Origin of the sequence: Ramlibacter sp. (assembly GCF_036676645.1) — a bacterium.
In the GTDB taxonomy this organism is placed as follows: domain Bacteria; phylum Pseudomonadota; class Gammaproteobacteria; order Burkholderiales; family Burkholderiaceae_C; genus Ramlibacter.
Window position 1 is genome coordinate 1 of sequence record NZ_JAKFCM010000053.1, and the last position, 108,976, is coordinate 108,976.

General features: G+C 71.0%; 113 protein-coding genes (1 of these 113 cut by a window edge). 42 read left to right on the forward strand and 71 right to left on the reverse strand.

Features of this window, described 5'->3' with window-relative positions; genetic code table 11:
* The 7 genes from V6M57_RS07945 to V6M57_RS07975 form a co-directional block, all read left to right on the forward strand.
* A partial coding sequence (locus V6M57_RS07945; RefSeq protein ID WP_332814446.1) for a S1 RNA-binding domain-containing protein occupies window positions 1–486 on the forward strand: 486 nt, incomplete at its 5' end.
* Between the two features lie 107 nt (window positions 487–593).
* Window positions 594–896, forward strand: a complete 303-nt coding sequence (locus tag V6M57_RS07950) for an integration host factor subunit beta (RefSeq protein ID WP_332814447.1) — start codon at window positions 594–596, stop codon at window positions 894–896.
* Between the two features lie 52 nt (window positions 897–948).
* Window positions 949–1,212, forward strand: a complete 264-nt coding sequence (locus V6M57_RS07955) for a LapA family protein (protein WP_332814448.1) — start codon at window positions 949–951, stop codon at window positions 1,210–1,212.
* A complete protein-coding gene (gene lapB, locus V6M57_RS07960) occupies window positions 1,202–2,332 on the forward strand; it encodes a lipopolysaccharide assembly protein LapB (RefSeq protein WP_332814449.1) in 1,131 nt (376 codons plus the stop codon). Before V6M57_RS07955 ends, lapB begins: the two co-directional genes overlap by 11 nt.
* A gap of 1 nt (window position 2,333) precedes the next feature.
* Complete coding sequence (gene rfaE1 / locus V6M57_RS07965) at window positions 2,334–3,266, forward strand: D-glycero-beta-D-manno-heptose-7-phosphate kinase (protein ID WP_332814450.1); 933 nt, start codon at window positions 2,334–2,336, stop codon at window positions 3,264–3,266.
* A 26-nt stretch (window positions 3,267–3,292) separates the two neighbouring features.
* Window positions 3,293–4,291 (forward strand): ADP-glyceromanno-heptose 6-epimerase, encoded by a 999-nt coding sequence (gene rfaD, locus V6M57_RS07970; RefSeq protein ID WP_332814451.1) that lies wholly within the window; start codon window positions 3,293–3,295, stop codon window positions 4,289–4,291.
* A 64-nt stretch (window positions 4,292–4,355) separates the two neighbouring features.
* A complete protein-coding gene (locus tag V6M57_RS07975; protein WP_332814452.1) occupies window positions 4,356–4,661 on the forward strand; it encodes a ComEA family DNA-binding protein in 306 nt (101 codons plus the stop codon).
* Here the strand turns inward: V6M57_RS07975 and V6M57_RS07980 are convergent.
* The 16 genes from V6M57_RS07980 to V6M57_RS08055 form a co-directional block, all read right to left on the reverse strand.
* Entirely contained in the window at window positions 4,651–5,700 is a 1,050-nt protein-coding gene (locus V6M57_RS07980) for an SDR family oxidoreductase (protein WP_332814453.1), read from the reverse strand. The genes V6M57_RS07975 and V6M57_RS07980 overlap by 11 nt on opposite strands.
* Window positions 5,690–7,072 carry an amidase gene (locus V6M57_RS07985; protein WP_332814454.1) on the reverse strand — a complete coding sequence of 461 codons (1,383 nt, stop codon included), beginning with the start codon at window positions 7,070–7,072 and terminating at the stop codon, window positions 5,690–5,692. Before V6M57_RS07985 ends, V6M57_RS07980 begins: the two co-directional genes overlap by 11 nt.
* 18 nt (window positions 7,073–7,090) lie before the next feature.
* On the reverse strand, window positions 7,091–8,392 hold the full coding sequence (locus V6M57_RS07990; protein WP_442968798.1) for a TRAP transporter large permease: 1,302 nt from the start codon (window positions 8,390–8,392) through the stop codon (window positions 7,091–7,093).
* Window positions 8,392–8,895 (reverse strand): TRAP transporter small permease, encoded by a 504-nt coding sequence (locus tag V6M57_RS07995; protein ID WP_332814456.1) that lies wholly within the window; start codon window positions 8,893–8,895, stop codon window positions 8,392–8,394. Before V6M57_RS07995 ends, V6M57_RS07990 begins: the two co-directional genes overlap by 1 nt.
* Window positions 8,896–8,899: 4 nt before the next feature.
* Window positions 8,900–9,880 carry a TRAP transporter substrate-binding protein gene (locus V6M57_RS08000; protein ID WP_332814457.1) on the reverse strand — a complete coding sequence of 327 codons (981 nt, stop codon included), beginning with the start codon at window positions 9,878–9,880 and terminating at the stop codon, window positions 8,900–8,902.
* A 19-nt stretch (window positions 9,881–9,899) separates the two neighbouring features.
* A complete protein-coding gene (locus V6M57_RS08005; protein WP_332814458.1) occupies window positions 9,900–10,547 on the reverse strand; it encodes a hypothetical protein in 648 nt (215 codons plus the stop codon).
* A gap of 122 nt (window positions 10,548–10,669) precedes the next feature.
* Window positions 10,670–11,635: a LysR family transcriptional regulator gene (locus V6M57_RS08010; protein WP_332814459.1), complete on the reverse strand. Its 966-nt coding sequence runs from the start codon at window positions 11,633–11,635 to the stop codon at window positions 10,670–10,672.
* A 172-nt stretch (window positions 11,636–11,807) separates the two neighbouring features.
* Entirely contained in the window at window positions 11,808–12,044 is a 237-nt protein-coding gene (locus V6M57_RS08015; protein ID WP_332814460.1) for a hypothetical protein, read from the reverse strand.
* A gap of 107 nt (window positions 12,045–12,151) precedes the next feature.
* Entirely contained in the window at window positions 12,152–13,222 is a 1,071-nt protein-coding gene (locus V6M57_RS08020) for an XdhC family protein (protein WP_332814461.1), read from the reverse strand.
* Window positions 13,223–13,237: 15 nt separating this feature from the next.
* Window positions 13,238–15,370 (reverse strand): TonB-dependent receptor family protein, encoded by a 2,133-nt coding sequence (locus tag V6M57_RS08025; RefSeq protein ID WP_332814462.1) that lies wholly within the window; start codon window positions 15,368–15,370, stop codon window positions 13,238–13,240.
* Window positions 15,310–15,867, reverse strand: a complete 558-nt coding sequence (locus V6M57_RS08030; protein WP_332814463.1) for a CoxG family protein — start codon at window positions 15,865–15,867, stop codon at window positions 15,310–15,312. The genes V6M57_RS08025 and V6M57_RS08030 overlap by 61 nt, the downstream gene beginning before the upstream one ends.
* A gap of 20 nt (window positions 15,868–15,887) precedes the next feature.
* Complete coding sequence (locus tag V6M57_RS08035; RefSeq protein WP_332814464.1) at window positions 15,888–17,063, reverse strand: vWA domain-containing protein; 1,176 nt, start codon at window positions 17,061–17,063, stop codon at window positions 15,888–15,890.
* Between the two features lie 54 nt (window positions 17,064–17,117).
* Window positions 17,118–18,008, reverse strand: a complete 891-nt coding sequence (locus V6M57_RS08040) for an AAA family ATPase (RefSeq protein ID WP_332814465.1) — start codon at window positions 18,006–18,008, stop codon at window positions 17,118–17,120.
* 2 nt (window positions 18,009–18,010) lie between these two features.
* Entirely contained in the window at window positions 18,011–18,802 is a 792-nt protein-coding gene (locus tag V6M57_RS08045) for an FAD binding domain-containing protein (RefSeq protein WP_332814466.1), read from the reverse strand.
* A 23-nt stretch (window positions 18,803–18,825) separates the two neighbouring features.
* On the reverse strand, window positions 18,826–21,198 hold the full coding sequence (locus V6M57_RS08050; RefSeq protein WP_332814467.1) for a xanthine dehydrogenase family protein molybdopterin-binding subunit: 2,373 nt from the start codon (window positions 21,196–21,198) through the stop codon (window positions 18,826–18,828).
* A 104-nt stretch (window positions 21,199–21,302) separates the two neighbouring features.
* Window positions 21,303–21,773, reverse strand: coding sequence for a (2Fe-2S)-binding protein (locus tag V6M57_RS08055; protein ID WP_332814468.1), 471 nt, complete (start codon window positions 21,771–21,773; stop codon window positions 21,303–21,305).
* Between the two features lie 154 nt (window positions 21,774–21,927).
* Between V6M57_RS08055 and V6M57_RS08060 the strand changes: the two genes are divergently transcribed.
* Window positions 21,928–23,034: a helix-turn-helix domain-containing protein gene (locus V6M57_RS08060; RefSeq protein ID WP_332814469.1), complete on the forward strand. Its 1,107-nt coding sequence runs from the start codon at window positions 21,928–21,930 to the stop codon at window positions 23,032–23,034.
* A gap of 56 nt (window positions 23,035–23,090) precedes the next feature.
* On the opposite strand, the gene V6M57_RS08065 is transcribed toward V6M57_RS08060, so the two are convergent.
* Window positions 23,091–23,831, reverse strand: coding sequence for a TOBE domain-containing protein (locus V6M57_RS08065; RefSeq protein ID WP_332814470.1), 741 nt, complete (start codon window positions 23,829–23,831; stop codon window positions 23,091–23,093).
* 64 nt (window positions 23,832–23,895) lie between these two features.
* On the opposite strand from V6M57_RS08065, the gene modA reads away from it, so the two are divergent.
* From modA to modC, 3 genes are read left to right on the forward strand one after another with little or no spacing between them, the layout of a single operon-like run.
* On the forward strand, window positions 23,896–24,648 hold the full coding sequence (modA, locus tag V6M57_RS08070) for a molybdate ABC transporter substrate-binding protein (protein WP_332814471.1): 753 nt from the start codon (window positions 23,896–23,898) through the stop codon (window positions 24,646–24,648).
* Between the two features lie 3 nt (window positions 24,649–24,651).
* Entirely contained in the window at window positions 24,652–25,335 is a 684-nt protein-coding gene (gene modB, locus V6M57_RS08075) for a molybdate ABC transporter permease subunit (protein ID WP_332814472.1), read from the forward strand.
* Window positions 25,332–26,399, forward strand: coding sequence for a molybdenum ABC transporter ATP-binding protein (modC, locus tag V6M57_RS08080; RefSeq protein WP_332814473.1), 1,068 nt, complete (start codon window positions 25,332–25,334; stop codon window positions 26,397–26,399). The genes modB and modC overlap by 4 nt, the downstream gene beginning before the upstream one ends.
* A gap of 30 nt (window positions 26,400–26,429) precedes the next feature.
* Here modC and V6M57_RS08085 read toward each other — a convergent pair whose 3' ends face one another.
* The 4 genes from V6M57_RS08085 to V6M57_RS08100 form a co-directional block, all read right to left on the reverse strand.
* A complete protein-coding gene (locus V6M57_RS08085; protein WP_332814474.1) occupies window positions 26,430–27,050 on the reverse strand; it encodes a class I SAM-dependent methyltransferase in 621 nt (206 codons plus the stop codon).
* 10 nt (window positions 27,051–27,060) lie between these two features.
* Complete coding sequence (locus V6M57_RS08090) at window positions 27,061–27,873, reverse strand: substrate-binding domain-containing protein (protein WP_442968796.1); 813 nt, start codon at window positions 27,871–27,873, stop codon at window positions 27,061–27,063.
* Window positions 27,870–28,562, reverse strand: coding sequence for an ABC transporter ATP-binding protein (locus tag V6M57_RS08095; protein ID WP_332814592.1), 693 nt, complete (start codon window positions 28,560–28,562; stop codon window positions 27,870–27,872). Before V6M57_RS08095 ends, V6M57_RS08090 begins: the two co-directional genes overlap by 4 nt.
* 65 nt (window positions 28,563–28,627) lie before the next feature.
* Entirely contained in the window at window positions 28,628–29,368 is a 741-nt protein-coding gene (locus tag V6M57_RS08100) for an ABC transporter permease (RefSeq protein WP_332814475.1), read from the reverse strand.
* A gap of 90 nt (window positions 29,369–29,458) precedes the next feature.
* On the opposite strand from V6M57_RS08100, the gene V6M57_RS08105 reads away from it, so the two are divergent.
* Complete coding sequence (locus tag V6M57_RS08105; RefSeq protein ID WP_332814476.1) at window positions 29,459–30,583, forward strand: substrate-binding domain-containing protein; 1,125 nt, start codon at window positions 29,459–29,461, stop codon at window positions 30,581–30,583.
* Between the two features lie 36 nt (window positions 30,584–30,619).
* Here V6M57_RS08105 and V6M57_RS08110 read toward each other — a convergent pair whose 3' ends face one another.
* Entirely contained in the window at window positions 30,620–31,882 is a 1,263-nt protein-coding gene (locus V6M57_RS08110; protein ID WP_332814477.1) for an SUMF1/EgtB/PvdO family nonheme iron enzyme, read from the reverse strand.
* A gap of 179 nt (window positions 31,883–32,061) precedes the next feature.
* Here V6M57_RS08110 and V6M57_RS08115 point away from each other — a divergent pair, with 179 nt between their 5' ends.
* Genes V6M57_RS08115 through V6M57_RS08125 form a run of 3 tightly spaced genes read left to right on the forward strand, consistent with a single transcriptional unit; the run spans window position 32,062 to window position 35,472 of the window.
* Window positions 32,062–32,658 carry a TRAP transporter small permease subunit gene (locus V6M57_RS08115; RefSeq protein WP_332814478.1) on the forward strand — a complete coding sequence of 199 codons (597 nt, stop codon included), beginning with the start codon at window positions 32,062–32,064 and terminating at the stop codon, window positions 32,656–32,658.
* Between the two features lie 30 nt (window positions 32,659–32,688).
* Entirely contained in the window at window positions 32,689–34,452 is a 1,764-nt protein-coding gene (locus V6M57_RS08120) for a TRAP transporter large permease (RefSeq protein WP_332814479.1), read from the forward strand.
* 36 nt (window positions 34,453–34,488) lie between these two features.
* Window positions 34,489–35,472: a sodium:calcium antiporter gene (locus tag V6M57_RS08125; protein WP_332814480.1), complete on the forward strand. Its 984-nt coding sequence runs from the start codon at window positions 34,489–34,491 to the stop codon at window positions 35,470–35,472.
* On the opposite strand, the gene V6M57_RS08130 is transcribed toward V6M57_RS08125, so the two are convergent.
* The 14 genes from V6M57_RS08130 to V6M57_RS08195 form a co-directional block, all read right to left on the reverse strand.
* On the reverse strand, window positions 35,438–35,818 hold the full coding sequence (locus V6M57_RS08130; protein ID WP_332814481.1) for a Na+/H+ antiporter subunit G: 381 nt from the start codon (window positions 35,816–35,818) through the stop codon (window positions 35,438–35,440). The two genes, V6M57_RS08125 and V6M57_RS08130, sit on opposite strands and share 35 nt — an antisense overlap.
* 10 nt (window positions 35,819–35,828) lie before the next feature.
* Window positions 35,829–36,098 (reverse strand): K+/H+ antiporter subunit F, encoded by a 270-nt coding sequence (locus V6M57_RS08135; RefSeq protein ID WP_332814482.1) that lies wholly within the window; start codon window positions 36,096–36,098, stop codon window positions 35,829–35,831.
* Window positions 36,095–36,547, reverse strand: a complete 453-nt coding sequence (locus tag V6M57_RS08140; RefSeq protein WP_332814483.1) for a Na+/H+ antiporter subunit E — start codon at window positions 36,545–36,547, stop codon at window positions 36,095–36,097. The genes V6M57_RS08135 and V6M57_RS08140 overlap by 4 nt, the downstream gene beginning before the upstream one ends.
* Window positions 36,548–36,605: 58 nt before the next feature.
* The gene (locus tag V6M57_RS08145) at window positions 36,606–38,216 is read right to left on the reverse strand and encodes a monovalent cation/H+ antiporter subunit D (RefSeq protein WP_332814484.1); all 1,611 of its coding nucleotides are present in this window, start codon (window positions 38,214–38,216) and stop codon (window positions 36,606–36,608) included.
* On the reverse strand, window positions 38,213–38,554 hold the full coding sequence (locus V6M57_RS08150; protein ID WP_442968799.1) for a Na+/H+ antiporter subunit C: 342 nt from the start codon (window positions 38,552–38,554) through the stop codon (window positions 38,213–38,215). The genes V6M57_RS08145 and V6M57_RS08150 overlap by 4 nt, the downstream gene beginning before the upstream one ends.
* Before the next feature lie 8 nt (window positions 38,555–38,562).
* Entirely contained in the window at window positions 38,563–41,382 is a 2,820-nt protein-coding gene (locus V6M57_RS08155) for a monovalent cation/H+ antiporter subunit A (RefSeq protein WP_332814486.1), read from the reverse strand.
* Window positions 41,383–41,566: 184 nt separating this feature from the next.
* Window positions 41,567–43,027 (reverse strand): TrkH family potassium uptake protein, encoded by a 1,461-nt coding sequence (locus V6M57_RS08160; RefSeq protein WP_332814487.1) that lies wholly within the window; start codon window positions 43,025–43,027, stop codon window positions 41,567–41,569.
* Window positions 43,028–44,416: a Trk system potassium transporter TrkA gene (trkA, locus tag V6M57_RS08165; RefSeq protein ID WP_332814488.1), complete on the reverse strand. Its 1,389-nt coding sequence runs from the start codon at window positions 44,414–44,416 to the stop codon at window positions 43,028–43,030. It abuts the gene before it with no gap.
* Window positions 44,417–44,438: 22 nt separating this feature from the next.
* The gene (locus tag V6M57_RS08170) at window positions 44,439–46,130 is read right to left on the reverse strand and encodes a cation:proton antiporter domain-containing protein (RefSeq protein ID WP_332814489.1); all 1,692 of its coding nucleotides are present in this window, start codon (window positions 46,128–46,130) and stop codon (window positions 44,439–44,441) included.
* Between the two features lie 197 nt (window positions 46,131–46,327).
* On the reverse strand, window positions 46,328–47,410 hold the full coding sequence (locus V6M57_RS08175; protein ID WP_332814490.1) for a TRAP transporter substrate-binding protein: 1,083 nt from the start codon (window positions 47,408–47,410) through the stop codon (window positions 46,328–46,330).
* A 244-nt stretch (window positions 47,411–47,654) separates the two neighbouring features.
* Entirely contained in the window at window positions 47,655–48,734 is a 1,080-nt protein-coding gene (locus tag V6M57_RS08180; RefSeq protein ID WP_332814491.1) for a TRAP transporter substrate-binding protein, read from the reverse strand.
* Between the two features lie 189 nt (window positions 48,735–48,923).
* The gene (gene dxs, locus V6M57_RS08185; RefSeq protein ID WP_332814492.1) at window positions 48,924–50,825 is read right to left on the reverse strand and encodes a 1-deoxy-D-xylulose-5-phosphate synthase; all 1,902 of its coding nucleotides are present in this window, start codon (window positions 50,823–50,825) and stop codon (window positions 48,924–48,926) included.
* Between the two features lie 4 nt (window positions 50,826–50,829).
* On the reverse strand, window positions 50,830–51,738 hold the full coding sequence (locus tag V6M57_RS08190; protein WP_332814593.1) for a polyprenyl synthetase family protein: 909 nt from the start codon (window positions 51,736–51,738) through the stop codon (window positions 50,830–50,832).
* Window positions 51,735–51,962: an exodeoxyribonuclease VII small subunit gene (locus tag V6M57_RS08195; RefSeq protein ID WP_332814493.1), complete on the reverse strand. Its 228-nt coding sequence runs from the start codon at window positions 51,960–51,962 to the stop codon at window positions 51,735–51,737. Before V6M57_RS08195 ends, V6M57_RS08190 begins: the two co-directional genes overlap by 4 nt.
* 148 nt (window positions 51,963–52,110) lie before the next feature.
* Between V6M57_RS08195 and V6M57_RS08200 the strand changes: the two genes are divergently transcribed.
* Genes V6M57_RS08200 through V6M57_RS08220 form a run of 5 tightly spaced genes read left to right on the forward strand, consistent with a single transcriptional unit; the run spans window position 52,111 to window position 56,173 of the window.
* The gene (locus V6M57_RS08200) at window positions 52,111–53,241 is read left to right on the forward strand and encodes an aromatic ring-hydroxylating oxygenase subunit alpha (protein ID WP_332814494.1); all 1,131 of its coding nucleotides are present in this window, start codon (window positions 52,111–52,113) and stop codon (window positions 53,239–53,241) included.
* Window positions 53,241–53,891, forward strand: coding sequence for a 3-isopropylmalate dehydratase small subunit (leuD, locus tag V6M57_RS08205; protein ID WP_332814495.1), 651 nt, complete (start codon window positions 53,241–53,243; stop codon window positions 53,889–53,891). The genes V6M57_RS08200 and leuD overlap by 1 nt, the downstream gene beginning before the upstream one ends.
* 28 nt (window positions 53,892–53,919) lie before the next feature.
* Complete coding sequence (locus V6M57_RS08210) at window positions 53,920–54,792, forward strand: DMT family transporter (RefSeq protein ID WP_442968797.1); 873 nt, start codon at window positions 53,920–53,922, stop codon at window positions 54,790–54,792.
* A 2-nt stretch (window positions 54,793–54,794) separates the two neighbouring features.
* A complete protein-coding gene (locus V6M57_RS08215; RefSeq protein WP_332814497.1) occupies window positions 54,795–55,685 on the forward strand; it encodes a sulfurtransferase in 891 nt (296 codons plus the stop codon).
* 35 nt (window positions 55,686–55,720) lie between these two features.
* The gene (locus V6M57_RS08220) at window positions 55,721–56,173 is read left to right on the forward strand and encodes a hypothetical protein (protein ID WP_332814498.1); all 453 of its coding nucleotides are present in this window, start codon (window positions 55,721–55,723) and stop codon (window positions 56,171–56,173) included.
* Between the two features lie 81 nt (window positions 56,174–56,254).
* On the opposite strand, the gene V6M57_RS08225 is transcribed toward V6M57_RS08220, so the two are convergent.
* The 7 genes from V6M57_RS08225 to V6M57_RS08255 all read right to left on the reverse strand — a co-directional run bounded on the left by V6M57_RS08225 (window position 56,255) and on the right by V6M57_RS08255 (window position 60,302).
* Entirely contained in the window at window positions 56,255–56,755 is a 501-nt protein-coding gene (locus tag V6M57_RS08225) for a hemerythrin domain-containing protein (RefSeq protein WP_332814499.1), read from the reverse strand.
* Between the two features lie 16 nt (window positions 56,756–56,771).
* Window positions 56,772–56,987, reverse strand: a complete 216-nt coding sequence (locus V6M57_RS08230) for a hypothetical protein (protein WP_332814500.1) — start codon at window positions 56,985–56,987, stop codon at window positions 56,772–56,774.
* A gap of 66 nt (window positions 56,988–57,053) precedes the next feature.
* Window positions 57,054–57,500 carry a hypothetical protein gene (locus tag V6M57_RS08235; protein ID WP_332814501.1) on the reverse strand — a complete coding sequence of 149 codons (447 nt, stop codon included), beginning with the start codon at window positions 57,498–57,500 and terminating at the stop codon, window positions 57,054–57,056.
* Window positions 57,501–57,542: 42 nt separating this feature from the next.
* Window positions 57,543–58,430, reverse strand: coding sequence for an alpha/beta hydrolase (locus V6M57_RS08240; RefSeq protein ID WP_332814502.1), 888 nt, complete (start codon window positions 58,428–58,430; stop codon window positions 57,543–57,545).
* 138 nt (window positions 58,431–58,568) lie between these two features.
* The gene (locus V6M57_RS08245; protein WP_332814503.1) at window positions 58,569–59,297 is read right to left on the reverse strand and encodes a tyrosine-protein phosphatase; all 729 of its coding nucleotides are present in this window, start codon (window positions 59,295–59,297) and stop codon (window positions 58,569–58,571) included.
* 106 nt (window positions 59,298–59,403) lie between these two features.
* A complete protein-coding gene (locus V6M57_RS08250) occupies window positions 59,404–59,640 on the reverse strand; it encodes a hypothetical protein (RefSeq protein WP_332814504.1) in 237 nt (78 codons plus the stop codon).
* A 122-nt stretch (window positions 59,641–59,762) separates the two neighbouring features.
* Window positions 59,763–60,302 carry a DUF4142 domain-containing protein gene (locus tag V6M57_RS08255; RefSeq protein WP_332814505.1) on the reverse strand — a complete coding sequence of 180 codons (540 nt, stop codon included), beginning with the start codon at window positions 60,300–60,302 and terminating at the stop codon, window positions 59,763–59,765.
* Between the two features lie 103 nt (window positions 60,303–60,405).
* Between V6M57_RS08255 and V6M57_RS08260 the strand changes: the two genes are divergently transcribed.
* Window positions 60,406–60,798, forward strand: a complete 393-nt coding sequence (locus V6M57_RS08260) for a hypothetical protein (protein WP_332814506.1) — start codon at window positions 60,406–60,408, stop codon at window positions 60,796–60,798.
* A 224-nt stretch (window positions 60,799–61,022) separates the two neighbouring features.
* On the forward strand, window positions 61,023–63,389 hold the full coding sequence (gene dsbD / locus V6M57_RS08265) for a protein-disulfide reductase DsbD (RefSeq protein WP_332814507.1): 2,367 nt from the start codon (window positions 61,023–61,025) through the stop codon (window positions 63,387–63,389).
* Window positions 63,390–63,433: 44 nt separating this feature from the next.
* On the opposite strand, the gene V6M57_RS08270 is transcribed toward dsbD, so the two are convergent.
* Both V6M57_RS08270 and gshA read right to left on the reverse strand, forming a co-directional pair.
* The gene (locus V6M57_RS08270; RefSeq protein ID WP_332814508.1) at window positions 63,434–63,985 is read right to left on the reverse strand and encodes a hypothetical protein; all 552 of its coding nucleotides are present in this window, start codon (window positions 63,983–63,985) and stop codon (window positions 63,434–63,436) included.
* A gap of 109 nt (window positions 63,986–64,094) precedes the next feature.
* On the reverse strand, window positions 64,095–65,648 hold the full coding sequence (gene gshA / locus V6M57_RS08275; protein ID WP_332814509.1) for a glutamate--cysteine ligase: 1,554 nt from the start codon (window positions 65,646–65,648) through the stop codon (window positions 64,095–64,097).
* A gap of 166 nt (window positions 65,649–65,814) precedes the next feature.
* Here gshA and V6M57_RS08280 point away from each other — a divergent pair, with 166 nt between their 5' ends.
* Both V6M57_RS08280 and V6M57_RS08285 read left to right on the forward strand, forming a co-directional pair.
* Complete coding sequence (locus tag V6M57_RS08280) at window positions 65,815–66,285, forward strand: SRPBCC family protein (protein ID WP_332814510.1); 471 nt, start codon at window positions 65,815–65,817, stop codon at window positions 66,283–66,285.
* A 91-nt stretch (window positions 66,286–66,376) separates the two neighbouring features.
* A complete protein-coding gene (locus tag V6M57_RS08285) occupies window positions 66,377–66,739 on the forward strand; it encodes an HPF/RaiA family ribosome-associated protein (protein WP_332814511.1) in 363 nt (120 codons plus the stop codon).
* A 34-nt stretch (window positions 66,740–66,773) separates the two neighbouring features.
* Here the strand turns inward: V6M57_RS08285 and V6M57_RS08290 are convergent, their stop codons facing one another.
* Window positions 66,774–67,676 (reverse strand): aminotransferase class IV, encoded by a 903-nt coding sequence (locus tag V6M57_RS08290; RefSeq protein WP_332814512.1) that lies wholly within the window; start codon window positions 67,674–67,676, stop codon window positions 66,774–66,776.
* 77 nt (window positions 67,677–67,753) lie between these two features.
* Here V6M57_RS08290 and V6M57_RS08295 point away from each other — a divergent pair, with 77 nt between their 5' ends.
* The 4 genes from V6M57_RS08295 to V6M57_RS08310 all read left to right on the forward strand — a co-directional run bounded on the left by V6M57_RS08295 (window position 67,754) and on the right by V6M57_RS08310 (window position 70,902).
* The gene (locus V6M57_RS08295; RefSeq protein WP_332814513.1) at window positions 67,754–68,566 is read left to right on the forward strand and encodes a TIGR00266 family protein; all 813 of its coding nucleotides are present in this window, start codon (window positions 67,754–67,756) and stop codon (window positions 68,564–68,566) included.
* A 155-nt stretch (window positions 68,567–68,721) separates the two neighbouring features.
* Complete coding sequence (locus V6M57_RS08300) at window positions 68,722–69,072, forward strand: PA2779 family protein (protein ID WP_332814514.1); 351 nt, start codon at window positions 68,722–68,724, stop codon at window positions 69,070–69,072.
* Window positions 69,073–69,100: 28 nt separating this feature from the next.
* Window positions 69,101–70,102 (forward strand): PA2778 family cysteine peptidase, encoded by a 1,002-nt coding sequence (locus V6M57_RS08305; protein ID WP_332814515.1) that lies wholly within the window; start codon window positions 69,101–69,103, stop codon window positions 70,100–70,102.
* Between the two features lie 356 nt (window positions 70,103–70,458).
* Window positions 70,459–70,902: a DUF4864 domain-containing protein gene (locus V6M57_RS08310; protein WP_332814516.1), complete on the forward strand. Its 444-nt coding sequence runs from the start codon at window positions 70,459–70,461 to the stop codon at window positions 70,900–70,902.
* Between the two features lie 60 nt (window positions 70,903–70,962).
* On the opposite strand, the gene V6M57_RS08315 is transcribed toward V6M57_RS08310, so the two are convergent.
* Together V6M57_RS08315 and V6M57_RS08320 are read right to left on the reverse strand one after the other, a co-directional pair.
* A complete protein-coding gene (locus V6M57_RS08315) occupies window positions 70,963–71,592 on the reverse strand; it encodes a L,D-transpeptidase (protein WP_332814517.1) in 630 nt (209 codons plus the stop codon).
* Between the two features lie 146 nt (window positions 71,593–71,738).
* Window positions 71,739–72,527 (reverse strand): hypothetical protein, encoded by a 789-nt coding sequence (locus V6M57_RS08320; RefSeq protein ID WP_332814518.1) that lies wholly within the window; start codon window positions 72,525–72,527, stop codon window positions 71,739–71,741.
* A gap of 179 nt (window positions 72,528–72,706) precedes the next feature.
* Here V6M57_RS08320 and V6M57_RS08325 point away from each other — a divergent pair, with 179 nt between their 5' ends.
* Complete coding sequence (locus V6M57_RS08325) at window positions 72,707–73,294, forward strand: hypothetical protein (RefSeq protein ID WP_332814519.1); 588 nt, start codon at window positions 72,707–72,709, stop codon at window positions 73,292–73,294.
* 64 nt (window positions 73,295–73,358) lie between these two features.
* Here V6M57_RS08325 and V6M57_RS08330 read toward each other — a convergent pair whose 3' ends face one another.
* The 9 genes from V6M57_RS08330 to V6M57_RS08370 form a co-directional block, all read right to left on the reverse strand.
* Window positions 73,359–73,622 carry a hypothetical protein gene (locus V6M57_RS08330; protein WP_332814520.1) on the reverse strand — a complete coding sequence of 88 codons (264 nt, stop codon included), beginning with the start codon at window positions 73,620–73,622 and terminating at the stop codon, window positions 73,359–73,361.
* 66 nt (window positions 73,623–73,688) lie between these two features.
* Window positions 73,689–74,603 carry a DUF808 domain-containing protein gene (locus V6M57_RS08335; RefSeq protein WP_332814521.1) on the reverse strand — a complete coding sequence of 305 codons (915 nt, stop codon included), beginning with the start codon at window positions 74,601–74,603 and terminating at the stop codon, window positions 73,689–73,691.
* 80 nt (window positions 74,604–74,683) lie between these two features.
* Window positions 74,684–74,863 carry a hypothetical protein gene (locus V6M57_RS08340; RefSeq protein WP_332814522.1) on the reverse strand — a complete coding sequence of 60 codons (180 nt, stop codon included), beginning with the start codon at window positions 74,861–74,863 and terminating at the stop codon, window positions 74,684–74,686.
* Between the two features lie 106 nt (window positions 74,864–74,969).
* Window positions 74,970–75,215: a F0F1 ATP synthase subunit C gene (gene atpE, locus V6M57_RS08345; protein ID WP_332814523.1), complete on the reverse strand. Its 246-nt coding sequence runs from the start codon at window positions 75,213–75,215 to the stop codon at window positions 74,970–74,972.
* Between the two features lie 39 nt (window positions 75,216–75,254).
* Window positions 75,255–75,722 carry a 2-amino-4-hydroxy-6-hydroxymethyldihydropteridine diphosphokinase gene (folK, locus tag V6M57_RS08350; protein WP_332814524.1) on the reverse strand — a complete coding sequence of 156 codons (468 nt, stop codon included), beginning with the start codon at window positions 75,720–75,722 and terminating at the stop codon, window positions 75,255–75,257.
* Window positions 75,723–75,760: 38 nt separating this feature from the next.
* Window positions 75,761–77,356: a polynucleotide adenylyltransferase PcnB gene (pcnB, locus tag V6M57_RS08355; RefSeq protein ID WP_332814525.1), complete on the reverse strand. Its 1,596-nt coding sequence runs from the start codon at window positions 77,354–77,356 to the stop codon at window positions 75,761–75,763.
* Window positions 77,353–78,027 carry an HAD family hydrolase gene (locus V6M57_RS08360; RefSeq protein ID WP_332814526.1) on the reverse strand — a complete coding sequence of 225 codons (675 nt, stop codon included), beginning with the start codon at window positions 78,025–78,027 and terminating at the stop codon, window positions 77,353–77,355. Before V6M57_RS08360 ends, pcnB begins: the two co-directional genes overlap by 4 nt.
* The gene (gene hda, locus V6M57_RS08365; RefSeq protein ID WP_332814527.1) at window positions 78,024–78,698 is read right to left on the reverse strand and encodes a DnaA regulatory inactivator Hda; all 675 of its coding nucleotides are present in this window, start codon (window positions 78,696–78,698) and stop codon (window positions 78,024–78,026) included. Before hda ends, V6M57_RS08360 begins: the two co-directional genes overlap by 4 nt.
* Window positions 78,695–79,765 carry an AI-2E family transporter gene (locus tag V6M57_RS08370; protein WP_332814528.1) on the reverse strand — a complete coding sequence of 357 codons (1,071 nt, stop codon included), beginning with the start codon at window positions 79,763–79,765 and terminating at the stop codon, window positions 78,695–78,697. The genes hda and V6M57_RS08370 overlap by 4 nt, the downstream gene beginning before the upstream one ends.
* A gap of 89 nt (window positions 79,766–79,854) precedes the next feature.
* Between V6M57_RS08370 and purM the strand changes: the two genes are divergently transcribed.
* Together purM and V6M57_RS08380 are read left to right on the forward strand one after the other, a co-directional pair.
* Window positions 79,855–80,889 (forward strand): phosphoribosylformylglycinamidine cyclo-ligase, encoded by a 1,035-nt coding sequence (gene purM / locus V6M57_RS08375; RefSeq protein ID WP_332814529.1) that lies wholly within the window; start codon window positions 79,855–79,857, stop codon window positions 80,887–80,889.
* Window positions 80,890–80,897: 8 nt separating this feature from the next.
* Window positions 80,898–82,097: an MFS transporter gene (locus V6M57_RS08380; RefSeq protein ID WP_332814530.1), complete on the forward strand. Its 1,200-nt coding sequence runs from the start codon at window positions 80,898–80,900 to the stop codon at window positions 82,095–82,097.
* 42 nt (window positions 82,098–82,139) lie between these two features.
* Here the strand turns inward: V6M57_RS08380 and V6M57_RS08385 are convergent, their stop codons facing one another.
* Together V6M57_RS08385 and murJ are read right to left on the reverse strand one after the other, a co-directional pair.
* Window positions 82,140–82,991 carry a SirB1 family protein gene (locus V6M57_RS08385; protein ID WP_332814531.1) on the reverse strand — a complete coding sequence of 284 codons (852 nt, stop codon included), beginning with the start codon at window positions 82,989–82,991 and terminating at the stop codon, window positions 82,140–82,142.
* Between the two features lie 188 nt (window positions 82,992–83,179).
* Complete coding sequence (gene murJ / locus V6M57_RS08390) at window positions 83,180–84,745, reverse strand: murein biosynthesis integral membrane protein MurJ (RefSeq protein ID WP_332814532.1); 1,566 nt, start codon at window positions 84,743–84,745, stop codon at window positions 83,180–83,182.
* A 97-nt stretch (window positions 84,746–84,842) separates the two neighbouring features.
* Between murJ and rpsT the strand changes: the two genes are divergently transcribed.
* Entirely contained in the window at window positions 84,843–85,148 is a 306-nt protein-coding gene (gene rpsT / locus V6M57_RS08395) for a 30S ribosomal protein S20 (protein WP_332814533.1), read from the forward strand.
* 133 nt (window positions 85,149–85,281) lie between these two features.
* Here the strand turns inward: rpsT and V6M57_RS08400 are convergent, their stop codons facing one another.
* Window positions 85,282–85,587: a DUF3579 domain-containing protein gene (locus tag V6M57_RS08400; RefSeq protein ID WP_332814534.1), complete on the reverse strand. Its 306-nt coding sequence runs from the start codon at window positions 85,585–85,587 to the stop codon at window positions 85,282–85,284.
* 228 nt (window positions 85,588–85,815) lie between these two features.
* Here V6M57_RS08400 and V6M57_RS08405 point away from each other — a divergent pair, with 228 nt between their 5' ends.
* Both V6M57_RS08405 and argF read left to right on the forward strand, forming a co-directional pair.
* The gene (locus V6M57_RS08405) at window positions 85,816–87,009 is read left to right on the forward strand and encodes an aspartate aminotransferase family protein (protein WP_332814535.1); all 1,194 of its coding nucleotides are present in this window, start codon (window positions 85,816–85,818) and stop codon (window positions 87,007–87,009) included.
* Between the two features lie 4 nt (window positions 87,010–87,013).
* Window positions 87,014–87,931: an ornithine carbamoyltransferase gene (argF, locus tag V6M57_RS08410; RefSeq protein WP_332814536.1), complete on the forward strand. Its 918-nt coding sequence runs from the start codon at window positions 87,014–87,016 to the stop codon at window positions 87,929–87,931.
* 12 nt (window positions 87,932–87,943) lie between these two features.
* Here argF and V6M57_RS08415 read toward each other — a convergent pair whose 3' ends face one another.
* Window positions 87,944–88,315: a hypothetical protein gene (locus V6M57_RS08415; RefSeq protein WP_332814537.1), complete on the reverse strand. Its 372-nt coding sequence runs from the start codon at window positions 88,313–88,315 to the stop codon at window positions 87,944–87,946.
* A gap of 232 nt (window positions 88,316–88,547) precedes the next feature.
* On the opposite strand from V6M57_RS08415, the gene kynB reads away from it, so the two are divergent.
* Genes kynB through kynA form a run of 3 tightly spaced genes read left to right on the forward strand, consistent with a single transcriptional unit; the run spans window position 88,548 to window position 91,278 of the window.
* Complete coding sequence (kynB, locus tag V6M57_RS08420; protein ID WP_332814538.1) at window positions 88,548–89,174, forward strand: arylformamidase; 627 nt, start codon at window positions 88,548–88,550, stop codon at window positions 89,172–89,174.
* A complete protein-coding gene (gene kynU, locus V6M57_RS08425; RefSeq protein ID WP_332814539.1) occupies window positions 89,171–90,433 on the forward strand; it encodes a kynureninase in 1,263 nt (420 codons plus the stop codon). Before kynB ends, kynU begins: the two co-directional genes overlap by 4 nt.
* Window positions 90,430–91,278 (forward strand): tryptophan 2,3-dioxygenase, encoded by an 849-nt coding sequence (kynA, locus tag V6M57_RS08430; protein WP_332814540.1) that lies wholly within the window; start codon window positions 90,430–90,432, stop codon window positions 91,276–91,278. The genes kynU and kynA overlap by 4 nt, the downstream gene beginning before the upstream one ends.
* Here the strand turns inward: kynA and V6M57_RS08435 are convergent, their stop codons facing one another.
* The 5 genes from V6M57_RS08435 to serC all read right to left on the reverse strand — a co-directional run bounded on the left by V6M57_RS08435 (window position 91,279) and on the right by serC (window position 98,891).
* On the reverse strand, window positions 91,279–92,451 hold the full coding sequence (locus V6M57_RS08435; protein ID WP_332814541.1) for an FAD-dependent monooxygenase: 1,173 nt from the start codon (window positions 92,449–92,451) through the stop codon (window positions 91,279–91,281).
* Window positions 92,452–92,490: 39 nt separating this feature from the next.
* A complete protein-coding gene (locus V6M57_RS08440; protein WP_332814542.1) occupies window positions 92,491–93,498 on the reverse strand; it encodes a hypothetical protein in 1,008 nt (335 codons plus the stop codon).
* A 134-nt stretch (window positions 93,499–93,632) separates the two neighbouring features.
* The gene (locus tag V6M57_RS08445; protein ID WP_332814543.1) at window positions 93,633–96,500 is read right to left on the reverse strand and encodes an aconitate hydratase; all 2,868 of its coding nucleotides are present in this window, start codon (window positions 96,498–96,500) and stop codon (window positions 93,633–93,635) included.
* 125 nt (window positions 96,501–96,625) lie between these two features.
* On the reverse strand, window positions 96,626–97,816 hold the full coding sequence (locus V6M57_RS08450; RefSeq protein ID WP_332814544.1) for a phosphoglycerate dehydrogenase: 1,191 nt from the start codon (window positions 97,814–97,816) through the stop codon (window positions 96,626–96,628).
* Window positions 97,809–98,891, reverse strand: coding sequence for a 3-phosphoserine/phosphohydroxythreonine transaminase (gene serC, locus V6M57_RS08455; protein WP_332814545.1), 1,083 nt, complete (start codon window positions 98,889–98,891; stop codon window positions 97,809–97,811). The genes V6M57_RS08450 and serC overlap by 8 nt, the downstream gene beginning before the upstream one ends.
* Before the next feature lie 151 nt (window positions 98,892–99,042).
* Between serC and V6M57_RS08460 the strand changes: the two genes are divergently transcribed.
* Window positions 99,043–99,888: a helix-turn-helix domain-containing protein gene (locus V6M57_RS08460; RefSeq protein ID WP_332814546.1), complete on the forward strand. Its 846-nt coding sequence runs from the start codon at window positions 99,043–99,045 to the stop codon at window positions 99,886–99,888.
* On the opposite strand, the gene sbmA is transcribed toward V6M57_RS08460, so the two are convergent.
* Window positions 99,875–100,885: a peptide antibiotic transporter SbmA gene (sbmA, locus tag V6M57_RS08465; protein WP_332814547.1), complete on the reverse strand. Its 1,011-nt coding sequence runs from the start codon at window positions 100,883–100,885 to the stop codon at window positions 99,875–99,877. The two genes, V6M57_RS08460 and sbmA, sit on opposite strands and share 14 nt — an antisense overlap.
* A 196-nt stretch (window positions 100,886–101,081) precedes the next feature.
* Here sbmA and V6M57_RS08470 point away from each other — a divergent pair, with 196 nt between their 5' ends.
* Entirely contained in the window at window positions 101,082–101,579 is a 498-nt protein-coding gene (locus tag V6M57_RS08470; RefSeq protein WP_332814548.1) for a pyridoxamine 5'-phosphate oxidase family protein, read from the forward strand.
* Window positions 101,580–101,624: 45 nt separating this feature from the next.
* On the opposite strand, the gene acnB is transcribed toward V6M57_RS08470, so the two are convergent.
* The 4 genes from acnB to V6M57_RS08490 are packed head-to-tail and all read right to left on the reverse strand — an operon-like array spanning window position 101,625 to window position 107,052.
* The gene (gene acnB, locus V6M57_RS08475) at window positions 101,625–104,216 is read right to left on the reverse strand and encodes a bifunctional aconitate hydratase 2/2-methylisocitrate dehydratase (RefSeq protein ID WP_332814549.1); all 2,592 of its coding nucleotides are present in this window, start codon (window positions 104,214–104,216) and stop codon (window positions 101,625–101,627) included.
* Between the two features lie 29 nt (window positions 104,217–104,245).
* Window positions 104,246–105,043 (reverse strand): hypothetical protein, encoded by a 798-nt coding sequence (locus V6M57_RS08480; RefSeq protein ID WP_332814550.1) that lies wholly within the window; start codon window positions 105,041–105,043, stop codon window positions 104,246–104,248.
* Window positions 105,044–105,068: 25 nt separating this feature from the next.
* Window positions 105,069–106,055: an HpcH/HpaI aldolase/citrate lyase family protein gene (locus V6M57_RS08485; RefSeq protein ID WP_332814551.1), complete on the reverse strand. Its 987-nt coding sequence runs from the start codon at window positions 106,053–106,055 to the stop codon at window positions 105,069–105,071.
* Between the two features lie 10 nt (window positions 106,056–106,065).
* Window positions 106,066–107,052, reverse strand: coding sequence for a malate dehydrogenase (locus tag V6M57_RS08490; protein ID WP_332814552.1), 987 nt, complete (start codon window positions 107,050–107,052; stop codon window positions 106,066–106,068).
* A gap of 188 nt (window positions 107,053–107,240) precedes the next feature.
* Here V6M57_RS08490 and V6M57_RS08495 point away from each other — a divergent pair, with 188 nt between their 5' ends.
* The 3 genes from V6M57_RS08495 to sdhD all read left to right on the forward strand — a co-directional run.
* Entirely contained in the window at window positions 107,241–108,023 is a 783-nt protein-coding gene (locus V6M57_RS08495) for a GntR family transcriptional regulator (protein WP_332814553.1), read from the forward strand.
* A 167-nt stretch (window positions 108,024–108,190) separates the two neighbouring features.
* Entirely contained in the window at window positions 108,191–108,625 is a 435-nt protein-coding gene (gene sdhC / locus V6M57_RS08500) for a succinate dehydrogenase, cytochrome b556 subunit (protein ID WP_332814554.1), read from the forward strand.
* A 19-nt stretch (window positions 108,626–108,644) separates the two neighbouring features.
* Window positions 108,645–108,976: the 5' portion of a succinate dehydrogenase, hydrophobic membrane anchor protein gene (gene sdhD / locus V6M57_RS08505; RefSeq protein ID WP_332814555.1), read on the forward strand. Its footprint extends 34 nt past the window's final position; only the first 332 of its 366 coding nucleotides appear in the window; its start codon is at window positions 108,645–108,647; the stop codon falls past the right edge of the window.

Sequence of the window (108,976 nt, forward strand, 5' to 3'; positions counted from 1 at the left end):
TGGAACGAGCCGGGCGAGCAGGCCGTGCGCAACTACAAGAAGGGCCAGGAAGTCGACGCCATCGTGCTGGCCGTCGACGTCGACCGCGAGCGCATCAGCCTGGGCATCAAGCAGCTGGACGCCGACCCGTTCACCACCTTCGTGTCGGTGCACGACAAGGGTTCGGTGGTCTCGGGCAAGGTCAGGACCGTCGATGCCAAGGGCGCCGAGATCGACCTGGGCAACGAGATCACCGGCTACCTGCGTGCCTCCGAGATCAGCCGCGACCGCGTGGAAGACGCGCGCAACGTGCTCAAGGAAGGCGACGAGGTCAGCGCCGTGGTGGTCAACATCGACCGCAAGACGCGCAACATCCAGCTGTCGGTCAAGGCCAAGGACATGGCCGACGAGCAGGGTGCCATGGCCAGCCTGAACCAGCAGTCGATGCGCGAGACCGCGGGCACGACCAACCTGGGCGCGCTGCTGAAGGCGAAGCTGGACCGCTAAGGCGCGCTTCGCGCGCCTGCGCGGAGGGGCTGGGCTCTAGGGCCAGGGGCTAGGGGAAGTCACCCCGCTCCCCACCCTAGCCCCTAGCCCCCAGCCCCTGGCTCCTCATGACAAGATCAGACCTCGTCGAAGAACTGGCCGCCCGCTTCGGCCAGCTCACCCACCGCGACGCCGAGTACGCCGTCAAGGCCATCCTCGATGCGATGGGCGAGGCCCTGGTGCGCGGCCACCGCATCGAGATCCGCGGCTTCGGCAGCTTCTCGATCAACCGGCGGCCCCCGCGCCTGGGGCGCAACCCGCGCTCGGGCGAGAGCGTGCAGATACCGGAAAAGCGGGTGCCCCACTTCAAGCCGGGCAAGGCCCTGCGCGAGGCGGTGGACGAGCGCACGCGCCAGATGGAATCGGACTAGCGCCACGGGCCCGCGGGCCCTCCCCTAGAATTCGGCGACCCCAAGGAGCCGGATGAAGTACCTGACATGGCTGCTCAAGGCAGCCATTTTTTTCACCCTCTTCGCCTTCGCGCTGAACAACCAGCACGCGACCACCGTGCACTTCTTCTTCGGCACGGCCTGGAGCGGACCGCTGGTGCTGGTGGTACTGGCGGCCTTTGCCTGCGGGCTGGTGGTGGGAGCCGTGGGCATGGCGCCGCGCTGGTGGCGCCGGCGGTCCGCGGCACGCCGGACCGACACGCCGCCGACGTCGATCGGGGACACGCATGGACTTTGACCTGGCCTGGGTGCTGTGGGGCTTGCCGATCGCATTCGTGCTCGGCTGGATCGCCTCCCGCCTGGACCTGCGCCAGCTGCGCATCGAGAACCGGCAGGCCCCCAAGGCCTACTTCCGCGGCCTCAACTTCCTGCTCAACGAGCAGCAGGACCAGGCCATCGACGCCTTCATCGAGGCGGTGCGCAACGACCCCGACACCTCCGAACTGCACTTTGCCCTGGGCAACCTGTTCCGCCGCCGCGGCGAGTACGAGCGCGCCGTGCGCGTGCACGAGCACCTGCTCTCGCGCGGCGACCTCAGCCGCGCCGAACGCCAGCGCGCCCAGCACGCACTGGCGCTGGACTTCCTCAAGGCCGGCCTCCTCGACCGCGCCGAGGAGGCGCTGCGCAAGCTGGAGGGCACGGCCTTCGGGGAGCAGGCGCTGCTCGCCCTGCTGGCCATCTACGAGCGTTCGCGCGACTGGGCCCGGGCGGCCGAGATCGCGCGCCGGCTGGAGGCTTCCGGCCAGGGCACCTTCGACAGCCGGCGCGCCCACTACCTGTGCGAACAGGCGGCGCTGGCCGACGGCGAGCAGGCCGAGGCCCTGCTGCAGCAGGCGCGCCAGGCGGCGCCCGCCGCCCCCCGCCCGGCCATCGAGCTGGCGGCCCTGCAGCGAAAGGCGGGCGACGCCGCCGGCGCCTTCGGCACGCTGGCCCGGCTGGGCGAATCCTCACCCGCCAGCATCCCCCTGCTGGCCCGGCCGCTGGCCCAGTACGCGGCGGCCTGCGGCATGGAAGCCGAGGCGCTGGCCCTGCTCAAGCGCAGCTACGAGCTGTCGCACTCGCTCGACGTGCTGGATGCCATCGTTTCGCTGCAACCCGACGGGCATGCGCGGGAGTGGTACGCCCGCCACCTGGAGCGCGAGCCCTCGCTGGTGGCCGCGGCCAAGTGGCTGGCCGACGAAGGACTGGAGCATCCGGACTACCATGGCCGGGTGCAGCGCGCGCTGGAGCACGCGGCCAGGCCGCTCACCCGCTACCGCTGCGCCGCCTGCGGCTTCGAAGCCAAGCAGCATTTCTGGCAATGCCCGGGCTGCCAGGCCTGGGACAGCTACCCGCCCCGCAGGGTGGAAGAGCTCTGACATGCATCCGACCAAAGAACAACTCGCCCAAGCCCGCGTCCTCGTCGTGGGCGACCCCATGCTCGACCGCTACTGGCACGGCGCGGTCGACCGCATCTCGCCCGAGGCGCCGGTGCCCGTGGTGAAGGTCAGCCGCGAGGAAGAGCGCATCGGCGCGGCCGGGAACGTGGCCTACAACGTGGCCACGCTGGGCGCCAGGGCCAGCTTCCTGGGCGTGGTGGGCGACGACGAGCCCGGGCGGCGCCTGCAGGCCCTGCTGCAGTCCACCGGCATCGAGGCCCACCTGAAGCTCGACGCCGGGCTCAAGACCACCGTCAAGCTGCGTGTCATCGGCCGCCAGCAGCAGCTGCTGCGCATGGACTTCGAGAACGAGCCCGACCACGAGGCGCTGGCCCTGCAGACGGAGACCTTCGCGGCGCTCGCCCCGGCGCACGAGGCCATCCTGTTCTCCGACTACGGCAAGGGCGGCCTGGCGCACATCCCGCACATGATCGAACGCGGCCGGCAGCTGGGCAAGCCGGTGCTGGTGGACCCCAAGGGCGCCGACTACGCGCGCTACGCGGGCGCCACCGTGATCACGCCCAACCGCGCCGAGCTGCAGCAGGTGGTGGGCGGCTGGCACGACGATGCGCAGCTGCGCGAAAAGGCGCAGCGCCTGCGCGAGGCCTTGCGCCTGGACGCCCTGCTGGTCACGCTCGGCGAGGACGGCATGACCCTGTTCGATGCCGCCGGCGAGGTGCACGCGCCCGCGCAGGCGCGCGAAGTGTTCGACGTCACCGGCGCCGGCGACACCGTGATCGCCACCCTGGCGACGCTGGTGGCGGCCGGGTTGCCGCTGCGCCAGGCCATGCCCCTGGCCAACCGGGCGGCCGGCATCGTGGTCGGCAAGTTCGGGACGGCGACCGCCTCGTACGAAGAACTGTTCGGCGCCTGAGCGCGCCCCACTGCACCGGAGTCAGCATGCGCATCGTCGTCACCGGCGCCGCCGGGTTCATCGGCAGCAACCTCGTCAAGGGCCTGAACGCCCGCGGCATCGACAACATCATCGCGGTCGACGACCTGACGCAGGGCGACAAGTTCCGCAACCTGGCCGACCTGCGGATCGACGACTACCTCGACGTCGACGAGTTCTACGAAGCCTTCGCCGACGGCGCGTTCGGCAAGGTCGAGGCGGTCTTCCACGAGGGTGCCTGCAGCGACACCATGGAGCAGGACGGCAAGTACATGATGGACAACAACTACGGCTTGTCCTGCTCGCTGTTCGAATCGTGCCGCCAGCGCGGCACGCGCCTGCTGTACGCGTCCTCCGCGGCCGTCTACGGCGGCTCGGCCACCTTCCGCGAGACACCCGAGTTCGAGCTGCCCCTCAACGTGTACGGCTACTCCAAGCTGCTGTTCGACCAGCGCATGCGGCGCGAGTGCGGCGCCGATTTCCGGCGCACCCGCCGCCAGGTCGCGGGGTTCCGCTACTTCAACGTGTACGGCCCGCGCGAGCAGCACAAGGGCCGCATGGCCAGCGTGGCCTTCCACCAGTTCAACCAGTTCAGGGAGCAGGGCAAGGTGCGCCTGTTCGGCGAGTACGGCGGCTACGCGGCGGGCGAGCAGCGGCGCGACTTCGTCTTCGTCGACGACGTGGTGGCCGTCAAGCTGTGGTTCTTCGACCACCCGGAGAAATCCGGCATCTTCAACCTGGGCACCGGACGGGCGCAGCCGTTCAACGACGTGGCGCTGGCCGTGGTCAACGCGCTCCACCCCGGCGGCGCGCAGGATGCGCCCACCGCGGTGGACCTGGGCCTGCTGGAATACGTCCCCTTCCCGGACGCGCTGCGCGGCAAGTACCAGAGCTACACGCAGGCCGACCTGGCGGCGCTGCGCGAGGCCGGCTGCGAGCACGCGTTCGCCGACGTGCAGTCCGGGGTGGCGCAGTACATGGCGGCGCTGTCTCCCCAGCAGGGCTGAGAGCCGCGTCAACGGCCGGCCCACGCGATCGTTGAGGGGGCTCCAACAATCCGGAGGAGATCCCATGTTCAGGAAGATCCTGGCCGCCGCCGCCCTGCTGTCCGCCACGCTCGCCCTGGCGGCGGTGGACGTCAACAAGGCCACCGAGGCCGAACTCGACAGCGTCAAGGGCATAGGCCCGGGCACCAGCCGCACGATCCTGCAGGAGCGCCGGAAGGGCGCCTTCAGCGACTGGGACGACTTCATCTCCCGCGTCAAGGGGGTGGGCCCGGCGCGCGCCTCCAACCTGTCCGAAGCCGGCCTGACGGTGGGCGGCAAGCCCTTCAAGAGCAGCCCGCCCGCCGGCGAGTCGCGCCGCCTCAGGGAATGAAGCGCTGGCGCCGGAAGCTGTCGAAGATGCGGATGAACATCTCCTCCGAATCGACGAACTCCTGGAAGCCGAACTTCCGCGCCTTGGTGTTGTCCAGCATGATGTCCCAGGTCGGCGCGAAGGCGTAGTTCGCGAACGACCAGTTGGCCGCCTCGGCGAACGGGATCGGCAGCAGGCCATGCTCGCGCACGATCTCGTTCCACAGCTCCTCCTTGTCGGCCATCATGGCTTCCAGGTCGATCTGCTGCACCCCGCCGTCTTCCAGGCCGAAGTAGTCGGCCAGGCGCGGCCACAGGTACTGCCAGCGGAAGTGGTCGCCGTTGACCATGTTGAAGGCCTGGTTCGCGCAGGCCGGGGTGGTCGCCGCCCACAGCATGCCCTTGTTCAGCAGTTCGACGTCGCTCGCGCAGTGCACGGCACGGAACGCGGCCTCGGGGCCGGGGAAGCGCAGCGGCAGGCCGAGCTTGCGGCACAGCGTGGCGTAGACGGCCAGCGGCTTGGGCACGTTGATGTCGGAGCGCGCATAGCCGCAGACGATGTGCGGCCGCATCAGCGACCAGCTCCAGCGCTTGCCCTGGGCCAGTTGCTTCAGGAAGTCCTCCTGCGTGTAGTAGAAGTTGGGCGGGAAGTGGCGCGCGTCGCTTTCCTTCGCCGGTGTCTTGAAGGGTCCGAGGTGGCGGCCGTAGTACTTCGAGCCCTGCAGCAGGCAGACGTGCTGCAGCCCGGGCGTGGCCGCCCCGATGGCGGTCATCGCGTTGCGGAACAGGTCGGTGTCGCGCGCCGCCTTGTCCACCCAGCGGGTGCCGGTGGCGTGGCCGGTCCAGAAGATGTGGGTGGTGCGGGTCAGCCCGCCGAGCGAGCGCGCGCAGTCGGCCGGATCGCTCATGTCGCAGGCCAGGTGGTGCGCCCGGGTAGCGAAGTCCGGCGGCCGGCGCGAGACGATGGTGACGTCCCAGTCGCCCTCGCGTTCGAGCAGCTGGGCCATGTTGGCACCGACCATGCCGGTGCCCCCCAGGATGACGGCGACCTTACCTGCCATTCGGAGCGCCCTTTGACGTGCCAAGCGCCGCCTCGGCCGCCGCACCCAGCGCGAGCAGGCGGGCATCGTGGCCGCAGGGGGCGGCCAGCATCAGCCCTACCGGGGCATCGCCCGCACGGTGGCAGGGCAGGCTCAGCGCGCAGCCATCGAGGAAGTTGATGAAGGTGGGGTTGCGCAGCACCAGCAGGTTGGTGCTGCCGTACAGCGCATCGTCCTTCTCGAGCGGTGCGATGGGCGGCGCGACCACCGGCACCGTCGGCATCACCATGGCCTGCACCTGCGCGTCCGCCAGGCGTGCCTGGACGCCTGCGATCCAGCGCTTGCGCTCGGCCAGCAGTTCGATGTAGGCGGCTGCGGTCATGCTGGCGCCGCGGCGGATGCGCGAGACGACGCGCGGGTCGTAGCCCTCCCCCTGCTCCTCGACCAGCCGGGCGTGCCAGGCCCAGGATTCGGCGGCGGTGAAGCCGCCCAGGCGGTTGATGTGCGCGAGCTCGGCGAACTCGGGGATGGGGAGCTCCACGATGGAGGCGCCGGCGGCGGCCAGCGTGCGGCAGGCGGCGTCGAAGGCCGCCGCGACCGTGGCGTCCATCCCGTCCGTCACCAGGGTCGCCGGCAGGGCCAGCCGTGCGCCCGCCAGCGGTAGCGGCCGCAGCGGGCGCACCGGCTCGCCGGCCAGCACCGCATCCAGCAGCGCGCAGCAGGCGACCGTGCGCGCCAGCGGCCCCACCGAATCGAGCGAGGCCGACAACGGCGCCACGCCGTCCAGGGAGACGCGGCGGGCGGTCGGCTTGAAGCCCGTGAGCCCGCAGAAGGCGGAAGGGATGCGCACCGAGCCGCCGGTGTCGCTGCCGATCGCGGCAGCGGCCATGCCGTCGGTGACCGACACCGCGGCGCCCGAGGAGGAGCCGCCGGGGATGCGGCCGGTGGCCCGGTCCCACGGATTGCGAGGGGTGCCGTAATGCGGGTTCAGCCCGAGTCCCGAGTAGGCGAATTCGGTCATGTTGGTGCGGCCCACGATCACGGCGCCGGCGGCGCGCAGGCGCTGCACCGCGATGCTGTCGCTCGCGGCGGGCGCGGCTTCCTCCAGCACCCGCGAGCCGCAGCGCGTCACCTGCCCGGCCTCGTCGAACAGGTCCTTGATGGAGATCGGGATGCCCGCCAGCGGCGGCAGCGGCACGCCGCCGGCGCGCAGGCGGTCGGCGGCATCGGCACTCGCGCGCGCCGCTTCGGCATGCACGGCAACGAAGGTGGCGCGTGCCTCGCCGCCCGACGTGGCGGCTGCCAGCGCGTGCTCGGCCAGCGCGCGGCTGGTGGTGCGGCCGGCAGCCAGTTCGGCCTGCCAGCGGGCCAGCGAATGGGGGGCCAGGGCCATGGGAGGTCTCGCTCGGGTTCAGCGCGCCGTCATGGCGCGCGGCAGGCTCAGCACGATGTCGGGGAAGAAGGTGACCAGCGCGGTGGCCACCACCATCAGCAGGAAGAAGGGCAGGCTCGCCTTGGCCACGGTGAAGATGTCGCGGCCGGTCAGGCTCTGCACGACGAACAGGTTGAAGCCGACCGGCGGCGTGATCTGCGCCATCTCCACCACCAGCACGATGAAGATGCCGAACCACAGCAGGTCGATGCCGGCGGCCTGCACGGCCGGCAGGATCACCGAGGTGGTCAGCAGCACGATCGAGATACCGTCCAGGAAGCAGCCCAGCACGATGAAGAACACCGTCAGCGCCACGATGAGCGCCCAGGCCGGCAGCTTCTCGGCGGCAATCCACTTCGCCAGCTCGGCCGGCAGGCCGGTGAAGCTCATCGCCGAGGTCAGGAAGGCCGCGCCCAGCAGGATCAGGAAGATCATCGTCGAGGTGCGCACGCCGCCCAGCAGGCTCTCCAGCAGCGTGGCGCGGGTCAGCGACCCGGACAGGGCGGCGATCAGCAGCGCGCCCACCACGCCGATCGCGGCCGCCTCGGTGGCCGTGGCATAGCCGCCGTAGATGGAGCCGATCACGCCCAGGATCAGCAGCACCACGGGCGTCAGCCGCCAGGTGGCGCGCAGCTTCTGGGCGAGCGGCATCTTCAGCGTGGCGCGCGGCACTGCGCCGCGGTTCACCAGCGACCACAGCATCACGTAGCCGGAGAACAGGGCCATCAGCAGCAGCCCCGGCAGCACGCCGGCGATGAACAGGCGCGCCACCGAGACCTGGGCGGCCACGCCGTAGACGATCATGATGATCGAGGGCGGGATCAGCAGGCCCAGCGTACCGGAGCCGGCCAGCGAGCCGATCGAGATGCTCTCGGGATAGCCGCGCGACTTCAGCTCGGGCAGCGAGATGCGGCCGATGGTGGCCGCCGTCGCCGCCGACGAGCCGCTCACCGCCGCGAAGATGCCGCAGCCCAGCACGTTGGCGTGCAGCAGGCGCCCGGGCAGCCGCTCCACCCAGGGCGCGAGGCCCGCGAACATGTCGTCCGACAGCCGCGTGCGGAACAGGATCTCGCCCATCCAGATGAACAGGGGCAGCGCCGTCATCGTCCAGCTAGCGCTGGACGACCAGGCCGTGGTGGCCAGGATGGAGCCGGCCGGCGCATCCGCGAACCACATGCCCAGCAGGCCCACGGCCAGCAGCGCCGGGCCGATCCACACGCCCGTCGCCAGCAGCAGCAGCAGGGCCCCGAGCAGCAGGGTCGCAATCCATTGCAGTTCCATCATTCGCTCAATTCAGCGGCGTCGGACAACTCGAAGCGCTGCCGGCGCAGCACGCACACCAGCCGCTCGGCGAAGGCGACGGCCAGCAGGAGCGACCCGAACACCATCGGCAGCTGCGGCAACCACATCGGCACCGGCACCAGGCCCTGCGACACCTCGTTGAATCGGTAGCTCTCCAGCACGAAGGCGGTGCAGTACCAGGCGAGGTAGGCTGCGATGGCCAGGCCGGCGGCGGAGGCCGCGACCTCCATCGCATGCTGCGCCGCCGGCGCGAGAAAGCGCGTGCCGACCTGCACGCGGATGTGCGAGCCGGCGTGCAGCGCATAAGGCAGGCCGAAGAATCCCGCGGCGGCCATCGCCCAGGCCGCGAATTCCTCGGCATCGCGCAGGGTGCTGCCCAGGTTGCGGGCCACCACCTGCGCGAGGATGAGGCCGCAGATCAGCACCAGCGAGGCCGCCGACAGCAGCCCCGAGGCGCGGTAGAGCCAGTGCAGCCCCCGCATGGCGTCAGCGACGCGCCTTGTCGAGCACCGCCTTGCCGTCGGAGCCGGCCTTCTTGAGCCACTCGTCGGCCATGGTGGCGCCGATCTTCTCGAGTTCCGTCTCGATCGCCGCCGGCGCCTTGCCGACCACCATGCCGTTCTTGGCCAGGGTCTGGGTCAGCGCGCTGGTCTGCTGGCGCGCTTCGTCCCAGCCGCGCTTCTCGGCGGCCGCCGCCGCATCCAGCACGGCCTTCTGGGCGGCCGGCGACAGGCGGTTGAACGCACGGGCGTTGACCATCGTCACGTTCTTCGGAATGAAGGCCTGCACGTCGTAGTAGTACTTGGAGAAATCCCAGGCCTGCGAATCGACGCCGGTGGCCGGCGAGGTGATCATCGCCTCGATCAGGCCGGTGCCGAAAGCCTGCGGCACGTCACCGGAATTCACGGTGGTCGGCGACGCGCCCATCAGTTCGACCAGGCGCGAGGTGGCCGCGTTGTAGGCGCGGAACTTCAGGCCCTTGAAATCGGCCATGGCCTTGACCGGCATCTTGGTGTAGATGCCCTGCGGCGGCCACGGCACGCTGTACAGCAGCTTGATGCCCTGCTTGGCCAGGCGCTGCTCGATGGCGGGGCGGCTGGCCTGCCACAGCTTCCAGGCGCTGTCGAAGTCACGCGCCAGCAGCGGCACGGCGTCGACCTCGTACATCGGATCCTCGTTGCCCAGCACCGAGATCAGCACGTCGCCGACCGGCACCTGGCCGGTCTGCACGGCGCGCTTGAGTTCGGCGCGCTTGAACAGCACGGAGTTGGAGTGGACCTTGATCTCCAGCTCGCCCTTGGTGGCCTTGGCCACGTCCTCGGCGAAGCTCTTGGCCACGGCGGTGATGTAGTTGCCGTCGGGCTGCTCGGCGGACATGTTCCACTTCTCCGCCGCGTGCGCCGCGGGAAGGCCCAGGCACGCGACCGCGGCCCAGGTGGAAAGAAGGAAGCGTCGGTTCAGTTTCATGCGTCTCTCCGGAAGAAAATCAGGCAGCCAGTCGCCACAGCAACTGGAACGTGTACACCTCGCCGGCGGCGGCGCCCACCGAACTCGCCAGTGCCTGTGCCTGCGCGTGCGCGGCCTCGGGCCGGGAGGCCTCCAGCATCGCGAACGCGTCGGCCGGCGCCGGGCTGGCGTTGGCGGTGAGCGGCGTCGACAGCTTGACGTCGGTGCGCAGCAGCGCCGCGCGCACGACGTGGTCCTGCTGCGTCGCCGCCGCGAGGTTCTGCTCCAGCCGCGCCAGCGCACCGGCATCGGCCACGACGGCGGCCGGCACCACGAAGGCGGCCAGGCAGCCGCCCTCGCCCTCGCCCGCCTCGAGGCTCAGTTCGCCCACGCGCCGCTGCGTGCCGCGCATGCGCTTGAAGTTGTCCAGCGACCACTGGGTCTGGTTGCCGAAGGCCCGGGCATAGGGCTCGGAGCCGAACACGTCCAGGCTGTCGGTGAAGTACAGCGCCAGGTAGGGCCGCGGGCAGTCGCCGATGGCGCGGAAGCGGCGCGCGCTCTGGAAACCCGGGATCGCCACCCGTTCCTGCATGTGCTCGCGGTCGTACCAGCGGTTGAAATCGAGTTCGTGGGCCGGGTCGATGTCGGTCCAGATGCAAAGCAGGCCCCTGGCCCGGTCGCGCGTCATGATGGATTGATCCGTGGGGAGTGACGATTGGGCGCCAGTATCCGGAACCGCGCCCGCCCCGTCCAACAAAGAAAACCCGCGAGCTCCCATCAAAAAAAATTGACGGAGCTCGAAACCAAGGGTTAACCCGAGGCCGGGGGCAGTGACCAGCGGTCCGCGCCGGCGTCCGCGCTGGGCAGCAGCGCCACATGGGCCGGCAGGTCGCGCGCGAAGTCCTGCGCGGTCTGCTGCGCCTCGGTGGCGATCTGCTGGACCAGGGGCGTCTCGGGGCCGCAGCGGTAGGAGCACACCAGCGGCATGTCGGGCATCTGCGTGTCGATCTTGAGCAACTGCACGTCGCCGTCGGCCAGTTCGCGCTGGATGATCGCCGGCGGCAGCATCGCCAGCCCGAAGCCGTCGACCACCAGGCGGACCATGGCGGCCACCGAGGTCATGCAGTTGATGCGCACGCCCGAGCCGACCCGCTCGTCGAAGAGGCGCTCGAGGAAGCGGTGCGGCCCGGAATGGCGCGAGAAACTGAGCACCGGGAAGCTGGCGACGTCCGCCAGCGTCAACAGCTCGCCGTGCAGGCGCAGCGAACTGGCGCCCACCCAGCACAGGGGGAAGTCGCACAGCGGGATGTTCTGCACGTCGGCGCCGAGCACGTTGTCGGTGTGCAGGATCAGGTCGAGATGGCCCTTGCTGAACTGCTCGATCAGCTTGATGGTGGTGTCGCCGGACAACTCCACCTCCAGCTGCGGATAGCTGCGGTGGATGCGCGTCATCAGCTCCGGGAACCAGGAGTGGATGATGGACTCGATCACGCCGATGCGGATCACGCCGGTGTAGAGCGCCCGGTCCTTCAGGCTGCCCAGCATCTCGTGCATGGTGCGCACCAGGCGGTCGGCGAACACCAGCGCCTTGCTGCCCTCCAGCGTGAGGGTGACCTCGCGGTCGCCGCGCTCGAACAGCCGCACGCCCAGCTCCTGCTCCAGCGTCGAGATGCGGCTGGACACGGCCGCCTGCGTGGTGTGGAGCTTTTCCGCCGTGAGGCGGAAATTGCGCAGCTTGGCGAGCCAGACGAAGGTCTCCATGAAGCGCATGTTCATGCAGCGATGGTACCGGGTCCGCCCCGGCGGACTCGTCGCGGCAACCCGGCGCGGCGCGCCGATCATTTCGCTCGTCGACCTGCACTGCGCACAGGGGCACGGTCACGGCAAAAAAAAAGCAAGCCGGGCGCTCGCCCGGCCTGTCTGCGTCGCGGGGCTGCGCGCCCCGGCCTCAGATGCCCAGGATCTTCTTGGCCTCGCCCAGCGCCGCCTCCGATTCGGCGTGCTTGCCTTCCTTGTGGAACTTCTCGCCGTCGGCGCGCAGCTTGGCGACCTTGTCGGCGTCCGCCTTGGACAGCTGCGGCTTGGTCTGCAGCTTGGCGTCGACCTCCTTCATGAGGTTGGGGCAGTTGCTGGCCCAGGCGGCTCCGGCGAGCGACAGGCCGAGGATCAGGATGAGTTTGCGCATGGTGGCTCCTGGGAGGTTTGGGAGAGCCGCAAGCTACTGCGCATCGCGCCCGGGTCGGCTGCTGGCAAACCCGTAGCCGCAACAACTTGCAGCGGCCGTTGCCATGCTCATCGGGCCATGCGCCCCGGCACGCACACCAGTTCGCCGGGGTCGTTGGCCTTCACCGCCAGCTGGTTCTTGGCCTGCGCCACGTCCATGTCGCGCGGCAGGGGCACGCCGTTCTTCACGGCCAGGATCTCGGCCATCACGCTGACGGCGATCTCGGGCGGCGTCTTGCTGCCGATGTAGATGCCGATCGGCCCGCGCAGGCGCGCCAGCGAGGCCTCGGTCTGGCCGAAGTGCTCGATCATGCGCTCGCGCCGCGAGTCGTTGTTGCGCCGGCTGCCGATCGCGCCGACGTAGAACGCATCCGTGTCCAGCGCCTCCAGCAAGGCCAGGTCGTCCAGCTTGGGGTCGTGCGTCAGCGCCACCACGCAGCTGCGCCGGTCGGGCCGGAAGGCCTGCACCACGTCGTCGGGCATGTCCTTGACCAGCGTGGCGCCCGGCACGTCGAAGCCGCTGCGGTATTCCTCGCGCGGGTCGCACACCGTCACCGCGAAGCCGCTGAACAGGGCCATGGTCGCGAGGTACTCGGTGAGCTGGCCGGCGCCGATCAGTAGCATCCGGTACTCGGGGCCGAAGGTGTTGGCCATGCGCTCCTCGTCGACGCCCAGGTCCGACGGCGTGTCGGCCGGCTCCAGCGCGACGGCGCCATCGGCCAGGCGCACGGTGCGGCGCATGAGCTGGCCGGCTTCGAGCGCGCGCACCAGCTGGTCGAGGCTGTCCGGCTCGGGGTCGAACTCCAGCAGCAGTTCCAGCGTGCCGCCGCAAGGCAGGCCGAAGCGGTGCGCCTCGTCCGCGGTGACGCCGTACTTCACGAACGAGGGAGGCCCGCTGGGGATGGTCCGCGCCGCGCCACCCACCGCGTCGGGCTGGGTGAACCGGTAGATCAGGTCGTCCTCGATGCAGCCGCCGGACACCGAGCCGACCACCACGCCGTCCTGGCCGAGCGCCATGATGGAGCCCACCGGCCGCGGCGAGGAGCCCCAGGTGCGCACCACGGTCGCGAGCAGCGCCCGCCGCCCTGCCCGGCGCCAGTCGCGCAGCGTGCGCAGCACCATCACGTCGAGGTTTTCCATGCAGCCTCCTTCGCGTCAGAACCGGTAGGACCCGCTCGCGCCGAGCAGCCAGGTGCGGCCCGGCGCCGGCTCGAAGAACCGGCCGTTGCCTTCGTTGACGATCACCGAGCCAGCGTAGGCCTTGTCCGCGACATTGTCGATCCGGATGAATTCCCGGAAGGTCCAGCGGCCAACGGCCTGTTCCAGCGACACCCGCAGGTTGGCCGTGGCCGCCCCGGCCGCGGCATCGCCGTTGGCGTCGTCCACGGGAATCCGCCCCACGCGGCGCCACTCCAGCGCGGCCTGCAGACCCCAGGGGCGATGCGCCCAGGCGAGCTCACCGAACAGTTGCGTGCGCGGCACACCCGGCAGGCGGTTGCCGGCGAAGGGGCCGCTGCGGTAGCTCGCATCGATCGCGGTGGCCGCCAGGTGGATCGACCACCCGGGATCCCAGCGGGCATCGGCCGCGAGTTCCAGGCCCTGGCGACGCGTGGAGCCTGCATTGCGGAACACGCTGCGCCCGCCGGTGTTGCTCGCCACCACGATCTCGTTGCGGGTGCGCGCTTCGAACAGGGCGCCGTTCAGTTGCCATGCCCGGCCGAGCCTGGCCTTGGCGCCCAGCTCCCACTGCCGGCTGGTCGCTTCCTGCAGGCCGAAGTTCAGCCCGGGCAGGCCACCGGGCCGGTACGACAGTTCGGCGAGCGTCGGCGTTTCGAAGCCGCGGCCGGCCGCCGCGTACAGGTTGACCGATTCGTTCAGGTGGTACACCGCGCCGGCGGCCGGCGTGACGGCGGAGAAGCTCACGCGGCCGCTGTCGTCCGGGTTGCCGGGCGCGATGAAGCGGTCGCGCGAGCGCATGCGAACCGTGGAATGGCGCACCCCGGCCGACAGGCTCCAGCGCCGCGAGGCCGCCCATTCGGCCTGCAGGTACTGGTCGAAGTTGCGCGCCAGGTTGTCCTCGTCCCGGCGCAGCGCGCCGCGCCCGCCGAGCAGGGGCCCGGCGAAATTCTCGAAGCCACGCCGGTCTTCGCGGACCTGGTCCACGGCGAGGCCGGCGGTCACCGCGGCCGGCATTCCGCTCCAGCGCACCTTGCGCGTCCAGCGCACATCGAGGCCCTGGTAGGTGCGCGCCAGGTCGATGACGCCGCCGGCATGCGTCGGCGGCGCCTGCACGGCCACCGGGATCGACAGGAACTGCAGCGTGTCGCGCCGGCCGCGGTAGAGGGTCAGCTTCAGGTCGTCGCCTGCGTCGACCCGATGGTCCACGACCAGGCCGAGCTGCTGCTGGCGCACGCTCTTGCGCGTATCGAACAGCGTGGCGGCCGCGACCGCCTGTCGCGGATCGGCCTCGAACGCGGCACGCGCGAGCCCGAGCGGATCCTGCACGTGCGGCATGTCCACGCCATTGCCCACCACGGTCAGGCGGGTTGCGTCGGACAGGCGCCAGCCCAGCTTGCCGTTGAGGGTCGTGCGCCGTGCGGCACTGTGGTCGCGCCAGCCGTCGGTGCGAAAGCGCAGGGCGCTGAGGTGGTACTGCAGCCGGCCGCTCTCGCCCGACAGCCGCGTGCTGTGGCGCTGCACGCCGTCGCTGCCCCACGCCGTGGCTGCGTGGGCCACGGTTTCGGGGCCGCCCGCCTCGGTGAACAGGCTGATCACGCCTCCCGAGGAATTGCCGTACAGCGCGGAGAACGGCCCGCGCAGCACTTCCAGCCGCCCGGCCGACGACAGGTCGAAGTGCGACACCTGCCCCTGCCCGTCCGGCGCGGTCGCGGGGATGCCGTCGACGTACAGCCGGATGCCGCGCACGCCGAAGGTGGAGCGGGCGCCGAAGCCGCGCAGCGAGATCTGCAGGTCCTGCGCGTGGTTCTGCCGGTTCAGCGCGACCACGCCGGGCACGCGCGCCAGCGACTCCGACAGGTCGACCTGCAGCTGGCCCTCGCGCAGCACCGCGCCGTCGATCACGGTGATGGAAGCCGGCGCATCGAACGCCGGCTGCTCGACGCCGGGGTTGACGAGGACCGTCAGGGGGGCCAGGCTGCGGCCGCCCTGTTCCGCATCAGGTGCCTGCGCGACGCCTTGGCCCGGCGCGGCCAGCGCTGCCGCCCCGCTCAGCGCAGCAGCCAGAAGGCGGCCGCGGCGACCGCGGCAGCGATCACGATCCAGAGCCATGGGGCGATTGTGGGTCGCGCCGGCGCAGCCGTGGGGGCCACGGCTGCGGGCGCGTACCGCTGCTGCATCTGCGCATCGAAGCGCTTGAAGAAGTCTTCGGCCATGGACCGCGCCACCCCGTCGATGAGTCGCTGGCCGACCTGCGCGATGCGGCCGCCGACCTGCGCCTGCACCGCGTAGGCCAGTTGGCAGCCGCCCTCGGCCGGCGACAGCTCGACCTTGGCCGTCCCCTTGCCGAACCCGGCGGCGCCGCCCTGCCCGTCGAAGGCGAGCGTGTAGCGCTGGGGCGGCTGGACGTCGGACAGCGTGATGCGGCCGGCGAACTTCGCGGACACCGGCCCCACCTTCACCGCCAGGCCGACATTGAAGCGGTCGTCGGCCACCCGCTCGACCTTCTCGCAGCCCGGGATGCAGGCCTTGAGCACCTCCGGGTCGTTCAGCCCTTCCCAGGCCTGCTGCTGCGTGGCCGCGATCGTGCGGCTGCCCTGCATTTCCATGGCTTGTCGCCTTCCTCGTTCTAGGTTTTCATCACGCCGGCGATGGCCCCGGCCAGGTCCTCGAGCCGGGCGAGGTTGTGCACGGCCAGCATGCCATGGGCCTTGCGGTGCAGCACCGCGGCGCCGCGCGCCAGCGGCTGGTAGCCGTCGAAGCGCAGCAGCGGGTTGAGCCAGAGCAGCCGCCGGCTGTGCAGGCGCAGCCAGTCCAGTTCGCGCGCCAGCGCCTCGGGTTCGCCGGTGTCCAGGCCATCGCTGATCAGCAGCACCAGCGTGCGGCCGCCCACCAGGCGCCGGCGGTGCCGCAGCCGCAGCGCAGCCAGCGATTCGCCCAGCCGCGTGCCGCCGCCGTAGTCGTCGATGGCGGCGCCGGCGGCCGCCAGCATGTGGTCGGTGTCGGCGAGCCGGAACGCCGGGCCCAGGTCGCTCAGGTGGGTGCCGAAGGCGAACACGTCGCGGCGCAAGCCGCGCGTGGCGGCATGCAGGAACGCCAGCAACAGCCGCGCGTAGCGTTCCATCGAGCCCGAGACGTCCACCAGCACCAGCAGCGGCAGGGGCGCGGTGCGGCGGCGGCGCTGCAGCAGGCGCACCAGTTCGCCGCCGCTGCGGCCGGCCTCGCTCAGCGTGCGTGCCCAGTGCGGGCGGCGGCCGCGGCCGCCGGTGCGCGTGCGGCGCGTGCGCACTTCGGGGATGGCCAGCGCGATCTCGCGCGCGAGCCGCTCGACCAGCCGGTACTCGGCCGCGCCCAGCGCGTTGAAGTCGGCGTGCCGCAGGCGGTCCTGCTCGCTGGCGGTCATGGCGGCGTCGAGCTCCACGTCCTGGTCCTTGCGCGGCCGGCCGGCACCGGAGGATGGACGTGGCGGCGACAGCGCCTCGCGCACGCGCGGCCGGCGCGGCGGTTCGGCCGTGCCGGGCGAGCGCGGCAGCATCTGCGCCAGCAGCTTGGCGGCCACATCGGGGTCGCGGAAGAAGGCTTCGAACAGCTCGGCGAAGACGGCGCGGTCCTGCTCGCGGCCGACCAGCGTGGCTTCCAGCGCGGCGGCAAGGTCGGCCTTGCGGCCCACGCCGACCAGCGATGCGGCCTGGCCGGCGAGCGCGATGCGCGAACTGTCCACCGGCACGCCGGCTCGCCGCAAGGCGCGGCCGAACGCCGCGATGTTGGCGGCCAGCTTGCCGCTGCGGGCGTCACCCAGTTGCATGTCGCGCAGGAGATGGATCCCGGCTTGCGCCGGGATGACAGGCAAGTGCAGGCATCAAGCCGCCTCCGGCTTCAGCAGGGCCGCCGCCATGTCGCTGGTCAGCGCCGCCACGTCCTCGCGCTGCTTGAACAGGATGCCGGCCGTGTCGGTGACCACTTCGGGATCCAGCTCCAGCGTGTCCAGTGCCACCAGGGCGCGCGCCCACTCCACGCTTTCGGCAATGCCGGGCGAGCGCTGGAACGCGTCGGCGAACGGCTGGCTGCGCAGGCGCGCGACGAAGCCGGCGACCTGCCGGGCCAGCGCCTCGCCCAGCCCCGGCACCTGCGCCTGCACGATCGCCAGTTCGCGCTCGCGGTCGGGGTAGTCCAGCCAGTGGTACAGGCAGCGGCGCTTGACCGCGTCGTGCAGCTCGCGCGTGCGGTTGCTGGTGAGGATGGTCACCGGCGGCGCGGCGGCGCGCACCACGCCCAGCTCCGGGATGCTGACCTGGTACTCGCCCAGGTACTCCAGCAGGAAGGCCTCGAAGGGCTCGTCGGCGCGGTCGACCTCGTCGATCAGCAGCAACGCGCCCGGCGCCGGCGCCTGCAGCGCCTGCAGCAGCGGACGGCGGATCAGGTAGCGCGGCTGGTAGACCTCGCGCTCGACTTCCTCGGCCGATTCGGTGCCTTCCACGGCGCGCATGTGCAGCAGCTGCGCCGCGTAGTTCCACTCGTACAGCGCGTCGCGGTGCTCCAGCCCGTCGTAGCACTGCAGGCGCAGCAGCTCGCGCCCCAGCGCCTGCGCCAGGGCCTTGGCCAGCTCGGTCTTGCCCACGCCCGGCTCGCCCTCCAGCAGCAGCGGGCGCTGCAGCCGAAGGGCCAGGAAGGCGGCGGTCGCCAGGCGCCGGTCGGCGAAGTAGCCGGCGGCGCGCAGCGCCCGCTGCAGTTCGTCGATGCTGTCCGGCACCGTCAGGCGAGCGCCCGTGCCACCGCGCGCTGCGCCATCACGCCGATCAGGTTGGCGCGATAGGCCGCCGATGCATGCAGGTCGCTGGACAGGCCCTCGGCCGAGATCGTCACTTCGGCCGCCGCCTGCGGCGTGAAATTGCGGGTCAGCGCCTGCTCCAGCTCCTGGTGCCGGAACACGCCGTTGCCGCCGCCGGTGACGGCCACGCGCACCTGGCTGGACCCCTGCGCGACGAACACGCCGACCAGCGCGAAGCGCGAGGCCGGCTGGCGGAACTTCATGTAGGCCGCCTTGCGCGGGATCGGGAAGCGCACCGCCGTGATCAACTCGCCGTCCTCCAGCGCCGTGCCGAACAGGCCGGTGAAGAACTCGTCGGCCGGGATCTCGCGGTGCGTGGTCTTGACGGTCGCGCCCAGCCCCAGCACCGCCGCCGGATAGCAGGCCGCGGGGTCGTTGTTGGCCAGCGAGCCGCCGATCGTGCCGAGGTTGCGCACCTGCCGGTCGCCGATGCCGCCGGCCAGTTCCGCCAGCGCCGGAATCGCCGACTTCACTTCCTCGCTGGCCGCCACCTCGGCATGCCGCGTCATGGCGCCGACCACCAGCTGGCTGCCCTCGCGGCGGATGCCGGACAGCTCCCGGATGCCGCCCAGGTCGATCAGGTTCTCCGGGTTGGCCAGCCGCAGCTTCATGGAAGCGAGCAGCGTCTGGCCGCCGGCCAGCGGTTTGGCCCCGGCAGCGGCCAGCTTGGCGGCAGCCGCCAGGGTGGCGGGGCGTTCGAAGGTGAATGCGTACATGGCTTTCTCCTCTTGTCCGTGCGTCAGGCGCTGGCCTGGTGGATGGCCTGCCACACGCGGGCGGGCGACGCGGGCATGTCCAGGTCCTTGACGCCGAGGTCGCGCACCGCGTCGAGCACCGCATTGATCACCGCCGGCGGCGACCCGATCGCGCCGGCCTCGCCGCAGCCCTTGGTTCCCAGCGGGTTGTGGGTGCAGGGCGTGCAGATCGTGTCGAGCCGGAACTCGGGGATGTCGACCGCTCGCGGCAATGCATAGTCCATCAGGCTGCCCGTGAGCAGCTGGCCGCTCTCGCGGTCGTACACGCAGTTCTCCAGCATGGCCTGGCCGATGCCCTGCGCCAGGCCGCCGTGCACCTGCCCTTCCACGATCATCGGGTTGATGATGGTGCCGAAGTCGTCGACCGCGGTGAAGCGGTCGATGCGCGCGACGCCGGTGGCCGGGTCCACTTCCACCTCGCAGATGTAGGTGCCCGCCGGGAAGGTGAAGTTGGCCGGGTCGTAGAACGCGGTCTCGTTCAGGCCGGGCTCGAGCTTGTCGAGCGGATAGTTGTGCGGCACGTAGGCGGTCAGCGCCACCTGGCCGAACGGGATCTTCTTGTCGGTGCCCTTGACCAGGAACTCGCCATTGCTGAACTCGATGTCGGCGTCGCTGGCCTCCATCAGGTGCGCGGCGATCTTCTTGGCCTTGGCCTCGATCTTGTCCAGCGCCTTCATGATGGCCGCGCCGCCGACGCTGATCGAGCGCGAGCCGTAGGTGCCCATGCCGAAGGGGATGCGGCCGGTGTCGCCGTGCACCACGTCGACGTTCTCGACCGGAATGCCCAGCCGCGCGGCCACCACCTGGGCGAAGGTGGTCTCGTGCCCCTGCCCGTGGCTGTGCGCGCCGGTGAACACCGTCACGCTGCCGGTGGGGTGCACGCGGATCTCGCCGCACTCGAACAGCCCGGCCCGGGCGCCCAGCGCGCCGGCGATGTTGGACGGCGCGATGCCGCAGGCCTCGATGTAGCTGCTGTAGCCGATGCCGCGCTTGAGGCCCTTGGCCTCGCTGGCCTGGCGGCGCGCGGCGAAGCCGTCGACCTCGGCCAGCTGGTTGGCCTTGTCCATGGCGGCCGGGTAGTCGCCGGTGTCGTACTGCAGCGCAACGGGGGTCTGGTAGGGGAACTGGGTGACGAAGTTGCGCCTGCGGATCTCGTCCTGGCCCAGGCCCATCTCCCAGGCGCAGCGGCTGACCAGGCGCTCCAGCAGGTAGGTGGCCTCCGGCCGGCCGGCACCCCGGTAGGCGTCGACCGGCGCGGTGTTGGTGAACCAGGCATCCACTTCCACGTGGATCTGCGGCGTGGTGTACTGGCCCGCCAGCAGGGTGGCGTACAGGATGGTGGGCACCGCCGTCGAGAAGGTCGACAGGTAGGCGCCCAGGTTGGCGTCGGTGTGCACGCGCAGCGCCAGGAACTTGCCGTCCTTGTCCATTGCCATCTCGGCATGCGTGACGTGGTCGCGGCCGTGCGCGTCGGTCAGGAACGATTCGCTGCGTTCGGCGGTCCACTTGATCGCGCAGTTGAGCTGCTTCGCGGCCCAGGTCAGCGCCACGTCCTCGGCGTACAGGAAGATCTTGGAGCCGAAGCCGCCGCCCACGTCCGGCGCGATGACGCGCACCTTGTGCTCGGGCAGCCCGAGCACGAAGGCGGTCATCAGCAGGCGCTCCACGTGCGGGTTCTGGTTGGCCACGTACAGGGTGTACTCGTCGGTGGCCCGGTTGTACGAGCCGATGGCCGAGCGCGGCTCGATCGCGTTGGGGATCAGCCGGTTGTTGACCAGGTCGATCGTCGTGACGTGCGCGGCACCGGCGAAGGCGGCGTCCACCTGGGCCTTGTCGCCGATGGCCCACCGGTAGCAGTGGTTGTCGGGCGCCGCATCGTGCAGCGCGGTGGCGGTGCGCGCATCGCGCACGTCGGTGCAGGCGGGCAGCACGTCGTAGTCGACCGCCACGGCTTCGGCCGCGTCCCTGGCCTGCTGCAGCGTGTCGGCCACCACCATCGCGATGGCGTCGCCGACGTAGCGCACCTTGCCCTGGGCCAGCACCGGATGCGGCGGCTCCTTCATCGGCTGGCCGTCGGTGCCGGTGATCAGCCAGCCGCAGGGCAGGCCGTTGACCTTGCCTTCCAGGTCGGCGCCGGTGAACACGGCGCGCACGCCGGCCATGGCCCTGGCCTGCGAGGTGTCGACGGAGTTGAGCTTCGCGTGCGCATGCGGCGAGCGCACGAACACGGCGCAGCGCTGGTTGGCCAGCTGGATGTCGTCGGTGTACTGCCCCGCCCCGGTGAGGAAGCGCACGTCCTCCTTGCGGCGGACGGACTCGCCGATGTGCGGCAGGTTGGCGAAATCGGATGCACCCATGGAACTCTCCTATGACGAATGACGGATGACCTCGCCTGCGGCGTCGATGACAGCGCGTTGCGCCATGACTTCATTCGTCATCGAGCGCAGCGAGGTCATGGTCGCTAGGCGACCGCCGTGGCGGCCATGCCCTGCTTCACGGCCTTGACGATGTTCTGGTAGCCGGTGCAGCGGCAGATGTTGCCGTCCAGCTGCTCGCGGATCTGCTGGTCGGTGGCGTTGGGGTTCTGGCGGCACAGGTCGAGCGCGCTCATCACCATGCCGGGCGTGCAGAAGCCGCACTGCAGGCCGTGGCACTCCTTGAATGCGGCCTGCATCGGGTGCAGCGTGCCGTCGGGCCGGGCCAGGCCCTCGATGGTGGTGATGTCGGCGCCTTCCTGCTGCACCGCCAGCGTATTGCACGACTTGATCGCGCGGCCGTTCACGATCACCGTGCAGGCGCCGCACTGCGCCGTGTCGCAGCCCACGTGGGTGCCGGTCAGGCGCAGGTGCTCGCGCAGCGCGGTGACCAGCAGGGTGTTGGGGGGAACGTCGATGCGTTCGGCGCGGCCATTGACCGTGAATTGAACCTGCATGCGGGTCTCCTTGTTCATCGGGGTAGCGAGCCATTCTTGGATGGCGCCGGCACCCCCTCCCTAGGCGAAACCCTAGTTCGCCGGACCCTTCATCCGAAATTCTCAAAATGGAACAATGGCCGCTCCGCCGCGCGCGCACCCCCCGGAACTCCCGATGAGCGCCACCGTCCACGGCCCCGCCGAACGCCGCCTGCTGCAGATCGAGCAGGCGCGCCGCGCCGTGCTGATGGAAGGCAGCTCGGCCACGGATGTGCTGGTCGGCGCCTGGTTCGAGCGAAGCTGGATCGAACGCTCGTGGCGCCGCTGCCTCGACCATGGACACCGGCCCGAGCAGCCGGTGGCCTTCGACCTGGTGCCGGCGCAGGCAGCCCATCGGGCCGTCGATGCCAGCCACCCGCTGCTGGCGGCCGCCCGGCCCGTGCTCGAACGGCTGGCGCGTGCGATCGCCCACAGCCGCTATTTCGCCATCCTCACCGATGCGCAGGGCGTGGTGATCGGCGTGGACGGGCCGATCGACCGCAGCGACCCGCGCGCGCACCTGATCACGCGCATCGGCGTGGACCTGTCCGAGCGCGCGGTGGGCACCACCGCGATCGGGGCCGCGCTGGGCGAACTGCAGCCGGTGTGGCTGCACCGGGGCGAGCACTTCTTCCGGGACACCAGCGTGTACAGCTGCGCCGGCGCGCCGGTGTTCGACGCCGACGGTGCCTGCGCGGGCATGCTGGACCTGACCGGCGTCGAGGCGCCCGAACGGCCCGAGCTCAAGCACCTCGCCGCCCAGTCGGCCCGTAGCATCGAGAACGCGCTGGTGCTGGCACGCCCGCACGCGCTGCTCCTGCGGCTGAACTGGCCGGGGCGATCCTTCGACGAACAGGATGGCTTGCTGTGCCTGGACCGCGACGGCCGGGTGGCCAGTGCCAACCCGTCGGCGCGCGAGATGCTGGGCCGGCCGGCCATCGGGGCCACCCACTGCAGCGAGCTGTTCGCCACCGCCTGGGAGTCGCTGTTCGATGCCGCCGGCGGACCGGCGATGGAAGTGCCCCTGTGGTCGGGGCTGACGCTGCAGGTGCTGTCGCAGTTGCCCGGCCAGGCCATGGAGCCGCGGCCAGCCGCGCCCGACCAGCGGCTGCCGCTGAAGGACCTGGAAGCCGAGCTGATCCACAAGGCCGTGCGCGACGCGCGCGGTAACGTGATGGCGGCGGCGAAGATGCTGGGCATCAGCCGGGCGACGGTCTACCGCAAGCTCGGCAAGCGCGGCTGAGCCCTGCCGGGTGATCCTCGGGCCCGCCGCCGCAATGGCGAACGGGATTCCGAAAACTACGCGAGCGCGATCACCACGGCCGAGGGATCGACCCGCGCGAAGGCGGCATGGCCGGCTCGCAGCCCACTGCCGGCGGCGGCGAAGCCGACCAGTTGCAGGCCGCCCTCCAGGGCGAGTGCCACTTCGCCGCCCTGGATCCGCGGTGCGCGGGTCACCGCGCCGGCCAGCACGTTGTCGCCCCAGTGCGAAGGCCGCGCGGCGCACACCTGCACCGCGGTGGCCTTGCACAGGGCCACGACCTCCTGCTGCCGGGCCAGGCCCAGCAGCTGGGCGCTTTCGCGCGTGATGCGCGAACGCAGCATGGCGCCGGCCAGTTCCAGTTCCACTGCCATGGCGCCGGCCTGCAGGCGCAGGCGGTGGATGCGACAGGGCAAGTGGTTGCGCATGCTGGTGCGCAGGCCCAGCGTACCGAGCGCGGGTGCGCCCGCGCGCAGCTTGTGCAGCACGGCATCGCGGGCCCGGGCCACTTCGCCGGCCGCCCGCAGCACCTGTTCGCCGGCGCGCGTGAGGCGGGCGCCACCGCCGCCCGCGCCACCGACCACGCGCTCGACCAGCGCCGTGCCGGCCAGGTTGCTGAGCGTGTCCAGCGCCTGCCAGGCGGCCTTGTAGCTGACGCCGGCATCGCGCGCGGCCTGCGAGATGGAACCGACGGCCGCGACGCGCCGCAGGATCTCCACGCGCTTGTCCACCGAGGCCTGGCCGAGGGCGCCGGCGAGCTGGAGATTCTTGCGGGGCATGGGCCCGATTGTGCCGTGGACCCTATACTTTCGCTATTCCGGTTTTGAATAGCGAGCCGCCGCCATGCCACGCATCATCGCCGCCACCCTCCTGGCCATGCTGGCCATCTTCAGCCTGCCGGCGCGCGCCGCCTCCGTGCAGGTCGCCGTCGCCGCCAACATGACGGCGCCCATGCAGAAGATCGCCGCCGGCTTCGCGGCGGCCACCGGCCACCGGACCGTCGTGTCGCTGGGGTCCACGGGCAAGTTCTACGCCCAGATCCGCAACGGCGCGCCGTTCGAGGTGCTGCTGGCGGCCGACGACGAAACGCCCGCCAGGCTGGAGCGGGAGGGGTTCGGCGTGCGCGGCAGCCGCTTCACCTACGCCACGGGACGGCTGGCGCTGTGGAGCGCCGATGCGGGCGCCCTGGACGCGCAGGCCGACGTGCTGCGCCAGCCGCCCACCGGCAAGATGGCCATCGCCGATCCGCGCGTCGCCCCCTACGGCGCCGCCGCTTTGCAGGTGCTGACGAAGATGGGCGTGCTCACCGACTGGCAGTCCCACCTGGTGCAGGGCGAGAACATCGGGCAGGCCTATCAGTTCGTCGCCAGCGGCAACGCGCGGCTGGGTTTCGTGGCGCTGTCGCAGGTGACGACCGAGGGCCGCATCGCGCGCGGTTCGGCCTGGCTCGTGCCGCAAGACCTGCACACGCCACTGAAGCAGGACGCCCTGCTGCTCCCACGAGGGGAGTCCAACCCCGCGGCCCGCGCGCTGCTGGACTACCTGCGCAGCGACGCCGCGCGCGCCGTGCTGCGCGGCTACGGCTACGGCTTCTGACCGATGCCCTTCGCGGCCGAGGACCTGCAGGCGATCCGGCTGACGCTGGAACTGGCCGCGGCCACCACGCTGGCCCTGCTCGTGATCGCCGCACCTCTGGCCTGGTGGCTGGCCCGCACGCGCTCGCGCTGGCGCGGCCCGGTGTCCGCGGTGGTGGCGCTGCCGCTGGTGCTGCCGCCGACGGTGCTGGGCTTCTACCTGCTGGTCTCGCTGGGCCCGCAGGGCTGGGGCGGCCAGCTCACCCAGGCGCTGGGCCTGGGCCTGCTGCCCTTCACCTTCGGCGGGCTGCTGGTCGGATCCATGGTGTATTCGCTGCCGTTCGCGGTGCAGCCGCTGCAGCACGCCTTCGAGGCGGTCGGCCGGCGCCCGCTGGAGGCGGCCGCGACCTTGCGCGCCGGACCCTGGGACGCCTTCTTCCACGTGGTGCTGCCGCTGTCGCGCGGCGGCATCGTGCAGGCCGCAGTGCTGACCTTCGCGCACACCGTCGGCGAATTCGGCGTGGTGCTGATGATCGGCGGCAACATCCCCGGGCAGACCCGCGTGGTGTCCACCCAGATCTACGGCCACGTGGAGGCGCTGCAGTACACGCAGGCGCACGCGCTGTCGGCCGCCATGCTGGGGTTCGCCTTCGCGGTGCTGCTGGCGCTGGCCCTGCTGAACCGCCGCAGCACGCGGGTGCTCGGATGAACCCGCCGCTGGAGATCCGCGCCCGGCTCACGCGCGGCGGCTTCGCGCTCGACGTCGACCTGCGCCTGCCGGCCTCCGGCATCACGGCGGTCTTCGGCGCCTCCGGCTCGGGCAAGACCACGCTGCTGCGCTGCGTCGCGGGGCTGGAGCGGGCCGAACCGGCGCGCATCGCGATCGCGGGCGAAGTCTGGCAGGACTCGGCCTCCTTCGTGCCCACGCACCGGCGCGCCCTGGGCTACGTGTTCCAGGAAGCCAGCCTGTTCGACCACCTCGACGTGCGCGGCAACCTCGCCTTCGCGCGCCGGCGCAGCGGCGACGGCGCCAGCCTGCAGCCGCTGCTGGAGCTGCTCGGCATCGCCGGCCTGCTGGACCGCCGGCCCTGGCAGCTGTCCGGCGGCGAGCGCCAGCGTGTCGCGATAGCGCGCGCGCTCGCCACCCGGCCGCGCATCCTGCTGCTGGACGAACCGCTGGCCGCGCTCGACCTGTCGCGCCGGCGCGAGATCCTGCCCTGGCTGGAGCGCCTGCGCGACGAGCTGCGCATCCCCATGCTGTACGTCACCCACTCCGGCGACGAGGTGGCGCGGCTGGCCGACCACCTGGTGCTGCTGGAAGCCGGCACGGTGCGCGCCAGCGGACCGCTCGCCGAGGTGCTGTCGCGCATCGACCTGCCGGCCATTCCGGCCGAGGAGCGCGGCGCCCTGCTGCGCGCCACCATCGGCGAGCGCGACGCGCGATGGCACCTGGCCCAGGCGCGCTTCGCCGGGGGGGCCTTGTGGGTGCAGGACCCCGGGCTGGCGCCCGGCGCTGCCGTGCGCGTGCGCGTGCTGGCACGCGACGTCAGCCTGGCGCTGCAGCCGCCGGAACGCAGCAGCATCCAGAACGTGCTGCCCTGCACGGTGCGGGCGATCGTGCCCGGCGCGCACCCGTCCCAGGCGCTGGTGCAGCTGGCGTGCAGCGAGTCGCTGCTGCTGGCGCGCATCACCGCGCGGGCGGTGGACCAGCTCGGGCTGGCGCCGGGCACGGCCGTGTGGGCGCAGGTGAAGTCGGCGGCGCTGGTGGCTTGAGACGAGGTGGTGGCCGCCCCACCTCTTGAATCAGCTCGTGTCCTTGAGACACAGGCACCAGATGAATTTCTGGACCGCCCCGAACGGCGTGTGGTGCTCCTCGCGCTCCTGCTGCAGAAGCGTGAAAGGGGCGCCGAACTCGGCGTGCAGTCCATCGGCGCTGTACCGCATGACTGGAAGTCCGCTGCACTGCTGCGGACCGTCCTCGGCAAACGTCGCCACGATCACGTGGCCGCCCGGCTTCACTGCGCGAAGGACGGCCCGGACGTAAGCCTCGCGGTCCTCCCGCGCCGTCAGGAAGTGGAAGACGGCCCGGTCATGCCAGACATCGAAGGCGTGCCGGGGGAGCTCGATGCGGGTGATGTCGCCCACGACCCAGCTGATTCGATCGGCGAGCGGGCCAAGCCGCTCCCTGGAGGCGGTCAGCGCGGCGCCGGAAAGATCGAGCACGGTGAGGTTCGAATACCCTGCCGCGAGGAGGTCGTCAGCCAGGGTCGATGCGCCGCCGCCGACGTCGATGATGGCCGCCTGCCGGTCGGCACCGGTCTGGCGGATCAGCTGCATCGACTGCCGGGCGTGTACCTGGAACCAGCTCACTCCCGTGGCCGGCTTGGTCGCATAGACCTGCTCCCAGTGTTCCTTGGACTGCATGGGTCGTCCGTCAATTCGCCGTGCCGGCGTTCGGGAAGAACAGCTGCTCGCCGCCGATCGTGTAGGCGGCAACGGCCTGCTGGCCGGCGGGCGAGGTGATCCAGTCGACGAACTTCTGCGCCTGCGCCGCCTTCACGTGCGGGTGCTTCTGCGGGCTGACCACCATCACGCCGTACTGGTTGAACAGGCGCTGGTCGCCTTCCACCAGCACCGCCAGGTCGCCCCGGTTCCTGAAGCTCAGCCAGGTCCCGCGGTCGGTCAGCACGTAGGCCCCGCTGGAGGCACCGATGTTCAGCGCCGGGCCCATGCCGCAGCCGCATTCCCTGTAGCCGCTGCCCTTGCCGTCGGCCAGCCCGGCCTGCTTCCAGTAGCGCAGCTCGGCCGCGTGGGTGCCGCTCCTGTCGCCGCGCGAGATGAAGGGCGCGTTGGCGGCAGCGACCTTCTTCAGCCCCTCGACGATGTCCTTGCCCTTGGTGCCGGCGGGATCGGCCTTGGGGCCCACCAGCACGAAGTCGTTGTACATCACCGGGTGGCGGCGCTGGGCGAAGCCGTCGGCCACGAACTTCTCCTCCGCGGCCCGGTCGTGCACGAACAGCACGTCGGCGTCGCCGCGGCGGGCGGAGTCGATGGCCTGCCCGGTGCCCACGGCCACGACCTTCACGTCCAGACCGCTGGCCTGCTTGAACAGCGGCAGGATGTGGCCGAACAGCCCCGATTGTTCCGTCGAGGTGGTCGAAGCCAGGGTGATCGACTGCGCCGAGGCCGGGCCGGCGGCCAGGGCGATGCAGGCGGCAGCGAAGCCGCCGCGCATCCAACGGATCATGCGATCTCCCCCTTGACGAACAGGTCGGCCTCCGGTGACAGGCGGGCCAGCCGCGCGCGGTCGAAAAACTGGTCCACCGGGGCGTCGGCGCGGATGCGGCCCTGCTCGAGATAGACCACACGGCTGGCCAGGCGCTTGACCTGGCCCAGGTTGTGGCTGGCGAACACCAGCGTCATGCCCGATTGCGCGAACGAGGCCATCAGTGCCTCGACCTCGCGCTTGGCATGCGGGTCGAGGCTGGCGGTGGGCTCGTCCAGCAGCAGCACCTGCGGCTGCAGCGCCCAGGCCCGCGCCAGCGCCAGCCGCTGCTGCTGGCCGCCGGACAGCGTGCGCGCGTTGCGCAGCGCCAGCTCGGCCAGCCCCACGCGCGCCAGCGCCGCCGGCGCCTGCTCGCGCGCCTGGCGCCAGCGCATGCCGCGCAGCCACAGCGCCAGCGCGACGTTGTTCAGGCTGCTGGTGCGCAGCATGTAGGGTCGCTGGAACACCATGGCCTGCCGGCTGGCGGCGTCGCGCAGCAGCGTGCCGCAGCGCGGCTGCAGCAGCCCGTTCAGCACGCGCAGCAGCGTGCTCTTGCCGCTGCCGTTGGCGCCGATCAGGGCCACCCGTTCGCCGGCCTCGATGCGCAGGTCGACGCCCTGCAGGGCCTGCACCGCACCGAAGGCCACGCCCACCCCTTGCAGGCGCAGCAGGCCGCCGTACGCCGGCGCCCGGGCCACTGCCGACGGCGGCACTTCGAGGGCGGCCGGCTGCGAATTCACCCGGCGATCCCCGCGCTGGCCGCCAGGGCCGGCCCTTCGCTGCGGCCCAGACGCCAGCGGCGCAGCGCCACCACCAGCGCATTGAGCGCCAGCACCACCGACAGCAGCACGATGCCCAGGCCGAGCGCCAGCGGCAGGTCGCCCTTGCTGGTCTCCAGCGCGATGGCGGTGGTCATCACCCGGGTGAAGCCGTCGATGTTGCCGCCCACGATCATCACGGCGCCGACCTCGGAGATCGCGCGGCCGAAGCAGGCGATCACCACCGTCAGCAGCGCGTAGCGCTCGTCCCAGGCGACCAGCAGGCTGCGCAGCAGCGGGCGCGCGCCCATCGAGGCCAGCTGCTCGCCGTGCTGCAGGTCGACGTCCTCCACCACCTGGCGCGTCAGCGCGGCCGCCACCGGCAGCACCAGGATGGCCTGCGCCAGCACCATCGCCGGGAAGGAGTACAGCCAGCCGAGAAAGCCCAGCGGCCCGGATCGCGACAGCAGCAGGTACACCACCAGGCCGACCACCACCGAGGGCACGGCCAGCGCGGTGTTCAGCAGGGCCAGCACGGCGCCGCGGCCGCGGATGCGCGCCACGCCGATCCAGGCCCCCAGCAGCAGCCCGCCGGCGCAGGCGATGGCACAGGCGGTCGCGCTGATGCCCAGCGAACGCAGCACGATGGAGGCCAGCGTGGGGTCGGGCGCCAGCACCAGGTGCAGGGCCAGCGCGAGGCTTTCGGAGAAGCTGCCCATGACCGGTCGAATGCTAGGCGCGCAGCGTGGCCGGCGGGCTACGGTCCTACGCTTATGAAGCCGGTTGCATACCGCATACTCATGCGTGCCATGCACAAGATCGAACTCTCGTACGCGCTCACCCGGCTGCGGCGGGAAGCCGGCATCCGCAACCCGCTGATCGAGCTGCTGCAGGCGGTGCGCCGCGACGGCTCGATCTCGGGCGCGGCCCGCGCGCTCGGCCAGTCGTACCGCCATGTCTGGGGCGAGCTCAAGCGCTGGGAAGCGGAGCTGGGGCATGGCCTGATCGTCTGGGACAAGGGCCAGCCGGCGCGGCTCACAACCTTCGGCGAGAAGCTCCTGTGGGCCGAGCGCCAGGCGCAGGCGCGGCTGGCGCCGCAGATCGAGGCACTCCATGCCGACCTGGAGCGCGCCTTCGCGGTCGCCTTCGACGACGCGGCGCAGGTGCTCACGCTGTATGCCAGCCATGACGATGCGCTGGCCCTGCTGCGCGACCACGCGGCCGGCAGTGCCCGGCTGCACCTGGACGTCCGCTTCACCGGCAGCGTCGATGCGATCGCGGCCCTGAACGAAGGCCGCTGCACCATGGCCGGCTTCCACACGCCGCCGCAACCGGCGCCGGACTCGGCGTTCGAGCGCGCCTACCACCCGTTGCTGCAGCCGGGCCTGCACAAGATCATCGGTTTCGCCCGGCGGCGCCAGGGCCTGGCGGTGGCGCCCGGCAACCCGCTGCGGCTGGCCTCGTTCGCCGACCTCGCGCGCGGCGCGCGCTTCGTCAACCGCGCGCTCGGCACCGGCACGCGGCTGCTGGCCGAGGAGCTGCTCGATCGCGCCGGGCTGGCGCCCGCCACCATCGACGGCTGGGACCGGGTCGAGTCCTCGCATGCCGCCGTGGCCCAGGCGGTGGCCTCCGGCAGCGCCGACGCAGGCCTCGTGATCGAGGCCGCGGCGCGCGCGCGCGGGCTGGACTTCGTGCCGCTGATCGACGAGGACTACTACCTCGTGTGCCTGAAGTCGCTGCTGGAGCAAGCGCCGGTACAGGCCCTTCGCCAGGTGCTGGCCGGTTCCGCGTGGCAGGACCTGCTGCGCAGCCTGCCCGGCTACGTGCCGCTGCGCTCGGGCGAGGTGCTGAGCCTCAGCGCGCAGTTGCCGTGGTGGCGCTACGCCAAGGCGAAGGCCAGGGCGAAGCGGAAACTGGAACCTGGCGCCGGTTGATCCTCATCCCGGGTTGCGCGGGAATGACCGGAGGGATCAAAGGGCGCAGGTGCGAAAGCCGGTGAAGTGGTCGTCGCGGTCGGGCAGCGCCCAGCCGCGCGCCTTGGGGGATTTCAGGCGCGAGCGGGTGGCGAAGGAGGCGCCGCGCAGCACGCGGGCGTGGCCGAACGCGGGCTCGGCCTCGAATTCGGTGTGGCGCGTCCAGGCGTGCGGTTCGAAATCCGGATACGGCCGCAGCGTGCCGGCGGTCCACTCGTGCACTTCGCCCCAGCGAAAGCCGCGGCCGGCCGCGCGGTGCGCGGCCACTTCCCATTCGACTTCGGTGGGCAGGCGCCGGCCGCGCCAGCGCGCCCAGGCATCGGCCTCCCACCAGCTCAGGTGCAGGGCCGGCTGCTGCGGCGCCATCCGGGTCGCCTTGCCGAAGAAGGTCTGCAGCACCGCGCCGCTGGCCACGCCGATCTGCTCGACATGGCGCGGGCCACGGCGCCCTTCCGTTTGCGCCACGCGCTGCAGCCAGTCCCAGCCCTCGGGCCGCCACAGTTCCTGCCGGTCGTAGCCGCCGTCGTCCACGAACTCGACGAACTGGCTCCAGTCGACCGGCTGCGCGTCGATCTCGAAGGCCGGCACGTCCACCTCGTGCGCCCCTTGCTCCACGTCGAACGCGAAGCCCCCGGGCTCGGAACCCAGCTGCCAGCGGCAGGCCGGCAGCAGCAGGGGCTCGCGCGCGGCCGCGGCGGCGGGCGGCTGCAGGGGCAGCGCCAGCCCCAGTTCCTGGGCCTGCCGGACCAGCTGCTCGCCGCGAAGGTCCTCGTGGAACAGCGCCGCGCGGTAGAAGTACAGGCCGTCGTCGCCGGCCGAGGCGTGCTCCAGCTGTTCCAGCGTGCGCTCCAGCGTGTCCATCAGCCAGGCGCGCAGGTCGGCGCCCTCGGGCAGCGGCATATCCCAGCGCGCCTCGTGGGGCGCCAGCAGCGGGTGGTACCAGCGATCGGCCATGGGCTCGGTCGAACCCAGGCGCGGCGCATCGGCGGGGCAGTGCACGCCCTGCGCGCGGCGCGGGTTGCGGCCGATCCAGTACTCGGCGAACCAGGCCACGTGCCCGGCGATCCACTGCGGCCGCTCCAGGCCGGCCCGCAGGGGCACCTGCAGCCCGCCGGCGGCGGCATCCTCGTAGCGGGCCAGCAGCTGCAGCGTGTGGTTGCGCGCGTCCATCAGCGCCAGCGACAGCCGCTCGGCACCCGCGCGGCGCATGTCCGGCTGGTCGATGCCCTGGGGCGCGAGCGCCAACCCGGTCGATGCCATCCGGTGATTATGCGAAGCGCGCAGCGTAGGGGATAACACTGGCATCTTAAGTAATCATTTCGTCAGGCACCCGGGCGCCCATACCCGACAATGGCGGGGCTGAAAAATCCGCCGGGCGCCGGGCTGCACTTGCAGCGGCGCCCGGTCTCACATACGAGCTTCCACTCCCCGGAGACGGCATGCAGGCACTTCTCAAACTGTCCAGGGCCATCGACTGGCTCAACGGCATCGTGGGCCGGTGGGTCATCTGGCTGATCCTCGCCTCCACCGTGATCAGCGGGGTCAACGCCTCGGTGCGCAAGGCCTTCAACACCAGCTCCAACGCCTACCTCGAGGTGCAGTGGTACCTGTTCGCCGCCGCCTTCCTGCTGGCAGCGGGCTACACCCTGCTCCATGGCGAGCACGTGAAGATCGACGTCTTCTACTCCCGCTTCTCGCGCAGGACGCAGAACTGGATCGACATCTTCGGCTTCACGCTGTTCCTGCTGCCGGTGGCCATTGCGGTGCTGTGGTACGGCATCCCCTTCTTCCTGCAGGGCTGGCGCTCCGGCGAGATGTCGTCCAACGCCGGCGGCCTGATCCGCTGGCCGGTCTACCTGATGATGCCGCTGGGCTTCGCGCTGCTGCTGCTGCAGGGCGTATCCGAGCTGGTCAAGCGCATTGCCTTCGGCATGGGCCTGATCCCCGATCCGGCGGTGAAGAAGACAGAGAAGACGGCCGAGGAGGAACTGGCCGAGGAGATCCGCCGCCTCGCCGAGCGGAAGGACAAGGCCTGACCGGCCGGGCGCGGAACAAGAGGAGTCGCGATGGAGTTCATCACGCAGAACATGGCCCCGATCATGTTCGTGGGCCTGATCTTTTTCCTGCTGCTGGGCTTCCCGGTGGCCTTCAGCCTGGGGGCCTGCGGCCTGTTCTTCGGCTTCATCGGCATCGAGCTGGGCGTGCTGCCCGAGTCGCTGCTGCAGGCGCTGCCGCTGCGCATCTTCGGCATCATGCAGAACGAGACGCTGCTGGCCGTCCCGTTCTTCACGCTCATGGGGCTGATCCTGGAGCGCAGCGGCATGGCCGAGGACCTGCTGGACACCATCGGCCAGCTGTTCGGGCCGGTGCGCGGCGGGCTCGCGGTGGCGGTGGTGATCGTGGGCGCGCTGCTGGCGGCCACCACCGGCGTGGTGGCCGCTTCCGTGATCTCGATGGGCCTGATCTCGCTGCCCATCATGCTGCGCTACGGCTACGACCGGCGCCTGGCCTCCGGCGTGATCGCCGCCTCCGGCACGCTGGCGCAGATCATCCCGCCGTCGCTGGTGCTGATCGTGCTGGCCGACCAGCTCGGCCGCAGCGTCGGCGACATGTACAAGGGCGCCTTCATCCCGGGCTTCATGCTGACCGGCCTGTACTTGCTGTGGGTGTTCTTCCTCGCGGTCTTCAAGCCCCACATGGTGCCGGCGCTGCCGCCGGAGGCCCGCACCTTCCGTGAGCCCGACGGCGGCAACGGCCTGACCTCGCTGGTGGTGCTGGCCGCCATCAGCACGGCCGTCGCCGTGCTGCTGGGGCAGAACTACCCGGCCGTGGTCAGCTGGTGGCGGGGCACCGAAGTCGCCGGCATGCCCACCGACGAAACCATCGTGATGGCGATGGCGGCCGGCGTGCTGCTGGCGTTCTTCGCCGCGGTGATCAACAAGGTGCTGCACCTCGGCCTGCTGTCGCGCATCGCCGAGCGCGTGACCTTCGTGCTGATCCCGCCGCTGTTCCTGATCTTCCTGGTGCTGGGCACCATCTTCCTGGGCGTCGCCACGCCCACCGAAGGCGGCGCCATGGGCGCCCTGGGCGCGCTCGTCATGGCCCTGGTGCGCGGGCGCCTGAGCTTCAACCTGCTCAAGCAGGCCCTGAACAGCACCACCAAGCTGTCGAGCTTCGTGCTGTTCATCCTGATCGGCGCCACCATGTTCAGCCTGACCTTCCAGGGGGTCGATGGCCCGCGCTGGGTCGAGCACCTGCTCACCAGCCTGCCGGGCGGCCAGGTCGGCTTCCTGATCGTGGTGAACATCCTGATCTTCCTGCTGGCCTTCTTCCTGGACTTCTTCGAGCTGTCGTTCATCGTGGTGCCACTGCTGGCGCCGGTGGCGGAGAAGCTGGGCATCGACCTGATCTGGTTCGGCGTGCTGCTGGGCGTGAACATGCAGACCTCGTTCATGCACCCGCCGTTCGGTTTCGCCCTGTTCTACCTGCGCAGCGTCGCCCCGGAAAAGGAGTACGTGGACAAGCCGACCGGCCAGCGCATCGCGCCGGTCACCACCGGCCAGATCTACTGGGGCGCGGTGCCCTTCGTGGTGATCCAGGTCATCATGGTCAGCCTGATCATCGGCTTCCCGGGCATCGTGTCGCACGACAAGGTGGAGAAGATCGACCTGGACAAGGTCAAGATCGAAGTCCCCGTGATGCCGAACTACGGCACGCCCGACGTCAACCTGGCCCCGCCGCCGCCCATGCAGGGCCCCTCGGAGGCCGGCGGCCTGACGTCTGCCGACGAAGAACAGAAGCGGATCGACGAGCTGTTCAACAAGAAATAGGGCTTCGCGGCCACTCGGGTCGTGAGTACCTCCTGGTTGCTGGTCCAGCTCGCGGTGTGCGCAGCGCTCATCGCCACCAGCGGCTACGCGCTGACCCGTAGTGCCGACCGGCTTGCGGCCATGCTCGGCTGGGCAAGGGGCTGGGTCGGACTGGCACTGCTCGCCACCGTCACATCCCTGCCGGAACTCGCTTCCGGGGTGAGCGCGGTGGCTCTCATCGGCGCTCCCAACCTGGCCGTCGGCAATGCCCTCGGTGCATGCGTGGTGAACCTCGCCTTCCTTGTCGTGGTCGATGCCATGCAGCGGCCGCAGCCCCTGTTCCGCGCCGCCAGTGCGACCCACCTGCTGTCGGCCGGGCTCGGGGTCGTCATGCTCGGGTTCGTGGCGCTCAGCCTGGTCACCGGTGCGCGTGCCCCCGCGCTGCTGCATGTCGGCGTCTACAGCCCTTTGCTGCTGGCCTTCTACCTCTTCGCCCTGCGCAGCGTGTTCAAGATCGAGCAGGTGCAGCGGATCTCCGCAGGGACGGTCCCTGCCGGCAATGGTGCGTTGCGTGCCGAGTGGCTTCGGTTCGCCGCCTCCGCAGCGGTGGTGCTGGTTGCCGGAAGCTGGCTGCCCGGGCTGGCTGGCGACATCGCCGAGGCGACGGGGGTGTCGCGCAGTTTCGCAGGCACTGTGCTGATGGCGTTGGTGACCACCTTGCCGGAAATGGCCGTGACCTTCTCGTCCCTGCGGCTCGGTGCACTGGACATGGCCATCGGGAACCTGCTGGGGAGCAATCTCTTCAACGTGACCATCCTGGCGGTGGACGACCTGTTCTACTTGCCCGGGCCGCTGCTCGCGCACGCGGCGCCGGCCCATGCCGCCTCGGCTGCCACTGCACTCGCCATGACGGGACTCGTCATCGTGGGGCTGGTGCTGCGGCCGCACGGTCGCGTGCTGCGCATCGCCAGCTGGATCAGCATCGGGCTGGTGGCCGCCTACGGTATCAATTCGACCGTGCTGTATCTGCTGGGAACCTAGCCTGGCGGCGATCCAGGTCCTGCGGCGGCTCGGCCACGCTGCGCACGCGCAGGTGCAACGCGGCCTGCGCCAGCAGGTTGGCCGAGACCGGCGCGGTGACGAACAGGAACAGCGTGATCAGCAGTTCGCGCAGCACCCATTCCCCCTGCAGCCAGTGCAGGGCCATGCTCGCCAGCAGCAGCCCGCCGACGCCAAGCGTGCTCGCCTTGGTCGGTGCATGCAGCCGCATGTAGAAGTCGCGGAAGCGAACCAGGCCGATGGCGCCGATCAGGCAGAAACTGCCGCCGACCACCAGCAGGAAGGCGACCAGCGCCTGCAGCAACGGATGCAGTTCGATCATGCCCATGTTCGCGCTCCTATTCGACCACGTCGCCGCGGGCGATGAAACGCGCCAGCGCCACGGTCGCGATGAAACCGAGCATCGCGATCACCAGCGCCGCCTCGAACAGCAGGTCGCTGTCCAAGCGCAGCCCCAGCAGGATCACGAGCCCCACGGTGTTGACATACAGGGTGTCCAGGGCGAGCACCCGGTCGGTCTGTTCCGGTCCGCGCAGCAGGCGCCAGCCGGTCAGCGCCAGCGCCAGGGCGAGCGCGCCCAGTGCGAACGAAAGAGCCGCTTCGATCATTCGAAGATCTCCTTGAGCAGGCGCTCGTAGCGCGCATGGATTTCAAGCACGAGTGCATCCGGCTCGGTCGCGTCGAGCGCATGCACCAGGATCCGGCTGCGCTTTTCGTCCACGAAGGCGGAGACGGTCCCCGGCGTGTTGGTGACGATGGTGGCCAGGAGCGCGATGGCGCGCGGATCCCGCAGGCTACAGGGCACCCACACCCAGGCTGGCTGCGGCACCCGGCGGGGCTGCAGCACGATGCGGGCCACCGTGAGGTTGGCGCGCACGATGTCCCACCCGACCACCAACAACAGCCGCACGGCCGCTACCGGAGCCCTCGAGCGCCGGTAGCGGCCGAGGAACCTGCGCGTCAGCCAGGGCAGCGCCAGGCCGAGCAGGGCCGCCCACAGCAGGCTGGCGGGCGCCAGCGATCCCTGCATCAGGAGCCAGGCGAGCGCAACCAGCATGGAGAGCCCGGGTGACACCACCCAGCGGCGCCGGGATACCCGCGCGCCCGGCTGATCCTCAGCGCGCCCCATGCTTCGCTCCCGATCCGTGTGCGGGACGGTACGGCCGCACCGCCCCCGCGCCGCGCTCCGGCCCCAGCACGGCCCGCGCTGCGCCCTCGCGGTCGGCCAGCTGCGCCGCGGCGGCATCCGTGTACCGCTTCATCGGCGCGGCCGCAGCGGCCAGCGCCACCACGCCTCCCAGCAGCGAGACCGTGGCGAGCACCAGCCGCGGGCTGGCGCCGGCAGCACCGCCGGTACGGCCCGGCCGCACGGCCCAGAACAGGACGCTGCCGGCGCGCGCCAGGCCCAGCAGGGTGAGGAATCCGACCCCGAGGATCACGCTCCAGAGCCACGGTGCGGCGGGCCCGCTGGCCGCCTGCAGGATCATCAGCTTGCCGATGAAGCCCGGCAGGGGTGGCAGCCCGATCACGGAGGCCGCCGCCAGCAGCATCAGGGTGCCGAGCAGCGCGGGTTGCGCCACGGGGCCGGCGGGTTCGAGCCGGTCGCCGACCTCGCCCCGCTGCGCCCCGACCAGTTCCGCGAGGAGGAACAAGGCGGCGATGACCAGCGTGCTCTGCGCGGTGTAGTAGATCGCCGCGGACCAGGCGGCCGGCGTGAACAGGCCGAGTGCGGCGAGGATCGTGCCGACCGAGACGACGTTGATCCATGCCACCAGGCGCGGCAGGGTCCCGGCGGCCAGCGCTCCCAGCACCGCGACGACGCAGCCGGCCAGGGCCAGCGGCAGCAGCCAGGGCGCCACGAGGCCGGCCGACTCGCCGGCGCCGGGTCCGAAGACGACCCCATGCACCCTGAAGATGGCATACACCCCGACCTTGGTCATGAGGGCGAACAGCGCCGCCGCCGGCGGCGATGCAGCGGCGTAGGTCGAGGGCAGCCACAGGTGCAGCGGCAGCAGGGCGGCCTTGAAGCCGAACACCACCAGCAGCAGCATGCCCCCGGCCTGCAGCAGCACGGCTTGCGCGCCGGCGATCCTCGGCACCCGCAGGGCGAGATCCGCCAGGTTGAGCGTGCCCGCGAAGGCGTACAGCACGGCCACCCCCAGCAGGAACAGGGCCGATGCCAGCAGGTTCAGCACCACGTAGGGCAAGCCATGGCGGAAGCGCTCCCGGCCCTGCCCATGCACCATCAGCACGTACGAGGCGATCAGCAGCACCTCGAAGAAGACGAACAGGTTGAACAGGTCGCCGGTGACGAAAGCCCCGGCCAGCCCCATCACCTGGAAGTGGACCACTGCGTGGAAGTGGCGGCCGTGGGCGTCCCAGCCACCGCTGGCGTAGACCACGACGGCCAGCGCCACCAGCTGCGTCAGGAGCACCATCAAAGCCGAGAGGCGGTCGATCACCAGCACGATGCCGAAGGGCGCGGGCCAGCCGCCCAGGTGGTACACCCGCCAGCCGCCCGCATGCGCGTCGAGCACCAGCACCACGGACACCAGCAGCCCCGCCGCCAGCGAAGCCCCGGACACGAGTCGCGCGCGCAGCAGCACCGCGTCGCCGTGGTCGCCTGCGCCGTCCTTCAGGACCAGCAGCAACGCCGCCGTGGCGAGCGGCAGCAGCACCGGCAGGATGGCCAGGTGCTGCCACAAGGCGCCGGCCCAGCCCGTCATCGGTGCGGCCCCGCCGCAGGCTCGGCGCCGTCCACCTGGTCGCTGCCGCATTCGTGCTGGCTGCGCACGGCCATCTCGATGACGATGCCGGTGGTGGCGAAGCCGATCACGATGGCCGTGAGGACCAGCGCCTGCGGCAGCGGGTCGGCCGCGCCGCCGGCGGCGCCGATGATCGGCGGCATGCCGATCCACAGCCGCCCCATGGCGAAGATGAACGCGTTGGTCGCATAGCCGAGGATGGTGAGGCCCAGCACGACCGGAAAGGTCCGGCCGCGCAGCAGCAGGTAGATGCCGCAGGCCGTGGTCCAGCCGATGCCGCTGGCGACCAGGAATTCCAGGCTGATGCTCATGCGCGGCCCTCCTTGCTGGCCGCGCCGAGGCTGCTGAACATCAGCATCGTGGCGCCGACCACGGTCACGTACACGCCGAGGTCGAATAGCGCCGCCGTCGCCAGCCCGGCCGCGCCGAGCAGCGGCAGCACGGGATGCACGTGTGCGCTGGTCAGGAACGGCTGGCCGAAGAGGAAGGATCCGACACCGGTGAGCGCCGCGATCCCGAGGCCGCAGGCGATCCAGCGCGTGTAGCGCTCACCCGCGCCCCCGCCGAGCGCGGACTCGGCCACGTCCTGCCCCAGCGCGATGTACTGCAGCACAAGGGCGGCGGCAGTGACCAGCCCGGCGACGAAACCGCCGCCCGGCAGGTTGTGGCCGCGCCAGAAGATGTACGCCGAGACCGCCAGCGCCATCGGCAGCAGCAGACGCGCGGCCATCCGCAGCATGAGCGGCGGCCGGGCGAACGACCACGGCAGCCCCTCGGCGTCGACGCGCGGGCGTCGCGCCCGCCAGCCGTCCAGCATCGCCAGCGCCCCCACGGCGGCGATGCCCAGCACCGTGATCTCGCCGAAGGTGTCATACCCGCGGAAGTCCACGAGGATGACGTTGACGGCGTTGGCGCCGCCGCCTTCCGGCACCGCGTTCTCGACGAAGTACCAGGCGATCGAGGAAGGGTCGCGGGTGAGTGCCATCCACGCCATCCAGCCCACCCCCAGCCCCCCTACCCCGGCCAGCACGGCGTCCCTGCATCGGCGCAGCCGGTGCGACTCGCGCGGTGTCGTGCGCGGCAGCAGGGCCAGACCCATCAGCAGCAGCACCGTGGAGACCACCTCCACCGACAGCTGCGTCAGCGCGAGGTCCGGCGCCGAGAGCGACTCGAAGCCGAGCGCCACCAGCAGGCCCACGACGCCGACCAGCACTACGGCGCGCAGGCGCTCGTGATGGCCCAGCACCAGCGCGGCGCCGGTCAACAGCAGGAGCGCCCACAGCACGATCGCCAGCGCAGTGGCCGGCTGCAGCTCGCGCGAACCGGCCGGCAGCGGCACGGGCGAGCGCAGCAGGGCCCAGGCGACGGCAACCACCGCCGCGCCGGCCAGCCAGGCCGAGTACCGTTGCAGCGAGCCGGTCTCGGTGCGGCGCGTCACGGCCGTTGCGAGCGACTGCAGGCCGCCGAGCGCCTGCGTGAAAAGGAGGCGTCCGGTGATTCCGCGCGGATGGTGCAGGTGCAGCCTGAACTTGCGCTGCAGGGCTGCGTACAGCGAGACGCCGCCGAGCAGTGCGACGGCGCTCATCGCCAGCGGCAGGTTCAAGCCGTGCCACAGTGCCAGGTGGTGCTCGGGAGGCGGTCCATGCAGCACCGCCTGCGCGGCGACGGCGACGATGGGCCCGAAGGTGACCGCGGGCAGCAGGCCGACCAGGACGCAGACGACCACCAGCACCGCCACCGGCAGCTTCATGAGCAACGGCGGCTCATGCGGGTGCGGATTCGGCAGGTCCCGCGGTTCGCCGTTGAAGAAGACGTCGTGGATGAATCGAAGCGAATAGGCCACCGAGCAGATTCCGAAGAAGGTGGCCGCCAGCGCGACGAGCAGCCCCCAGGCGCCGCCCGCTGCGCCGAGCGCTTCGTCGAAGAACATCTCCTTCGAGAGGAATCCATTGGCGAGCGGCACGCCGGCCATGGCGGCGGCCGCCACCATGGCGAGCGTGGCCGTCCAGGGCATGAACCGGTGCAGGCCGGCCAGGCGGCGCATGTCGCGGGTGCCGGTCTCGTGGTCGATGATGCCCGCGGTCATGAACAGCGAGGCCTTGAAGGTGGCGTGGTTCAGCACATGGAAGACGGCCGCCACCTTGGCCATCGGGGAGTCGAGCCCGAGCAGGAACACGATCAGCCCGAGGTGGCTGATCGTGGAGTACGCGAGCAGCCCCTTGAGATCGTGCTTGAACACGGCCACGTAGGCAGCGAATGCCAGCGTGGCCAGTCCCGTGCCGGCCACCCAGAGCTCGAAGGCATCGGTTCCGCCCAGGACGGGGTAGAGCCTCGCCAGCAGGAAGACGCCGGCCTTCACCAGGGTGGCCGAGTGCAGGTAGGCCGACACCGGCGTCGGCGCGGCCATCGCTTCCGGCAGCCAGAAGTGGAACGGCACCTGCGCGCTCTTGGTGAAGCAGCCGACCAGCACGAGGCCGAGCGCGACCGGGTAGAGCGGGTGCTGGCGGATGAGGTCGCCCCGGTCGAGCAGGACCGACAGTTCATGGCTGCCGCCCATCTGCCCGAGCAGCAGGGCGCCTGCGAGCAGCGCCAGGCCGCCGCCTCCGGTGACCGCCAGCGCCATCCGGGCGCCGGCGCGCGCGTCGGCGCGCCGGCCCCAGTAGCCCACCAGCAGGAACGACGAGACGCTGGTCAGTTCCCAGAAGACCACCAGCAGCAGCAGGTTGTCCGAGAGCACCACGCCCAGCATCGCCGCCATGAACAGCATCAGCCATGCGTACAGCTTGCCCGCGGGATCCTGCGGGCCCAGGTAGTAGGCGGCGTACAGCACGACCAGCACGCCGATGCCGGTGATCAGCAGGGCGAACATCAGGGCCAGGCCGTCGAGGCGCAGTCCGATGTTCAGGCCGATGTCCGGCACCCACGGCACGTGCAGCAGCATCGTGTGCCCTGCAAGGACCTGGGGCGCGAGCGCCAGCAGAAGGGCCGCGCAGGTCGCCGCCACCGCCCCCGCGATCCAGGCGGCGAGGCGCCGGCGGGAAGGCGCGAACGAGCGTCCTGCGGCCCAGGTGAGAATGACGCCCGGCACCAGGGGCAACAGCACCACGAGGGCGAGCAGCAAGGGCATGGCGGTGGTGGTCGCGGCAGGCTCCAACTGCGCGGCGGCCCGACCTGCGCATCACCTGTCCGCCCGCAGGCGCGACACCCGCCGGGGAGTCTAGCAGCGGGTGTCCGGCGCCGGGGCCCGGGAAGCCGGCCCTGTCCGTCCCGCGCACGCATCGCCATGCCCGTGGACACCCACCCGCGGCCAGCTACTTGCGCCAGAACCTGGGCATGAACAGCACCAACACCGTCATCAGCTCCAGTCGCCCGAGCAGCATGGCGAAGCTCAGCACCGACACCTGGAAATCGTTCAGAACACCGAAATGGCCGATCGGGCCGACCTCGCCGAGACCCGGACCGATGTTGTTGAGGCAGACGACGACGGCGGAAAAGCCGGTGACCAGGTCGAGGCCGGACAGCAGCAGGACGAGCGTGAGGCCCATGATGCTCGCCCCGTAGATGAGCATGAAGGCCATCACGGCGGCCAGGACCGACGCGGGGACGGTGGCGCCGCCGAGGGTGACGGGGTTGACCACGCGCGGGTGGATGATGCGCACCAGCTCGCGTCGGGCCAGCTTGAGCAGCAGCACCAGGCGGACCATCTTGATGCCCCCGCCGGTCGACCCCGCGCAGGTGGCGAAGCAGCCGAGCAGGATCATCAGCACCGGTGCGAATGCCGGCCACAGCGTGTAGTCGGCGGCGACATGACCGGTGGTCGTGCCGAGCGACACCACGTGGAACGCGGCGGCGCGCACCGCGGCAGGGAGATCGTCGTGGACGCCCTGCGCGAGCAGCAGGAAGCTGATGACCAAGGTGGCGGACAGCAGCACCAGCAGGTAGGCCTTGATTTCCGTGTCGCGACGCAGGGCGCCCAATGAACGCGTGTGCCAGACCGCGAAGTAGCGCAGGAAACTGATCCCCGCCAGGGTCATGAAGACGATGGCGACGCCTTCGATCAGCGGTGATTCGAAGTGCGCCAGGCTTGCGTCGTGCGAGGAAAACCCGCCCAGTGCCATCGTCGTGCACATGTGCATGAAGGCATCGGGCCAGTCCATCCCGGCCAGCCGGTAGGCGAGTAGGCACGCGCCGGAAAACAGGAAGTACATCGTCCACAGTCCGCGGGCTGTCTCGGCGATGCGGGGCGTGAGCTTGTCGTCCTTCAGCGGGCCGGGCGTTTCGGCCCGGTACAGCTGCATGCCCCCGAGTCCGAGCAGCGGCAGCACGGCAATGACCAGAAGGATGATCCCCAGCCCGCCGATGTACTGCAGGAAGCAGCGCCAGATGTTGACCGACAGCGGGAGCCTGTCCAGGCCGGTGAGCGCGGTGGCGCCGGTCGCGGTCAGTGCGCTCATCGACTCGAAGTAGGCATCCGCCCAGTCGATGCCCGGCACCGTCCACATCATCGGCACGGCGGCGCAGGCGGGCAGCACCACCCAGGCCAGGGTCACCAGGAGGAACCCGTCACGCGGCTTCAGTTCGCGGTTGTGGCGGCGCACGCTCCACCCCAGGGCCCAGCCGGCGAGCAGCGTCGCCAGGAATCCGAGGGCCCAGACGGGAGCATGCGTGCCCTCCGTAGCGCCAATGGACCAGGCAAGCGGCACCAGGTACGCGAGCGAGAAGCCCATCAGCACTCGGCCGAGCACTCGCAGGACCGGCTGGACGCTGTCCATCTACAGGAAGGTGGGGCTGACCTGGAACAGGCGCTCGACCTCGCGCACCTGCCGCTTGTGCGGGATGAACATCACCAGGTGGTCGTTGGTTTCGATGACCACGTCGCGTTGCGGCATCAGGACCTTCTGGTCCCGCCCCTCGCCGCGCACGATCGCGCCGATGCTGACGCCGGGCGGGAGCACGACCTCGTCCACCGGGCGGCCAACGAGCTTCGAGCTGCGGTGGTCGCCCCGCGCGACGCCCTCCAGCGCCTCGGCCGCGCCCCGGCGAAGGCTGTGCACGGCAACCACGTCGCCGCGCCGCACGTGCGCGAGCAGTTCGCCGATGACCGTCTGGGCGGGCGACACGGCGATGTCGATGGTGCTGCCCTGGATCAGGTCGGCGTAGGCCCGCCGGTTGATGAGCGCCAGCACCCGCCGCGCGCCCAGGCGCTTGGCCAGCATGGCCGACAGGATGTTGTCCTCGTCGTCGTTGGTGAGCGCAAGGAACATGTCCATGTGCGCCACGTTCTCGTCGGCGAGCAGTTCCTCGTCCGTTCCGTCCCCCTGCAGGACGAGCATCTCCGCCGGCAGCTGGCCGGCCAGGTACTCGCAGCGCTTCGCACTGAATTCGATGATCTTCACCTGGTAGTGCTCCGCCAGGCGCCGCGCCAGCCGAAGCCCGACGTTGCCCCCGCCGGCGATCATCACGCGGCGCACCGGCTCGTCGGAGCGGTGGATGGCGCGCAGCACGGGGTGGATCTTCTCGGCGTCCGCCAGAAGGAAGATCTCGTCGCCCGCCAGGATGCGCGTGTCCCCGCCGCACTTCAGCAGGGTCTCCTGGCGGTACAGCGCCACCAGTCGCATCGACGCCGCGGGGAACTGCGCCCGGAACTCGGCGATGGTGTGGTTGGTGATCGGACTGCCTGCCGCCGCCCGCATGTTGACCAGCAGCGCGCGCCCGCCGGAAAACTCCAGCACCTGCAGCGCCTCGGGATAGTCGATCAGCTTCTGCACGTAGCGGACGACGGACTCCTCGGGACAGATCACGTGGTCCACCGAGAATCCCTCCTTGCTCAGGAGCGGGTCCCCTTCCTTCAACTCAGCCCCGCGCAGGCGGGCGATGGTCGAGGGAATCCGGAACACGTCGTGTGCGATCTTGCAGGCGACCAGGTTGGTCTCGTCGAGCGGCGCGCAGGCGATCAGCATGTCCGCGTCCTCGGCACCGGCCAGCCGCATCACCTTCGTCTGGGTGCCGTTGCCCGCGACGCCGCGGAGGTCGAGACGGTCCTCGAGCTCGCGCAGGCGCTGCGGCTCGGTGTCGATGACCGTGATGTCGTTGCGCTCCGATGCCAGGTTCTCCGCAACGCTCTCGCCGACGCGCCCGGCTCCAAGGATGATGATACGCATGGGGTCCCGCCGCTTCCTCGACTCAGGCGTGCGAGCAGCGTTCGAGCACGTGGCGGGTCATGGCCCGCGCAAGCTCCTGTTCGCCCAGGAACACCTTGCCCGAGAGCTCCTGCTCCAGCAGTGCAGCCTCGGCGGCATTGTGGCTGCGCACCACGACCTCGATCGCGGGGTTGAGCAGGCGCGCGTTGTGGGCCATCTGGCGCACGCCCAGCGAGTCGGGCGTGGCGATCACCAGCAGCCGGGCCCGCGCGATGTGCGCCTGCACCAGCACTTCGGGCTGGGCTGCATCCCCGGCCACCGCCGGCACGCCGTCGGCGCGCAGCCGCTCGACCAGGTCCCGGTTCTCCTCCGCCACCACGAACGGCAGCCCGGCCTCGCGCAGCGCCTGCGCGATGGCGCGGCCCACCCGTCCGTAGCCCACCAGCACCACCTGCCGCGCCAGGAACTTCTCGTCCGTGCTCAGCGGCAGCGCGGCCAGCGGGTCGTGCCGCGCGTTCAGCTCGCGCGCCAGCTGCGAGCGCGCCAGCAGCCAGCGCTGCAGCGGTTCGATCGCCCGGAACACCAGCGGATTGAGGGCCATCGACAGGATCGCGCCGGCGACGACCAGGCTCTGCGCCTCGGACGGCACCACGTGCAGCGCCGCGCCGAGGTTGACGAGGATGAAGGAGAACTCCCCGATCTGCGCCAGGCTGGCCGAGATGACGAGCGCGGTGTTGAGCGGATAGCGCAGCGCCAGCACCACGACGGCGGCCGCCAGCGACTTTCCGACCAGGATGACGGCCGTGACGGCCAGCAGGCGCAGTGGCTGCCCGGTCAGTACGGCCGGGTCGAACAGCATCCCGACCGACACGAAGAACAGCACGGCGAAGGCATCGCGCAGGGGCAGCGACTCCTGCGCGGCGCGGTGGCTGAATTCCGACTCCCTCAACACCATGCCGGCGAAGAACGCGCCCAGGGCGAAGGAGACGCCGAACACCCGGGTCGCCGCATAGGCCATGCTGACCGCCGCAGCGATCACGCACAGGGTGAACAGTTCGCGCGAGCCGACCTTCTGCACCTGCCAAAGGGCCCAGGGGAACAGGCGCCGGCCGACGATCAGCATCAGCCCGATGAACAGCGCCACCTGCAGCAGCGTGACAGCCAGGCCGCGCCACAGGCTGGGTGCCACGCCGCCCTGCCCCTGGCCCTGCCACATGGCCGCCAGCGGCGGCAGCAGCACCAGCGCCAGCACCATGGCCAGGTCCTCGACCACCAGCCAGCCGACGGCGGCGCGGCCATTGAAAGTCTCCAGCAGGCCCACGCTCTCCAGCGCGCGCAGCAGGACCACCGTGCTGGCGACGGACAGCGACAGGCCGAACAGGACGGCCGCGGCCGGCGTCCATCCCCAGGCGCTGGCCAGCCCCGCGCCCATGGCGGTGGCGACGGCGATCTGCACGATGGCGCCCGGCACCGCGATCCTGCGCACCGCGAGCAGGTCGCCGAGGGAGAAGTGCAGCCCGACGCCGAACATCAGCAGCATCACGCCGATCTCGGCCAGCTGGCTCGCCAGGTTGGCGTCGGCGACGAAGCCCGGCGTGTGCGGCCCCACCACCACCCCGGCCAGCAGGTAGCCCACCAATGCCGGCAAGCGCAGCCGCGCGGCCATGAAGCCCAGCAGCAGAGCCAGGCCCAGGCCCCCGGCCACGGTCGCGATCAGCGGCACGTGGTGGTCCATGCCCCGAATCTAGCCGAGGCGCGCGGCGTCAGCGGCTGTCATTTTTCGCCTCCTCAATGCAAAGAGGCCCCGCAGGGCCTCTTCGCATTCCGTTCGCGCGGAACAACATGTAGCGCGAACACCTCTTGGGCGAGGACCCGGCTTTGCCGGTCCTCGTCCGACTGGCTAGGAAGCAGCCTTGGAATCGCGCAGCGATTTCAAAGCTTCACACTCAGGATGTAGTCGTCGTAGCGGTACTCGGAGAAGCGGCCCCACAGGATCTGGTCGCGCTGGAAGGCGCGCATGTCCTGGTGGATCTTCTTGAACTCCGGCGACTTGGCCTCGTGCTCGGCGAACACTTCCATGGCAGCCTTGAAGCCGGCATCCATGATCTCCTTGGAGAACGGGCGCAGCTGGGTGCCGGCCGCCACCAGGCGCTTGAGCGCCGGCGGGTTCAGGGCGTCGTACTTGGCGGTCATGTCGCGCGCGGCCACGTCGCAGGCCGCCTGCAGGATCGCCTTGTTCTCGGCCGACAGGCTGTCGAAGGCCTTGGTGTTGGCGAAGAACTCCAGCTCGGCGCCGCCCTCCCACCAGCCGGGGTAGTAGTAGTAGGGGGCGACCTTCTGGAAGCCCAGCTTCTCGTCGTCGTAGGGGCCGACGAATTCGGTGGCGTCCAGCGTGCCCTTCTCGAGCGCCTGGTACACCTCGCCGGCCGGCATGTTCTGGGCCACGACGCCCAGCTTGGCCATCGTCTCGCCGAACAGGCCGCCACCCAGGCGCATCTTCAGGCCCTTGAGGTCATTGGCGGTCTTGATCTCCTTGCGGTACCAGCCGCCCATCTGGGTGGTGGTGTTGCCGGCCGAGAAGCTCTTCATGTTGTACTTGGCGTAGAAGGCATCCATCAGCTTGCGGCCGTTGCCATGCTCCATCCACGCGTCCATGTGGCGCGCCGTCAGGCCGAAGGGCACCGCGCAGCCGAAGGCGAAGATCGAGTCCTTGCCGGTGAAGTAGTAGGAGGCGGTCTGCCCCATCTCGACGGTGCCGTTCTGGAGCGCGTCGACGTTGCCGAACGCCGGCATCAGTTCGCCGGCGGCATGGATCGAGATCTCGAACTTGCCGCCCGACATCGCCTTGACGGCGCGCGAGAGGGCTTCGGCGCTGCCCCAGATGGTGCCCAGGGACTTGGGGAAGCTCGAAGCCAGGCGCCAGCGCACCGCGGCTTGCGCGTGCACGGCCGGCGCGGCGCCTGCGGCCAGCACGGCGGCGAGGCCACCGTGCTTGAGGATGGAACGACGATCCATGGATGGGGTACTCCTGTGAGGTTCGCTTGGAAAAAGGGCGCGCCGATGATGAGCTGGGCCATGCCCGAACCCTTTCAGAAGGCTGGCAACGGTTTCAGCTCGCGTACTCAGAATCACCCAAGTTGGAAGAAAAAATGCCGCAGATCGGACGGCCCCTGGGCCGGATCATGAGTCACTTGGATCTACACCGCCACATAAGAAAAAAAGCCGCACGGGCGTGCGGCTTTCTGGCGGCGGCGCTGCCTCAGAGTTTCTGGCTCTGCATGAACCGGTCGAAGGTCGCCTCCGTGAACCGGAACCAGAGGTTCTGGTCCGCGCGGAATTTGCTGTAGTCGGCGTAGATCTTCTTCCACATCTCGTTCTTGGCGTTGAGCTCGTCGTACAGCTCCAGCGAGGCCTTGAACGCAGCGTTCATCACGTCGGCCGGGAACGGGCGCAGCTTGCTGCCACCGCCCACCAGTTGCTTGAGCGCCGCCGGGTTGCGCGCGTCGTAGCGGGCCTGCATGACCACCAGTGCCTCGGTGGCGGCGGTTTCGACGATGGCCTTGTTCTCGGCGGACAGGCCGTCGTAGGCCTTCTGGTTGACGAAGACGTCCAGCTGCGGGCCGCCTTCCCACCAGCCGGGGTAGTAGTAGTAGGGCGCCACCTTGTTGAAGCCCAGTTTCTGGTCGTCGTACGGTCCCACCCACTCGGCGGCGTCCAGCGTGCCCTTCTCCAGCGCCTGGTAGATCTCGCCGCCGGGAATGTTCTGCGGCACGGCGCCCAGTCGCTCCATCACCTTGCCTGCGAAGCCGCCGACCCGGAACTTCAGGCCCTTCACGTCGGCCGTGCTCTTGATCTCCTTGCGGTACCAGCCGCCCATCTGGGCGCCGGTGTTGCCGGCCGGGAAGCTGATCATGTTGTAGCGGGCGTAGAACTCGCGCATCAGCTTCAGGCCATTGCCCTCGTACATCCAGGCCGTCATCTGGCGGCTGTTCAGGCCGAAGGGGATGGCGCAACCCAGGGCGAAGCACTCGTCCTTGCCGAAGAAGTAGTAGGGCGCGGTGTGCGCCACTTCCACCGTGCCCTGCTGGACGCCGTCGACCACGCCGAAGGCGGGCATCAGCTCGCCGGCGGCGTGCGCGGAGATCTCGAACTTGCCGCCGGACATGGCCTTGACCTTGGCCGAGAACACCTCGGCGCCGCCGTAGATGGTGTCCAGCGACTTCGGGAAGCTGGAGGCCATGCGCCAGCGGATGGCGGGCTGCGCGTGCACGGCGGGAGCGATCCCGGCCGCGAGCACGCCGGCGATGCCGGCACGCTTGATGAGTGAACGACGATCCATGTACGGGAGCTCCTCTGGCGATACGAAGAAGGGATGACAACGAATGTCGGCGCCATTCTAGGAACACCCACACTAAGGTACTCAGGGGTTTTCCCTTGCGGACACACCCGAGTACTTTCGTCTCGCCAAGGAGAGCGCCAGGACAGATCCGGATCCCGGCAGGGCCCCGCGCACGGGGGCGGCCGGATGTCAGCCCACGACCTTGAGCGCCGGGGCGGCACGCCCCGCGAACTCGCCGAAGCGCGCCCGGACCGAGGCCTCGATGCCGGCCGCATCCAGCCCCTGCAGGGACAGCAGCCGCGCCGGGTCGCCGTGCTCGATGAAGGTGTCGGGCAGCCCCAGTTGCAGCAGCGGCTTGCGGATGCCGGCCGCATGCAGCGCCTCGGCCACCGCGCTGCCCGCCCCGCCGGCGATGCAGCCCTCTTCCACCGTGACCAGCGCGTCGTGGCGCGCCGCCAGGTCCAGCAGCAGCCGGGTATCCAGCGGCTTGGCCCAGCGCATGTTGGCCACCGTCGCATCCAGCCGCTCGCCGGCCTGCAGCGCCGGGTACAGCAGCGTGCCGAAGGCGAGGATCGCGACGCCGCGGCCGGACTCGCCAGCGCGCACGCGCCGCACTTCGCCCTCGCCGAAGGGCAGTGGCCGCAGGCCCGGCTGCACGGCGACGCCGGCTCCGGCGCCGCGCGGGTAGCGCACCGCCACCGGGTGGTCCTGCCCGAATGCCGTGGTCAGCAGCCGGCGGCACTCGTCCTCGTCGGCCGGGCAGCCCACGCTGACGTTCGGGATGCAGCGCAGGTAGGCGATGTCGTAGGCGCCCGCATGGGTGGCGCCGTCGGCGCCCACCAGCCCGGCGCGGTCGAGCGCGAACACCACCGGCAGGTTCTGCAGCGCCACGTCGTGGATCAGCTGGTCGTAGGCACGCTGCAGGAAGGTGGAATAGATCGCCACCACCGGCTTCAGGCCCTCGCAGGCCAGGCCGGCGGCGAAGGTCACCGCGTGCTGCTCGGCGATGCCCACGTCGAAGTAGCGGTCGGGAAAGCGCTTCTCGAATTCGACCAGGCCCGAGCCCTCGCGCATGGCCGGCGTGATGCCCACCAGCCGCCTGTCCTGCGCCGCCATGTCGCACAGCCACTGCCCGAACACCTGGGTGAAGGTCTGCTTGGGGGGCGTGGCCGGGGCGATCAGGCCCACCTTGGGATCGAACTTGCCGGGCCCGTGGTAGGCCACCGGGTCGGCCTCGGCCAGCTTGTAGCCCTGGCCCTTCTTCGTCACCACGTGCAGGAACTGCGGGCCGCGCAGGTCGCGGATGTTCTCCAGCGTGGGCACCAGCGACTCGAGGTCGTGGCCGTCGATCGGGCCGATGTAGTTGAAGCCGAACTTCTCGAACAGGGTGGCCGGCACCACCATGCCCTTGGCCTGCTCCTCCAGCCGCTTGGCCAGCTCGAACAGCGGCGGCGCGACCTTCAGCACGTTCTTGCCGACGTTCTTGGCCGCCGAGTAGAAGCGCCCGCTCATCAGCTGCGCCAAATAGCGGTTGAGGGCGCCCACCGGCGGGCTGATCGACATGTCGTTGTCGTTCAGGATCACCAGCAGGTTGCAGTCGGCGACCCCGGCGTTGTTCAGCGCCTCGAACGCCATGCCGGCCGTCATGGCGCCGTCGCCGATGATCGCCACCGACCGGCGCGACTCGCCCTTGCGCTGGGCCGCGATGGCCATCCCCAGCGCCGCCGAGATGCTGGTGGACGAATGCGCGGTCCCGAAGGTGTCGAATTCGCTCTCGGCGCGCTGCGGGAAGCCCGACAGGCCGCCGAGCTGGCGCAGCGTGGCCATGCGCTCGCGCCGCCCGGTCAGGATCTTGTGCGGATAGGTCTGGTGGCCCACGTCCCACACCAGCCGGTCCTCCGGCGTGTTGAACACGTAGTGCAGCGCGATGGTGAGTTCCACCGTGCCGAGGTTGGAGCTGAGGTGGCCGCCGGTGCGCGAGACGCTTTGCAGCACGAAGTTGCGCAGTTCGTCGGCCAGCAGCGGCAGTTGCGCGCGCGGCAGGCGCCGCAGGTCGGCGGGGGAGTCGATCGATTCGAGCAGCGATGCCATGGGTCTAGTTCTCGCGTTCCACCACCATGCGCGCCAGCGCGCGCAGCGCGCGCGTGTCGGCCAGGCCGCTGGCATCCAGCGCCGCGAGCGCCTCGGCCAGCAACTCGCGGGCATGGGCCCGCGAGGGCTCCAGCCCCAGCAGCGAGACATAGGTGGGCTTGTCCTGCTGCGCGTCCTTGCCGGCGGTCTTGCCCAGCGTCTGCGAATCGGCCGTGACGTCCAGGATGTCGTCGACCACCTGGAAAGCCAGTCCGACGGCCGCACCGTAGCGCTGCAGGGCCTGCAGCACCCGCGCGGACGGCTGGCCCGAGGCCGCACCCATCATCACGCTGGCCTGCAGCAGCGCGCCGGTCTTGAGGCGATGCATCCGGCGCAGCTCGTCCTCGGCGAGCGCCTGGCCGACACTGGCCAGGTCGATCGCCTGTCCGCCCGCCATGCCTTGCGCGCCGGCGGCGCGCGCGAGCAGGCGGCACAAGGCGGCCTGCACCGGCTCGCCGACGCCTTCGCCTTCCGGTGCCAGCAGCTCGAACGCCAGCGCCTGCAGCGCGTCGCCGGCCAGCAGCGCCCGCGCCTGGCCGAACCGCACGTGCACCGTCGGCTTGCCCCGGCGCAGCACGTCGTCGTCCATGCACGGCATGTCGTCGTGCACCAGCGAGTAGGCGTGGATCAGCTCCACCGCGCAGGCGGCGCGCAAGGCCGCCTGCGCATGCCCGCCCACCGCCTCGGCCGCGGCCAGGACCAATAGCGGACGCAGCCGCTTGCCGCCGTCGAGCACGGCATAGCGCATGGCCTCGCCGAGCCCCGCCGGGGCATCGGACGGCACCCAGCGGTCCAGGGCGGCTTCCACCTGCGCCAGCCGCCCGGCGCTCCAGGCGGGGAAATCGAAGGGCGCAAGCGCCTGCACGGCGGTCACTGCGGCGTCCACGGCTTGAGCGTGCCTTCGTCGAGCACCTGGATCTGGTCTTCCACCGCCTGCAGCTTGCCGCGGCAGAAAGCCAGCAGCTCGGCGCCTCGCTTGTAGCCCGAGAGCAGCTGCTCCAGCGGCAGCTGGCCGGACTCGATCACCTGCACCAGCTGCTCGAGCTCCTGCAGGGCCGCCTCGTAGCTCGCCGGTGGGTTGGACGGGTCCTGGGGCATGGATTTCTCGGGGAAAAAGCGTGGATTTTAGGACGGCAGGCCCCATCTGGACCCGGGGGCTACAATCGCCCTCCCTTTGCGCGCCCCTGTCCGCAGGATCATGCGCTTTCCCTGCCCCTTCATAGGGGGAGTCTCTAGGTCAGGTGAAATGTCTGATTTAAGTCTTCAATTCCAGCAGGCCCAAAGCCAACTTCCCGTCAGCAGCTATTTCGACGAGGCGCTGTTCCAGCGCGAGATGGAGACGATCTTCCAGCGCGGGCCCCGCTACCTGGGGCACTCCCTCAGCGTGCCGGAAGTCGGCGACTACTACGCCCTGCCGCAGGAAGGCGAGGGCCGCGCGCTGCTGCGCACCCCCGGCGGCGTGGAGCTGATCTCCAACGTCTGCCGGCACCGCCAGGCCGTGATGCTGCGCGGCAGCGGCTCCACCGCCGGCGGCAACATCGTGTGCCCGCTGCACCGCTGGACCTACAGCGCCGGCAACGGCAGCCGCGCCGGCACCCTGCTGGGCGCGCCGCACTTCCCGCAGGACCCGTGCCTGAACCTCAACAACTGGCGGCTGCGCGAGTGGAACGGCCTGCTGTTCGAGGACAACGGGGTGGACATCGAGGCCGAGCTGGCCGGCATGCGCCAGCGCGCCGACCTCGACTTCACCGGCATGGTGCTGGACCGGGTCGAGCTGCACGAATGCGACTACAACTGGAAGACCTTCATCGAGGTCTACCTGGAGGACTACCACGTCGGGCCGTTCCACCCGGGCCTGGGCAACTTCGTCACCTGCGAGGACCTGCGCTGGGAGTTCAAGGAGAATTTCTCGGTGCAGACCGTGGGGGTGGCCAACCGGCTGGGCAAGGCCGGCAGCCCGGTCTACGAGCGCTGGCAGAACGAACTGCTGGCGTACCGCAAGGGGGAGCCGCCGAAGTACGGCGCGATCTGGCTGACCTACTACCCGCACATCATGGTGGAGTGGTACCCGCACGTGCTCACCGTGTCGACGCTGCACCCGGTGTCGCCCCGCAAGACACTCAACATGGTGGCCTTCTTCTACCCGGAGGAGATCGCGGCGTTCGAGCGCGGCTTCGTCGAGGCGCAGCAGGCCGCCTACATGGAGACCTGCGTGGAGGACGACGAGATCGCCCTGCGCATGGATGCCGGCCGCAAGGCCCTGATGGAGCGCGGCGAGAACGAGGTCGGCCCCTACCAGAGCCCGATGGAAGACGGCATGCAGCACTTCCACGAGTGGTACCGGCGGCGCCTGGGCGCAGGCCGCTTCGCCGTCTGATGCCTTCCTTCCCGGGCGGTCGCCACGGCGGCACGGTGGTGCCGCTGGACCGCCCCAACGTCGACACCGACGCCATCTTCCCCAAGCAGTACGGCCGCTCCACCGCGCGCAGCGGATACGGCCCGGTGCTGTTCGACAACTGGCGCTACCTCGATCCCGGGGACCTCGGCTGCGACCACGCGCGGCGCCGGATCGACCCGGACTTCCCGCTCAACCGGCCGGAACTGCACGGCGCCACCGTGCTGCTGGCGCGCGAGAACTTCGGCTGCGGATCGAGCCGCGAGCATGCGGTGTGGGCGATCCGCGACCAGGGCCTGCGCGCCGTGCTGGCACCCAGCTTCGGCGACATCTTCCGGCAGAACTGCCCGCTCAACGGCGTCGCTGCGCTGCAGCTGGAGCGGGCCGCCGTCGACCGCCTGTTCGCCCGGGCAGCGGCCGCCCCGTTGCGCGTGGAGATCGACCTGCTGCAACGCCAGGTGCGCGCCGGCGGCGAGTGCTTCGGCTTTGCGCTCACCGCACGCGAGCTGCTGCTGCTGACCGAGGACGTCGACTGGATCGGCGCCACCCTTGCGCAGCGCGCGCGCATCGCCGCCTTCGAACAGCAGCGGCTGGCCAGACAGCCGTGGCTCGCGCGTTCCTGGCCCGACTGAGTCTCCCGCGCCCGTGCCAGCACTCTGGATGCTCATCGCATCCTTCTCGTTCGCCTCGATGGCGGTGTGCGTGAAGGTGGCCTCGGCCTGGTTCAACGCCGCCGAGCTGGTGTTCTACCGCGGGCTGGTGGGCATGCTGCTGATGTGGCTGATGGTGCGCCGGCAGGGCACCACGCTGCGGACCGCCCACCCCGGCATGCACGCCTGGCGCAGCCTGGTCGGCGTGATGTCGCTGGGAGCCTGGTTCTACGCCATCGCCGGCCTGCCGCTGGCCACCGCGATGACGCTCAACTACATGAGCAGCGTGTGGATCGCCGCCTTCCTGGTCGGCGGCGCACTGCTGGCCTGGAATCCCAGGGCCGACGCGCTGCGCCAGGGCCCGCTGGCGCTGGCCCTGCTGGCCGGCTTCGCCGGCGTGGTGATGATGCTGCGCCCCACCATCGACCAGAACCAGGTCTTCGCCGGCCTGGTGGGGCTGCTGTCCGGGCTGGGTGCGGCCTTCGCCTACCTGCAGGTGATGGCCCTGGGCCGCATCGGCGAGCCCGAGGCCCGCACGGTGTTCTACTTCGCGGTCGGATCGGCCGTCGCCGGCGGCGGCGGTATGCTGGTGGTGGGCGCCTCGGCGTGGGACTGGCATGCCCTGTGGCTGCTGCCCATGGCACTGCTGGCCTCGCTCGGCCAATGGGCGATGACGCGCGCTTACAGCCACGGCGCCACACTCGTGGTGGCCAATTTGCAATACTCCGGACTGGTGTTCGGTGCCCTCTACGGCGTGCTGCTGTTCGGCGAAGTCATCCCGCCGGTCGGCTGGCTCGGCATGGCGCTGATCATCGCCGGCGGCATCGCCGGCACTGTGCTGCGCGCGCGCGCCGCGCCCCACTCGCCGGCCGAGGAGCATTGAGCATGTACACCCTCCTGATCACCGCCGAACAGCTCGGCGCCCTGCAGTCCGAAGACGCGCGCCTCATGGTGTTCGACTGCAGCTTCGAGCTGGCCAACCCGGCCGCCGGCGCCGAGCAGTACCGCAAGGCGCACATCCCGGGTGCGGTCCATGCAGACCTCGACACCGCCCTGTCCGACCCGGGCGTCGTCGGCGCGGACGGCAGCCACCGTCCGCATGCGGACGCAGCCTCCGGCGGGCGCCACCCGCTGCCCAGCCGCGAGAAGTTCGCGATGTGGCTCAGCAGCGTGGGCTTCGCCAACGACATGCAGGCGGTGGTGTACGACCGGCAGAACGCCAGCTACTGCGGGCGCCTCTGGTGGATGCTGAAATGGGTCGGCCACGATGCCGTGGCCATCCTCGATGGCGGGCTGCAGGCGTGGCAGGCCGCGGGGGGCGAAGCGACCGGCCGCGAGGAGCCGGCCCACTTCCAGTCCAATTTCAGGCTCGGCCCGCCCCTGCGGCGGCTGGTGGGCACCGGCGAAGTGCTGGCGGCCCTGGAAACCGGCCGCCAGACGCTGGTCGATGCCCGCGCGCCGGCGCGCTTTCGAGGCGAGACCGAGCCGTTCGATCCGGTGGCCGGCCATATCCCCGGCGCGTTGAACCGGCCCTCCACCCGGAACGTCGGGCCCGACGGGAAATTCCGGCCGGCTGCCGAACTGCGCACCGAATTCGAGCAACTGCTGCAGGGCCGCGAGCCCGCCGGCGTGGTCCACCATTGCGGCAGCGGCGTCAGCGCCGTGCCCAACCTGGTCGCCATGGAACTGGCCGGCTTCGCGCCGACCGGGCTGTACGCCGGGAGCTGGAGCGAGTGGTGCAGGGATCCCGCCCGGCCGGTGGCCAGGGGCGGGTGAGGTCGGCGGCGGCGCCCCTCCTGCGGGCGCCGCCGGTGGCGGCTCAGCGCGTGGTGGTGCCGGTGCCGGTGCTGGGCGTGGAACTCGACGCGCCCATCGAACCCGAGCCGCTGGTGCTCGGGCTGGTGCTGCTGCTCGGGCTGCTGCTGGAACTGCCGCTCGCGCCCATGCCGCTGGTGCCCGACGAACCGCTCGAGCCCGAGCTGCTGGGCGAGGTGGTGCTGCCGCTGCTGCCCATGCTGGTGGAACCGCCGGAGCCGCTGCCCGACGGCGAGGTGGTGCTGCCGCTGGTCCCCGCCGTGCTGCTACCGGACCTCGTGCCCGCCGTGTCGCTGCCGCCTTGGCCGCACGCGGTCAGCGACAGGGCGGCAGCGGCGACGACCGCCAGCGCGGCACTGGAAAAGAAGGAAGCCTTCATCTGGATCTCCTGGTTGGTGTCTTGGGAAGACGAGAACACGGGCAGCCACGGCTGCCTGCGCCCACTCTAGGTCTGCCCAGCCGCGAGGCTGTCGTCTGCGACTGTCGAACTCTGTAGGACAGGCCGCCCGGGGCCGCGGCCACGCAAAGGCTCAGGCCAGCACCGAAGCCAGCAGTTCCTCGCGCAACGCCTCGGGCACCGCCTGCAACTCGCGCCGGCGAGCCGCCATGCGCCGGCCCAGCAGTTGCAGGTCGAGCCCGCCGGCCCGCACGCGCGGGAACACGGCTTCGCGTTCCTCGCGGAAGTGGTGGTCGGCATAGTCGCCGAGCACGCCGACCTTGGCGTCGTACAGATCCTCGTGCGGGTCCATCGACAGGATCTGCACCACCAGGTCGCGCACGCTGGCGTGCTCGACCTCGGCGCGGTCCATCAGGTCCGCGGCACGGATGGCTGCACGCGCCGGCGGATAGAACAGCTCGTCCTCGAGCTTGGCGTGGATGGTGAGTTCCAGGCAGATCCGCTCGGCCAGCGCCTTGCGGCTCGCCTCGGGCGCCTGGGCGGCGGCGAGTGCGCGGTAATCCTGGAACAGGCGGCGCAGCGCCTGGTGGTCGGCATCGAGCTGGTCGAGGGCGTCGTCGGCGGCCAGGGTCATGGGCGGTACCCCGGCTTCAGCGGCGCCGCTCGCCGGCCTCGGCGTCCGTCTTGCTGGCCTGCTTCATGGCCTTCTCGGCCGCCGTACCCTGCCGCTGCGGCGCCGGCTCGTTGCCACTTTCCGCCGTGCCGGCGTCCTGCGGCTGGATGTCGTCCGCCGGCGTGCTGCGCGTGCGATCCTGCTCCTGTTCCGGGGCGCGCTCGCCCGTGCCGGGTTTCCTTTGCGTATTCATCGAAGCTCCTGCTGGGCCTGTTGCTGTGGACGCTGCACTCTAGGCAAGCGGTGCCGCCCGCCCCTGTCAGCAGGCCTCCGGCGCTGCTGTAGGACACCGGCAACGAAGGCTCCCGCGCCAGGAACGCGGGCGCCGGGGCGACTTCTTCGCGTCGGGATCGCTGGGGCCGTTGCGTTCCGACAGGCCGGGTCCGGTCGGCTTGCCGAGCTCGCCGCTGTCGCCGCCTTGCGCGTCCCAGGTGCCGCCGGTCCGCGCCGTGTTGCCGCGCGGTCGCAATTCGCTGTCGTCGTCGAGGTTGACCGAGCCGCCGCCCATGGGCTTGTCGTCGGCGGCGCCGTGGTCCCGCTCGTTGACGCCGCCGGGTGCGACCAGGTCCGGCTGTTCGTCGCTGGTGAGGCCGACCTTGCGCTCCGCACTGGCCTGGCCGGCGGCGGCGCTGCGATCCGCTTCCGGGTCGGGGCGGCCGGCATTCCCGCGCGCCCCGCCGCCGGGCGATCGCGACTGTTTCGTCATGGGATTCCTTCAGAGGGGTTGGCTGCCTGCATCCTTGCCTCCTCAGGGCGCAGCGGCTGTAGGCGCCTCGCCGGACGGCGCGTAGGAAACCGGGGCCGCACCCAGCCCCGCGAGGCCGACCAGGGCCGAGGCGATGGCGCTGCGGAACGAGGGGAACTGGTGCATGTCGCCATGGCCCGCGCCTTCCACCAGCAGCAGCCGGCAGGTCGGCAACAGCTTGCGGATCGCCTCGCTGTGGTGATGGCCGATCAATTGGTCATGGTCGCCATGCACCAGCATCAGCGGTCCCTTGACCAGGCAGGCATGGTCCGCCGTCGGCAGCGGGTAGCGCAGCACGCGGCTGGGCACCCACGGAAAGCGCTCGTCGGCGAGCGCGCGCATGCTGCTGTAGGGCGAGATCAGCAGCGTCAGGTCGGGTGGCTGGCCGGCGGCGCCGAGCTGGGCCGACAGCCGCGCCGCCAGTGCCGTGCCCAGCGACTGGCCGGACACGACGATGCGGCGGCCGGCGTAATCGCCCGCCACCGCGTTCCAGACCGCGCGCACGTCCTCGTGCAGCTGCGCCTCGCTCTCGATGCGGCCGGTGCTCTTGCCGTAGCCGCGGTAGTCCATCATCACCACGTCGAACCCCAGCTCGCGGAACGCATCCAGGCCGGTGAACCACTTGCGCAGGTTGCCCGAGTTGCCGTGCAGGTAGAACACCATTCCGCGCGGTCGCGGCAGGCGCAGTTGTGCCACCGACAGGCGCGCTCCCGGCACGTCGACGCCGAATTCGCGCACGTCGGCATCGCCGAACAGGGGCTCGTCCGCCGGCAGCGGCACCGGCTCGAACAGGAGCCGCTCCTGCCGGAACCACAGCCAGGCGATCGCCGCGGCATACAGGGCCGCGCCCAGTGCGGGCACTCCGATCAGCGGATACAGCAACTTGCCCATGGTGGCGCGATCTTGATCGCGCCCGCAGCGCGGCTGCTGTCGGCGCCCAGGGGCCGATGAAGTAGGAGAACGGCTGGGCTTCGCGTGCGACCGGGGTCGGGGCGCCCGACGGCGGGGGCGCCCTGCGCGTGCAGGCGCTCAGCGCAGGTACAGCGCGCGCAGTCGCTCGCGCTCGGCCGGACCCAGGCCCAGCCCCTCGCGCAGGTAGGCGTCCAGCCCGCCGTAGTCCTGCCCGATCGCGTCCAGCGACGCCTGCAGGAACTCCGGCTGCACGCCCCACAGCACCCGGGCCACGTGCGGCTCGAGCCCGCGCCAGGCGGAGGCCGGGGGCTTCAGGCGCTGGTTGGTGAGCAGGTAGTCGTGCATCACTTCCTCGTGCGTGGCGCCCAGCGCGTGCAGCACCAGCGCCGCCGCGAACCCGGTCCGGTCCTTGCCGGCGGTGCAGTGGAACACGGTGGGGGCGTCCGACTCCAGCAGCAGCCGGAAGAACTCGGCGAACCGGTGGCTGCTGCCGCGCACGAAGCCGCGGTAGGTGTCCTGCATGTGGCTGACCACCTCGGCCTCGCCCAGGCGGTGGCCGGCGTCGACCAGCGCGGACAGGACCTGCACGATGGTGGGCTCGATGGCCAGCGAATGCACCTGCACCTGGGGCAGCGCGCAGGCGGCGGCGGCGCGCTCGTCCACGCCGCGGAAATCGAGCACCCGGCACACGCCCAGCGACTGGATCTGCCGGGCGTCGCTCGCATCGAGCGCGCCGAGGTGGTCGGAGCGGAACAGCACGTGCGGGCGGATGGCCACGCTGCGCACGTTGGCGGCGAGGTCGCGGAAGTTGGCGGGATGGGTGATCGAAGCGGAAAGGTCAGGCATCACCCCTGATTGTCGGCCAGGGGAAGCCCTCGGGCTGTCGCGCGGGCGCCCCGCGTGCGCGCCGTCCCGGGCCGGCGGCCCGGCCGGCGCGGCGCCCCGGCAAGCCTCAGCGGCCCTTGCTGCGGCCGCTGCTGCCCGTGTGGCGCTCGTCCTTGACGGAACCGGCCGGGCTGCTGCTGCGGGTGGCCTTTTGGCCGGCTTCGGCGCGGCCGGTGCTGCCGGTGCTGCCGGTGCTGCCGGTGCTGCCGGTGCTGCCGGTATTGGCCTGGCCGCGGCTGGCGCGGCTGCCGCTGTTGCCGCTGCTGCGGCTGCTACCCGGGGACGAAGACTTCGAAGATCGCATGGCTCGCTCCTTTGGGGTATGTGCCCCGGCGCACCGTGCAGCCGGGCGCGGCCTGACTGTAGGCAGGCCCCCGGCAGCGTCTGTCGGTGCATGCGCGGCGCTGGTGTAGGAGGCGGTCCGCTTCATGCGGCCGGCGCCGCGGCCAGCGACCGCGCCACGGCCAGGTGGCTTCGCAGCGCCGGCAACTGCCCGCTGAACCAGCGGCGAAGCGCGGTGTCGATCACCGCCACGCCCGCGTCCTCGTGCAGCGCGACGAGCCGCTCCTGGTCCTGCAGGCCGGCGATCGGCACGAAGCGCTGGTCGAACCCCTCGGCGCCGGGCTGCAGGCTGGCCAGCCGCCGCTCCAGGTAGGCCGGCAGGGTGGCGCGCGGCGCGATCGAGCGCGCCTGCAACAGGCCCAGCAACGCCGCGTTGGCCGCCCCGTGGTGTTCGACCAGCAGGCGCCCGAAGGCCTGCAGGTCGGCCCGCTGCGCGTGGGCCTGGGCCAGCTGTCCGGCGGCGAGTTCGTACAGGCCGAGGCCGGCTGCGCGCAGTGCCAGCACCTGGTCGTCGGGCGCGAGCTGCCCCCGCCGGGCAGCCGAAGCACAGCCGGCCAGCAGCGGACAGGCCGCCAGGGCGGCCACGAGGGTGCGGCGCGGGTGGTCGATGGCTGGCAAGCGCATGGCAGGTCCTCCGGCTTGGCCGTGAGCGGGCAATCGATGTGCCGGCCGCCGGCTACGGTCCTGTCCAGCGCACGACGCGCCGCCGTTTTGCTAAGGTGTGTCCATGGCTGTCCACCCGCTCTCCGCCCTGCTGTCCGGACTCGTGCTGGCCGCCAGTGCGGCGCATGCCAACGGCGACGCTCCCGCCGGAGGCGAGCCTGCGGCTGCGGCCCAGGTGGCCGGCCTGTGGTGTGGCGACGGGCTGCTGCACGAGTTCAGCCTGCGGCTGAACCAGGACGGGGAGCAGGTCGAAGGCGAATTGCTGCGCAAGGGCCGCGTCCGCAGCATCGAGGGACGCATCGACGGCCAGGTGCTGCGCACCCAGTCCACCAAGGTCGGTGCGCTGGTGCTCGAAAAGCAGGGGGAGGAACTGCGCGTGACCGGGGGCGACGGTCCGATCGCGCTGGCGCGCGGGACATCGTTCCGCCGCAGCCCCGGAGCGACCTGCGCCAGCTGATCTGCGCCAGCTCACAGGACGCCTGAACGCGCGGGGCGGGCAAAGCCCGCCTGCACGAGGCCGTGTCGATCGACCTGCGAAGCCGGATGCGGACGCCGACCGACGCGCGCCGGGCTTTGCGGTGAGCGGGCCCCGCCTCCACTCGTTTTCCGCTTGATTCGCCTCAATCCGGGCCCGCCGCGCACGAATACTGGGTTGGCCGCGAGTGGCAGGGAGGGCGCCCGATGGACATGACCAGAGCTGTCCTGTCCCTGGGGCGGATCGGAGCGCTCCTTGCCTTGCTGGCGATGGCTGGACAGGTCCACGGCTTCACGGCTGCGGCCGACGCGCGGCCCGGACCCGGTGCAGGATCCCCGCTCGGCAGCATCGAGGGCTGGCCGGACCGGGGTATCCGGCCGAGCCTGCTCGAGCCCGGGGAGGCCTTCCGGCTCGAGGTCCGTGCCAGCGCTGCCGACACGGTGGTCGTGAGCCTGAGGCCCGCACGGCAGTATTACCTGTACCGGGACAGCATCCGCGTTTCCGTGGTCAAGCCCGCCGCGATCGAGATCGCCGGCGTGACGCTGCCGCGCGGCAATCCGAAGCTCGATCCGACCTTCGGAACGGTGGAAGTGTTCGATGGCCAGGTGGACGCGCTCGTCGCGCTGAAGCGTCCGGGCACCGGCAGTGGCGAAGAACTCCACCTGCGCGTGAGCTATCAGGGCTGCAAGGAATCGGCGGGCCTGTGCTATGCACCGGTGGAACAGACCGTCGCGGTTGCACTTCCGGCAGCAGCCCCCGCTGCAAGCGCCGGCGCCTCGCGAGCCGGCGCGGCAGCGAGCCCTTCCGCGGCTTCGGACGACGGGCGCTTCCGGGAGGTCTTCACCAGCGGCGGCAACTGGACGGTCGTCGCCGCGTTCTTCGGCTTCGGCCTGCTGTTGGCGTTCACGCCCTGCACGCTGCCGATGCTCCCCATCCTCTCCAGCATCATCGTCGGACCCGGGCAGCACGCCGGGCGCCGGCAGCTGGTCACCCTGTCCTGCGTCTATGTCCTGGGCATGGCCATGACCTACGCGATCGCCGGCGCGGCAGCGGGGCTGGCCGGCACCTTGCTCTCGGGGTACCTGCGCAATCCATGGGTGGTCGGCGGACTCGCCGCCATCTTCGTGGTGCTCGCCTGCTCGATGTTCGGGCTGTTCGAACTGCAGTTGCCGACCGCACTGCAAAGCCGGCTGGGCTCGGGTCGCCGGCTGCGCGGCGGCCGGGTGGCCAGCGTGTTCGGAATGGGCGTGCTGTCCGCAGTCATCGTCGGCCCCTGCGTGTCGGCGGCCCTTGCCGGTGCGCTGCTGTACATCGGCCAGACGCGCGACGTGGTACTGGGCGGCCTTGCCTTGTTTGCCCTTGCCGTCGGCATGGGCGTTCCACTGCTGGTGCTCGGCGCCACGGCGGGGACCCTTCTGCCCCGGGCCGGCCCCTGGATGGAAAGCGTGAAGCGGGTGGTCGGCGTCGCCATGCTGGCGCTGGCCATCTACATGGCGTCACCCCTCGTCCCGCTGCCTGTGCAGCACCTGCTCTGGGCCGCCCTGCTCGTCGTCGTGTCGGTGTACCTCCACGCGATCGATCCCCTGCCCGTGGACGCCCCCGGGCACCAGCGGCTGTTCAAGGGCATGGGGGTGCTGGCGCTGCTGCTCGGCGGGGCGCTGCTGCTCGGCGCCGCATCGGGCAGCCGGGACTTGCTGCAGCCCCTTGCAGCGCTGCGCGGCGCAGGTGCACTGGAACGACAGAAGCTGGACTTCCAGCGGGTGGACAGCCTGGCGGAGCTGGAACAGCGCCTCGAGGCGGCCCGCGGACGGCCGGTGATGCTGGATTTCTGGGCCGAGTGGTGCGTGTCGTGCCTGGAAATGGACCGCTCCACTTTCAGCGATCCCCGCGTCCAGGCGCGACTCGGGGAGATGGTGCTGCTGCGTGCCGACTTGACCGCCACCCGTCCGGAACACCATGAACTGCTGCGTCGCTTCGCCCTGTTCGGACCGCCGGGCATCGTGTTTTTCGACCGGGAAGGCCGGGAGTTGCCGCTGCGGATGATCGGCCACCAGTCGCCCGAGCAGTTCCTGCGGAACCTCGAGCGGCTCAGGAGCCAACGGGCGTGGAGCGCGCCGCAGGCCCAGGCGCTCGCCGCGGCTGCAGGATGCGTGCGCCGCCGGCCCACGGTTGCGGTCGGCCGACTCCTACAGCCGCGGGCGCCGCTGCACGCGAGACTGGCGCCAATCATCGGCAGCGGGGCTCGCGTCGTGCAGGATCTGCCGTTCGGCACCCTTCTCTATCGCTACTTCTTTTTCGGCTGGCTGTTCAGGGACGTCACCCACGGCAGCATGTTCGAGCGTGCCGCCGCATGGCGCCACAACCGCGAGCAGGCGCGCTGGCTGCCCACCTACCTGTGGCGATGGATCTGGTGGGGCCTGTTCTTCTACGGGTTGGGCGGCGTGGTCGAGATCCTGCTGGAGTCGCCCATCCTGTCGCTGCTGTTCTACGTGCCCAGCGCGCTGAGCGTGCCGGTGGTCGCGGTGACGCTCGCGGCCTGGATCGGCCTGAAGGCGATCCGCGGTCCGCTGTAGCGGGCCATCAGCGGCGACCGCGACGGGGGTCGTCCGTCACTCGCTCACAGCCGGCCGAGGTCGGTGATCGCGTCCACCACCATCGAGGTGCCGACCGCGATCAGCAGGATGTCGGCGGCCACCCGCACGTACTTGTGCCCGGACGGCGGCGGCGGCAGCTGCACCACCACGGCGGCCGGAACCGGGTAGAACACCACGCTGGACGGCAGCGGCTGGCCGATCGCGTACTTCTTGGCCTGGCCGGGCGGCAGGCAGCCGTTGTTCTTCTTGGCCAGCCCCGGCGGGCAGCCCTTGCGGCTTCCGTAGTGCTCGCCGTACCAGCGGTGCGCGGCCTGCCGGTCGCGCTCGTCGAAGTAGCCGCCCACGCGCGCCTCGCGGCGCTCGACCTTGCCGGTGCGCCGGTCCTGGTGCCGGGCCTCGCCGCGATCCCGTCCGGCCTTGCCGTCCCTGGCGTCGCCGCGACCCGGTCCGCCCTTGTTGTGCTTGTCCCTGCCCGGGCCGGCCCATTCCGGCTTTTCGGCCCGCGCGGGCCCGCTGCCCAGGATCATGGCCACCAGTGCGGAAAGCACCACGGCATTGGCTCGTCGCTTGTTCATCCCGTCCCCATTCGATAGCTCAGGCGCCCAGTGTGGCTCGGCCGTGCGAGCGGCACGTTTCCGGCGGCGCAACACCTGTTACAGGAAGCAGCAGGAATCGAGCGGCGGCTCAGACGGCCGCCAGGGCCGGCTCGACCGCGGCCTGGGTCAGCTGCAGCCGCTCGGGCGAGACGTACTGCTGGCGGTAAGCCTCGAAGGCCAGCGTGTCGCGCGCCTCGATCGCCTTCTGCTCCTCCAGCGACTGGCGGGCCAGCCCCGCGAAGCGCGCCTGCTCGGAAGCGCTGAACGGCAGCGACAGCAGCTTGGCGTGGATCTGCCTCGATTGCGCGCGCACGAAGGCGAGGAAGGAGTTGCCGTGATCCTGCCGCATCACGTCCAGCACACGCGCCGACGGCAGCAGGCCGGGGTCCTCGACCATGGTGCGGGCAGCGCGCAGCGTATCGGCGTGGTCGCTGGTGCCGTGGGCGGCATCCAGCGCTGCCGCCACCGGACCGAAGGCTTCGAGCAGCTCGTGGGCCCAGTCCGCCAGCGCCACCGGCTTGCCGCCACGCTCCAGCTGCAGGCCGGGCTGGCGCCCGAAGGCCGCCGTCTTGTGCTGGTTGCGACCGATCTCGGCGATCTCCGCCGGCGTGTCCGGCGGGCTGTCGGCCAGCAGGCAGTGCAGCAGGAACACGTCGAGGAAGCGCACGGTGGTGGCCTTCAGGCCCACCGCGACGAAGGGGTCGAGGTCGAGCAGCCGCACCTCCACGTATTCGACGCCGCGCTCGCGCAGCGCGTGCAGCGGCCGCTCGCCCGGCCGGATCACGCGCTTGGGCCGGATGGTGCCGTAGAACTCGTTCTCGATCTGCAGCAGGCTGGTGGCCAGCTGGTTGTATTCGCCGCCGGGGTTCATCAGGCCCACGGCCTCGTACGCCGGGTAGGGACGGGTCAGCGCCTCGTGCAGCGAAGCGGCGTAGCCGTCCAGCCCGTTGTAGCTGACCGCCAGGCTGGCCTGGGCCTCGCTCTGGTAGCCCAGCCGGCCCATGCGCAGCGAGGTACCGTGGGGCATGAACAGCGTGCCGTCGGAAAGGGGCTGCAGCTCGTGCTGGCGCCCGTCGACGAAGGACGACGCCACGGCCGGCGAGGCGCCGAACAGGTACAGCAGCAGGAAGGCGTGGCGGCGGAAATTGCGGATCAGCGCGAAATACTCGTCGCTGCCCACGCCCGGCATGGACCAGTTGTAGTGGATGCCGGAGATGGTCTGCATGCGGCGGCCGTAGCGGTACGCCAGGCCCATGCGGTAGACGCTCTTGGCGCGCCCGACATTGGAGCAGCCGTAGCGCCCGATCGGGATCGTCTCCGCGGGCGGCAGCCGGCACGGCATGCTGGAAGCCCACATCATCTCGTCCTGCAGGCTGCGGGCCGTGTACTGGTGGATGCGCAGCAGCTCCTCCAGGCAGGTCTCGGGCGTGGCGTGCACGCCGGTGATGAGCTCCAGCTGCGACTCGCTGTAGTCGGTGGTGATGTGGGGGTGCGTGAGCGCCGAGCCGAGCGCCGCCGGGTGCGGCGTGAGCGCCAGGTTGCCCGCCGCGGTGGCGCGCAGGCTCTCCTTCTCGACACCCCGGCGCATGCCCTTGAGCCGGTCGGCGTTCAGGCGGTTCAGGGCTTGTTGCAGTCGGCTCATGTCATTCACGGGAGTGTTGCCCCGTGTCCGGGTCTGCCACGAAGGTAACACCATCGGCAAAATCCCGGCGGCCGCGACAGGGAATCACGGTTGGGCTAAACACCGGGGCGCGGGCGTGCGCCGGCGGCTGGCAGAATCGGCCGGGACAGCACAACAGGAGGCGCCCATGGCGATCACCGTTCCCGTCCACATGGGCTACGAGCTCGAGGTCAAGGCCCCGGCGGCCGAAGTCTTCGAACTGCTCTCGGACGTGCCGGCGTCGGTGTCGTTCTTCCCCAAGGTGCGCAAGCTCACCGACCTGGGCGACGGCGTGTACCAGTGGGAGATGGACAAGGTGGGCACCCCGCAGGTCAACATCCAGACCGTCTACGCCAGCCGCTACAGCGCCAGCAGGGCCAGGGGCACCGTGACGTGGAAGCCGGTGCCGGGCATCGGCAACGCGCAGGTGGGTGGCGGCTGGAAGATCACCGGGCGCAAGGGTTCCACCCACATCGAGCTGAAGATCGATGGCGAGCTCACCGTGCCGCTGCCCGCGCTGATGAAGCTGGTGGTGGCGCCGGTGGTCGAGTCCGAGTTCGAGAAGCTGGTCGAGAAATACCTCGCCAACCTGGCCCGCAGGTTCGGCGGCGAAGTCTGACGCCGGGCCAGCAGCCTGCCTTGTCCTACACCCCTTCGGGGAGCGCGTGGCCACACTGGGGGCTGCAGCACAAGCATGAAAGGACGCGCCCATGCAGGTCCTGGTGAACACCAGCAATGGCATCGAGAACACGGACAGCCTCGAGCGCTGGGCCTCCGGCTTCCTCAACGACGCGCTGGCACGGTTCGGCGAGGACATCACCCGCATCGAGGTCCAGCTGAGCGACACCAACAGCGCCAAGAGCGGCCCGCACGACAAGCGCTGCATGCTGGAGGCCCGCCTGGCCGGCACCGAGCCGGTCGCGGCCACGCATCACGCGCCGTCGCAGGACGAAGCCTTCCGCGGCGCCACCCAGCGCCTGATCAAGCTGCTGGACAGCAAGCTGGGCAAGCTCGACCGGCGCGAGCACCGCGACCGGGAAACCATCCGGCGCGAGGGCGGACCCGGCGAATGAGGGCGCGCAGCGCAGCGGGGTGCGCCCCGCCCCTTCAGTATTCGACCGGCGTGCTGTAGCGCGGGTCCCGGTGCAGGTCCCAGTAGGCCTGCACCAGGCGCCGGGTGACCGGCCCCGGCGCGCCGTCGCCCACCGGCTGGCCGTCGACGCGGGTGACCGGCAGTACGCCGCCGCCCGAGCTGCTGAGGAAGGCCTCCTGCGCGCCGCGCAGTTCGGCGGCGGGCAGCGCGCGCAGCGACACCGGAATGGCGAGCGAGCGGGCCAGCTCGATCACGGTGCGCCGGGTGATGCCCTCGAGCACGCCTTCGGCCGGGGTGACGAGCCCGCCGTCGATCACCGCGAACACGTTGAAGCCGGGACCCTCCACCACGTGGCCGGCGGCATCCGACAGCAGCACCGTGTCGCCGCCCGCGTCCAGCGCGCCCAGCAGGCCCATCGTCAGGTCGTTCCAGTGGTAGTTCTTGGCGCGCGGGTCCACGCTGGACGGCGGGATGCGCTGCACGTCGCTCACCACCACGTCCAGGCCGCGCCGGCGCTGCTCCTCGTTGGCGATCCACACGTAGGGCACGGCAAAGGCGTGGAACTGGTTGACGGCCTGGCGCGGGTCGCGCGAGCCCCAGGGCGGCTGGCCGCGGGTGACGATCATTTCCACGTAGGACTCGCGCAGCCCCGCGCGGCGCACGCAACCGGCCAGGATCTGCGCCACCTCGCCGCGCGGGCGGCCCGGGTCGAGCCGGAAGCGGCGGCAGCTCTCGAAGAAGCGGTCCAGGTGGGCGTCGAGCCGGAAGAAGGCGCCCTGCCACACGGTCACCACGTCGTAGGTGGCGTCCGATCGCAGGAAGCCCCAGTCGGTGATCGGGATCGAGGCCTGGTCGACCGGCAGGTACTGGCCGCGCTGCCAGGCGCAACCGCGGGAGAAGTCGGGCGTGCTGTCCATGGGGCCATTCTGGCCCAGCCGCGGTTCGCTACCATCCGGCGATACCTTTTCAGCGCCGACGGCAAGGAAGCAGGCACATGGCAATGGACGTGATCGACTACGAGATCCGCGGATCGGAAATGCAGTTCGTCGAGATCGAGCTCGATCCCGGCGAGGCGGCCATCGGCGAGGCCGGCAGCATGATGTTCATGGACGCCGGCATCGCCATGGACACGGTGTTCGGCGACGGCAGCGCCCAGCAGGGCGGCCTGTTCGGCAAGCTGCTGGGGGCCGGCAAGCGGCTGGTGACGGGCGAGTCCCTGTTCACCACCATCTACAGCAACAACGCGCAGGGCAAGCAGCGCGTGGCCTTCGCCGCGCCCTACCCCGGCAAGATCCTGCCGATGGACCTGCGCCAGACGGGCGGCACCCTGGTCTGCCAGAAGGACGCCTTCCTGTGCGCGGCGCGCGGCGTGTCGCTGGGCATCGCGCTGCAGCGCAAGCTGTCCACCGGCTTCTTCGGCGGCGAGGGCTTCATCATGCAGAAGCTCGAAGGCGACGGCCTGGCCTTCGTGCATGCGGGCGGCACCGTGGTCCGGCGCGAGCTGAAGGCGGGCGAGTCGCTGCTGGTGGACACCGGCTGCGTGGTCGCGTACACGGCCGGCGTCGCGTTCGACATCCAGTTCGTGGGCAAGGTCAGGACCGCCCTGTTCGGCGGCGAAGGCCTGTTCTTCGCCCGCATGGCCGGGCCCGGCACGGTGTGGCTGCAAAGCCTGCCGTTCTCGCGCCTGGCCTCGCGCGTGTTCGCGGCGGCGCCCCAGCGCGGCGGCGCACGCGAGGAAGGCTCGGTGCTGGGCGGCTTCGGCGCCGGCGGCCTGCTCGGCTCGGTGCTGGGCGGCGACGACGAGTAGCAGGCACTTGCGGCCCGGGGATGGCCGGGGCCGGGGCGGGCTGCTCATCCGTGGCGTCCAGTCCACACAGGGATGACTGGCGCGCGTATATTGGCCTCGCGCCGCGGCCGCAAGCCGGCGCGCGTCCCGTCCCGCAACCGACAAGGAGCCCGAAGATGAACCTGAAGAAGATGACCTGCCGCGCCCTGATCGTCTCGATGTTCGCGCTGTCCTTCCAGACGGCGAGCGCCGGCCTGATCGGCGCCGACCAGGCGGCGCCGGCGACTGCGCAGGCCGATCGCGCCGCGGTGCTCGAGGTGCTGGCCCGCGCCGACACGGCCTCGCAGCTGGAGGCGCTGGGCGTGGATCCGCTGCAGGCGCGCGACCGCGTGGCCGCGATGAGCGACCAGGAGGTGGCGCAGCTGGCCGCCGACGTCCGCCAGGCGCCCGCCGGCGCCGACGGGGGCACCGTGCTCGCCGTCCTGGTGATCGCCGCCGCGATCTGGTACTTCGCGTACCGCCGCTGATGGCGGACGGCCGGGCCGGATGACCGGCATGATCGGCACCGGAGCCCGCCTCGCGCGGGCTTCCGCTTGTGCGGGCCTGCGCGCGTTCGCGGCGGGCCTCGCGATCGTGCTCGCGGGCTGCGCGCAGATGGTGCCGCAGACCGTCGCGCTGCGCAGCGGCTGGCCGGCCGGGGTGCCGCAGAGCGCTTCCATCGACGGCGTGCCCTTCTTCCCCCAGGACGAGTACCAGTGCGGGCCCGCGGCTCTGGCCACCGTGCTGGCCTTCACCGGCACCCCGGTGACGCCCGAGCCGCTGGTCGGCCAGGTCTACATCCCCGAGCGGCGCGGCAGCCTGCAGCTGGAGATGCTGGCTGCCGCGCGCCGCTACGGACGGGTGTCGTACGTGCTCGCGCCGCGCTACGGCGACCTGCTGCGCGAAGTCGCCGCCGGCCATCCGGTCCTGGTGCTGCAGGACGTGGGCGTGCTGGGCCGGCAGTGGCACTACGCCGTGGTCAACGGCTTCGACTACCCCAGCGGCACCGTCTACCTGCGCTCGGGCACGACGGCGCGGCTGGAGATGCCCTTCACCGCCTTCGAGCGCAGCTGGATGGCGAGCGGCTACTGGGCGATGGTGGCCACGCCACCGGACCGGATCCCGGCCACCGCCACCGAGGACGCGTGGCTGAACGCGGTGCTCGCGATGGCGAGGGTGGCGCCCGCCGAAGCCGTGGCCACCGCGTTCGGCACCGCGCTGCAGCGCTGGCCCGACAACCTGGCCGCCGCCGTCGGGCTGGCCAACCAGCTGCATGCCCGCGGCGCGCTCGGCGAAGCCGAGAGCGTCCTGCGCCAGGCCCGGCAGCGCCACCCGCGCTCGGCCATCGTGGCCAACAACCTGGCCCAGGTCCTGTCCGACCTCGGCCGGCAGAGCGAGGCGCTGGCGCTGATCGACGCCGCCGCGGCCGACCCCGGCAACCCCTTCGCGTCCGAGATCCGCGCCACCCGCGAGGGCATCGTCGAACGCATGAAGCGGCGCAGCAGCAGCGCCCGGTAGGCGGGCGGAGGGCGCGCGATCCGGGCGCGCGCCTACAGCCGCGCGGGCAACCCGCTTGCGTGCGCCCGCCGCCGCCTTGTCCAGACTGCGGCCGTGCCCCCGGGCGCCGCGCCACGAGACAGGTATCGGACTTCCGCGCGCCAGCGAAACGAACGAACATTGTCCAGCGGGTCCGGCGGGCCATCCGCCTGCGGCGGTGGTCCCTGTCGTCCCTTCCCTGCCTGCTGCCCGCGCGCCGAGCCGAAACGGCGCACGCAGGCTCACGCCATTGCGCCACGGCCCGCAGCGCCCTGCGCCTACAGCCCGCGGCCGGGCGCCTTCCTACTCTGGACGCACAGCCCCCGCGGAGTCGCACGATGAACAGGCATTCCCACCGCATCCTCCTGATGGCCGCCCTGGCGCTGGCGGCCTTCGGCCTGCACCTGCGCGCCACCGCCGAAACGCTGTCCGAGCCCGAGGCGCAGAAGGTGCGCGAAGTGATCGTGGCGCAGCTCTCCGCGCTGGCCGTGGACGATGCCGACAAGGCGTTCGAGACGGCCACTCCCGAAGTGCGCGCCGCCATCGGCAGCTCGAACCGTTTCCTGGCGATGGTGCGCGGCGCCTACCCGATGGTCTACCGGCCGGCTTCGGTGAACTTCCACAAGCCGGAGCAGGAAGACGGCGGCGTGCTGCAGCTGGTGGAGATCAAGGACGACGACGACAAGTCCTGGCTCGCCCTGTTCGCGCTGGAGCAGCAGCCCGACCGGAGCTGGCGCATCAGCGGCTGCGTGGTCGCGGAGAACCACTGGCAGGTGACGTGAACGGGAAGCCGCCTCGCGCGCCTTCCCGTCCGGCGAGCGATTCCCGCCGGTGCCGGCGCGCTACGCCGGCATGAACGGGGCGAGCGCCTCCTGCGTTTCGGGCAGCACGTAGACCACCCCCGTGGTGCGGCCCAGCAGGGGCTCGATCACCTCCAGGTAGAACGGCACCGGCACCACCACGCAGCCCAGCGACAGCCGCCGCTCGTCGGGAGCGGAGGACGCCAGGCGCGCGGCCCGCAGGGGCTGCGACCGGCCCGGCCGCAGCCGGTGGATCGCCAGCGCCGCGTCGTAGTCGAACCAGATCACGGGTTCGCCATCGAGGTTGCGGCCCGGCTCCGTGAGGAAGCGCCCGGCCGGCGTCGTGCGCTCCTGCGGCGCGAGGGTGCCGGTCTGGGCGCGATCGCCGACCCCGGGCACGCTGTGGTCGCCCCGCGCCGAGCCCAGCAGCACGTCGGTGGCCGCCAGCAGGCGCCCGTCGGGGGCGAACGCATACAGCCGCGCCTGCTTCTTGTCGACGACCACGAACGGGTGGCCCTGCGCATCGCCGCTGGCGATCACCCACTCCACGACCTCGCGGGCCCCGCCGGCCGGTCCCGGCAGTCCTGCGCCGGCGCCCGGCCCCGCCGCCGCGGCGGCGCAGGCGAGCGCCCAGGCGGCGCACAGCGCCGCCGCCTTGCCTCTCCAATGCATGTGTCGAGTCCCCATCGGCCCCGTGTGCGGGGCGCTTGTCGCGAGCCGCCGTGCAGCTCAACAGAGGGACATGCTAGCCACGCCAGGGCAAGCTCGGCCGCAGCGACGCGCGTGGCGTCGACGGCAGGCGGGACGCGTGGCTTATTTCACGCCGACGGCGCGGCGGGACTGCGGGGCACCGGGTAGCTGCGGAACTGCTCGCGCGCGGTGCGGGTCTCGGGCAGCACGTAGATGACGGCGCCGGTGCTGCGAACCAGGGGCGAGAACACCTTCTCGTAGAACGCCACCGGCAGGTTGATGCAGCCGAAGGAAATGCGGTTGTCGCGCGCGGTGGGCGAGGCCAGGCGCTGCAGGCGCCGCTCCGCCTTGACCAGCGGCCGCACGCGGTGCATGGAGACGGCCAGGTCGTAGGAGACCCACACGATGTCCTCGCCGTGGCTGTTGACGCCCGGCTCGGCCACGAAACGGCCGGCGGGCGTGGTCTTTTCCTCGGGGCGCACCTGCGACAGCGGCTTCTCGCCGATCCCGGGCACCGGGTCGTCGCCCACGGCGGCCCCGAGCAGGGCCGGGACCTGCTGCACCAGCACGCCCCGGTCGTCGAACAACCAGACGCGCGCGTCCTTCTTGTCGACGATGGCGAAGGCGCGCACGCCGTGGTCGCCCGAGTCCACGGCCCAGTCGGCCACCTCGCGCACGACGGGCGGCGGCCGCTGGGCGCGGAAGTCGGCGTGGCGAGGCTTGCGCGCCGGTGCCGGCGGCGCGGCTTCCGGCGCGCGTGCGGGTTGTACAAGCCGGGCAGGAGCGGGCTGCGGTGATGCGGATGCACGCCCGGCGGCCGGCACCGCTGCGGGCGCCGGCGGGCCGGCGCGGAGGGCATCGCGATCGCCCGGCCAGCCGAACCAGCCCACGGCCAGCGCCAGCCCGAGGACCAGCATGAGCGCGCGCACAGGGCGGCCCGCCCCTGGCGGGCGCCAGTCACGAGCCAGCAATTCGCGCGGGATCTTCAAGGCGCAGCGACCACGAAAAGGGCGGGCGCAAGGCCCGCCCGGTCACCGGTGCGAACCGGCGTCAGTTGCGGTCGGCGCGGGCCGCACGGCTGTCGGTGGAGCTGTCCGTGGTGCTGCCACTGGTGCTGCCCGACGCGCCCATGGTGCTGCCGCTGCCGCTGCTCGACGTATCGGAAGCGCTGCCGCTGGCGGGTGGCGAGCTCGCCGAACTGGAACCGGTGCTCGGCGACGCCGAGGAACTGGACGAGGACGTCGAGCCACTCGCGCCCATCGAGGTGCCGCTGCTCGGCGAGGACGAACTGGACGAACTGGTCGAAGGCTGCGAGCTGCTGCTGGTGTCGCTGCTGCTCGAACCGGAAGTCGACGGCGCGCTGCTCGAGCCGGAAGTCGACGGCGTGCTGCTCGAGCCGGAAGCGCCCATCGAGCTGGTGGCCGGGTCCTTCGTGCCCGGCGCCGGCGAGCCGGCCGCCGGGGCGCTGCCGCTGGCGCTGGGCGAGCTGGTGCTACTGCTCGAACTCTGGGCGATGGCGAGGCCGCCGAACGCCAGTGCCGCCGCGGCCGCCAGGGTCGTGAGGGTCGTCTTGGTTGCGCTCATGTTGAACTCCTTGAACTTGACATGCTTGGAAACGCGCCGGCATGGCGCGCCGGCTGACGCAAGATTAGGCGGCGCCTCCCTGCCGTCGAAGTGGGCTTAGAACGGCAGGGCCTGTAGGACCGTCACTGTCACGATTTGCGGCTCAGGCAGGCGGCGGCGCGGCTTCACGCCTGAGCCTGGTCCGGCGGTGCGGGCGGCTCGGTCTTGAAGACACCGCGGATGTTCAGCGCGGCGAGCGCCACCTGCAGCGCGATCAGCGCCCAGGCCCCGGCGTGCCAGCCCCAGGCCGCCCACAGCAGGTTGCTGGCCAGGAACACCCAGAAGCCGACGTTGCGCCGGCGCTGGCGGCTGGAGGCCACCAGCCAGGCCGCCACCACGCTGGCCGCCATCGCGGGCCACTGCAGCAGGTCGATCCATCCGGGCAGCATCCCGCGCAAGCTAATCGCGCCACCCACCCTGCCGCGCCGGCCGCGGCCCCCGCCGGCTGTAGGAACTCAGGCCGGCGCGCGGCGCGCCCGGGTTCGCCTGGCCAGTTCCACCACCGCCAGCACGATGGCGCCGGCCACCATGCCGACCAGCGCATGGGCGAGCAGCGGCAGCAGCGTGGCCGCCGGGCCGGGCAACCCGTGCGCGGCGTCTTCCACGGCGTGCGCCAGCGCCGGCACCCCATGGGTGAGGATGCCGCCGCCCACCAGGAACATGGCGGCGGTGCCGGCGATCGACAGGCCCCTCATCAGCCAGGGCGTGGCGCGCAGGATGGCGCGCCCGACCGCCGTCGCCAAGCTGCGCCCGCGCGCAACCAGCCACAGCCCCAGGTCGTCGAGCTTCACGATGCCGCCCACGAGGCCGTACACGCCCACCGTCATCAGCGCAGCGATGCCGACCAGCACCCCGATGCGCATCGGCAGCGGCTGCTGCGACACCGTGCCCAGCGCAATGACGACGATTTCGGCCGACAGGATGAAATCGGTGCGGATCGCGCCGCGGATCTTGCCCTGTTCCACGGCCACCAGGTCGACGGCCGGATCGGCGAGCGCGCGTTCCAGCTCCCGGTGCCGGGCGTCGTCCTCCTCGCGGTGCAGGACGTGGTGGGCGAGTTTCTCCACGCCCTCGAAGCAGAGGAAGGCGCCGCCCAGCATCAGCAGCGGCAGCACCGCCCACGGCGCGATCGCGCTCACGACGAGCGCGGCGGGCACCAGGATCAGCTTGTTGAGGGCCGAGCCCTTGGCCACCGCCCACACCACCGGCAACTCGCGCTCGGCGGACAGGCCCGTGACCTGCTGCGCATTGAGCGCCAGGTCGTCGCCCAGCACGCCGGCGGTCTTGCGGGCGGCGACCTTGGTCAGTACGGACACATCGTCCAGCAGGGTGGCGATGTCGTCCAGCAGGAGGAACAGGCTGGAGGCCATGGGCGGCGGGGTCGGCGGAAGGTCCCGCCATCATCGCCGATGGCGGCGCCGCGCGGGGGCCGCGCCACCGCGGCGTGCCCTCAGGTGTTGCCGGTGACGTAGGGGCCGCGCGGCTTCTGGTCCTCGCGCGCAGGGTGCTGCTCGGCCCGCTCGTCGGGGTGGGAGATGGTTTCGTTGGTGCCTTCGGGCACCGGTTCGTCCTTCGGGTCCGGCCGCTCGTGCGGCGGCACCACGTCGGGGGCGGAAGCGGGCTTGTTCATGGCAATGGTCCTTGCGGCCACTCTAGGAAGACCGCCGCCGGCGCGCTGTAGGACGGCGGCGCATGGCCCGCCACCGACCGCCGCGACCGGCTGCCCAGCGCGTCCTTCAGCCGGTGGCGAAGGGATTGGCGAACACGAACATCATCGCCACCCCGACGCCGATCAGGAAGTTGGCGTCGATCAGCCCGGCCAGCAGGAACATCTTGACCTGCAGCGGTTCCATCATCTCCGGCTGGCGCACCGCGCCCTCGATGAAGCGCCCGCCCATGCTGCCGATGCCGAGGCAGGCGCCGATGGCCCCGAGGCCGATGATCAATCCGCAGGCCAGTGCAATCAGTCCGGTGTCGCTCATGGGAAACCTCCTTCGTGGGATGGCCCCATGCTCGCCGCCTCAGGGAATGCGGGCAATGACCTGCGAGGTAAGGGCCGCCAGCGCCTGCGGCGCAACGAGTGCCGGCGCGATCTCCGCCAGCGGCACCAGCACGAACGCGCGCTCGTGCATGCGCGGGTGCGGCACCACCAGGCGAGGGCTCGCGATGCGCGCTTGGCCATACAGCAGCAGGTCCAGGTCCAGCGTGCGCGGCGCGTTGGCGAAGGGGCGCTCGCGACCGGCCTCGGCTTCCAGCCGCTGCAGGGCCGCCAGCAGGTCGGGCGCCGACAGCGAAGTGCGCAGCGCCGCCACGGCGTTGACGAAGTCCGGCCCGGCGGCGCCCACGGGCGCCGTGCGGTAGAGGGAGGAACGGGCCGCGAGCCGGGTCTGCGGCAGTGCCTGCAGGCGATCCAGCGCGGCCAGCACCGCGGCCCGCGGGTCACCCAGGTTGGCGCCCAGCGCCACGTAGGCGGTGACCGGCTCCTTCATGGCTGAGCGCGGGCCCCCTGCCACACCGGCGGCCCGCCTCAATCGCCGGCGATGAAGGGCGGCGGTGCCTCGCCGCCGCCCACTGCGCCGGCGCCGGCCGGCTTGCGGCGGCGCCGGCGGCGCTTGCGCGCCGCATCGGCGCCGGCACCGTCCGCTTCGGCCGGCTCCTGCGCCGCGGCGGGCTCGAGCGGCGCCCCGGCGGCCGGGCGCTCCGCCGGCGAGGCCTTCTCCTGCGGCCTGACCACGCGCACGCGGCGTGCGCCCTTCTGTTGCTGCTCGGCGCGCACCTGCGCCACCAGGTCCTCGCGCGCGTGCTCGTCGGCCTGGCTGAATTCCTGCCACCAGTCGGCCAGCACCACGTCGACCTCGCCGGCGTCGGCACGCAGCCGCATGAAGTCGAAGGCGGCGCGAAAGCGCGGCTGTTCGACCAGGCTGAAGGGCGTGCTGCCCACGCGCTTGTCGAAGCGCGGCTGCATCATCCAGATCTCGCGCATGTCGGCGCCCAGCTTGCCGCGGCCGGACACGTCGCCGATGCGGGCGTCGAACACGTCGTCGATGGCCCCCTGCAGCGCCGGGAACGGATGCTGCTTCTGGGACAGGCGCTGCGCCCAGCCGTCGCGCACGTCGGACCACAGCACGCAGGCCAGCAGGAAGCTGGGGGCGACCGGCTTGCCCTCGGCCACCCGGCGGTCGGTGTCCTGCAGCGCCGACCGGACGAAGGCCTGGTCGGCGCGCTCGACCACCAGGTCCAGCAGCGGGTAGATGCCGCTGGCCATGTCGAGGGCCTTGAGCTGCTCGACGGTGGCCTCCGAATGGCCGGTCTGCAGCAGCTTGAGCATCTCGTCGAACAGCCGGCTCTGCGGCACGTCGGCCAGCAGCGGCAGGCTGGGCCGCAGCGCCGCCGCCGTCCTGGCCTCCAGCTTGAACCCCAGCGGATGGAGCTTGGCGGCGAAGCGCACCGCGCGGATCACCCGCACCGGGTCCTCGCGGTAGCGCGCGGCCGGGTTGCCGATCATGCGCAGCGTGAGCTTGCGCGCGTCCTTCATGCCGCCGTGGTAGTCGACCAGCGTCTGCGTCTGCGGGTCGTAGTACATGGCGTTGATCGTGAAGTCCCGCCGCGCGGCGTCTTCCTCCTGCGGGCCCCAGACGTTGTCGCGCAGCACCCGGCCGCTGGCGTCCACCGCGTGCTTGAGGCCGGCCAGCTCGCTCCGGCTGGTCTTCTCGTTGCCGGCCACCGCCTCGGCCGCCGCGTTGTCCAGGTAGGCGCGGAAGGTGGAGACCTCGATCACCTCGTGCTCGCGCCCGCGGCCGTAGACCACGTGCACGATGCGGAAGCGCCGCCCGATGATGAAGGCGCGCCGGAACAGCCCCTTGACCTGCTCGGGCGTGGCATTGGTGGCGACGTCGAAATCCTTGGGCCGCAGGCCCAGCAGCAGGTCGCGCACCGCCCCGCCGACGACGTAGGCCTCGAAGCCGGCGTCCTTGAGCGCACGCACCACGTTGACGGCGCGCTCGTCCACCAGCGAGGGATCGATGTGGTGTTCCTGCGGGCCGATCTCCCGGCGCTTGCCGAACCCCGGCTTGCGGCCGTTGCCGCCGGCGCCCAGCAGGCGGTCGATGAATTGCTTGATCATGGATGGGAAGGGAACAGGTCCAGTATGCGCCAGCCGCGCTGGGTGGCCAGGCTGCGCAGGACGGCGTCGGGATTGGTGGCCACCGGGTGGTCGCAGCGCTCCAGCAGCGGCAGGTCGTTCATGGAGTCGGAGTAGAAAGTGGTCTCGACCTGGTCCCAGGCCAGCCCCTGGGCCGCCAGCCACTGGCCGACCCGGTCGACCTTGCCGGCGCGCATCGAGGGCACGCCGTCGATCTCGCCGGTGATCCAGCCGTCGGGGCCGCGCGCCAGCCGCACCGCAATGAGCTCGCCGACACCGAGCGCCTGCGCGATCGGCTCGGTCACGAACTCGTTGGTGGCAGTGACGATCAGCACCCGCTCGCCGGCGTCCTGGTGCCTGCGCACCAGCTGCAGCGCCTCGGGACGGATCGCCGGGGCGATCACCTCCTGCATGAAGCGGCGCCGCGCCTGCTCGGCCGCCGGGCGGCCCTGGAGCCGGATCGCCTCGGTGGCGAAGCGCACGTAGTCGTGCACGTCCAGCGTCCCGGCCTTGTAGTGCTCGTAGAACGCGTCGTTGCGCTGCTTGAAGGTGGCCGGATCGGTCCAGCCGATCGCCTGGGTGAACTCGCCCCAGGCGTAGTCGGAGTCGATCGGCAGCAGCGTGTGGTCGAGGTCGAACAGCGTGACCTTCACTCGTTTTCCAGCATGGATTTGATCAGTGGGATGGTGATCGCGCGCTGCGTCTGCAGCGCATAGGCGTCGAGCTGCTCCAGCAGCTGCATGAGGCTGCCGAGGTCGCGCGAGAAACGGGTGAGCATGAAATCCATCACCTCGTCGGAGAGGAAGACGCCGCGCGCGTCGGCGGCGCGGCGCAGCACGGCGCGGCGCTCCGGCTCCGACAGCACCTGCAGCTGGAACACGTGGCCCCAGCCGAGCCGGGTGCGCAGGTCCTCGCGCAGCCGCAGGTCGGCCGGCGGCAGCAGCCCCGCCGCCAGCACGCCGCGCTGCAGCGCCTGCGCGCTGACGAACCAGCTGAACGCGGCGTGCTGCTGGACTGCGGTGTACAGGTGCACGTCGTCCATCAGCACCACCGCCCAGCGCTCGTCGAAGGCGGGCGGCTCCGGCACCGACGCATCCAGCCAGCCGGTGGCGGCGCCCTGCTCGCGCAAGGCCTCCTGCACCGCCTTGAGCAGGTGGGTCTTGCCGCTCGCGGGCGGACCCCACAGGTAGGTCGGCACGGGCGAGCGCGTCGGGCTGCCGGCCCACAGCTTCAGGTGCGCCAGCGCAGGCTCGTTGGGCCCCGCGTCGAAGCCGGCCAGCGTGGGTGCGCGGGCCATGGCGATGGGAAGCGTCAGCTGCTTCATCCGTGGTACAGGCGGCTGCCCATGTAGCCGGTGCGCACGCGGCGGATGGCCACCAGCAGCAGGGCGGTGGCCGGCAGCGCCACCAGCACGCCGAGGAAGCCGAACAGCTGGGCGAAGGCCAGCAGGGCGAAGATCACTGCCAGCGGGTGCAGGCCGATGCGCTCGCCCACCAGCCGCGGCGTGAAGAAGAAGCCCTCGATCACCTGGCCGCAGCCGTACACCACGGCCACCATCACCAGCGCCTTGGCCGAGGCGAACTGCAGCAGGCCGGCCAGGATGGCCAGCACCAGCCCGATGCCGAAGCCCAGGTAGGGCACGAACATCGCCAGCCCGGTGAACAGGCCGATCGGCAGCGCCAGGTCCAGCCCGAACAGGGCCAGCCCGGCGGAGTAGAAGGTCGCCATGGTCAGCATCACCAGCAGCTGGCCGCGCAGGTACTGACCCAGCACCTGGTCGGCCTCCTGGGTGAAGGAGTCGACCGCCGGCCGCACGCGCGGCGGCACCAGTTCCAGCACGCGGTGCACGAAGCGGTCCCAGTCCAGCAGCAGGTAGAACAGGGCGACCGGGATCAGCACCGCGTTGAAGACCACCGCGAAGGCCACGCTGCCGCCGATCTTCAGCGAGGACAGCAGGCTGGTCACGGCCTCCTCGTAATTGGCCTGCAGGTAGCGCAGCACCTGGGTCTTGAGGCTCTGCAGGTCGAGCGCGACGTCGATGCCGAACTGCGCCAGCCAGGGCCGCACGCTGCCGTCCAGCCACTTGAACAGCACCGGCACCTGCTCGCGCATCAACGGGATCTCCTTGGCCAGGATGGGCACCACCATCAGGAACAGCGACACCAGCACCACGATGAACAGCAGTTCGACCAGCACCACCGCGACGAAGCGAGGCACGCGGCCGCGGCCCGCCTCGTCGAGGCGGTCGACCAGCGGGGTCAGTGCATAGGCCAGCACCGCGCCGACCACGAACGGGGTGAGCACCGGCCCCAGGGCCCGCAGCGCCCACACCGCCAGCAACGCGATCAGCGCCCAGATGGCGGCGCGTTTCTGCGTGGGGGTGAAGGGCATCGGCGAGGGGCTGCGGCCGGCCGGCCATGGAAGGGGCCGCCGGTAAAATCACGCGAATTCTATCGGGCGCCCCCCGAACGCCTCCCCCCATGAGCCAGACTCCCCTCTCGTACAAAGACGCCGGCGTGGACATCGATGCCGGCGACGCGCTGGTCGAGCGCATCAAGCCGCTGGCCAGGCGCACCCTGCGCGAAGGCGTGATGGCGGGCATCGGCGGCTTCGGCGCGCTGTTCGAGGTGCCCAGGCGGTACCGCGAGCCGGTGCTGGTCAGCGGCACCGACGGCGTCGGCACCAAGCTCAAGCTGGCGTTCGAGTGGGGCATGCACGACACGGTGGGCATCGACCTGGTCGCCATGAGCGTCAACGACGTGCTGGTGCAGGGCGCCGAGCCGTTGTTCTTCCTCGACTATTTCGCCTGCGGCAAGCTGGACGTGGACACGGCCGCCCGCGTGGTGGGCGGCATCGCGCGCGGCTGCGAGCTCTCCGGTTGCGCCCTGATCGGCGGCGAGACGGCGGAGATGCCGGGCATGTACCCGCCGGGCGAGTACGACCTGGCCGGCTTCGCCGTCGGGGCGGTGGAGAAGTCGAAGATCCTGGGCGGCGCCGGCGTGGCGCCCGGCGACGTGGTGCTGGGGCTGGCGTCCAGCGGCGCCCACTCGAACGGCTTCTCGCTGGTGCGCAAGTGCATCGAGCGGGCCGGCACGCAGGTGCCGGCCACGCTGGACGGCCGGCCGTTCCGGGAAGCGGTGATGGCCCCCACCCGCCTGTACGTCAAGCCGGTGCTGGCGGCGCTGGCGCAGCACGCCGGCATCAAGGCGCTGGCCCACATCACCGGCGGCGGGCTGCTGGAGAACATTCCGCGCGTGCTGCCCGAAGGCACCGCCGCCCACCTGAGGGCCGGCAGCTGGCCGCGCTCCGAGCTGTTCGCCTGGCTGCAGGCCACCGCCGGCATTTCCGATCACGAGATGAACCGCACCTTCAACAACGGCATCGGGATGGTCGTGGTCGTGGACGCGGCCGAAGCAGCGGCGGTCGCCGGCACGCTGCGCGCGCAGGGCGAGTCGGTCCACGAGATCGGCACCATCGCGCCGCGCGGCGACGGCAACCCGGTCGTGATCGCCTGAGCCGGCCCATGGCCGCCCCGCCGGCCAGCCGCCCGCGACTGCCGGCCGGCATCTGGGCGCTGGGGTTCGTCAGCCTGCTGATGGACGTCTCCTCGGAGATGATCCACAGCCTGCTGCCGGTCTTCCTGGTCACCACGCTGGGAGCCAGCATGCTGGTGGTCGGGTTGGTGGAAGGCGCCGCCGAGTCGCTCGCGCTGGCCACCAAGGTGTTCTCAGGCGTGCTGTCCGACTACCTGGGCCGTCGCAAGCCGCTCGCCCTGCTGGGCTACGGACTGGGCGCCCTTTCCAAGCCCCTGTTCGCGCTGGCGGGTTCTGCGGGGATGGTCCTGGCCGCCCGGGCGATCGACCGCTTCGGCAAGGGCCTGCGCGGTGCGCCGCGCGACGCCCTCGTGGCCGACCTGGCGCCGGCCGCGATGCGCGGTGCCGCCTTCGGCCTGCGCCAGTCGCTCGACACTGTCGGCGCATTCCTCGGTCCCCTGCTGGCCGTGGCGCTGATGCTGCTGTGGTCCGACGACATCCGCGCCGTCTTCTGGGTCGCCGTGGTCCCCGCCGTGCTGTGCGTCGCCCTGCTGGCCATCGGTGTCCATGAACCGGACGCGCCGCCCGGTGTGCGCCGCCGCAATCCCATCCGGCGCGACAACCTGCGCCAGCTGGGTGGCAGCTACTGGTGGGTCGTCGCCGTCGGCGCGGTCTTCACGCTGGCCCGCTTCTCGGAAGCCTTCCTGGTGCTGCGCGCGCAGCAGGGTGGGCTGCCGCTGGCATGGGCGCCGCTGGTGCTGATCGCGATGAACCTCGTGTTTGCGGCCGGCGCCTATCCGTTCGGCCGGCTCGCCGACCGCATCGACCATCGCCGCCTGCTGGCGGCCGGCCTGGCGGTGCTGGTGCTGGCCGACCTGCTGCTCGCAGCCGCCGGCGCCGGGCCGCTGCTCTGGCTGGGCATTGCGCTGTGGGGGCTGCACATGGCGATGACGCAGGGACTGCTCGCCACCATGGTGGCCGAGGCAGCGCCGGCGCACCTGCGCGGCACGGCCTTCGGCATGTTCAACCTGGCCGCCGGTGCCGCACTGCTGGCCGCCAGCCTTGTCGCCGGCTGGCTCTGGGACACCTGGGGCGCGGCCAGCACGTTCCTCGCCGGCGCCGCCTTCAGTGCCATGGCGCTGGCGGCGATGCTGCTGCGGCCCTTGCCGACGGGTCCGTCCTCGCGGTGACGACCCGGCCCGCTGCGCGAGGCGCGTGCGCCCGTGCCGCCATCAGCTGCGCGCCCGCCGCAGGTCGGCCACCCGCTCGGCGATGGCATCGATGTCCAGCGAATCCTGGGCGTGGATCAGGTAGGTCTCCAGGTCCAGCACGGCCAGCGCGGCATGGCCCTGCTCGGCATGGGCGAGGCCGCGGTCGCGGTATTCGGCCCAGGCATCGGGCAGCAGCACCAGCAGCCGGTCCTGCACCGCGATCAGGCGCTGCCAGTCTTCCTGCGCCCGGTGGATCTCCTTCAGGTTGCGCAGCATGCGCGCGATGATGTCGCGCGGCGGCGCGGCCTGCAGGTAGAGCCCCAGCGGAACCTCGAACTCGTCGACCAGGCCGCTGCGGCGCCGGTAGGGCTCCAGCCGCTCGGACAGCTCCTCGCGCGAGAGCGACTGTCCGGTGAAGGGATCGATCACCACCTGCCCCTTGGGCAGGTTCACCTTGATCATGAAGTGGCCCGGAAAGCACACGCCGCGCGCGTGCAGCCCCAGGCCATGGGCCAGTTCCATCCACAGGACGGCCAGCGAGATCTGGATGCCGCGCCGGGTGCGCAGCACCACGTTGAGGCAGCTGTTGTCGGGGTCGCAGTAGTCGTTGACGTTGCCGCCGAACGAGAGGTCGCGGAAGAAGAACTGGTTGAGCACGCGCAGGCGCTGCAGCGGTGCGGCGTCGGAGGGCAGCCGGCGCTTCAGGCGCGCCAGCAGCTGGTCGACCTCGCCCAGCACCTGCTGCACGTCGAGGTCGGGGTACTCGTCCTGGGCGATGCTGGCAGCCGCTTCCAGCAGGGGGAAATGGTCGTCGTCCTGCACCAGCGCGCGGAAGTACTCCAGCGGCGTGGGGACCTCGAGGTTGAGCGGCATGGTGGCGACCTTTGTAAGGGAGGCGCACCGGCAGCGTCAAGGGTCATGACAGTGGCAGCCCGTCGATCTCCGAAGCCTGTGGCCGCGCCAAGCCGGCTCCGCCAGGCCACCGCGGAACCGGCTTCGCCGGGTCGCTGGTGGCGCCCCTTGAGGGAGGCGCCGAAGGCGCTTCGGAGCGGTTCTTCACTTCAGCGCGTGACGAATTGCCTCAGCTGCACCCCGGCGGCCCGGAGCGCGCCGAAGTACACGACCACCGAGGCCAGCAGCAAGGACGCCAGCAGCCCGGCGCGCTGCGCGGCATGGGCGCGCAGCGCGATCCAGTCGAAATGGCCGGCCGCCCAGGCCAGGAACACCGCCAGCAGCGCGGTGGCGGCGACCACCTGCAGCAGGAAGCGCGGCCAGCCCGGCGTGGGCGCCCAGCTGCCGCGCCGGCGCAGGCCGACGAGCAGCCAGCCCGCGTTGAGCAGCGCACCCAGGCCGATCGACAGGGCCAGCCCGGCGTGCTTGAACAGCGGCACGAAGGCGACGTTCATGAGCTGGGTGAGCACCAGCACCACGATGGCGATCCGGACCGGCGTGCGCGTGTCCTGGCTGGCATAGAAGCCGGGCGCCAGCACCTTGATCCCGACCAGCCCGAGCAGGCCGGCCCCGTAGCCGGCCAGGGCCAGCGACACCTGGAGCACGTCGCTGTCGCGGAACGCACCGTAGTGGAACAAGGTCGCGACCAGCGGCAGGCCGAAGACCAGCAGCGCGGCCGACGCCGGCGCCGCCAGCAGCACCACCAGGCGCAGGCCCCAGTCGAGCAGGGACGAGTAGCGCGCGTCGTCGCCGGCCCCGCGCGCCAGCGCCAGCTGCGGCATCAGCACCACGCCCAGCGCCACGCCCAGCAGGGCCGTGGGGAACTCCATCAGGCGATCCGCATAGAACAGCCAGGTGACGCTGCCGGCCGGCAGCCAGGAGGCGATCTGGGTGTTGATCAGCAACGAGATCTGGGCCACGCTGACGCCGAGCAGTGCGGGCCCCATGAGCGACAGGATGCGGCGCACCCCGGGGTCGCGCCAGGCTGCGCGGATGCGCGACGCCGCCAGGCCGATGCGCGGCAGCATGCCCAGGCGGCGCAGCGCCGGCACCTGGATGCCCAGCTGCAGCACGCCACCCAGCATCACGCCGGCCGCCATCGCGTAGATCGGCTCGATGCCGCGGGCGGCGAACCCGGGCGCGCCCAGCCAGGCCGCCAGGATCAGGGCCACGTTCAGCAGCACCGGGGTGGCGGCGGGGACCGCGAAGCGCTTCCAGGTGTTCAGGATGCCCGCCGACAGGGCCACCAGCGACATGAAGCCGATGTAGGGAAACATCCAGCGGGTCATCAGCACGGCGGCGTCGAAGGCCTGCGGGTCCTGCCGCAGCCCGCTGGCCAGCGCCCAGACCAGCGCCGGCGACGCCGCCACGCCGACGACGCAGGCGGCCAGCAGCACCCAGGCCAGCACCGTGGCCACGCTGTCGACCAGGCGACGGGTGGCTTGCTCGCCCTGCTGCTCGCGGGTGTGGGCCAGGGCCGGCACGAAGGCCTGGCTGAAGGCACCCTCGCCGAACAGGCGGCGAAACAGGTTCGGGATGCGGAAGGCGACGTTGAAGGCGTCGGTCAGGGCGGTGGCGCCGAACACGGCCGCCATCAGCAGGTCGCGGATGAGCCCGGTGATGCGGGACGCCAGCGTCAGCAGCGAGACGGTCGAGGCGGCTTTGAACAGGCTCACCGGCTCAAGTGTAGCGGCGCCCCTGCAGGCGAGTGGGCGCTTCGCTTACAATGGAGGGCTTTGCTGGCATCATCCTCAGACACCGAAGGAATCCACCATGGCTTCTACCAAGCCCAAGAAGAAGAACCCCCGCCTGGCGTCCGGCCGCAAGCGCGCGCGCCAGAACGTCAAGCTCAACGCAGCGAACACCTCGCTGCGCTCCCGGTACCGCACCGCGGTGAAGAACGTGGAGAAGGCCGTCGCCAGCGGCGACAAGGCCAAGGCCACCGAACTCTTCGCCAAGGCCCAGAGCATCGTCGACACCGTCGCCGACAAGGGCATCTTCCACAAGAACAAGGCGGCCCGCGACAAGTCCCGCCTGTCGGCCAAGGTCAAGGCCCTGGCCGCCCCCGCCGCCGCCTGACCGAATCGGTCCGGCTCGCCCGGGCCTGCAGCCGCAGGCCCGCCGTTTGAACCGGGTGCGCTGCCAGCAAAAGCGAAAAACCGCCTTCGGGCGGTTTTTTCGTTGGGGCCGCGTCGGGATGAGACGAGTGGACTCAGTCGGCCGAGGCGGGCTTCTCCACCACCCGCAGTTCGTTGTCGCGCGCGAAGTTCATCACGAAGTCCCAGGCCATCGGATCGTGGGCGCGCAGGTCGCTGTGCACCACCACGGTCTTGACGCCGTCGATCACGCGCGGCACGCACCACGGCGAGTAGCTCAGGTGGCTGCCGGGCGCCGAGCCGCCCGGCCGGAAGCCGCTCATCACCCCGGCCAGCCGCTCGGCCCAGTCGCTGGGGCGGAAGGTGCGGCCCTCCCGGGTGATCCCCTGGATGAAGACTTCTTTGGCGGGAGTGGTGACCATGAAGAGGCGGGCATCGCAGCGCCGCGGCACGGGAGAGGGCCCGCGGGCAGCGACCAGTATTCTATCTTATATAAGACTTCAGCCCCGGGGATCCGGGGTCGGCGCGCCAGCATCGCACCGCATCGCTGCCATGCGCAATCCTCAAGCATCGGGCCTGCGGCCTGAGCCTAGAATCGGGCCTCAACGGCTCACGCGTTGAGCCGCTTTTCTTTTCTGGAGAGTGTTCCGATGGCCCTGATCGAGGCAGCGTCGCCCCACACGATGAACACCTACGGCCGCGTGCCGATCGCCCTGTCGCACGGCCAGGGCTCGCGGGTGTGGGACGTCAACGGCAAGTCCTACCTGGACGCACTGGCCGGCATCGCCGTCAACACGCTGGGCCACAACCACCCCAAGCTCGTGCCGGCGCTGCAGGACCAGGTCGCGAAGATCATCCACAGCAGCAACTACTACCACGTGCCCAACCAGGAGAAGCTGGCGGCCAAGCTGGCGCAGCTGTCGGGCCTGTCCAAGGTGTTCTTCTGCTCCACCGGGCTGGAGGCCAACGAGGCGGCGATCAAGCTGGCGCGCAAGTTCGGCCACGACAAGGGCATCGAGCGCCCGCAGATCGTGGTCTACGAGAAGGCCTTCCACGGGCGCAGCATCGCCACCCTGTCGGCCACCGGCAACGCGAAGATCCAGCAGGGCTTCGGCCCGCTGGTGGAGGGCTTCATCCGGGTGCCGCTGAACGACCTGGCCGCGCTCGAGGCCGCCACCGAGGGCAACCGGAACGTGGTGGCGGTGTTCTTCGAAACCATCCAGGGCGAGGGCGGCATCAACCCCATGCGCGCCGAGTACCTGCAGCAGGTGCGCCGGCTGTGCGACCAGCGCGACTGGCTGATGATGATCGACGAGGTCCAGTGCGGCATGGGCCGCACCGGCAAGTGGTTCGCCCACCAGTGGGCCGGCATCCGCCCCGACGTGATGCCGCTCGCCAAGGGCCTGGGCTCGGGCGTGCCGATCGGCGCCGTGGTGGCCGGCCCGCGTGCCGCCGACATCTTCCAGCCCGGCAACCACGGCACCACCTTCGGCGGCAACCCGCTGGCCATGCGCGCCGGCGTCGAGACCCTGCGCATCATGGAGGAGGACGGTTTGCTGGAGAACGCCGCCGACGTGGGCGGCTACCTCCAGGACCTGCTGGCGCGCGAACTCGGCGGCCATGCCGGGGTGAAGGAGATCCGCGGCCAGGGCATGATGATCGGCATGGAGCTGGCCAGGCCCTGCGGCGTGCTGGTCAACCGGGCCGCCGAAGCCGGCCTGCTGATCAGCGTGACCGCGGACAGCGTGGTGCGGCTGCTGCCGCCCCTGGTCTTCACCCGCGCCGAAGCCGACGAATGCGTGGGCATCCTGGCGCCGCTGGTGAAGGCCTTCCTCGCGGAGTAGGCCGATGACGATCCGGCACTACCTGCAGTTCGTCGACTTCACGGCCGACGAGTACGCCTGGCTGTTCGAGCGGGCCGCCGTGATCAAGCGCAAGTTCAAGGCCTACGAGAAATACCACCCGCTGGTCGACCGCACGCTGGCCATGATCTTCGAGAAGGCGTCCACGCGCACCCGCGTGAGTTTCGAGGCCGGCATGTACCAGCTCGGGGGCAGCGTGGTGCACCTGACCACCGGCGACAGCCAGCTCGGCCGCGCCGAGCCGATCGAGGACTCGGCGCGGGTGATCAGCCGCATGGTCGACCTGGTGATGATCCGCACCTTCGGCCAGGACAAGATCGAGCGCTTCGCCGCGCACTCGCGGGTGCCGGTGATCAACGGCCTGACCAACGAGTTCCACCCCTGCCAGATCATGGCCGACCTCTTCACCTACCAGGAGCAGCGCGGCTCGATCGCCGGCCGGACGGTGGCCTGGGTGGGCGACGGCAACAACATGGCCAACACCTGGCTGCAGGCGGCCGAACTGCTGGGCTTCACGGTGCACGTGTCCACCCCCAGCGGCTACGAGGTCGACCAGGCCGTGGCCGGCGTGCGCAGCCGCGACAGCTACAAGGTGTTCAAGGACCCGATGGACGCCTGCCGTGGCGCCGACCTGGTGACCACCGACGTGTGGACCAGCATGGGCTACGAGGCCGAGAACGAGCAGCGCCGCAAGGCCTTTGCGGACTGGTGCGTGGACGAGGACATGATGAAGGTGGCCAAGCCCGACGCCCTGTTCATGCACTGCCTGCCGGCCCACCGCGGCGAGGAGGTGACCGCCGAGGTGATCGACGGCCCGCAGTCGGTGGTGTGGGACGAGGCCGAGAACCGCATGCACGTGCAGAAGGCACTGATGGAGTACCTGCTGCTCGGGCGGGTGGCCTGAAGCCCATTCGCGTCATCGCGCCATCGCGGCCGGCGTGCCGCCCAGGGTCAGTACCCCCAGCTTGACCAGCCGCGACTCGATGGCCCAGCGGGTGCGCCCGAGGGCGGCCGCCAGGTCCCGGGTCGGGGTGCCCGCGTCGAAGCCGGCGCGCAACTGCCCATCGTCGTCCGCGGTCCAGGGCTTGCCGGTGTTGGGCGGTGCCTCGCGCCGCGGCCGCGCCGGGCGGGGCGCGGCCGCCGTGTCCAGCGCCTGCGACACCGCGAACAGCGCCCGGATCACCGGCGGGGCGTTGTAGGGACTGTCTTCCGGCATGGCCTCGCCGGTGACCGGGTGGATGCCCTGGGCCAGGGTGTCGATGATCTCGCGCGCCGTCTGCAGTTCCATGGTCGTCCCTCCTGAAAAGACTGTTGTTCCATACAGTGGCCGGGCAACGCCGGGCGCCGGGCGCGGGTTGACAGCCACCCGGTTGCGCCTCCCCACCCTGCCTGGCCTGCGGCGCCTTCGCGGCCGCGGCACGGGCTGGCGCCACGGCCGATCCTTCAGGCCTCAACAAAAATCAAACGGTGTTGGCTATAACCGACACCACGGTCTTTTTTCGCGTTCCACACTGCGCCGCATGCCACGCCTCTGGGACATCTCGCCGCCGGTGCACGCAGGCTCGCCCGTGTTTCCCGGCGACACCCCCTACGGGCAGCAGTGGGCGGCGCAGATCGCCCCGGGCTGCCCCGTCAATGTCAGCAGCCTGACCCTGTCGCCGCATGTGGGCGCGCATGCCGATGCGCCCCTGCACTACGACCCGGAAGGCGCAGCCGCCGGCGCGCTGGACCTGGACCCCTACCTGGGTCCCTGCCGGGTCATCCATGCGATCGGCCGCCGGCCGCTGGTGCACTGGGAGGACCTGGCCCACGCGGCGCAGGGCCTGCCGCCCCGGGTGCTGGTGCGCACTTACCAGCGCCATCCGGTGGACCGCTGGGACGCCGGGCTGGCCGCCTTCGACGCCGGCACGATCGAGCGCCTGGCCGACGCCGGCGTGCGCCTGGTCGGCATCGACACCGCCAGCATCGATCCGGCCGACAGCAAGGAACTGCCCAGCCACCAGGCGATCCGCCGGCGCGGCCTGCGGGTGCTGGAGAACCTGCTCCTCGACCAAGTACCCGAAGGCGACTACGAACTGATCGCCCTGCCCCTGAAACTGATGACGGCCGACGCCTCGCCGGTGCGCGCCGTCCTGCGTGCCCCATGACCGACCTGCACGACTGCCGCGCCCGCGATGCGGCCGACCCGCTGCGCCCGCTGCGCGACCTGTTCACGCTGCCCGAAGGCGTGGTCTACCTGGACGGCAATTCGCTCGGTCCGCTGCCGCGGGCCACGGCCGCACGGGTCGCCCGCGCCGTCGAACACGAATGGGGCGAAGGGCTGATCCGCTCCTGGAACACGGCCGGCTGGTACGAGATGCCGCGCCGCGTCGGCGACCGCATCGCCGGCTGGATCGGCGCCGCGCCCGGCGAAGTGGTGGCCACCGACACCACCTCGATCAACCTCTACAAGGTCCTGAGCGCCGCCTTGAAGATCGCGGCCGGAGACCGGCCCGGCCGCCGGGTCGTGCTGAGCGAGCGCAGCAATTTCCCGACCGACCTGTACATCGCCCAGGCCCTGTGCGAAGAGCGCGGCGGCGAACTGCGCCTGGTCGGCGCGCCGGACGGGATCCCGCAGGCGCTGCAAGGCCCGGACGTCGCCGTGCTGATGCTCACCCACGTGAACTACCGCACCGGCGCGATGCACGACATGGAGGCGCTCACCGCCCTCGCCCACCGCCATGGCGTGCTCACGGTCTGGGACCTGGCGCACAGCGCCGGGGCGGTGCCGGTGGACCTGCACGGCGCCGCAGCCGACTTCGCCGTCGGCTGCGGCTACAAGTACCTCAACGGCGGCCCCGGTTCGCCGGCCTTCGCCTGGGTGCACCCGCGCCACGCCGACCGCTTCTGGCAGCCGCTGGCGGGATGGTGGGGCCATGCGGCGCCCTTCGAATTCACGCCCGACTACCGGCCGGCGCCGGGCATCGCGCGCTACCTGTGCGGCACGCAACCGGTGCTCAGCCTGGTGGCCCTCGACTGCGGCATGGCCTCGCTCGATGCCGCGCGGCCCCTGGGCGGCATGGCGGCCCTGCGGGCCAAGTCGCTGGCGCTCACCGACCTGTTCATCGCCCTGGTCGAGGAGCGCTGCACCGGCCACGGCCTGTCGCTGGTCACGCCGCGCGAACACGCCCGGCGTGGTTCGCAGGTGTCCTTGTCGCGCGCCGAAGGCGCCTACGCCATCGTGCGGGCGCTGATCGCGCGCGGCGTGATCGGCGACTTCCGCGCGCCCGACATCCTGCGCTTCGGCTTCACCCCGCTGTACCTGGGTTTCGAGGACGTGTGGAACGCCGTCGAGCAGCTGCGCCAGGTGCTGGACTCCCGCGAATGGCAGCGCCCCGAATTCAATCGACCACAGGCCGTGACATGAACGACAGAACCCGCCCCGAGGACATCGTGCGCGCCGAGGGCGCGCAACTGGATTTCAGCCGCTCGATGAGCTATGGCGACTACCTGCAGCTGGACACGATCCTCAGCGCCCAGAAGCCGCTGTCGCCCAACCACAACGAGATGCTGTTCATCATCCAGCACCAGACCAGCGAGCTGTGGATGAAGCTGATGCTGCACGAGCTGGGCGCGGCCATCGGCTGCGTCGCCCGCGACGAGCTCGGCAGTGCGTTCAAGATGCTGGCGCGCGTCTCGCGCATCATGGAGCAGCTGGTGCACGCCTGGGACGTGCTGGCGACGATGACGCCGCCCGAGTACAGCGCGATCCGGCCCTACCTGGCCAGCTCCAGCGGGTTCCAGAGCGCGCAGTACCGGCGCATCGAATTCACCCTGGGCAACAAGAACCCGGCGATGCTCAAGCCGCACGAGCACCGCCCCGACCTGCTGGCGCAGGTGCGCGCGGCGTTCGAGGCGCCCTCGCTGTACGACGAGTCGCTGCGGCTGCTGGCCCGCCGCGGCCTGCCGGTGCCCGCCAGCCATGTCGAGCGCGACTGGACCCAGCCCTATGCCGAGAGCGCGGAAGTGGAGCAGGCCTGGCTGCAGGTCTATCGCAACCCCGAGCAGTATTGGGACCTGTACCAGCTGGGCGAGGAGCTGACCGACCTGGAAGACGCGTTCCGGCTCTGGCGCTTCCGCCACGTGACCACGGTGGAGCGCATCATCGGCTTCAAGCGCGGCACCGGCGGCACCGGCGGCGTGACCTACCTGCGCAAGATGCTGGACGTGGTGCTGTTCCCGGAAATCTGGCGCCTGCGCACCGACCTGTAGTCAGCCGGCGCCATACAGCCAGGGCAGGTCCAGCACCGGCTCGCCGCCGGCGGCCAGGGCCAGGTTGCGGGCGTGCCGCAGCAGGCCGTCGGCATGGAAGATCCAGCCGTTGCGGCGCGCGCGCCGCTGCACCCGCGCGCAGCGCTGCCAGCGGTTCAGGGCGTAGCGCTGCAGGGTGGTGGGCACGTCGATCACCCGCCCGTCGCAGGCCGCCAGCACCTTCTGCAGCGTCCAGGCGTCCTCGATCGCCATGCCGGCGCCCTGCGCCAGGTAGGGGCGCATCGGATGGGCGGCGTCGCCGAGCAGGGCGGCGCGGCCGCGCGCCATCTGCGCCGGTCCGGACAGTGGCTCGCGGTCGTGCACCGGCCACATCCGCCAGACCTCCACGGCTTCGACCAGCGCCTGCAATTCGCCGCAAAGCCCGGCGGCGGCGGCGCGCAGCGCATCGGACTGCACCGCGTGGTCCCAGCCGGCACCGGCCCGCCCTTCGATGAATCCGACCACGTTGAGCGCCTCGCCGGCGCGCACCGGGTAACGCACCAGGTGCATGTGCGGCCCCAGCCAGGCCTGCACCTCGTCGCCCCGCAGTCGCGCAGGCAGCTGCGCCATGGGCACCAGGGCGCGGTAGGCGACGTGCCCGGTGGCCGGAGCCGGGCCGTCGCCGACCAGCTGCTCGCGCAGGCGGCTCCATACGCCATCGGCGATCGCGAGCGCGTCCGCCTCGACCAGCGCGCCGCCTTCCAGGTGGGCCTGCGCCAGCTCGCCGTCGACCCGCACCGAGGCGATCCGCAAGCCGGTGCGCAGCCAGGCGCCCGCCTCGGTGGCGGCCCGCAGCAGCGCGGCATGGAGGTCCGCGCGGTGCACGGTCAGGTAGGGCGCGCCATAACGCTGCTGCGTCGACGCGCCGAGCGCGAGCGTGCCCAGTACGCGCCCATCCAGGGCGTCTCGCACGGACAGGCGGGGCGGCTGCCAGGCAAGCGCCTGCAGCGGGCCCAGCACGCCCCAGTCGCGCAGCACGCGCGTGGCATTGGGTCCGAGCTGCAGGCCGGCGCCCACCTCGGAGAACTCCTGGGCCTGCTCGAACAGGCGCACTTCCCAGTCCGCCGCCCGCGCGGCCAATGCGGCCGCGAGGCCCGCAATACCCCCACCGGCGACGAGAACGTCCTGTGCCATCGCCGGGCATTGTGCCAATCCCGGCGGAACGGGCTGGAATCAGCCGGCGACGGCGTGCGAAGCAGCCCCGAGCAGCAGCGCCACCAGTTGCGACTCGCCGAGGGGGGATGCCCGCCGCGCGATGGCCGCGCCCGCCTGGCCCCGCAGGACTTCGGCCACGGCGTCGCCGACCGCCGCGTCTTCGGCCACCAGCTCGATCGCCGCCGGTCCCACGCGCTGCAGGAAGCTGGCCATGGCCGACGCCAGTTCCAGCGCCGGGCGGGCCTGCTCGCCCACCAGCAGCACCAGCCGGTCGGCCGGACGCGGCGCCTCGTGCACCAGCGGGTTGCCGACCGCCCGGCGCGACACCGCCCTCAGGCGCAGCGGGCGCCCGTGCAGGGGCAGGTCCAGGTAGGCGGCGCCGAAGTCGCTGGTGCCCGGGGCCGCATCGGCAAAGCGGCGGTACACCAGCGGGCGGTTGAAATGGTCGGCAATGCGGCGAGCGCTCTCGATGGCGCGCTGGTCGTCCGAGGCGAGCAGGCCGAAGCGCCGGTCGAGGTCGGGCAGGACCGTGGACGGCGTCAGCGTGCAGGGCTCGCTCAGCACGCGCCAGACGTCCTGCGGTTGCATCGAGGCGGCCGCCGCGGCGGCCGCCTCGATGCGGCGCTCGAACGGGACCGGGCCTTCCAGCCATTGCGTGGTGCTCAGTGTGAGCGGCTCCTGCAGCGTGCGCGGCCCGAAGCTGCGGTGCAGGATGCGCGGCACCTCGTGGCGGCCCCGCGCCGAGGCGGCAAGGGCGGCCTGGATCGCCGGCTCGGGCCCTTCCTGCCACAACACGAACCAGCCGGCCACGTGCAGGACGGCGCCGCACAGGTCCGGCACCCGCGCCGGCCCGTGCACCCGCTTGCGCGCGGCGAACAGCTCGTCCATCGCCGATCCCCTGACCCGGGAGCGGCTGGCGCGCACCAGCCGCAGCACGTCCGGGCCGGCCGCTGCGGCGGCCATCGACGGTGCCTGCGGCGCGAGGCCGGGCGCGGGCCCTCGGTCGGCGGCACTGGATCGAATCAAGGCAGGGTCCTTCGGTGCAGCCCGCCCGAGGCGGGACGGCCGAGTTTACGGTCTGATGGCTCGGGTGGAGCCTGCCCGGCCGGCACGAGCGGAGGGGGTTGCCGCCTGGCGACACCCCGCGCTGCCTCGCGCCCTCAGGCGGCCAGCAATTGCCGCAGCACGAACGGCAGGATGCCGCCGTGCCGGTAGTACTGCACCTCGATGTCGGTGTCGATGCGCAGCGTCACCGTGATCTCCCGGCTGCTGCCGTCGGCTCGCCGCACCACCACCCGGGCATTGCTGCGCGGGCGCAGCAAGGGGTCCGGCACGACGTCGACCAGCTCGGAGCCGTCCAGCTGCAGCGACTGCCAGGTGTCGGTGTCCTGGAACTGCAGCGGCAGCACGCCCATGCCCACCAGGTTGCTGCGGTGGATGCGCTCGAAGCTGCGCGCGATCACCGCCTTGATGCCCAGCAGCTGGGTGCCCTTGGCGGCCCAGTCGCGCGAGGAGCCGGTGCCGTATTCCTCGCCGGCAAAGACGACGGTGGGCCGCCCCTCGGCCATGTACTTCATCGCGGCGTCGAAGATGGACATCTTCTCCGTGCGGCCCTGGCCGTCGCGGTAGAGGGTGACGCCGCCCTCCTCGCGCGAGCCGCCGGGCAACGCCGGGATCATCAGGTTCTTGATGCGCACGTTGGCGAAGGTGCCGCGCATCATCACCTCGTGGTTGCCGCGGCGCGAGCCGTAGCTGTTGAAGTCGGGCTTGGTCACGCCATGGGCCAGCAGCCACTGGCCGGCCGGCGAGCTCTCCTTGATCGAGCCGGCCGGCGAGATGTGGTCGGTGGTGATCGAGTCGCCGAACAGCGCCATGATGCGCGCCTCGCGCACCGAGACGTCCTGCTTCGCGTCGTTGGCAGGCGGCTGCGGGTCGAACCCCGGGAACAGCGGCGGCTCGGCGATGTAGGTGCTGGTCGGCCACGCGTAGGTCTTGCCGGTCACGCCGTGGATGCCCTTCCAGAGCTGGCCCGGCTCGGACTTCACCTTCTCGTAGTTCCTCCGGTAGGCCTCGCCGTCCATGGCGTGCTGCATCAACCGGTGGATCTCCTCGGTGGACGGCCAGATGTCGCCCAGCCAGACATCCTTGCCGCCGTGGCCCTTGCCGACCGGCTCGGTCATCAGGTCCTTCAGGACGGTGCCGGCCAGCGCGTAGGCGACCACCAGCGGCGGGCTGGCCAGGAAGTTGGCCTTGATGTTGGGGTGGATGCGCGCCTCGAAGTTGCGGTTGCCCGACAGCACCGCGGCGCACACCAGGTCGCTCTTGCCGATGGCCTCGTTGATCTCCGGCGCCAGGTCGCCCGAGTTGCCGATGCAGGTGGTGCAGCCGTAGCCGGCCACCGTGAAGCGCAGTTGCTCCAGGTAGGGCAGCAGCCCGGTCTTGTGCAGGTACTCGGTGACGATGCGCGAACCGGGCGCCAGCGAAGTCTTGATGTGCGGCTGCACGCGCAGGCCCGCTTCCACCGCCTTCTTCGCCAGCAGGCCCGCCGCCAGCAGCACGCCCGGATTGGACGTGTTGGTGCAGCTGGTGATCGCCGCGATCAGTACGTCGCCGTTGCCGATGGCCACGTCCTGCGGCGCCGACGGCGTGGCGGCGGCTTCCGACTGGGCCGCCGCCAGCGTCGAGCGGTTGGCCACCATCTCGGTCTCGGAGACGATGGCTGCCGCCCGCAGCGGCGGGCTGGCCGGCACCCTGGGGTCCAGCGTCTCGCCACCCAGGTGCAACAGGGTCCGCGTCTGCAGGGTCTGCGCCGGCTGGTTGAAGCCGTTCTCGGCGACCGGGGCGCTGAACAGGCGCGTGAATTGCTCCTTGACCTTGCCCAGCTCGATGCGGTCCTGCGGCCGCTTCGGGCCGGACAGGCTGGGCGTGACCTCGCCCAGGTCCAGCTTCACCACCTGCGAGTAGTCCAGCTCCCCGGCCAGCGGCACGCCGAACATGCCCTGCGCCCGGAAGTAGGCCTCCAGCGCGGCGATCTCCTCCCGGGTGCGGCCGGTGCCGCGGAAGTAGTCGAGGGTCTTTTCGTCGACCGGGAAGAAGCCCATGGTGGCGCCGTACTCGGGCGCCATGTTGCCGATGGTCGCGCGATCGGGCACGGCCAGGGTGCGCGTGCCTTCGCCGAAGAACTCGACGAACTTGCCCACCACCTTGTGCTTGCGCAGCAGCTCGGTGACCGTGAGGACCAGGTCGGTGGCGGTGCAGCCTTCGCGCAGCCGGCCGGTCAGTTCGAGGCCGACCACGTCGGGCGTGAGCATGTACACCGGCTGGCCCAGCATGGCCGCCTCGGCCTCGATGCCGCCGACCCCCCAGCCGACCACGCCGATGCCGTTGATCATGGTCGTGTGGCTGTCGGTGCCGACCAGCGAATCGGGGTAGTACACGCCCTGGGGCGAACGGTGCACGCCGCGCGCCAGGTACTCCAGGTTGACCTGGTGGACGATGCCGAAGCCGGGCGGCACGACGCTGAAGGTATCGAAGGCCTGCATGCCCCACTTCATGAACTCGTAGCGCTCGCGGTTGCGGTGGAACTCGAGCTTCATGTTGAGGTCGAGCGCATCGCGGGTGCCGTAGTGGTCGACCATGATGGAGTGGTCCACCACCAGGTCGACCGGCACCAGCGGCTCGACGCGGCCCGGGTCGCGGCCCAGCCGCTGGGCGGTGCTGCGCATGGCCGCCAGGTCGGCCAGCAGGGGCACGCCCGTGAAGTCCTGCAGCACCACCCGCGCCACCAGGAAGGGAATCTCCTCGGTGCGCGCTGCGTTGGGCGACCAGTTCGCGACTTCGCGAACGTGGTCGGCGGTGACCTTGAGGCCGTCGCAGTTGCGCAGCACCGATTCGAGCACGATGCGCATGGAAACCGGCATCCGCCTGACCTTGGGGAACTCTTCGGCAAGCGCGGGCAGGGAGTAGAAGCTGCCGGTCTGCCGGCCGGCTTTGAAGCTCTTCAGGGTGCGGGCGAACGCGTGGGGCATGGAGTCCTTCCTTTTCTTCTGTCGGACGGATGCCGTCCCCGGCGGGACAGCACGGACCATTGTGCCGCCCCTGCCGCGGCAGCGCTGGCCCGGTGGCACAAGCCCGGACCGGCCGCGCGGGCGGGCTACCCGGCCGCCGGCAGGTAACGCACCGCCAGCACGCCTTCGATGGCCCGCAACGCGGCGAGCACTTCGCCGGACACGGCGCTGTCCACGTCCACCAGCGTGTAGGCCATCTCGCCGCGCGACTTGTTGACCATGTTGTGGATGTTCAGGCCGGCCTGCGCCATGGCGGTGGAGATCTGGCCCAGCATGTTGGGAACGTTGGCGTTGGCGATCGCCACCCGGAACGCCGATTCGCGCGGCATCGCCACCCCGGGGAAGTTCACCGCATTCACGATGTTGCCGTGCTCGAGGTAGTCGCGCAGCTGCTCGGCCACCATGACGGCGCAGTTGTCCTCGGCCTCCCGCGTGGAGGCGCCCAGGTGCGGCAACGCGATCACGCCCGGGTGGCGCAGGATGGGGCCGTGCGGGAAGTCGCAGACGTAGCGGCCCAGTGCGCCGCCATCCAGCGCCCGCAGTGCGGCCGCATCGTCGACCACGCCTTCGCGCGAGAAGTTCAGCAGCACGCCCCCGGGCCTGAGCAGCGGCAGGTTGTCGGCGTTGACCAGGTGCCGCGTCGCCTCGAGCAGCGGCACGTGCAGCGTCACGAAGCGTGCGCTCCTCAGCACCTCGCCCACGCTGCCGGCGCGGCGCACCTGCGAAGGCAGGCTCCAGGCCGCGTCGACGGTGATCTCGGGGTCGAAGCCCACCACGTTCATGCCCAGCTGCAGGGCCGAATGGGCGACCAGGCAGCCCACCTTGCCCAGGCCGATCACGCCCAGGGTCTGTCCGGCCAGCTCGAAACCGGCGAACGCCTTCTTGCCCTCCTCGACCTGGCGCTCCAGGGCCTCGGCGGCGGGGTCCAGCCCATCGACGAAGCGCTGCGCCGCCGGCAGGTTGCGCGCCGCCATCAGCATGCCGGCGAGCACCAGCTCCTTGACCGCGTTGGCGTTGGCGCCGGGGGCGTTGAACACGGGCACGCCGCGCGCGCTCATCGCAGGCACCGGGATGTTGTTGGTGCCGGCGCCGGCGCGCGCGATGGCCTGCACGCTGGCCGGCACCTGCATCGAGTGCATGTCGGCCGATCGCACCAGCACGGCGTCCGGCTCGGCCAGGTCCTTGCCGACCTGGTAGCGCCCGGCGGGCAGGCGCTGCAGCCCCAGTTCCGAGATCGGGTTGAGCACCAGGATCCGGATCGGGCGCTGGCTAGCCATGCTGCCTCTCGAATTCCTGCATCCAGGCCACCAGCGCCTTCACGCCTTCGAGCGGCATGGCGTTGTAGATCGACGCACGCATGCCGCCGACCGACCGGTGGCCCTTGAGCTGGATCATGCCGCGCTCCTGGGCCCCCTTGAGGAAGGCCTCGTCGAGGGCGGCATCCTTGAGCGTGAAGGGCACGTTCATCAGCGAGCGGTCGCCGGGCGCGACCGGGTTGCGGTAGAAGCTGCTGGCGTCCAGGTAGTCGTACAGGACCCTGGCCTTGGCCCGGTTGTGTTCCTCCATCGCCGCCAGCCCGCCCTGCGCCTTCACGTACTTGAAGACCAGCCCGGCGATGTAGATCGCGTAGGTCGGCGGCGTGTTGAGCATGGAGTCGGCTTCGGCCTGCAGCTTGTAGTTGAAGGCCGAGGGCGTGATGGGCAGCGCATGCCCGAGCAGGTCGTCGCGCACGATCACGACCGTGACGCCGGACGGGCCCATGTTCTTCTGCGCGCCGGCGTAGATCAGGCCATAGCGGGCGACTTCGACCGGCCGCGAGAGGATGCTGGACGACATGTCGGCCACCAGCGGCACTGCGCCCGTGTCCGGCGTCCAGTGGTATTCGACGCCGCCGATGGTCTCGTTGGAGCAGATGTGCACGTAGGCTGCGCCCGGGTCCAGCTTCCATTCGGCCTGCTTCGGGATGGCGGTGAACTTCGAGGCTTCGCCGGTGGCCGCGACGTTGACCGTGCCGTAGGCCCGGGCCTCCTTGACCGACTTCTTCGACCAGTCGCCCGTCACCACGTAATCGGCGCGGCCGGTGCGCCCGATCAGGTTCATCGGCACGATGGCGTTCTCGCCGATGGCGCCGCCCTGCAGGAACAGCACCTTGTAGCTGGAAGGGATCCCCATCAGTTCGCGCAGCGTGGCTTCGGCCTCGGCGTGGATGCCGATGAACTCCTTGCCGCGGTGGCTCATCTCCATCACCGACATGCCGCTGCCGTGCCAGTCGAGCATTTCCTCGGCCGCCTGGCGCAGGACGGCTTCGGGGAGGGTGGCAGGGCCGGGGCTGAAGTTGAAGACGCGGGTCATGGGCGGTCGTGATGGGTCGTGAAAAAGGGGTGGGACAGCATACAAGAAGCGAATCGGCCTGCCCGCGCCGGGCCCATCGGCGCGGGCCCGCCGCTGGACCATGACCTGCGAGGTCAGGGAACGCCGGCCGCGCAGCGCATAGCATCCCCGCATGAGCCTTGCCGACCCGCCCGCCATCGTCCCGCAGCCCTTCGGCGCCCAGCTGCGCCACTGGCGCCAGCACCGCCGCCTGTCGCAGCAGGGGCTGGCCGGCGAGGCGGACATCTCGACCCGTCACCTCAGCTTCGTCGAGACCGGGCGTGCGCTGCCCAGCCGGGAGATGGTGCTGCGGCTGGCGCAGCGGCTGGACGTGCCCTTGCGCGAGCGCAACGCCCTGCTGGTGGCGGCCGGCTACGCGCCCATGTACCGCGAGCGCCCGCTGGCCGATCCGGCACTGGCCCCGGCGCGCGAGGCCATCGCCCTGATCCTGCGGGCCCACGAGCCCAACCCGGCACTGGCGGTGGACCGGCACTGGAACCTGGTCGCGGGCAACCGCATGCTGGCGCACCTGCTGGCCGGCGCCGATGCCGGGCTGATGCAGGGCCCGGTCAACGTGCTGCGCCTCAGCCTGCATCCGCGCGGGCTCGCAGGCCGCATCGTGAACCTCGGGCAATGGCGCGAGCACCTGTTCGAGCGCCTGCACCAGCAGGTGCGGGCCACCGGCGACACCGTGCTGTCGGACCTGCTGGCGGAACTGCAGGCCTACCCCGTGCCCGAGGGCGCGCACGACACCCGACTGGGCGGCGAGCACCTGGGCGTGGCGCTGCCGCTGCAGTTGCGCGCGCCGGACGGGCGGGTGCTCAGCTTCATCAGCACCACCACCGTCTTCGGCACGGCGGTGGACGTCACCGTGCAGGAGCTGGCGCTGGAGACCTTCTTCCCGCTGGACGGTCCGACCGGCGAGGCATTGCGGCAGCTGGCGGCCGCCGGCGAGGCCCCGGGCCCTAGCCCGGCGTAGCGGCAGGCCGCACCGCGGCGGGATCGACGGCCTTGATCTGCTGCTCGAAGGCGCGCAGGCGCTTGTAGACCGACATCAGCTCCACGATGGTGGACCAGCTCAGCACCAGGAACTGGAACGAGCTTTCCACCCGGCCGAAGGCCCGCACGATCTGCTGCATCACCCCCAGCGTGACGGCGCCGCTCACCATGGTGGGCGCCAGCGCGATATAGGGCACCAGCACGCCGAACTGGATGTAGGACCACTTGGCGACATCGAAGTAGAGATAGTGGAAGAACAGCCGGAAGTAGTTCTTGCGCACGTCGCCGAACAGCTTCTGCGTCACCGGCCCGGCCGCGCGCGCGGCGTCGTCCTCGCCGTACACCAGCTCCTTGCGGTAGGCGGCCTCGACCCGCTGGTTCTGGAACTGCAGCCCCGGCAGCTTGATGCCGACGATGGCCAGCAGCACGGTACCGGCCAGGGCGAAGGCGATCGCGACCCAGACCAGCGACCAGGGGATGGGGCCTATGAACGGCAGCTCGGTGACCCTGGCCGACAGCCCGGCGAGGATCGGCAGGAACGCCCCCAGGACCATCAGGCTGCGCATGAAATCGATGCCCAGGCCTTCCATGATGCTGGCGAAGCGCATCGTGTCCTCCTGCACCCGCTGCGCCGCGCCCTCGATGTGGCGCAGCTTGTCCCAGTGCGCCATGTAGTAGTCGTTCATGGCCGTGCGCCAGCGGAAGATGTAGTGCTTGACGAAGAAGTCCAGCACCACCGCGATGGTGACGTACAGCATGGCGATGCGCAGGAAGGTGTTCAGCTGCGCCCAGTAGTCGGCCGTCGTGATGGAGCCCGGCTTGCTCAGCGCCTTCTGCACCAGGTCGTAGAAGGTGCCGAACCACTCGTTGATCTGGACGTCCAGCTCCACCCGGTACCAGGTGGCGAACAGGATGGCGGCGGTACCCAGCAGGGACCAGGGCAGCCAGCGGCGGGAGAAGAAGAACGACTTGAACATGCGGGCCTCGGGCCGGTTGAACGGCGCATGCTACGGGAACTCCGGCCCCGGCAGCGCCGGCCCGGGCCGCGCGAAGGAACCAGGTCCCCAGGGTGTCGGAGCCGGCGCACAGGGCCCGGAGGACGCTTCCGACGCTGCCGATGAGCGCGGCGCTGCAAGATGCGTGGAAGCCCCGACCCGCTCCCGAAGGACATCCATGAGCAAGGACAAGACCCCCCATCAACGCCTGTGGGAAATGATCAAGGACATCCGTTTCGCGATGCTGACGCACCGGCACGGTGACGGCGCCCTGCACTCGCACCCGCTCACCACCCTCAACAAGGGGCTCGGCGAGTTGCCCGTCCTCTACTTCTTCGTGTCGCGCCGCACCGAACTGGGCCAGCGGCTGCGCATGGATGGCAACGTCAACGTGTCCTACGCCGACCCCCACAACGACCGCTACGTGTCGATCAGCGGCCAGGCGACGATCAGCGAGGACCGCGACACGCGCCACCGGCTGTTCAATCCCATGACCAAGGCCTGGTTCCCCGGCGGCGCGGACGACCCCGAGCTGGAGCTGGTGGAAGTGCACATCACCCACGCCGAGTTCTGGGACATCCGGGAGAGCAAGCCGACCCAGCTGTTCAAGCTGGCGGCGGCCGCCGTGAGCGGGGAGCGGGCCACCATGGGCGAGCACTGCGAAGTGCTGGTGTGAGCGGAACGGAAGCGGCCCCGTAGGGCCGCTTCCGATGAGGCCCGTTTACGCGGGCGCCTGGTCGGCGACCTTGCGGAAGTCGTCGATGCGGTCGAAGTTCATGTACTGGTAGATCTTCTCGCCGTTGGCGTTGATCACGCCGATGTCGGCCATGTACTCCTCGCGCGTGGGGATGCGGCCCAGGCGCGAGCAGATGGCGGCCAGTTCGGCGCTGCCCAGGTACACGTTGCTGTTCTTGCCCAGCCGGTTGGGGAAGTTGCGGGTCGAGGTGGAGAACACGGTGGCGCCCTCCTTGACCTGCGCCTGGTTGCCCATGCACAGCGAGCAGCCGGGCATCTCCATGCGCGCGCCGGCGGTGCCCAGCACGCCGTAGTGGCCCTCTTCGGTGAGCTGCTTCTGGTCCATCTTGGTCGGCGGCGCCACCCACAGCTTGGTCGGGATGTCGCGCTTGCCTTCCAGCAGCTTGGACGCCGCCCGGAAGTGTCCGATGTTGGTCATGCAGGAGCCGATGAACACCTCGTCGATCTTCGCGCCGGCCACCTCGGACAGCGTCCTGACGTCGTCCGGATCGTTCGGGCAGGCGACGATGGGCTCGACGATCTCCCCCAGGTCGATCTCGATCACCGCGGCGTACTCGGCGTCGGCATCGGCCTGGAGCAACTGCGGGTCCTTCAGCCAGGCCTCCTGGGCCGCGATGCGCCGGCCCAGGGTGCGGGCGTCGGCGTAGCCCTTGGCGATCATCCAGCGCATCAGCGTGATGTTGCTGGTGATGTATTCGATGATCGGTTCCTTGTTCAGGTGCACCGTGCACGCCGCCGCGGAGCGCTCGGCCGACGCGTCGGACAGCTCGAACGCCTGTTCCACCTTCAGGTCGGGCAGACCCTCGATCTCGAGGATGCGGCCGGAGAAGACGTTCTTCTTGCCGGCCTTGGCGACCGTCAGCAGCCCCTGCTTGATCGCGTACAGCGGAATGGCGTTGACCAGGTCGCGCAGGGTCACGCCCGGCTGCATCCGGCCCTTGAAGCGCACCAGCACGCTCTCGGGCATGTCCAGCGGCATCACGCCGGTGGCCGCCGCGAAGGCCACCAGTCCGGATCCGGCCGGGAAGCTGATGCCGATCGGGAAGCGCGTGTGCGAGTCGCCGCCGGTGCCCACCGTGTCGGGCAGCAGCAGGCGGTTGAGCCAGCTGTGGATCACGCCGTCGCCCGGGCGCAGCGAAACGCCGCCGCGGGTGGAGATGAAGTCGGGCAGCTCGTGGTGCATCTTCACGTCGACCGGCTTCGGATAGGCCGCCGTGTGGCAGAAGGACTGCATCACCAGGTCGGCGCTGAAGCCGAGGCAGGCCAGGTCCTTGAGCTCGTCGCGCGTCATCGGGCCGGTCGTGTCCTGGGAACCTACCGAGGTCATCTTCGGTTCGCAGTAGGTGCCCGGCCGCACGCCCTGGCCTTGCGGCAGGCCGCAGGCGCGACCGACCATCTTCTGCGCCAGCGTGAAGCCCTTGCCGCTGTCCCTGGGTGCCCGGGGCAGGCGGAACAGCGTGGAGGGCGGCAGGCCCAGCGCCTCGCGCGCCTTGGCCGTCAGGCCGCGGCCGATGATCAGCGGGATGCGGCCGCCGGCGCGCACCTCGTCGAACAGCACCTCGCTCTTGACCTGGAAAGTGGCGACCACCTCGCCCTTCTTCAGGGCCTTGCCCTCGTAGGGGCGCAGCTCGATGACGTCGCCCATCTCCATCTTCGAGACGTCCAGCTCGATCGGCAGGGCGCCGGCGTCTTCCATGGTGTTGTAGAAGATCGGCGCGATCTTGCCGCCCAGGCAGACGCCGCCGAAGCGCTTGTTCGGCACGAAGGGGATGTCCTCGCCGGTCCACCACAGCACGCTGTTGGTGGCCGACTTGCGCGAGGAACCGGTGCCCACCACGTCGCCGACGTAGGCCACCGGGTGGCCCTTGGCCTTGAGTTCGTCCAGGAACTTCACCGGGCCGCGCCTGCCGTCTTCCTCCGGCTGGAACGGGGCGCCCTCGCGCCTGTTCTTCAGCATGGCCAGCGCGTGCAGCGGGATGTCGGGACGGCTCCAGGCGTCCGGGGCCGGCGACAGGTCGTCGGTGTTGGTCTCGCCGGGCACCTTGAACACGGTGACGGTCAGGCTCTGCGGCACTTCGGGGCGGCTGGTGAACCACTCGGCGTCGGCCCAGCTCTGCAGCACGGCCTTGGCGTTGGCGTTGCCCTTGTCGGCCTTCTCCTTGACGTCGTGGAACTGGTCGAACATCAGCAGCGTCTTCTTCAGCGCGTCGGCCGCCGCGGTGCCGACCTCGGCGTCGTCCAGCAGTTCGATCAGCGGGCCGATGTTGTAGCCGCCCAGCATGGTGCCCAGCAGCTCCGTGGCCTTGGCCCGGGAAATGATCATGCACTTCTCGCTGCCCAGCGCCACCGCCGCCAGGTAGCTGGCCTTGACCTTGGCGGCATCGTCCACGCCGGCCGGCACGCGGTTCGTGATCAGGTCCAGCAGGAAGTCGGCCTGTGCAGTGGCCGGGTTCTTCAGCAGCTCGATCAGTTCCGAGGTCTGTTGCGCGGTCAGCGGCAGCGGCGGGATGCCCAGTGCGGCTCGCTCGGCCACGTGGTTCACATAGGTTTGCAGCACTTTTCTTTTCTCCGTACCTGGGACGCAGGTCAGTTGGGGGTGGGCGCGGACGCGGCGGCAGCCGGGATCGGCGCGGTGGATTCGCTTGCGGCGGGCGCGGGGGGCGGCGCCGCCTCGGTGGCAGCAACGGCGGGGACGGCCAGCGGCGCAGAGGCGGGCGGGGACGGCTGCGCTGCCGTCGCGGTGGCCGGGGCGCCGGCCGGCTGCTGCGGCGCGCAGCAGGGCATGCCGCCCGGGTGCCCGCCGTGCGGCATCGGTTCCAGCAGGCTGGGACGCGGGTTGCGCTTGAGCTCCTCGGCGTAGGTCACCTGCTCCGGGCTCTGGCATTCGTCGGCCAGGCGCTGCCCCAGCTTCTGGCTCATCAGCATGGACTTGTTGCCCAGCTGCAGCCACATCGCGCCGCGCCTGGAGTCTTCCAGCCGGATGGCGCCGGTGCGGCTGTGCACCGGATGCATCAGGAAGCGATGGCCCTTGGTGCTGACCACGAACAGGCCGGTGCGGCGTGCCGCGCGCACGCGCACCGACGCGCCGAGCTCGCAGGGCATCTCGCCCACGTAGACCTGGCTGGCCACCTTCAGGTCGTCTTCGCTGATGCGGATACCGGGATCGTCGTCGATCGGCGTGACCTCCTCGACGGCCTTCTGCGCCGATGGATCCAGGCGCTTGCCTTTCGCGGCCGGTCTCGCCGCCTTGGCCGTGGGCTTCGCGGCCGGCCGGGCGGCAGCCGCGGACTTGCCGGGGGCCGGCTGGGGGGCCTGCGCCGCCACCGGCGGGGCCAGGGCGATCAGCAGCGCGGCCGCGGCGGCCGGCACGAGACGGTCAATCATGCATGTCTCCTCGGGGTCGTCGATCTCATGGCCTTGCAAACCAGGCTTGCGCCGGCGCGGGCAAGCGCGCGCCGGTGGCGTGGGCGCGCTCGAGCACCTGCCAGTGGAAGCGGTAGCTGGCGCGGTCGTGCAGCTTGCCATCGAAGCTGATGGGCGCCCAGGCGGCCCGCTCGGCCTGCTGCAGGATGCGGGCGGCCTGGGCGATCTCGCCTTCGCTGGGCGACATCGCCTTCAGGATGGGCCGGATCTGGTCGGGGTGGATGCTCCACATGCGCGTGTAGCCGAATTCGGCGGCGGCGCGCCGCGCGGACGCCTCGATCGCCTGTGCATCCTTGAATTCGGTCACCACGCAGTGCGAGGGCACCTTGCCGTGGGCGTGGCAGGCCGACGCGATCTCCAGCTTGGCGCGCACCACCAGCGGATGCGTGAACTGCCCCTGGGCACCCATGCCCTCCTCGGGAACGGCGCCGCCGTGGGCGGAGACGAAATCCATCAGCCCGAAGCTGAGCGACTGGATGCGCGGGTGGCCGGCGATGTCGAAGGCCCGGTGCACGGCCGCCGGCGACTCGATCAGCGCGTGCAGCGGCAATTGCGGCGCCCGGGCGGCGTCCAGTGCATGCGCGGCGATCTCGACGTCGCGCAGCGACTCCACCTTGGGGATCATCACGTGCGACAGGCGCGCACCGGCCCGGCCGACGATGGCCTGCACGTCCTGCGCGAAGCTCGGATGGTCGACCGGGTGGACGCGCACGGCCACGCGCGCTCCGGCTTCGGCGCCCATCACCAGGTCGGTGACGAGCTCCGCGTGCTCGGCCTCGCGGCCGACCGGCGCGCCGTCCTCGCAGTCGAGCGAAACGTCGAACACGCACGCGCCGAACTCGCGCGCCATCTCGGCCTGCAGCTGCAGGCTCTTGCGCATCCTCGCCTCCACGCCGCTGTAGTGGTCGCACACCGGCAGGCCGCCGGTGCGCGCCTGGGCGCCGAGGAGGATGTCGCGCGGGTGCTGCTTCACGCGACGCCGCTCAGAGCAGGTGCGCCACGCCGGCCTGTTCGTCCTGCAGTTCCTTGAGCGTCTTGTCGATGCGCTCCTGGCTGAACGCGTCGATGGGCAGGCCCTTGACGATCTCGTACTTGCCGTTGGCGGTGGTGACCGGGAAGCCGAACATCACGTCCTTGGGGATGCCGTAGTCGCCGTTGGACGGCACGCCCATGGTGACCCACTTGCCGTTGCTGCCCAAGGCCCAGTCGCGCATGTGGTCGATGGCGGCGTTGGCGGCCGAGGCAGCCGACGACAGGCCGCGCGCCTCGATGATGGCGGCGCCGCGCTTGCCCACGGTGGGCAGAAAGGTGTCGGCGTTCCACGCGGGGTCGTTGATCATGTCCTTGACGCTCTTGCCGCCCACGGTGGCGAAGCGGTAGTCGGCGTACATGGTGGGCGAGTGGTTGCCCCAGACCGTGAGCTTCTCGATGTCGGCGACGGCGCAACCGGCCTTGGCCGCGACCTGCGACAGCGCCCGGTTGTGGTCCAGGCGCAGCATGGCCGTGAAGTTCTCGCGCGGCAGCGAGGGGGCACTCTTCATCGCGATGTACGCATTGGTGTTGGCCGGGTTGCCGACCACCAGCACCTTGACGTTGCGGCTCGCCACGGCGTCCAGCGCCTTGCCCTGGCCGATGAAGATCTTGCCGTTGATGGACAGCAGCTCGGCACGCTCCATGCCGGCCTTGCGCGGCATCGAGCCGACCAGCAGCGCGTAGTCGGTGTCCTTGAACGCCGTCATCGGGTCGCCGTGCGCCTCCATGCCGGCCAGCAGCGGGAAGGCGCAGTCCTCCAGTTCCATCATCACGCCCTTGAGGGCCTTCTGCGGGCCCTCGGCCGGCACTTCCAGCAGCTGCAGGATGACGGGCTGGTCCTTGCCCAGCATCTCGCCGGATGCGATGCGGAACAGCAGGGCGTAACCGATCTGGCCGGCGGCGCCGGTGACGGCGACGCGGACGGGCTTCTTGCTCATGGAGGTTCTCCGAAAGTGGGTCAATCGATACGTCGCGCCGGCGGCGCGGGCCGGCGCGAGCGGCCGGCGGAACCGCGGGCGGCGCCCGGGCGGAACAGGGATCGAGTGTACCTGCTCGCACCCCTCAGGGTCAATTTGTCTTATGTCTTATATAAGATATGATCCACACTCCAGAAGCCGCTTTCCGCATGCCCGTCCCGCCCCCGATCGACGACGCCGTGGCCGACTCCGTGCCGGCCCGGGCGGCGCCGTCGTTCAGTCCGCTGTACCAGCAGATCAAGGCCTTGATCCTGCGCAGCCTGCAGGCCGGCGAGTGGAAGCCCGGCGAGGCGATTCCGAGCGAAATGGACCTGGCCGCGCGCTTCCGGGTCAGCCAGGGCACGGTGCGCAAGGCGATCGACGAGCTGGCCGCCGAGAACCTGCTGGTGCGCCGCCAGGGCAAGGGCACGTTCGTCGCCACCCACAGCGAGCAGCAGGTCCGCTACCGGTTCCTCAAGCTGGTGCCCGACAGCGGCGGTCGCGACGAGGCCGGCAGCGCCGAGCGCACCATCCTCGAATGCCGGCGTACCCGCGCGTCGGCCGAAGTGGCGCGCGCGCTGGGTCTGCACACCTCCGACGCGGTGATCCAGGTGCGGCGCGTGCTCTCCTTCGCCGGCGAGCCCACCATCCTGGAAGACCTCTGGCTGCCGGGAACGGCATTCAAGGGGCTGACCGCCGAACAGATGGCGGACTACCAGGGCCCCACCTACGCGATGTTCGAGATCGAGTTCGGCGTGCGCATGGTGCGCGCCGAGGAGAAGCTGCGCGCCGTGGCGGCCGACGCGCAGCAATCGGAGCTGCTGAACGTGCCGCGCGGCACGCCGCTCCTGAGCGTCGAGCGCATTGCCTACACCTACAACGACGTGCCGATGGAACTGCGCCGGGGCCTGTACCGCACCGACCACCGGCACTACCGCAACGAGCTGAGTTGACCCCTTCGCCACCCCCGCCCGGACGCCGCCTGCGCAGGCCGCGACGAACATCCGCACTGCTTGAGGTGGCGCAGCATTCGTGTCAGGTTGTTGCGTTGAAATAGAATTTTGGGTTGTCCGCCCTCGCGGCGGCACGCGCAACCCCTTCCCGCAGAAAGCCAAACCCCATGTCAGTTGCCCAGAAGCCGCGCCCGGAATTCCGCAACATCAATGCGTTCAGGGACCTGCCCACCTATCGCCTGCCGGCGCCCGGGCGGGTGTCCATCCTGCACCGCATCAGCGGCGCGCTGATGTTCGTGCTGCTGCCGTTCATCATCTGGATGTTCGACACCTCGGTGTCCTCGGAACTTTCGTTCGCCCGCTTCACCGCCGCCTTCGGCAGCGGCATCGGCTTCGTGCCCGGCTGGTTCGTCAAGCTGGTCGCGCTCGGCCTGATCTGGGCCTACCTGCACCACTTCATCGCCGGCGTGCGGCACGTCTGGATGGACATCAGCCACGACGCGGTCACCCTGCAGCGCGGCCGCCCGTCGGCCATGGTCACGCTGGTGCTGAGCATCGCGCTGACGATCGTGCTGGGGCTGAAGCTGTTCGGCGCCTACTGATTCGGGGAAAGAGACAACCATGGCAGTCAACTACGGAACACGCCGCACCGTCGTCGGTGCGCATTACGGCCTGCGCGACTGGCTCAGCCAGCGCGTCACCGCCGCCCTGATGGCGGTCTTCACGCTGGTCGTGCTGGCGCAGCTGCTGTTCGGCAGCGGGCCGATCGGCTACGAGAGCTGGGCCGGCATCTTCGCCAGCCAGTGGATGAAGGTGCTGACCTTCGCCGTGATCGTCGGGCTGGCCTGGCACGCCTGGGTCGGCATGCGCGACGTGCTGATGGACTACATCAAGCCGATCGGGCTGCGCCTGGTCCTGCAGGTGTTCGTGATCGTCTGGCTGACCGGCTGCGC

Bases quoted from the DNA above. Each gene is read 5' to 3' on its own strand.
- V6M57_RS07950 (WP_332814447.1), top strand. From the start codon at position 594: ATGACAAGATCAGACCTCGTCGAAGAACTGGCCGCCCGCTTCGGCCAG.
- V6M57_RS07955 (WP_332814448.1), top strand. From the start codon at position 949: ATGAAGTACCTGACATGGCTGCTCAAGGCAGCCATTTTTTTCACCCTC.
- lapB (WP_332814449.1), top strand. From the start codon at position 1,202: ATGGACTTTGACCTGGCCTGGGTGCTGTGGGGCTTGCCGATCGCATTC.
- rfaE1 (WP_332814450.1), top strand. From the start codon at position 2,334: ATGCATCCGACCAAAGAACAACTCGCCCAAGCCCGCGTCCTCGTCGTG.
- rfaD (WP_332814451.1), top strand. From the start codon at position 3,293: ATGCGCATCGTCGTCACCGGCGCCGCCGGGTTCATCGGCAGCAACCTC.
- V6M57_RS07975 (WP_332814452.1), top strand. From the start codon at position 4,356: ATGTTCAGGAAGATCCTGGCCGCCGCCGCCCTGCTGTCCGCCACGCTC.
- V6M57_RS07980 (WP_332814453.1), bottom strand. From the start codon at position 5,700: ATGGCAGGTAAGGTCGCCGTCATCCTGGGGGGCACCGGCATGGTCGGT.
- V6M57_RS07985 (WP_332814454.1), bottom strand. From the start codon at position 7,072: ATGGCCCTGGCCCCCCATTCGCTGGCCCGCTGGCAGGCCGAACTGGCT.
- V6M57_RS07990 (WP_442968798.1), bottom strand. From the start codon at position 8,392: ATGGAACTGCAATGGATTGCGACCCTGCTGCTCGGGGCCCTGCTGCTG.
- V6M57_RS07995 (WP_332814456.1), bottom strand. From the start codon at position 8,895: ATGCGGGGGCTGCACTGGCTCTACCGCGCCTCGGGGCTGCTGTCGGCG.
- V6M57_RS08000 (WP_332814457.1), bottom strand. From the start codon at position 9,880: ATGAAACTGAACCGACGCTTCCTTCTTTCCACCTGGGCCGCGGTCGCG.
- V6M57_RS08005 (WP_332814458.1), bottom strand. From the start codon at position 10,547: ATGACGCGCGACCGGGCCAGGGGCCTGCTTTGCATCTGGACCGACATC.
- V6M57_RS08010 (WP_332814459.1), bottom strand. From the start codon at position 11,635: ATGAACATGCGCTTCATGGAGACCTTCGTCTGGCTCGCCAAGCTGCGC.
- V6M57_RS08015 (WP_332814460.1), bottom strand. From the start codon at position 12,044: ATGCGCAAACTCATCCTGATCCTCGGCCTGTCGCTCGCCGGAGCCGCC.
- V6M57_RS08020 (WP_332814461.1), bottom strand. From the start codon at position 13,222: ATGGAAAACCTCGACGTGATGGTGCTGCGCACGCTGCGCGACTGGCGC.
- V6M57_RS08025 (WP_332814462.1), bottom strand. From the start codon at position 15,370: ATGGCTCTGGATCGTGATCGCTGCCGCGGTCGCCGCGGCCGCCTTCTG.
- V6M57_RS08030 (WP_332814463.1), bottom strand. From the start codon at position 15,867: ATGGAAATGCAGGGCAGCCGCACGATCGCGGCCACGCAGCAGCAGGCC.
- V6M57_RS08035 (WP_332814464.1), bottom strand. From the start codon at position 17,063: ATGCAACTGGGTGACGCCCGCAGCGGCAAGCTGGCCGCCAACATCGCG.
- V6M57_RS08045 (WP_332814466.1), bottom strand. From the start codon at position 18,802: ATGTACGCATTCACCTTCGAACGCCCCGCCACCCTGGCGGCTGCCGCC.
- V6M57_RS08050 (WP_332814467.1), bottom strand. From the start codon at position 21,198: ATGGGTGCATCCGATTTCGCCAACCTGCCGCACATCGGCGAGTCCGTC.
- V6M57_RS08055 (WP_332814468.1), bottom strand. From the start codon at position 21,773: ATGCAGGTTCAATTCACGGTCAATGGCCGCGCCGAACGCATCGACGTT.
- V6M57_RS08060 (WP_332814469.1), top strand. From the start codon at position 21,928: ATGAGCGCCACCGTCCACGGCCCCGCCGAACGCCGCCTGCTGCAGATC.
- V6M57_RS08065 (WP_332814470.1), bottom strand. From the start codon at position 23,831: ATGCCCCGCAAGAATCTCCAGCTCGCCGGCGCCCTCGGCCAGGCCTCG.
- modA (WP_332814471.1), top strand. From the start codon at position 23,896: ATGCCACGCATCATCGCCGCCACCCTCCTGGCCATGCTGGCCATCTTC.
- modB (WP_332814472.1), top strand. From the start codon at position 24,652: ATGCCCTTCGCGGCCGAGGACCTGCAGGCGATCCGGCTGACGCTGGAA.
- modC (WP_332814473.1), top strand. From the start codon at position 25,332: ATGAACCCGCCGCTGGAGATCCGCGCCCGGCTCACGCGCGGCGGCTTC.
- V6M57_RS08085 (WP_332814474.1), bottom strand. From the start codon at position 27,050: ATGCAGTCCAAGGAACACTGGGAGCAGGTCTATGCGACCAAGCCGGCC.
- V6M57_RS08090 (WP_442968796.1), bottom strand. From the start codon at position 27,873: ATGATCCGTTGGATGCGCGGCGGCTTCGCTGCCGCCTGCATCGCCCTG.
- V6M57_RS08100 (WP_332814475.1), bottom strand. From the start codon at position 29,368: ATGGGCAGCTTCTCCGAAAGCCTCGCGCTGGCCCTGCACCTGGTGCTG.
- V6M57_RS08105 (WP_332814476.1), top strand. From the start codon at position 29,459: ATGCACAAGATCGAACTCTCGTACGCGCTCACCCGGCTGCGGCGGGAA.
- V6M57_RS08110 (WP_332814477.1), bottom strand. From the start codon at position 31,882: ATGGCATCGACCGGGTTGGCGCTCGCGCCCCAGGGCATCGACCAGCCG.
- V6M57_RS08115 (WP_332814478.1), top strand. From the start codon at position 32,062: ATGCAGGCACTTCTCAAACTGTCCAGGGCCATCGACTGGCTCAACGGC.
- V6M57_RS08120 (WP_332814479.1), top strand. From the start codon at position 32,689: ATGGAGTTCATCACGCAGAACATGGCCCCGATCATGTTCGTGGGCCTG.
- V6M57_RS08130 (WP_332814481.1), bottom strand. From the start codon at position 35,818: ATGGGCATGATCGAACTGCATCCGTTGCTGCAGGCGCTGGTCGCCTTC.
- V6M57_RS08135 (WP_332814482.1), bottom strand. From the start codon at position 36,098: ATGATCGAAGCGGCTCTTTCGTTCGCACTGGGCGCGCTCGCCCTGGCG.
- V6M57_RS08140 (WP_332814483.1), bottom strand. From the start codon at position 36,547: ATGCTGGTTGCGCTCGCCTGGCTCCTGATGCAGGGATCGCTGGCGCCC.
- V6M57_RS08145 (WP_332814484.1), bottom strand. From the start codon at position 38,216: ATGACGGGCTGGGCCGGCGCCTTGTGGCAGCACCTGGCCATCCTGCCG.
- V6M57_RS08155 (WP_332814486.1), bottom strand. From the start codon at position 41,382: ATGCCCTTGCTGCTCGCCCTCGTGGTGCTGTTGCCCCTGGTGCCGGGC.
- V6M57_RS08160 (WP_332814487.1), bottom strand. From the start codon at position 43,027: ATGGACAGCGTCCAGCCGGTCCTGCGAGTGCTCGGCCGAGTGCTGATG.
- trkA (WP_332814488.1), bottom strand. From the start codon at position 44,416: ATGCGTATCATCATCCTTGGAGCCGGGCGCGTCGGCGAGAGCGTTGCG.
- V6M57_RS08170 (WP_332814489.1), bottom strand. From the start codon at position 46,130: ATGGACCACCACGTGCCGCTGATCGCGACCGTGGCCGGGGGCCTGGGC.
- V6M57_RS08175 (WP_332814490.1), bottom strand. From the start codon at position 47,410: ATGGATCGTCGTTCCATCCTCAAGCACGGTGGCCTCGCCGCCGTGCTG.
- V6M57_RS08180 (WP_332814491.1), bottom strand. From the start codon at position 48,734: ATGGATCGTCGTTCACTCATCAAGCGTGCCGGCATCGCCGGCGTGCTC.
- dxs (WP_332814492.1), bottom strand. From the start codon at position 50,825: ATGGCATCGCTGCTCGAATCGATCGACTCCCCCGCCGACCTGCGGCGC.
- V6M57_RS08195 (WP_332814493.1), bottom strand. From the start codon at position 51,962: ATGCCCCAGGACCCGTCCAACCCACCGGCGAGCTACGAGGCGGCCCTG.
- V6M57_RS08200 (WP_332814494.1), top strand. From the start codon at position 52,111: ATGTCTGATTTAAGTCTTCAATTCCAGCAGGCCCAAAGCCAACTTCCC.
- leuD (WP_332814495.1), top strand. From the start codon at position 53,241: ATGCCTTCCTTCCCGGGCGGTCGCCACGGCGGCACGGTGGTGCCGCTG.
- V6M57_RS08210 (WP_442968797.1), top strand. From the start codon at position 53,920: ATGCTCATCGCATCCTTCTCGTTCGCCTCGATGGCGGTGTGCGTGAAG.
- V6M57_RS08215 (WP_332814497.1), top strand. From the start codon at position 54,795: ATGTACACCCTCCTGATCACCGCCGAACAGCTCGGCGCCCTGCAGTCC.
- V6M57_RS08225 (WP_332814499.1), bottom strand. From the start codon at position 56,755: ATGACCCTGGCCGCCGACGACGCCCTCGACCAGCTCGATGCCGACCAC.
- V6M57_RS08230 (WP_332814500.1), bottom strand. From the start codon at position 56,987: ATGAATACGCAAAGGAAACCCGGCACGGGCGAGCGCGCCCCGGAACAG.
- V6M57_RS08235 (WP_332814501.1), bottom strand. From the start codon at position 57,500: ATGACGAAACAGTCGCGATCGCCCGGCGGCGGGGCGCGCGGGAATGCC.
- V6M57_RS08240 (WP_332814502.1), bottom strand. From the start codon at position 58,430: ATGGGCAAGTTGCTGTATCCGCTGATCGGAGTGCCCGCACTGGGCGCG.
- V6M57_RS08245 (WP_332814503.1), bottom strand. From the start codon at position 59,297: ATGCCTGACCTTTCCGCTTCGATCACCCATCCCGCCAACTTCCGCGAC.
- V6M57_RS08250 (WP_332814504.1), bottom strand. From the start codon at position 59,640: ATGCGATCTTCGAAGTCTTCGTCCCCGGGTAGCAGCCGCAGCAGCGGC.
- V6M57_RS08255 (WP_332814505.1), bottom strand. From the start codon at position 60,302: ATGCGCTTGCCAGCCATCGACCACCCGCGCCGCACCCTCGTGGCCGCC.
- V6M57_RS08260 (WP_332814506.1), top strand. From the start codon at position 60,406: ATGGCTGTCCACCCGCTCTCCGCCCTGCTGTCCGGACTCGTGCTGGCC.
- dsbD (WP_332814507.1), top strand. From the start codon at position 61,023: ATGGACATGACCAGAGCTGTCCTGTCCCTGGGGCGGATCGGAGCGCTC.
- V6M57_RS08270 (WP_332814508.1), bottom strand. From the start codon at position 63,985: ATGAACAAGCGACGAGCCAATGCCGTGGTGCTTTCCGCACTGGTGGCC.
- gshA (WP_332814509.1), bottom strand. From the start codon at position 65,648: ATGAGCCGACTGCAACAAGCCCTGAACCGCCTGAACGCCGACCGGCTC.
- V6M57_RS08280 (WP_332814510.1), top strand. From the start codon at position 65,815: ATGGCGATCACCGTTCCCGTCCACATGGGCTACGAGCTCGAGGTCAAG.
- V6M57_RS08285 (WP_332814511.1), top strand. From the start codon at position 66,377: ATGCAGGTCCTGGTGAACACCAGCAATGGCATCGAGAACACGGACAGC.
- V6M57_RS08290 (WP_332814512.1), bottom strand. From the start codon at position 67,676: ATGGACAGCACGCCCGACTTCTCCCGCGGTTGCGCCTGGCAGCGCGGC.
- V6M57_RS08295 (WP_332814513.1), top strand. From the start codon at position 67,754: ATGGCAATGGACGTGATCGACTACGAGATCCGCGGATCGGAAATGCAG.
- V6M57_RS08300 (WP_332814514.1), top strand. From the start codon at position 68,722: ATGAACCTGAAGAAGATGACCTGCCGCGCCCTGATCGTCTCGATGTTC.
- V6M57_RS08305 (WP_332814515.1), top strand. From the start codon at position 69,101: ATGATCGGCACCGGAGCCCGCCTCGCGCGGGCTTCCGCTTGTGCGGGC.
- V6M57_RS08310 (WP_332814516.1), top strand. From the start codon at position 70,459: ATGAACAGGCATTCCCACCGCATCCTCCTGATGGCCGCCCTGGCGCTG.
- V6M57_RS08315 (WP_332814517.1), bottom strand. From the start codon at position 71,592: ATGCATTGGAGAGGCAAGGCGGCGGCGCTGTGCGCCGCCTGGGCGCTC.
- V6M57_RS08320 (WP_332814518.1), bottom strand. From the start codon at position 72,527: ATGCTGGTCCTCGGGCTGGCGCTGGCCGTGGGCTGGTTCGGCTGGCCG.
- V6M57_RS08330 (WP_332814520.1), bottom strand. From the start codon at position 73,622: ATGCTGCCCGGATGGATCGACCTGCTGCAGTGGCCCGCGATGGCGGCC.
- V6M57_RS08335 (WP_332814521.1), bottom strand. From the start codon at position 74,603: ATGGCCTCCAGCCTGTTCCTCCTGCTGGACGACATCGCCACCCTGCTG.
- V6M57_RS08340 (WP_332814522.1), bottom strand. From the start codon at position 74,863: ATGAACAAGCCCGCTTCCGCCCCCGACGTGGTGCCGCCGCACGAGCGG.
- atpE (WP_332814523.1), bottom strand. From the start codon at position 75,215: ATGAGCGACACCGGACTGATTGCACTGGCCTGCGGATTGATCATCGGC.
- folK (WP_332814524.1), bottom strand. From the start codon at position 75,722: ATGAAGGAGCCGGTCACCGCCTACGTGGCGCTGGGCGCCAACCTGGGT.
- pcnB (WP_332814525.1), bottom strand. From the start codon at position 77,356: ATGATCAAGCAATTCATCGACCGCCTGCTGGGCGCCGGCGGCAACGGC.
- hda (WP_332814527.1), bottom strand. From the start codon at position 78,698: ATGAAGCAGCTGACGCTTCCCATCGCCATGGCCCGCGCACCCACGCTG.
- V6M57_RS08370 (WP_332814528.1), bottom strand. From the start codon at position 79,765: ATGCCCTTCACCCCCACGCAGAAACGCGCCGCCATCTGGGCGCTGATC.
- purM (WP_332814529.1), top strand. From the start codon at position 79,855: ATGAGCCAGACTCCCCTCTCGTACAAAGACGCCGGCGTGGACATCGAT.
- V6M57_RS08380 (WP_332814530.1), top strand. From the start codon at position 80,898: ATGGCCGCCCCGCCGGCCAGCCGCCCGCGACTGCCGGCCGGCATCTGG.
- V6M57_RS08385 (WP_332814531.1), bottom strand. From the start codon at position 82,991: ATGCCGCTCAACCTCGAGGTCCCCACGCCGCTGGAGTACTTCCGCGCG.
- rpsT (WP_332814533.1), top strand. From the start codon at position 84,843: ATGGCTTCTACCAAGCCCAAGAAGAAGAACCCCCGCCTGGCGTCCGGC.
- V6M57_RS08400 (WP_332814534.1), bottom strand. From the start codon at position 85,587: ATGGTCACCACTCCCGCCAAAGAAGTCTTCATCCAGGGGATCACCCGG.
- V6M57_RS08405 (WP_332814535.1), top strand. From the start codon at position 85,816: ATGGCCCTGATCGAGGCAGCGTCGCCCCACACGATGAACACCTACGGC.
- argF (WP_332814536.1), top strand. From the start codon at position 87,014: ATGACGATCCGGCACTACCTGCAGTTCGTCGACTTCACGGCCGACGAG.
- V6M57_RS08415 (WP_332814537.1), bottom strand. From the start codon at position 88,315: ATGGAACTGCAGACGGCGCGCGAGATCATCGACACCCTGGCCCAGGGC.
- kynB (WP_332814538.1), top strand. From the start codon at position 88,548: ATGCCACGCCTCTGGGACATCTCGCCGCCGGTGCACGCAGGCTCGCCC.
- kynU (WP_332814539.1), top strand. From the start codon at position 89,171: ATGACCGACCTGCACGACTGCCGCGCCCGCGATGCGGCCGACCCGCTG.
- kynA (WP_332814540.1), top strand. From the start codon at position 90,430: ATGAACGACAGAACCCGCCCCGAGGACATCGTGCGCGCCGAGGGCGCG.
- V6M57_RS08435 (WP_332814541.1), bottom strand. From the start codon at position 92,451: ATGGCACAGGACGTTCTCGTCGCCGGTGGGGGTATTGCGGGCCTCGCG.
- V6M57_RS08445 (WP_332814543.1), bottom strand. From the start codon at position 96,500: ATGCCCCACGCGTTCGCCCGCACCCTGAAGAGCTTCAAAGCCGGCCGG.
- V6M57_RS08450 (WP_332814544.1), bottom strand. From the start codon at position 97,816: ATGGCTAGCCAGCGCCCGATCCGGATCCTGGTGCTCAACCCGATCTCG.
- serC (WP_332814545.1), bottom strand. From the start codon at position 98,891: ATGACCCGCGTCTTCAACTTCAGCCCCGGCCCTGCCACCCTCCCCGAA.
- V6M57_RS08460 (WP_332814546.1), top strand. From the start codon at position 99,043: ATGAGCCTTGCCGACCCGCCCGCCATCGTCCCGCAGCCCTTCGGCGCC.
- sbmA (WP_332814547.1), bottom strand. From the start codon at position 100,885: ATGTTCAAGTCGTTCTTCTTCTCCCGCCGCTGGCTGCCCTGGTCCCTG.
- V6M57_RS08470 (WP_332814548.1), top strand. From the start codon at position 101,082: ATGAGCAAGGACAAGACCCCCCATCAACGCCTGTGGGAAATGATCAAG.
- V6M57_RS08480 (WP_332814550.1), bottom strand. From the start codon at position 105,043: ATGATTGACCGTCTCGTGCCGGCCGCCGCGGCCGCGCTGCTGATCGCC.
- V6M57_RS08490 (WP_332814552.1), bottom strand. From the start codon at position 107,052: ATGAGCAAGAAGCCCGTCCGCGTCGCCGTCACCGGCGCCGCCGGCCAG.
- V6M57_RS08495 (WP_332814553.1), top strand. From the start codon at position 107,241: ATGCCCGTCCCGCCCCCGATCGACGACGCCGTGGCCGACTCCGTGCCG.
- sdhC (WP_332814554.1), top strand. From the start codon at position 108,191: ATGTCAGTTGCCCAGAAGCCGCGCCCGGAATTCCGCAACATCAATGCG.